Source organism: Pseudocitrobacter cyperus (assembly GCF_039889165.1).
Classification (GTDB): Bacteria; Pseudomonadota; Gammaproteobacteria; order Enterobacterales; family Enterobacteriaceae; genus Pseudocitrobacter; species Pseudocitrobacter cyperus.
On sequence record NZ_JAYMYY010000005.1, the window covers coordinates 1 to 115,343 of the forward strand.

Annotated in this window: 103 protein-coding genes, 1 tRNA gene, 2 pseudogenes and 1 other annotated feature (1 of these 107 running past the window's edge); of the genes and pseudogenes, 55 read left to right on the top strand and 51 right to left on the bottom strand. The window is 52.6% G+C overall.

Annotated features, from left to right (window positions below; genetic code table 11):
• Window positions 1-165: 165 nt before the first annotated feature.
• Both VSR74_RS15895 and mdtD read left to right on the top strand, forming a co-directional pair.
• Window positions 166-870, top strand: coding sequence for a FadR/GntR family transcriptional regulator (locus VSR74_RS15895; protein WP_347795623.1), 705 nt, complete (start codon window positions 166-168; stop codon window positions 868-870).
• 9 nt (window positions 871-879) lie between these two features.
• Window positions 880-2,277: a multidrug transporter subunit MdtD gene (gene mdtD / locus VSR74_RS15900; RefSeq protein WP_347795624.1), complete on the top strand. Its 1,398-nt coding sequence runs from the start codon at window positions 880-882 to the stop codon at window positions 2,275-2,277.
• On the opposite strand, the gene rbsR is transcribed toward mdtD, so the two are convergent.
• The 7 genes from rbsR to kup form a co-directional block, all read right to left on the bottom strand.
• Window positions 2,274-3,266, bottom strand: coding sequence for a ribose operon transcriptional repressor RbsR (gene rbsR, locus VSR74_RS15905; RefSeq protein WP_347795625.1), 993 nt, complete (start codon window positions 3,264-3,266; stop codon window positions 2,274-2,276). The two genes, mdtD and rbsR, sit on opposite strands and share 4 nt — an antisense overlap.
• Before the next feature lie 3 nt (window positions 3,267-3,269).
• Entirely contained in the window at window positions 3,270-4,199 is a 930-nt protein-coding gene (rbsK, locus tag VSR74_RS15910) for a ribokinase (protein ID WP_347795626.1), read from the bottom strand.
• 99 nt (window positions 4,200-4,298) lie between these two features.
• On the bottom strand, window positions 4,299-5,189 hold the full coding sequence (gene rbsB / locus VSR74_RS15915) for a ribose ABC transporter substrate-binding protein RbsB (RefSeq protein ID WP_347795627.1): 891 nt from the start codon (window positions 5,187-5,189) through the stop codon (window positions 4,299-4,301).
• Window positions 5,190-5,216: 27 nt separating this feature from the next.
• Window positions 5,217-6,182 (bottom strand): ribose ABC transporter permease, encoded by a 966-nt coding sequence (rbsC, locus tag VSR74_RS15920; protein WP_347795628.1) that lies wholly within the window; start codon window positions 6,180-6,182, stop codon window positions 5,217-5,219.
• 5 nt (window positions 6,183-6,187) lie between these two features.
• Window positions 6,188-7,693 carry a ribose ABC transporter ATP-binding protein RbsA gene (gene rbsA, locus VSR74_RS15925; RefSeq protein ID WP_347795949.1) on the bottom strand — a complete coding sequence of 502 codons (1,506 nt, stop codon included), beginning with the start codon at window positions 7,691-7,693 and terminating at the stop codon, window positions 6,188-6,190.
• 7 nt (window positions 7,694-7,700) lie between these two features.
• Complete coding sequence (rbsD, locus tag VSR74_RS15930; RefSeq protein ID WP_015966581.1) at window positions 7,701-8,120, bottom strand: D-ribose pyranase; 420 nt, start codon at window positions 8,118-8,120, stop codon at window positions 7,701-7,703.
• 182 nt (window positions 8,121-8,302) lie between these two features.
• Window positions 8,303-10,171, bottom strand: coding sequence for a low affinity potassium transporter Kup (kup, locus tag VSR74_RS15935; RefSeq protein WP_347795629.1), 1,869 nt, complete (start codon window positions 10,169-10,171; stop codon window positions 8,303-8,305).
• Between the two features lie 218 nt (window positions 10,172-10,389).
• Here kup and ravA point away from each other — a divergent pair, with 218 nt between their 5' ends.
• Window positions 10,390-11,889, top strand: a complete 1,500-nt coding sequence (gene ravA / locus VSR74_RS15940; RefSeq protein WP_347795630.1) for an ATPase RavA — start codon at window positions 10,390-10,392, stop codon at window positions 11,887-11,889.
• Window positions 11,883-13,334: an ATPase RavA stimulator ViaA gene (gene viaA, locus VSR74_RS15945; RefSeq protein ID WP_347795631.1), complete on the top strand. Its 1,452-nt coding sequence runs from the start codon at window positions 11,883-11,885 to the stop codon at window positions 13,332-13,334. The genes ravA and viaA overlap by 7 nt, the downstream gene beginning before the upstream one ends.
• Before the next feature lie 2 nt (window positions 13,335-13,336).
• On the opposite strand, the gene asnA is transcribed toward viaA, so the two are convergent.
• Window positions 13,337-14,329: an aspartate--ammonia ligase gene (gene asnA / locus VSR74_RS15950; RefSeq protein ID WP_347795632.1), complete on the bottom strand. Its 993-nt coding sequence runs from the start codon at window positions 14,327-14,329 to the stop codon at window positions 13,337-13,339.
• Window positions 14,330-14,480: 151 nt separating this feature from the next.
• Between asnA and asnC the strand changes: the two genes are divergently transcribed.
• The 14 genes from asnC (at window position 14,481) to VSR74_RS16020 (ending at window position 26,864) form a co-directional block, all read left to right on the top strand.
• Window positions 14,481-14,939: a transcriptional regulator AsnC gene (gene asnC / locus VSR74_RS15955; RefSeq protein WP_347795633.1), complete on the top strand. Its 459-nt coding sequence runs from the start codon at window positions 14,481-14,483 to the stop codon at window positions 14,937-14,939.
• Between the two features lie 88 nt (window positions 14,940-15,027).
• Window positions 15,028-15,477, top strand: coding sequence for an FMN-binding protein MioC (mioC, locus tag VSR74_RS15960; protein WP_347795634.1), 450 nt, complete (start codon window positions 15,028-15,030; stop codon window positions 15,475-15,477).
• 372 nt (window positions 15,478-15,849) lie between these two features.
• Window positions 15,850-17,739 (top strand): tRNA uridine-5-carboxymethylaminomethyl(34) synthesis enzyme MnmG, encoded by a 1,890-nt coding sequence (gene mnmG, locus VSR74_RS15965; RefSeq protein WP_347795635.1) that lies wholly within the window; start codon window positions 15,850-15,852, stop codon window positions 17,737-17,739.
• A gap of 102 nt (window positions 17,740-17,841) precedes the next feature.
• On the top strand, window positions 17,842-18,465 hold the full coding sequence (gene rsmG, locus VSR74_RS15970; protein WP_347795636.1) for a 16S rRNA (guanine(527)-N(7))-methyltransferase RsmG: 624 nt from the start codon (window positions 17,842-17,844) through the stop codon (window positions 18,463-18,465).
• Window positions 18,466-19,080: 615 nt separating this feature from the next.
• Window positions 19,081-19,461 carry a F0F1 ATP synthase subunit I gene (gene atpI / locus VSR74_RS15975; RefSeq protein WP_347795950.1) on the top strand — a complete coding sequence of 127 codons (381 nt, stop codon included), beginning with the start codon at window positions 19,081-19,083 and terminating at the stop codon, window positions 19,459-19,461.
• A gap of 8 nt (window positions 19,462-19,469) precedes the next feature.
• Complete coding sequence (gene atpB, locus VSR74_RS15980) at window positions 19,470-20,285, top strand: F0F1 ATP synthase subunit A (protein WP_347795637.1); 816 nt, start codon at window positions 19,470-19,472, stop codon at window positions 20,283-20,285.
• Between the two features lie 46 nt (window positions 20,286-20,331).
• Window positions 20,332-20,571, top strand: coding sequence for a F0F1 ATP synthase subunit C (gene atpE / locus VSR74_RS15985; protein ID WP_000429386.1), 240 nt, complete (start codon window positions 20,332-20,334; stop codon window positions 20,569-20,571).
• 61 nt (window positions 20,572-20,632) lie between these two features.
• Window positions 20,633-21,103, top strand: coding sequence for a F0F1 ATP synthase subunit B (gene atpF / locus VSR74_RS15990; protein WP_015966592.1), 471 nt, complete (start codon window positions 20,633-20,635; stop codon window positions 21,101-21,103).
• A gap of 14 nt (window positions 21,104-21,117) precedes the next feature.
• Window positions 21,118-21,651, top strand: coding sequence for a F0F1 ATP synthase subunit delta (gene atpH, locus VSR74_RS15995; RefSeq protein WP_347795638.1), 534 nt, complete (start codon window positions 21,118-21,120; stop codon window positions 21,649-21,651).
• Window positions 21,652-21,663: 12 nt separating this feature from the next.
• A complete protein-coding gene (atpA, locus tag VSR74_RS16000; RefSeq protein WP_015966594.1) occupies window positions 21,664-23,205 on the top strand; it encodes a F0F1 ATP synthase subunit alpha in 1,542 nt (513 codons plus the stop codon).
• A 50-nt stretch (window positions 23,206-23,255) separates the two neighbouring features.
• Window positions 23,256-24,119 carry a F0F1 ATP synthase subunit gamma gene (atpG, locus tag VSR74_RS16005; protein WP_015966595.1) on the top strand — a complete coding sequence of 288 codons (864 nt, stop codon included), beginning with the start codon at window positions 23,256-23,258 and terminating at the stop codon, window positions 24,117-24,119.
• 26 nt (window positions 24,120-24,145) lie between these two features.
• Window positions 24,146-25,528 carry a F0F1 ATP synthase subunit beta gene (gene atpD / locus VSR74_RS16010; protein ID WP_035893613.1) on the top strand — a complete coding sequence of 461 codons (1,383 nt, stop codon included), beginning with the start codon at window positions 24,146-24,148 and terminating at the stop codon, window positions 25,526-25,528.
• 20 nt (window positions 25,529-25,548) lie between these two features.
• Window positions 25,549-25,968 (top strand): F0F1 ATP synthase subunit epsilon, encoded by a 420-nt coding sequence (locus VSR74_RS16015; RefSeq protein ID WP_347795639.1) that lies wholly within the window; start codon window positions 25,549-25,551, stop codon window positions 25,966-25,968.
• Window positions 25,969-26,165: 197 nt separating this feature from the next.
• Window positions 26,166-26,864, top strand: a complete 699-nt coding sequence (locus tag VSR74_RS16020; RefSeq protein WP_347795640.1) for a Bax inhibitor-1/YccA family protein — start codon at window positions 26,166-26,168, stop codon at window positions 26,862-26,864.
• A 387-nt stretch (window positions 26,865-27,251) separates the two neighbouring features.
• Here VSR74_RS16020 and VSR74_RS16025 read toward each other — a convergent pair whose 3' ends face one another.
• The gene (locus VSR74_RS16025) at window positions 27,252-29,399 is read right to left on the bottom strand and encodes a right-handed parallel beta-helix repeat-containing protein (RefSeq protein WP_347795641.1); all 2,148 of its coding nucleotides are present in this window, start codon (window positions 29,397-29,399) and stop codon (window positions 27,252-27,254) included.
• A gap of 345 nt (window positions 29,400-29,744) precedes the next feature.
• Between VSR74_RS16025 and glmU the strand changes: the two genes are divergently transcribed.
• The 7 genes from glmU to phoU all read left to right on the top strand — a co-directional run bounded on the left by glmU (window position 29,745) and on the right by phoU (window position 38,046).
• Window positions 29,745-31,115, top strand: a complete 1,371-nt coding sequence (glmU, locus tag VSR74_RS16030) for a bifunctional UDP-N-acetylglucosamine diphosphorylase/glucosamine-1-phosphate N-acetyltransferase GlmU (RefSeq protein ID WP_347795642.1) — start codon at window positions 29,745-29,747, stop codon at window positions 31,113-31,115.
• Between the two features lie 203 nt (window positions 31,116-31,318).
• The gene (gene glmS, locus VSR74_RS16035; protein WP_347795643.1) at window positions 31,319-33,148 is read left to right on the top strand and encodes a glutamine--fructose-6-phosphate transaminase (isomerizing); all 1,830 of its coding nucleotides are present in this window, start codon (window positions 31,319-31,321) and stop codon (window positions 33,146-33,148) included.
• A 302-nt stretch (window positions 33,149-33,450) separates the two neighbouring features.
• Window positions 33,451-34,491 (top strand): phosphate ABC transporter substrate-binding protein PstS, encoded by a 1,041-nt coding sequence (gene pstS, locus VSR74_RS16040; RefSeq protein WP_347795644.1) that lies wholly within the window; start codon window positions 33,451-33,453, stop codon window positions 34,489-34,491.
• 127 nt (window positions 34,492-34,618) lie between these two features.
• Window positions 34,619-35,578, top strand: a complete 960-nt coding sequence (gene pstC, locus VSR74_RS16045) for a phosphate ABC transporter permease PstC (RefSeq protein WP_108476249.1) — start codon at window positions 34,619-34,621, stop codon at window positions 35,576-35,578.
• Complete coding sequence (gene pstA, locus VSR74_RS16050) at window positions 35,578-36,468, top strand: phosphate ABC transporter permease PstA (RefSeq protein ID WP_347795645.1); 891 nt, start codon at window positions 35,578-35,580, stop codon at window positions 36,466-36,468. The genes pstC and pstA overlap by 1 nt, the downstream gene beginning before the upstream one ends.
• Before the next feature lie 52 nt (window positions 36,469-36,520).
• The gene (pstB, locus tag VSR74_RS16055) at window positions 36,521-37,294 is read left to right on the top strand and encodes a phosphate ABC transporter ATP-binding protein PstB (protein WP_015966605.1); all 774 of its coding nucleotides are present in this window, start codon (window positions 36,521-36,523) and stop codon (window positions 37,292-37,294) included.
• Window positions 37,295-37,320: 26 nt separating this feature from the next.
• A complete protein-coding gene (gene phoU, locus VSR74_RS16060; RefSeq protein ID WP_149463804.1) occupies window positions 37,321-38,046 on the top strand; it encodes a phosphate signaling complex protein PhoU in 726 nt (241 codons plus the stop codon).
• Between the two features lie 74 nt (window positions 38,047-38,120).
• Here the strand turns inward: phoU and yieH are convergent, their stop codons facing one another.
• Window positions 38,121-38,786 (bottom strand): 6-phosphogluconate phosphatase, encoded by a 666-nt coding sequence (yieH, locus tag VSR74_RS16065; protein ID WP_347795646.1) that lies wholly within the window; start codon window positions 38,784-38,786, stop codon window positions 38,121-38,123.
• A 168-nt stretch (window positions 38,787-38,954) separates the two neighbouring features.
• On the opposite strand from yieH, the gene adeP reads away from it, so the two are divergent.
• Window positions 38,955-40,292 (top strand): adenine permease AdeP, encoded by a 1,338-nt coding sequence (gene adeP / locus VSR74_RS16070; RefSeq protein ID WP_347795647.1) that lies wholly within the window; start codon window positions 38,955-38,957, stop codon window positions 40,290-40,292.
• Between the two features lie 92 nt (window positions 40,293-40,384).
• On the opposite strand, the gene VSR74_RS16075 is transcribed toward adeP, so the two are convergent.
• The 12 genes from VSR74_RS16075 to rpmH all read right to left on the bottom strand — a co-directional run bounded on the left by VSR74_RS16075 (window position 40,385) and on the right by rpmH (window position 51,278).
• Complete coding sequence (locus tag VSR74_RS16075) at window positions 40,385-40,951, bottom strand: NADPH-dependent FMN reductase (RefSeq protein ID WP_347795648.1); 567 nt, start codon at window positions 40,949-40,951, stop codon at window positions 40,385-40,387.
• Between the two features lie 39 nt (window positions 40,952-40,990).
• On the bottom strand, window positions 40,991-41,740 hold the full coding sequence (locus VSR74_RS16080) for a 4'-phosphopantetheinyl transferase family protein (RefSeq protein ID WP_347795649.1): 750 nt from the start codon (window positions 41,738-41,740) through the stop codon (window positions 40,991-40,993).
• A gap of 170 nt (window positions 41,741-41,910) precedes the next feature.
• Window positions 41,911-42,870, bottom strand: coding sequence for an HTH-type transcriptional regulator YidZ (yidZ, locus tag VSR74_RS16085; protein ID WP_347795650.1), 960 nt, complete (start codon window positions 42,868-42,870; stop codon window positions 41,911-41,913).
• Complete coding sequence (locus tag VSR74_RS16090) at window positions 42,839-44,017, bottom strand: MFS transporter (protein ID WP_347795651.1); 1,179 nt, start codon at window positions 44,015-44,017, stop codon at window positions 42,839-42,841. The genes yidZ and VSR74_RS16090 overlap by 32 nt, the downstream gene beginning before the upstream one ends.
• A 129-nt stretch (window positions 44,018-44,146) precedes the next feature.
• Window positions 44,147-45,397 (bottom strand): low affinity tryptophan permease TnaB, encoded by a 1,251-nt coding sequence (gene tnaB / locus VSR74_RS16095; RefSeq protein ID WP_347795652.1) that lies wholly within the window; start codon window positions 45,395-45,397, stop codon window positions 44,147-44,149.
• A 74-nt stretch (window positions 45,398-45,471) separates the two neighbouring features.
• The gene (tnaA, locus tag VSR74_RS16100; protein WP_347795653.1) at window positions 45,472-46,887 is read right to left on the bottom strand and encodes a tryptophanase; all 1,416 of its coding nucleotides are present in this window, start codon (window positions 46,885-46,887) and stop codon (window positions 45,472-45,474) included.
• A 245-nt stretch (window positions 46,888-47,132) separates the two neighbouring features.
• Window positions 47,133-47,207: a tryptophanase leader peptide gene (gene tnaC, locus VSR74_RS23260; RefSeq protein ID WP_411914264.1), complete on the bottom strand. Its 75-nt coding sequence runs from the start codon at window positions 47,205-47,207 to the stop codon at window positions 47,133-47,135.
• Between the two features lie 216 nt (window positions 47,208-47,423).
• The gene (gene mnmE / locus VSR74_RS16105) at window positions 47,424-48,788 is read right to left on the bottom strand and encodes a tRNA uridine-5-carboxymethylaminomethyl(34) synthesis GTPase MnmE (RefSeq protein ID WP_347795654.1); all 1,365 of its coding nucleotides are present in this window, start codon (window positions 48,786-48,788) and stop codon (window positions 47,424-47,426) included.
• A gap of 106 nt (window positions 48,789-48,894) precedes the next feature.
• Entirely contained in the window at window positions 48,895-50,538 is a 1,644-nt protein-coding gene (gene yidC / locus VSR74_RS16110; protein ID WP_347795655.1) for a membrane protein insertase YidC, read from the bottom strand.
• 2 nt (window positions 50,539-50,540) lie between these two features.
• Window positions 50,541-50,798 carry a membrane protein insertion efficiency factor YidD gene (gene yidD, locus VSR74_RS16115; protein ID WP_276222809.1) on the bottom strand — a complete coding sequence of 86 codons (258 nt, stop codon included), beginning with the start codon at window positions 50,796-50,798 and terminating at the stop codon, window positions 50,541-50,543.
• Entirely contained in the window at window positions 50,762-51,121 is a 360-nt protein-coding gene (gene rnpA, locus VSR74_RS16120; protein WP_014072458.1) for a ribonuclease P protein component, read from the bottom strand. The genes yidD and rnpA overlap by 37 nt, the downstream gene beginning before the upstream one ends.
• A gap of 16 nt (window positions 51,122-51,137) precedes the next feature.
• Window positions 51,138-51,278 carry a 50S ribosomal protein L34 gene (gene rpmH, locus VSR74_RS16125; RefSeq protein WP_000831330.1) on the bottom strand — a complete coding sequence of 47 codons (141 nt, stop codon included), beginning with the start codon at window positions 51,276-51,278 and terminating at the stop codon, window positions 51,138-51,140.
• A 792-nt stretch (window positions 51,279-52,070) separates the two neighbouring features.
• Between rpmH and dnaA the strand changes: the two genes are divergently transcribed.
• The 6 genes from dnaA to yidA all read left to right on the top strand — a co-directional run bounded on the left by dnaA (window position 52,071) and on the right by yidA (window position 59,533).
• Window positions 52,071-53,468 carry a chromosomal replication initiator protein DnaA gene (gene dnaA, locus VSR74_RS16130; protein ID WP_347795656.1) on the top strand — a complete coding sequence of 466 codons (1,398 nt, stop codon included), beginning with the start codon at window positions 52,071-52,073 and terminating at the stop codon, window positions 53,466-53,468.
• Window positions 53,469-53,472: 4 nt separating this feature from the next.
• On the top strand, window positions 53,473-54,573 hold the full coding sequence (gene dnaN, locus VSR74_RS16135) for a DNA polymerase III subunit beta (protein WP_347795657.1): 1,101 nt from the start codon (window positions 53,473-53,475) through the stop codon (window positions 54,571-54,573).
• The gene (recF, locus tag VSR74_RS16140; RefSeq protein ID WP_347795658.1) at window positions 54,573-55,646 is read left to right on the top strand and encodes a DNA replication/repair protein RecF; all 1,074 of its coding nucleotides are present in this window, start codon (window positions 54,573-54,575) and stop codon (window positions 55,644-55,646) included. Before dnaN ends, recF begins: the two co-directional genes overlap by 1 nt.
• A 28-nt stretch (window positions 55,647-55,674) precedes the next feature.
• Window positions 55,675-58,089 carry a DNA topoisomerase (ATP-hydrolyzing) subunit B gene (gyrB, locus tag VSR74_RS16145; protein WP_347795659.1) on the top strand — a complete coding sequence of 805 codons (2,415 nt, stop codon included), beginning with the start codon at window positions 55,675-55,677 and terminating at the stop codon, window positions 58,087-58,089.
• A 110-nt stretch (window positions 58,090-58,199) separates the two neighbouring features.
• Window positions 58,200-58,601 carry a YidB family protein gene (locus tag VSR74_RS16150; RefSeq protein WP_347795660.1) on the top strand — a complete coding sequence of 134 codons (402 nt, stop codon included), beginning with the start codon at window positions 58,200-58,202 and terminating at the stop codon, window positions 58,599-58,601.
• 119 nt (window positions 58,602-58,720) lie between these two features.
• Window positions 58,721-59,533 carry a sugar-phosphatase gene (gene yidA / locus VSR74_RS16155; protein WP_347795661.1) on the top strand — a complete coding sequence of 271 codons (813 nt, stop codon included), beginning with the start codon at window positions 58,721-58,723 and terminating at the stop codon, window positions 59,531-59,533.
• Between the two features lie 128 nt (window positions 59,534-59,661).
• Here yidA and VSR74_RS16160 read toward each other — a convergent pair whose 3' ends face one another.
• Window positions 59,662-60,135: a hypothetical protein gene (locus VSR74_RS16160; RefSeq protein WP_347795662.1), complete on the bottom strand. Its 474-nt coding sequence runs from the start codon at window positions 60,133-60,135 to the stop codon at window positions 59,662-59,664.
• Between the two features lie 357 nt (window positions 60,136-60,492).
• On the opposite strand from VSR74_RS16160, the gene VSR74_RS16165 reads away from it, so the two are divergent.
• Window positions 60,493-61,719, top strand: a complete 1,227-nt coding sequence (locus VSR74_RS16165) for a DUF3748 domain-containing protein (protein ID WP_347795663.1) — start codon at window positions 60,493-60,495, stop codon at window positions 61,717-61,719.
• A 1-nt stretch (window position 61,720) separates the two neighbouring features.
• On the opposite strand, the gene VSR74_RS16170 is transcribed toward VSR74_RS16165, so the two are convergent.
• On the bottom strand, window positions 61,721-62,053 hold the full coding sequence (locus VSR74_RS16170) for a YceK/YidQ family lipoprotein (RefSeq protein ID WP_347795664.1): 333 nt from the start codon (window positions 62,051-62,053) through the stop codon (window positions 61,721-61,723).
• A 242-nt stretch (window positions 62,054-62,295) separates the two neighbouring features.
• Window positions 62,296-62,369 (top strand) — a sequence feature (ROSE (Repression Of Heat Shock gene Expression) occurs in the 5'-region of heat shock genes and acts as an RNA thermometer to modulate expression.).
• Here VSR74_RS16170 and ibpA point away from each other — a divergent pair.
• The 6 genes from ibpA (at window position 62,363) to VSR74_RS16200 (ending at window position 66,964) form a co-directional block, all read left to right on the top strand.
• The gene (ibpA, locus tag VSR74_RS16175) at window positions 62,363-62,776 is read left to right on the top strand and encodes a small heat shock chaperone IbpA (protein WP_347795665.1); all 414 of its coding nucleotides are present in this window, start codon (window positions 62,363-62,365) and stop codon (window positions 62,774-62,776) included. Its footprint overlaps the feature before it by 7 nt.
• Before the next feature lie 109 nt (window positions 62,777-62,885).
• The gene (ibpB, locus tag VSR74_RS16180) at window positions 62,886-63,314 is read left to right on the top strand and encodes a small heat shock chaperone IbpB (protein ID WP_347795666.1); all 429 of its coding nucleotides are present in this window, start codon (window positions 62,886-62,888) and stop codon (window positions 63,312-63,314) included.
• Between the two features lie 154 nt (window positions 63,315-63,468).
• Complete coding sequence (locus VSR74_RS16185; RefSeq protein WP_347795667.1) at window positions 63,469-65,130, top strand: putative transporter; 1,662 nt, start codon at window positions 63,469-63,471, stop codon at window positions 65,128-65,130.
• A gap of 19 nt (window positions 65,131-65,149) precedes the next feature.
• Complete coding sequence (locus tag VSR74_RS16190) at window positions 65,150-65,497, top strand: YidH family protein (RefSeq protein WP_347795668.1); 348 nt, start codon at window positions 65,150-65,152, stop codon at window positions 65,495-65,497.
• Entirely contained in the window at window positions 65,487-65,849 is a 363-nt protein-coding gene (locus tag VSR74_RS16195; RefSeq protein ID WP_347795669.1) for a DUF202 domain-containing protein, read from the top strand. The genes VSR74_RS16190 and VSR74_RS16195 overlap by 11 nt, the downstream gene beginning before the upstream one ends.
• Complete coding sequence (locus VSR74_RS16200; protein WP_347795670.1) at window positions 65,846-66,964, top strand: anaerobic sulfatase maturase; 1,119 nt, start codon at window positions 65,846-65,848, stop codon at window positions 66,962-66,964. Before VSR74_RS16195 ends, VSR74_RS16200 begins: the two co-directional genes overlap by 4 nt.
• 39 nt (window positions 66,965-67,003) lie before the next feature.
• Here VSR74_RS16200 and dsdA read toward each other — a convergent pair whose 3' ends face one another.
• Together dsdA and VSR74_RS16210 are read right to left on the bottom strand one after the other, a co-directional pair.
• Entirely contained in the window at window positions 67,004-68,326 is a 1,323-nt protein-coding gene (gene dsdA / locus VSR74_RS16205) for a D-serine ammonia-lyase (RefSeq protein WP_347795671.1), read from the bottom strand.
• 17 nt (window positions 68,327-68,343) lie between these two features.
• Window positions 68,344-68,433 (bottom strand): annotated as a pseudogene (locus tag VSR74_RS16210) (hypothetical protein); the annotation flags it as partial.
• Between the two features lie 96 nt (window positions 68,434-68,529).
• Here VSR74_RS16210 and VSR74_RS16215 point away from each other — a divergent pair.
• Window positions 68,530-69,279 carry a hypothetical protein gene (locus tag VSR74_RS16215; RefSeq protein ID WP_347795672.1) on the top strand — a complete coding sequence of 250 codons (750 nt, stop codon included), beginning with the start codon at window positions 68,530-68,532 and terminating at the stop codon, window positions 69,277-69,279.
• Between the two features lie 80 nt (window positions 69,280-69,359).
• Here the strand turns inward: VSR74_RS16215 and emrD are convergent, their stop codons facing one another.
• Window positions 69,360-70,544, bottom strand: coding sequence for a multidrug efflux MFS transporter EmrD (gene emrD, locus VSR74_RS16220; protein WP_347795673.1), 1,185 nt, complete (start codon window positions 70,542-70,544; stop codon window positions 69,360-69,362).
• A 293-nt stretch (window positions 70,545-70,837) separates the two neighbouring features.
• On the opposite strand from emrD, the gene ivbL reads away from it, so the two are divergent.
• The 4 genes from ivbL to VSR74_RS16240 all read left to right on the top strand — a co-directional run bounded on the left by ivbL (window position 70,838) and on the right by VSR74_RS16240 (window position 73,548).
• Window positions 70,838-70,936 carry an ilvB operon leader peptide IvbL gene (ivbL, locus tag VSR74_RS16225; protein WP_072277096.1) on the top strand — a complete coding sequence of 33 codons (99 nt, stop codon included), beginning with the start codon at window positions 70,838-70,840 and terminating at the stop codon, window positions 70,934-70,936.
• Window positions 70,937-71,043: 107 nt separating this feature from the next.
• Window positions 71,044-72,732, top strand: a complete 1,689-nt coding sequence (gene ilvB, locus VSR74_RS16230) for an acetolactate synthase large subunit (protein ID WP_347795674.1) — start codon at window positions 71,044-71,046, stop codon at window positions 72,730-72,732.
• Window positions 72,733-72,735: 3 nt separating this feature from the next.
• A complete protein-coding gene (gene ilvN, locus VSR74_RS16235; RefSeq protein ID WP_347795675.1) occupies window positions 72,736-73,026 on the top strand; it encodes an acetolactate synthase small subunit in 291 nt (96 codons plus the stop codon).
• 69 nt (window positions 73,027-73,095) lie between these two features.
• Window positions 73,096-73,548 carry a DUF1198 family protein gene (locus VSR74_RS16240; RefSeq protein WP_347795676.1) on the top strand — a complete coding sequence of 151 codons (453 nt, stop codon included), beginning with the start codon at window positions 73,096-73,098 and terminating at the stop codon, window positions 73,546-73,548.
• Between the two features lie 15 nt (window positions 73,549-73,563).
• Here the strand turns inward: VSR74_RS16240 and adeD are convergent, their stop codons facing one another.
• Window positions 73,564-75,330: an adenine deaminase gene (gene adeD / locus VSR74_RS16245; RefSeq protein WP_347795677.1), complete on the bottom strand. Its 1,767-nt coding sequence runs from the start codon at window positions 75,328-75,330 to the stop codon at window positions 73,564-73,566.
• A gap of 189 nt (window positions 75,331-75,519) precedes the next feature.
• Here adeD and VSR74_RS16250 point away from each other — a divergent pair, with 189 nt between their 5' ends.
• Together VSR74_RS16250 and nepI are read left to right on the top strand one after the other, a co-directional pair.
• A complete protein-coding gene (locus VSR74_RS16250) occupies window positions 75,520-76,854 on the top strand; it encodes an NCS2 family permease (RefSeq protein ID WP_347795951.1) in 1,335 nt (444 codons plus the stop codon).
• Between the two features lie 131 nt (window positions 76,855-76,985).
• Complete coding sequence (gene nepI, locus VSR74_RS16255) at window positions 76,986-78,170, top strand: purine ribonucleoside efflux pump NepI (protein ID WP_347795678.1); 1,185 nt, start codon at window positions 76,986-76,988, stop codon at window positions 78,168-78,170.
• Window positions 78,171-78,213: 43 nt separating this feature from the next.
• Here the strand turns inward: nepI and VSR74_RS16260 are convergent, their stop codons facing one another.
• The 9 genes from VSR74_RS16260 to VSR74_RS16300 form a co-directional block, all read right to left on the bottom strand.
• Window positions 78,214-78,513, bottom strand: coding sequence for a YicS family protein (locus tag VSR74_RS16260; protein WP_347795679.1), 300 nt, complete (start codon window positions 78,511-78,513; stop codon window positions 78,214-78,216).
• Between the two features lie 64 nt (window positions 78,514-78,577).
• Entirely contained in the window at window positions 78,578-79,489 is a 912-nt protein-coding gene (locus tag VSR74_RS16265; protein WP_347795680.1) for a carboxylate/amino acid/amine transporter, read from the bottom strand.
• An 87-nt stretch (window positions 79,490-79,576) separates the two neighbouring features.
• On the bottom strand, window positions 79,577-81,010 hold the full coding sequence (gene murP, locus VSR74_RS16270) for a PTS N-acetylmuramic acid transporter subunit IIBC (RefSeq protein WP_347795681.1): 1,434 nt from the start codon (window positions 81,008-81,010) through the stop codon (window positions 79,577-79,579).
• 21 nt (window positions 81,011-81,031) lie between these two features.
• Window positions 81,032-81,934, bottom strand: coding sequence for an N-acetylmuramic acid 6-phosphate etherase (murQ, locus tag VSR74_RS16275; RefSeq protein ID WP_347795682.1), 903 nt, complete (start codon window positions 81,932-81,934; stop codon window positions 81,032-81,034).
• Between the two features lie 159 nt (window positions 81,935-82,093).
• Window positions 82,094-83,248: a multidrug effflux MFS transporter gene (locus tag VSR74_RS16280; RefSeq protein ID WP_347795683.1), complete on the bottom strand. Its 1,155-nt coding sequence runs from the start codon at window positions 83,246-83,248 to the stop codon at window positions 82,094-82,096.
• A gap of 102 nt (window positions 83,249-83,350) precedes the next feature.
• A complete protein-coding gene (locus tag VSR74_RS16285; protein ID WP_347795684.1) occupies window positions 83,351-84,733 on the bottom strand; it encodes a TolC family protein in 1,383 nt (460 codons plus the stop codon).
• A 3-nt stretch (window positions 84,734-84,736) separates the two neighbouring features.
• Window positions 84,737-87,841 (bottom strand): efflux RND transporter permease subunit, encoded by a 3,105-nt coding sequence (locus VSR74_RS16290; protein ID WP_347795685.1) that lies wholly within the window; start codon window positions 87,839-87,841, stop codon window positions 84,737-84,739.
• Entirely contained in the window at window positions 87,841-88,962 is a 1,122-nt protein-coding gene (locus tag VSR74_RS16295) for an efflux RND transporter periplasmic adaptor subunit (protein WP_347795686.1), read from the bottom strand. Before VSR74_RS16295 ends, VSR74_RS16290 begins: the two co-directional genes overlap by 1 nt.
• A 135-nt stretch (window positions 88,963-89,097) precedes the next feature.
• Window positions 89,098-89,667, bottom strand: coding sequence for a TetR/AcrR family transcriptional regulator (locus tag VSR74_RS16300; RefSeq protein ID WP_347795687.1), 570 nt, complete (start codon window positions 89,665-89,667; stop codon window positions 89,098-89,100).
• 483 nt (window positions 89,668-90,150) lie between these two features.
• Here VSR74_RS16300 and VSR74_RS16305 point away from each other — a divergent pair, with 483 nt between their 5' ends.
• Window positions 90,151-90,363, top strand: coding sequence for a YdgH/BhsA/McbA family protein (locus VSR74_RS16305; RefSeq protein WP_347795688.1), 213 nt, complete (start codon window positions 90,151-90,153; stop codon window positions 90,361-90,363).
• Window positions 90,364-90,432: 69 nt separating this feature from the next.
• Window positions 90,433-91,533 carry an alkene reductase gene (locus VSR74_RS16310; protein WP_347795689.1) on the top strand — a complete coding sequence of 367 codons (1,101 nt, stop codon included), beginning with the start codon at window positions 90,433-90,435 and terminating at the stop codon, window positions 91,531-91,533.
• A 210-nt stretch (window positions 91,534-91,743) separates the two neighbouring features.
• Here the strand turns inward: VSR74_RS16310 and cfa are convergent, their stop codons facing one another.
• The 11 genes from cfa to VSR74_RS16365 all read right to left on the bottom strand — a co-directional run bounded on the left by cfa (window position 91,744) and on the right by VSR74_RS16365 (window position 102,270).
• Window positions 91,744-92,886 (bottom strand): cyclopropane fatty acyl phospholipid synthase, encoded by a 1,143-nt coding sequence (gene cfa / locus VSR74_RS16315; protein ID WP_347795690.1) that lies wholly within the window; start codon window positions 92,884-92,886, stop codon window positions 91,744-91,746.
• Between the two features lie 185 nt (window positions 92,887-93,071).
• Window positions 93,072-94,388, bottom strand: coding sequence for an OprD family outer membrane porin (locus VSR74_RS16320; protein WP_347795691.1), 1,317 nt, complete (start codon window positions 94,386-94,388; stop codon window positions 93,072-93,074).
• 323 nt (window positions 94,389-94,711) lie between these two features.
• On the bottom strand, window positions 94,712-95,908 hold the full coding sequence (locus VSR74_RS16325) for a porin family protein (protein ID WP_347795692.1): 1,197 nt from the start codon (window positions 95,906-95,908) through the stop codon (window positions 94,712-94,714).
• Between the two features lie 318 nt (window positions 95,909-96,226).
• Window positions 96,227-96,664, bottom strand: a complete 438-nt coding sequence (locus VSR74_RS16330; protein WP_347795693.1) for a putative periplasmic lipoprotein — start codon at window positions 96,662-96,664, stop codon at window positions 96,227-96,229.
• Window positions 96,665-96,955: 291 nt separating this feature from the next.
• The gene (gene radC, locus VSR74_RS16335; protein WP_347795694.1) at window positions 96,956-97,429 is read right to left on the bottom strand and encodes a RadC family protein; all 474 of its coding nucleotides are present in this window, start codon (window positions 97,427-97,429) and stop codon (window positions 96,956-96,958) included.
• Between the two features lie 71 nt (window positions 97,430-97,500).
• The gene (locus VSR74_RS16340) at window positions 97,501-98,319 is read right to left on the bottom strand and encodes a DUF932 domain-containing protein (protein ID WP_347795695.1); all 819 of its coding nucleotides are present in this window, start codon (window positions 98,317-98,319) and stop codon (window positions 97,501-97,503) included.
• A gap of 87 nt (window positions 98,320-98,406) precedes the next feature.
• The gene (locus VSR74_RS16345; protein WP_347795696.1) at window positions 98,407-99,075 is read right to left on the bottom strand and encodes a hypothetical protein; all 669 of its coding nucleotides are present in this window, start codon (window positions 99,073-99,075) and stop codon (window positions 98,407-98,409) included.
• Window positions 99,059-99,757, bottom strand: a complete 699-nt coding sequence (locus VSR74_RS16350) for a hypothetical protein (RefSeq protein ID WP_347795697.1) — start codon at window positions 99,755-99,757, stop codon at window positions 99,059-99,061. Before VSR74_RS16350 ends, VSR74_RS16345 begins: the two co-directional genes overlap by 17 nt.
• A 197-nt stretch (window positions 99,758-99,954) precedes the next feature.
• The gene (locus VSR74_RS16355) at window positions 99,955-100,509 is read right to left on the bottom strand and encodes a hypothetical protein (protein WP_347795698.1); all 555 of its coding nucleotides are present in this window, start codon (window positions 100,507-100,509) and stop codon (window positions 99,955-99,957) included.
• An 84-nt stretch (window positions 100,510-100,593) separates the two neighbouring features.
• Window positions 100,594-100,986: a hypothetical protein gene (locus VSR74_RS16360; RefSeq protein ID WP_347795699.1), complete on the bottom strand. Its 393-nt coding sequence runs from the start codon at window positions 100,984-100,986 to the stop codon at window positions 100,594-100,596.
• Window positions 100,987-101,367: 381 nt separating this feature from the next.
• Entirely contained in the window at window positions 101,368-102,270 is a 903-nt protein-coding gene (locus VSR74_RS16365; protein WP_347795700.1) for a hypothetical protein, read from the bottom strand.
• A gap of 561 nt (window positions 102,271-102,831) precedes the next feature.
• Here VSR74_RS16365 and VSR74_RS16370 point away from each other — a divergent pair.
• From VSR74_RS16370 to VSR74_RS16385, 5 genes are all read left to right on the top strand, one after another.
• Complete coding sequence (locus tag VSR74_RS16370; protein WP_347795701.1) at window positions 102,832-103,041, top strand: helix-turn-helix transcriptional regulator; 210 nt, start codon at window positions 102,832-102,834, stop codon at window positions 103,039-103,041.
• Between the two features lie 503 nt (window positions 103,042-103,544).
• Complete coding sequence (locus VSR74_RS16375) at window positions 103,545-104,126, top strand: inovirus Gp2 family protein (RefSeq protein WP_347795952.1); 582 nt, start codon at window positions 103,545-103,547, stop codon at window positions 104,124-104,126.
• A 345-nt stretch (window positions 104,127-104,471) separates the two neighbouring features.
• On the top strand, window positions 104,472-104,834 hold the full coding sequence (locus VSR74_RS23335; RefSeq protein WP_459349927.1) for a putative zinc ribbon protein: 363 nt from the start codon (window positions 104,472-104,474) through the stop codon (window positions 104,832-104,834).
• 226 nt (window positions 104,835-105,060) lie between these two features.
• The gene (locus VSR74_RS16380) at window positions 105,061-107,067 is read left to right on the top strand and encodes a BCCT family transporter (protein ID WP_347795702.1); all 2,007 of its coding nucleotides are present in this window, start codon (window positions 105,061-105,063) and stop codon (window positions 107,065-107,067) included.
• 51 nt (window positions 107,068-107,118) lie between these two features.
• A complete protein-coding gene (locus VSR74_RS16385; protein WP_347795703.1) occupies window positions 107,119-108,372 on the top strand; it encodes a DUF2254 domain-containing protein in 1,254 nt (417 codons plus the stop codon).
• A gap of 387 nt (window positions 108,373-108,759) precedes the next feature.
• Here VSR74_RS16385 and VSR74_RS16390 read toward each other — a convergent pair.
• From VSR74_RS16390 to VSR74_RS16400, 3 genes and pseudogenes are all read right to left on the bottom strand, one after another.
• Window positions 108,760-109,912: pseudogene (locus VSR74_RS16390) on the bottom strand (IS3 family transposase).
• Window positions 109,913-110,030: 118 nt separating this feature from the next.
• On the bottom strand, window positions 110,031-111,239 hold the full coding sequence (locus VSR74_RS16395) for a tyrosine-type recombinase/integrase (protein WP_347795704.1): 1,209 nt from the start codon (window positions 111,237-111,239) through the stop codon (window positions 110,031-110,033).
• Between the two features lie 293 nt (window positions 111,240-111,532).
• Window positions 111,533-111,627, bottom strand: a tRNA-Sec gene (locus VSR74_RS16400).
• A 301-nt stretch (window positions 111,628-111,928) separates the two neighbouring features.
• Between VSR74_RS16400 and VSR74_RS16405 the strand changes: the two genes are divergently transcribed.
• Window positions 111,929-113,323 carry a glycoside-pentoside-hexuronide family transporter gene (locus VSR74_RS16405; RefSeq protein ID WP_347795705.1) on the top strand — a complete coding sequence of 465 codons (1,395 nt, stop codon included), beginning with the start codon at window positions 111,929-111,931 and terminating at the stop codon, window positions 113,321-113,323.
• An 11-nt stretch (window positions 113,324-113,334) separates the two neighbouring features.
• Window positions 113,335-115,343 carry the 5' portion of an alpha-xylosidase gene (yicI, locus tag VSR74_RS16410; protein ID WP_347795706.1) on the top strand. It continues 310 nt past the right edge of the window, so only the first 2,009 of its 2,319 coding nucleotides appear in the window; the start codon lies at window positions 113,335-113,337; its stop codon lies off the right edge, out of view.

The following is a 115,343-nucleotide window of genomic DNA, read 5'->3' on the forward strand; positions in this document are numbered from 1 at the left end:
TATTTCAGGCTGACAAGAGATTATTTAAAAAAATTTACAGTTCGTACTTTTTTTCACCAAAACGTATGTGAATACATCATAAAATGCACTCTTTGATGTTTTAACAGCCGATTTTTTGCAGCGAATGGCATACTAGAAACAATAACAAGATACAGGAATGGCTTTATGTCTTTTAGCGCACAGCAATTAGCAGCACAAAAAAACATCTCGTGGGTATTAGCGGAGAAGTTAGCTCAGAAAATCCTTGCAGGCGATTATCCCCCTGAGAGCATTCTTCCCGGCGAAATGGAATTAGGCGAGATCTTTGGCGTGAGTCGAACTGCCGTTCGCGAAGCGGTGAAGACTCTCAGCGCAAAAGGCATGCTTCTTCCTCGTCCACGAATTGGTACGCGAGTGATGCCGCAATCACACTGGAATTTCCTCGATACTGAGCTTCTCTCCTGGTGGCTGACAGAGGATAATTTTCAGGAAGTTATGAAACACTTTCTGGTGCTACGCCATAGCCTTGAGCCACAAGCTTGTTTGTTGGCAGCAACATTAGGAACCTCCGCACAAAAAGCGGAGCTCAATACATTAATGAAAGAGATGGCGATTCTGAAAAAGAACTTCGATCGCAATCGGTGGATTGACGTTGATACAGCCTGGCATGAACATATTTATGAAATGACGGCGAATCCATTCCTTATCTCATTCGCTAAACTCTTTCATTCGGTGTACCACACCTACTTTACGTCCATTACCCAGGATGAAGTGATTGAACTGGAAAAGCATCAGGCAATTGTTGATGCCATTCAGGAAAAAGATGGCCAAAAAGCGTTTATGGCTTGTCAGGCGCTGTTGAGCGCGCCCCACATTCGACAAGGAGTATAAAAGCATCGCATGACACAGAAAAAAGCGCGGAGTATGGCCGGGTTGCCGTGGATAGCCGCCATGGCATTTTTTATGCAGGCCCTGGATGCGACGATTCTAAATACCGCGCTTCCCGCAATCGCTCACAGTCTTAACCGTTCACCGCTCGCCATGCAGTCCGCCATTATTAGTTATACCCTGACGGTGGCGATGCTTATTCCGGTCAGCGGCTGGCTGGCCGACCGTTTCGGCACCCGCCGCATATTTATGATTGCCGTTAGCCTCTTTACGCTCGGCTCTCTGGCTTGCGCCCTCTCCGCCTCACTACTTGAACTGGTCGTCTTCCGCGTCATCCAGGGGATTGGCGGCGCGATGATGATGCCCGTAGCCCGTCTGGCACTGTTGCGCGCCTATCCGCGTAGCGAACTGCTGCCCGTGCTGAACTTTGTCACCATGCCAGGGCTGGTTGGCCCAATCCTCGGGCCGGTGCTTGGCGGTGTACTGGTAACATGGGCGAGCTGGCACTGGATATTCCTGATCAACATCCCCATCGGCGTTGCCGGGTTGATCTACGCCCGCAAATATATGCCTAACTTCACGACCCCACGGCGTAGCTTTGATATGTCAGGTTTTCTGCTGTTCGGCCTAAGCCTGGTGCTGTTCTCCAGCGGGATGGAGTTGTTTGGCGAACGCATCGTTGCGAGCTGGATAGCCTTCGCCATTATCGGCGTCAGCATCCTGATGATGTTGGCGTATATTCGCCATGCCCGCCGTCACCCCACGCCGCTCATCTCTCTGTCGCTGTTTAAGACTCGCACCTTCTCAGTCGGCATTGCCGGAAACCTGGCCACACGTTTAGGCACTGGCTGTGTGCCATTCCTGATGCCGCTGATGTTGCAGGTGGGATTTGGTTATCCGGCGCTGATCGCCGGTTGCATGATGGCGCCGACTGCGCTGGGGTCAATACTGGCAAAATCCACGGTGACTCAGGTGCTACGCTGGTTAGGTTATCGGAAAACGCTGGTTGGCATTACGGTGTTTATTGGCGTGATGATTGCGCAGTTCTCGCTGCAATCCCCATCCATGCCGATGTGGATGATGATCCTCCCGCTGTTCGTGCTCGGAATGGCGATGTCGACGCAGTTTACGTCGATGAACACCATTACCCTCGCCGACCTGACGGATGAAAACGCCAGCAGCGGTAACAGCATGCTGGCCGTGACGCAGCAACTGTCGATTAGCTTAGGGGTGGCGGTTAGCGCGGCTGTGCTGAGGGTCTATCAGGGTATCGACGGGACAAATACCATCGAGCAGTTCCACTACACCTTTATTACGATGGGTGGGATTACCGTGATATCGGCACTCATGTTTATGCTGCTGAAACCGAAAGATGGCCGCAACCTGATTAAGGAGCGGCACAAAGCTTAAACGGAACCGCGAACCACCAGCTCGGGCGTCAGTTGTACACGCTGCTGTTTTTGCCCGGGCTGGGCCATTCGGTGAATAAGCACATCAATCGCCAGCTCGCCCAGTTCATCTTTTGGCTGATGGATAGTCGTCAGTGGCGGCGTCATATAACGTGCCAGTTCAATATCATCATAACCAATCACTGCCATATCCTGCGGGATACGCAATCCAGCCTGGTAGAGCGCCTGATACGCCCCTACCGCCATGGCATCGTTGCCAACAAACACAGCCTGCGGCGCTTCGGGCAGCGCCAGCAACTGCTGCATCGCATCAAAACCGCCGCCAAATTCAAAGTTGCTGGTGATCACATAGCCGTCAGGGATCGCCAGGCCGGCATGTTGCATGGCGGCCTGATACCCTTCCAGACGCAGCCTTGCAGGCGTTTTATCCAACGGCCCGGCGATACAGGCAATCCGGGTATGCCCTTTTTCAATGAGATAGCGGGTCGCCATATCGCCGCCCAGCAGAGAGTTATCCTGAATAAGATCGCTGTCGCCATCAAACGGTGCCCAGTCCATCATCACCGTCGGGATCGAGGGATAACGCTGCATAATTTCCTGCGACGGTTGATGTGTCTCGGTACACAACAGCAGTAACCCATCAACGCGTTTTTGCATCAGCGTCTCCAGGTTGCGGTTCATCCGCTGTTCATCGCCTTCGGTATTACAGAGAACCAGGCTATAACCGCGCTCAAAGCAGCTACGCTCCACGCCGCGAACAAGCTCCGAGTAAAACGGATTGGTACTGGCGGTAATGAGCATGCCGATAGTTCGGGTTTGATTTAGCTTGAGGCTGCGCGCCAGCGCAGAGGGCGCGTAGTTAAGGCTTTTAATGGCCGCATCGACTTTTTCAGTAATTGCTTCGCTGACGTAGCGGTCTTTATTAATGACGTGAGAAACGGTAGAGGTTGAAACGCCCGCAACGCGGGCGACATCTTTCATGGTAGCCAAGCGTTACCTCTGCTGACTCAGAAATTCGTCGATCTCTTCACGCCAGGGAACAGAAGGCTGCGCACCTTTACGGGTTACGGCAATAGCCGCTGCCGCATGGGCGAAACGGATAGCATCGTTCAGTTCTTTCTCTTCCAGCAATGCGGTAATGAGTGCGCCGTTAAAGGTGTCTCCAGCGGCGATGGTATCAATAGCCTGAACTTTAAACCCGGCCACGCGCTGGCCTTCGCCCTTCACGCTTGCCCAGACGCCACGGCTACCCAGGGTGATAATCACCGTATCGATACCTTTTGCGTGTAACGCCTGCGCCGCTTTAGCCGCATCGTTATCGTTTTCGACGCGAATGCCTGTCAGCTTCTCCGCTTCCGTTTCATTTGGCGTGATGATGTCCACCAGCGCCAGCAGTTCATCAGAAAGCGCACGTGCCGGAGCCGGATTTAAAATAACCTGCGTCTGGTGCTGATGAGCAATTTTCGCCGCCAGCAGTACGCTTTCCAGCGGCGACTCCAGTTGCATCAGCAGTGCATCAGCCTGCGCAATGCGATCTTTTTGCGCCTCAATCAGCGCAGGTGAGAGGGCAGCATTCGCCCCCGCATGAATACCAATAACATTTTCACCTTCGCCATTCACAAAGATCAGCGCCACACCGGTCGATTCACCAGGGATCACGCTGACTGGCGCGACGTCAATACGGTCGCTTTGCAACTGCTTACGAATACGTTCGCCGGTATCATCGTCTCCGGTACAAGCAATAAACGCGATATCCGCACCGCTACGCCCGGCGGCGACAGCCTGGTTCGCACCTTTACCGCCAAAAGCAACCTGATACTGGCTACCGGTGACGGTTTCGCCCGGAGTCGGGAAGGATTCAAGATTCAGAATGTGATCGGCATTGATGCTGCCAAGAACGACGAGTTTGCCTGCGGTTTTCATTTCAGCGTGTCCGATAAGTGCGCCACCCGCTTCCGGGTGGCGCGTGCCCTGCTTTTCTTTATAGGTTGTCCCTCAAGCCTTTGTGGCCTGAATGGTGACTTATTGCTTAATAACCAGCTTCAGGTCAACCGGATATTTAGCCTGAACTTTCTCGCCTTTCAGTACCTTATCCGCAGTTTCAACGCCTTTTGCGCCAATCTGCTCTGGCAACTGAGCAATAGTCGCGGACAGTTTGCCACTATTTACTGCCTTTTCGCCATCCGGCGTGCCGTCAAACCCGACAACCATCACATCGGATTTACCAGCCGTCTGTAGCGCACGCAGTGCACCCAGCGCCATTTCGTCGTTCTGAGCAAATACCGCCTGCACATCCGGGTGCGCCGTCAGCAGGTTTTGCATGACGTTCAGGCCCTTAGTGCGGTCGAAGTCAGCCGGTTGGCTCGCCAGCACGTTAAACTTGTGCGCCGCTACGGCCTGCTGGAAACCTTCACCGCGCTCACGCGCAGCGGACGTTCCTGCGATACCTTGTAATTCGATAACCTTCGCGCCTTCACCGGCTTTTTTCGCGATGTAATCACCAGCGATTTTACCACCCAGTACGTTATCGGATGCGATATGGCTGACCACGTCGCCTTTAGCCGCTACGCGGTCGAGGGTGATCACCGGAATTTTTGCCTGATTAGCCATCTTGATGGCGTTACCGACAGCATCGGAATCCGTTGGGTTTACCAGCAAAATTTTGGTGCCGCGCACGGTTAAGTCCTGCACGTTCGCCAGCTCTTTTGCCGGGTTGTTCTGTGAGTCCAGCACCACCAGGTTGTAGCCCAGTTTATCCGCTTCTTTTTGCGCGCCATCCTTCAGTGAGACGAAGAACGGGTTATTCAGGGTAGAGATGACCAGCGCGATGGTGTCTTTCGCCATCGCGTTCGCGCTCACAGTGGCGCTTAGCGCAACAGCAGAAACCAGGGTAGCCAGTTTTTTCATATTCATAGTAAAGATGTCCTGTAGAGTCGTGAGTTACTGCTTTTTGTTGTCTACCAGCACCGCCAGCAAAATCACCACTGCTTTAACGATCATCTGGTAATAGGAAGAAACACCCAGCAAATTCAAACCATTATTCAGGAAACCGAGGATCAGCGCGCCGATCAGCGTCCCAACTATGCGACCTTTACCGCCCGCAAGACTGGTTCCCCCCAGCACAACCGCCGCAATAGCATCCAGTTCATAACCAGTGCCCGCCGTCGGCTGTGCGGAAGAGAGGCGCGCCACTTCGATAACGCCCGCCAGCGACGCCAGCAGGCCGCACAAAGCGTAGACGATAATCTTGATTTTATTGACGCTGATACCGGAAAGACGCGTCGCCGCTTCGTTACCGCCCAGCGCGTAGATATAGCGACCAAGACGGGTGTGGTGCAACATGTACCAGGCCGCCAGGAAGACAATCGCCATGATCCACACTGGCGTCGGAATGCCCAGCGGGCGACCAATCCCGAACCAGCCGAACAGGTCAGCGTTATCCGTAAAGCCGGTGTTCACCGGGCTACCGTTGGTGTACACCATCGTGACACCGCGCAGCAGCAACATCATTACCAGCGTGGCAATAAACGCCTGTACCCGGCCTTTAGCCACAATCACCCCGGTCACTGCGCCAATAGCGCCACCTAACGCAAGAGCGCCGGCCACGGCCACCAGAGCATTGACTTCAAGCCCGACAATCGAAGCCGCCACTGCGCCAGTCAGCGCTAACAGAGAACCGACGGACAGGTCGATCCCCGAGGTTAGAATTACCAGCGTCATCCCTACCGCCATAATGGCGTTGACGGAGGTTTGTTGCAGGATGTTGAACAGGTTATTGACGGTAAAAAAGTTTGGGCTCATGGTCGAGACGATGGCAATCAGCACCAGCAAAGCGATCAGCGATTTTTGCTCCATCAGCCATGCTTTGGTGAAATAGCGGCGACCAGCGACAGCCTGGTTTGTCATCTTCTTTACTCCTGATTCACACGGTTAAGCTTGCCCACAGCGGCAGCCATTAATACTTCCTGGGTGGCCTGCTCGCGTGTAAATTCACCGCCGAGATGCCCTTCATGCATCACAATAATGCGATCGCTCATCCCCAGAACTTCCGGCATCTCAGAGGAGACCAGAATGATGCTCAGACCATCGGCCTTGAACTGGTTGATAAGCTGATAAATCTCTTTTTTCGCACCGACATCCACGCCACGGGTCGGTTCGTCCAGAATCAATACTTTCGGGCGCGTCATCAAACCACGTGCGATGGCGACTTTCTGCTGATTGCCGCCAGAGAGCAGGCCGATAGCCTGTTCCATTGATGGCGTTTTGACGTTAAACAGGCGGATAAAATCGCTGACCGCCTGTTGTTCGTCCTTATGCTTCAGGCTGCCGCCCGCACGGCTAAAGTAGCGCAACGCCGTCAGCGACATGTTCTCTTTCACCGACATCCCAAGCACTAATCCATCACGCTTACGATCTTCAGAGATATAAACAATGCCGTTTGCCAGGCCATCCTGCGGGGAACGCGTTACTACTTCATGGCCATCCAGCATGACATAGCCGCTGCTGCGCGGCAGCGCGCCGTACAGCACTTTCATCAGTTCCGTGCGCCCTGCGCCCATCAGGCCAGCCACGCCGAGAATTTCGCCTTTGCGCAGCGTGAAGGAGACGTTTTCAACGCCCGATCCGCACAGGTTATCGACCTTCAGGCGGATCTCGCCAGGCGCTTTATCAAGACGCGGGTATTGATCTTCAAGTTTGCGCCCTACCATCATTTCGATCAGCGAATCTTCAGTAAGCGATGAGACTTCACGTTCGGCAATAAACTGACCGTCACGAAATACGGTAACGTCATCGCAAATCTCGAAGATTTCTTTCATGCGGTGGGAGATATAGACAATGCCGCGCCCCTGCGATTTCAGCTCGCGGATGACGCGGAATAAAGATTCGGTTTCGGTATCAGTCAGCGCATCGGTCGGTTCATCCATGATGATGACCTTCGACTCAAAGCTCAGCACCTTGGCAATTTCCACCATCTGCTGATCGCCGATGGAGAGTTCGCCCACCAGCCTGTCACTTTTAAAGCGCAGATTAAGTTTCGCCAGCAGGACATCCGCTTCGGCATACATCTTCTTCCAGTCGATTTTACCGAAGCGGTTCACAAACTCGCGGCCGAGGAAGATGTTTTCCGCAATGGTGAGCTGCGGGATCAGGTTCAGTTCCTGGTGGATAATGCCTATGCCCGCTTCCTGCGACGATTTCGGCCCGTTAAAGGTGGTTTCTTTGCCCAGCCATAACAGCGAACCGGCATCGCGAGAGTAGATACCGGTCAGCACTTTCATCATCGTGGATTTGCCGGCGCCGTTTTCGCCAACCAGCGCCATCACGCGGCCGGGATAAACATTCAACGCCGCGCCAGAAAGGGCTTTCACGCCCGGGAAGGATTTATCGATACCTTTTAATTGCAGTAATGCGTCCATGTTGGCCTCAGAAGGTGACGCCAGCACAGAGAATAATATTCGCATACGGGGAACACTCCCCGCTGCGAATCACCGCCTGACTGTCTGCGGTTTGTTTTTTAAACTGCTCATGGGTGGTGTAACGAATTTCTATGGTATTTCCCTGGTGTTGTTGCAGTTGCCCGATAAATTTGAGCAACGTTTCGTGGAGTTGCGGATTATGTTGTTTAATCTCCGAGGCGAGAATGGCGGCCTCAACCTGCATTTCACGGGTTACTACGTCCAGCACCTGCATAAAGGTGGGAACGCCCTGAGTTAATGCCATATCGATACGCGTTGTACCGCGTGGGATGGGTAAGCCCGCATCACACACCACCAGCGTATCGGTATGCCCCAGGCGGGAGATGACCGATGAAATTTCAGAGTTAAGTACCGTGCCTTTCTTCATTTTCTTGCTCCACTAGCGAAACGTTTCGCTACGTTAAGTTTAATCTCAAGGCTGAGTAGAAAACCAACACGAAGTAACAAAATTGTGATCAACGTCGAAACGTTTCGCTCGTCAGAAAGAAAGGAAACAAGAGAAAGAAAAACGCCGGGAGGTTATTCACCATCCCGGCGTTGCTACGGCCTTTAAATCTCGACCTGGGTACCCAACTCGATAACCCGGTTCGGAGGAATTTCGAACTGATCCGGAGCGCGCAGGGCATTACGTTGCAGCAGCAGATAAAGCTTACCGCGCAGGCGTAGATACCACGGCCGTTTGCCGAGAATCAGCGACTCGTGCGACATAAAGAATGACGTTTCCATCATTCGGCAACTAAGCCCTTCCAGGCCGCAACGGTGGAACACCTCTTCCACGTTTGGCGTTTCCCGCCAGCCGTAGCTCGCCACAACGCGCCAGAAGGTCGGCGAAAGTTGTTCAATCTGCACACGACGCACGTTGTGAACGTATGGCGCATCTTCAGTACGCAACGTCAGCAGGATCACGCGCTCATGCAACACTTTGTTGTGCTTGAGGTTGTGCATCATGGCAAACGGAATGACGTTCAACGCGCGCGACATATACACCGCAGTGCCAGGTACGCGTACCGGCGGCGATTTCTCCAGTGAAGCAATCATCGCTTCCAGTGAGTTACCGTGCTCATGCATACGACGCAGCAGACGGAAACGCTCGCTTTTCCAGGTGGTCATGACGATAAACATCACCGCACCCAGCGTCAGCGGCAACCAACCGCCGGAGACAATTTTATCGAGGTTCGCTGAGAACAGAGGGATATCAATGCACAGGAAGGCCACCAGAATGAAGGCCACCAGGAATTTGTTCCAGTGCCAGTTTTTGCGCGCCACGGTGGTGGAGAGAATAGAAGTCAGTACCATCGTCCCTGTAACCGCGATACCGTAGGCCGCCGCCAGATTGCTGGAGTGTTCAAAGCTGATAATAACGAGAACGACCGAGCAATAGAGCAACCAGTTGATGAACGGGATGTAAATCTGGCCGGACTCCATTTCGGAGGTGTGGATGATGCGCATCGGCGAAAGATAGCCCAGACGCACCGCCTGGCGGGTCAGGGAGAAAACGCCTGAAATCACAGCCTGAGAAGCGATAACCGTCGCCAGCGCCGCCAAAATCAGCAGCGGAATTAACGCCCATTCAGGCGCTAAGAGGAAGAACGGGTTCTTAATCGCTTCCGGGTGCTTTAATAACAGAGCCCCCTGACCGAAGTAGTTCAGGGTCAGTGATGGCAGCACCACCGAGAACCAGGCCAGGCGAATCGGCAGTTTACCGAAGTGCCCCATATCTGCATACAGCGCTTCCACCCCGGTAATAGAGAGCACGACCGCCCCCAGCGCCACAAACGACACCATTTTATACTCGAGGAAGAAATTCGCCGCCCACATCGGGTTCAGCGCCTGCAGCACTTCCGGGTTCAGCATAATACTGCGCGCACCCAGTACCGCCAGGATCAGGAACCACGCCAGCATAATCGGCGCGAAAAGTTTGCCTACCATGCCGGTACCGTGCTTCTGAATCATAAACAGCAGCGTCAGAACCAAAATAGACAGGGGGACAATCCAGCTATCCAGTTGCGGGGCAACAATTTCCAGGCCTTCAATGGCCGACATCACCGATATCGCCGGGGTGATCACCACCTCGCCATAGAAGAAACTGCCGCCCACCAGCCCAATAATCACCAGAAAAGAGGTTGTTTTGGCAGACGTATTTCGCCCTGCCAGAGACATCAGCGTCAGTATCCCCCCTTCACCGGCGTTATCCGCGCGCATGACGAAGGTCAGATATTTAATAGACACAACAAAGATCAGTAGCCAGAAGATCAGTGACAGGAAGCCAAAAACCGCGTCACGTTCAACACCAAAACCAAACTGGCCGGACAAACATTCTCGAAGAGTATAAAGGGGACTGGTACCGATATCGCCGTACACCACCCCAATGGCGGCGAGGGTAATCGCCGACAAAGATTGCTTCTTATCAGTGCTCATAGACTAGTCTTTCGTTTGTAAAACAAATGAGTGCCTGGTCCCTTGGCCCACGAAAAGCGCACAGTATGCACGATTAATTGCAAAATCGTACCCCTATATGGATTCATATTAACCTGGAGCAAAAAAATGAAGGGCTTCTTCAGCCTATTATCCTCGCCTATGAAACGTCTATACTCGCTCAGTTAGCCTTATATTCGGCGAAAGGACGCAACTCAATTATGGCCCAATCACATTTATTAGCAGAAAGAATTTCGCGCCTGAGTAGCGCGCTTGAGAAAGGGCTGTACGAACGCAGTCACGCGATTCGCCTGTGCCTGTTAGCGGCACTCAGCGGCGAAAGCGTGTTTTTGCTTGGCCCGCCCGGTATCGCCAAAAGCCTGATTGCGCGACGCATTAAGTATGCCTTTCAGCATGCGCGCGCCTTTGAATATCTGATGACCCGCTTCTCCACCCCGGAAGAGGTATTCGGCCCCCTTTCCATTCAGGCGCTGAAAGATGAAGGACGCTATGAGCGTCTGACCGCCGGCTATTTACCGGAAGCGGAGATCGTCTTTCTTGATGAAATCTGGAAAGCTGGCCCGGCCATTCTGAATACCCTGTTGACCGCAATTAACGAACGCCATTTCCGTAATGGCGCAACGGTTGAGAAAATCCCGATGCGTCTGCTGGTGGCGGCATCCAACGAACTACCGGAAGCAGAAAGCAGCCTTGAAGCGCTGTACGACCGTATGCTGATTCGTCTGTGGCTGGATAAAGTGCAGGAGAAAGGTAATTTTCGCTCAATGCTGGTGAGCCAGCAGGATGAAAATGAAAACCCGGTTGCGCCTGCGCTGCAGGTTACGGATGAAGAGTTCTTCCAGTGGCAGAAAGAGATTGGCGCAGTCAAATTACCGGACGCCGTTTTCGAGCTGATCTTCACCCTCCGCCAGCAGCTCGATACGCTGGCGAATGCGCCCTATGTTTCCGACCGACGCTGGAAAAAAGCGATTCGCCTGTTGCAAGCCTGCGCCTTTTTCAGCGGGCGGGACACCATTGCGCCTATCGATCTTATCCTGCTCAAAGAGTGCCTGTGGCACGACGCGCAGAGCCGCAACTTAATGCAGCAGCAACTCGAAATATTGATGACCGGGCACGCCTGGCAGCAACAGCCTATGCTTAATCGCCTGAGCGCCATCAGCCAGCATCGTCTGCAACTCCAGCAGCAAGAAAGCGACAAAACCGCGCTCAAAGTCACGCGCCTTGGCGGCATGTTCAGCCGAAAGCCGCACTATGAGCTTCCGGAAGACGTTCAGGAGGCGACTGTCACCCTATTGCTGCAAAAACCGCTGAAACTGCATGATATCGATGTCATTCACATCACCTTTGAACGTCAGGTTCTCGCGCACTGGCTGGAGAAGGGCGGTGAGATACGCGGCAAACTGAACGGTATTGGTTTTGCGCTAACCCTGAATATGGAAGTCGATAGCTCGCAGCATCTGGTGGTGCGCGATATCAGCCTACAGGGCTCGCGTCTGGCGCTACCGGGTACGGAGAGCCAGCAAAATATGCCAGCCGAGATCAAACAGCGGCTCGACGACCTGGCGGAAGAGTGGCATCAACAGCACACTCGCTTCAGTGAACAGCAAAAATGCCTGTTCATACATAGCGACTGGCTGGCGCAGATCGAAGCCAGCCTGCAGGATGTCGCCGTGCAGATCAAACAGGCGCAGCAATGCTGACGATCGATACGCTCAACGTGATGCTGGCCGTCAGCGAAGAGGGGCTGATCGAAGAGACGATCATCGCCCTGCTGGCTTCACCGCAGCTATCGGCATTCTTTAAGAAGTTCCCGCGCCTGAAACATGCGATTACGGAAGATCTCCCCCGCTGGCGTGAAAACCTCAAAAGCACACTGAAGGGAACGCATGTACCGCCGGAACTGGAAGAGGAAGTCCTCTGCTATCAGCAGTGCCAGACCTTCTCGACTCAGCAGTTCAACGCGCAGTTGCCACAGATCCTGATACTCCTGAAAAAGGTGCGCTCGCCCTATGCCGAACAGGCGCTGCAATTAGCGACGCACAACCCCACATTCACGCCCGCGCTGCATACGCTCTTCCTGCAACGCTGGCGCCTTAGCCTGGTGGTACAGGCAACCTCGTTTAATCAGCAATTGCTGGAAGGTGAACGGGAACAGCTACTGAGCGAAGTGCAGGAACGGATGACCTTAAGCGGCCAGCTTGAACCGGTGCTGGTGGAGAACGAAAACGCCGCCGGGCGTTTGTGGGATATGAGCGCCGGGCAACTCAAGCGCGGCGACTATCAACTTATTGTGAAATATGGCGATTTCCTTAGTCAGCAGCCAGAGCTGATGCAACTGGCGGAACAGCTTGGCCGCTCGCGGGAAGCGAAATCGGTTCCCAAAAAAGATGCGCCGATGGAAACGTACCGCACCCTGGTGCGCGAACCCTCGACGGTTCCTGAACAGGTGGACGGCATTCAACAGAGCGACGATATTCTGCGCCTGCTGCCGCCGGAACTCGCGACGCTTGGCATCACCGAGCTGGAATATGAGTTTTATCGGCGGCTGGTGGAGAAACAGCTTCTGACCTACCGCCTGCACGGCGACGCCTGGCATGAGAAAGTGACAGAGCGCCCGGTCGTACACCAGGACGTAGACGAACAACCGCGCGGGCCATTTATCGTCTGCGTCGACACCTCCGGTTCAATGGGGGGCTTTAACGAACAGTGCGCGAAAGCCTTTTGCCTCGCGATGATGCGCGTAGCCATGGCGGATAACCGCCGCTGCTTCATTATGCTGTTCTCAAGCGAAGTGGTGCGCTATGAACTCACCGGGCCGGAAGGGATCGAACAGGCGATCCGTTTCCTGAGCCAGCGCTTTCGAGGCGGCACGGATATGGCCAGTTGTTTTCGCGCGATTATCGAACGGCTGGAGAATCCGGCCTGGCAGGATGCCGATGCGGTAGTGATCTCGGACTTTATCGCCCAGAGACTGCCGGATGAGGTGGTGAGTAAGGTTGGAGATTTACAGCGAAAACATCAGCATCGCTTTCATGCTGTAGCCATGTCTGCGCACGGTAAACCCGGCATCATGCGCATTTTCGATCATATCTGGCGCTTTGACACCGGGTTACGTAGCCGCCTGCTCAGACGCTGGCGGCGTTAACATTAAAGAAGGGCTGAAACGCTTTCGCGCACCTGCACCGGCCACACGCCACACTGAACCTGTCCAATGTGAGAGAGTTGCAGCAGCAGCATAGTCAGGCGTGACTGGCCAATCCCACCGCCGATAGTCTGCGGCATCTCACCGCGCAGCAGCGCCTTATGCCACTCCAGTTGCAGGCGATCTTCATCACCGGTCAACTGTAGCTGGTGCTGTAGCGCTTTTGCATCAACGCGGATCCCCATAGAAGAGAGCTCAAATGCATCTTCCAGAATCGGGTTCCACACCAGAATATCGCCGTTCAGGCCCGCCAGACCGGATTCGGTCGGGGTACTCCAGTCATCATAATCCGGCGCACGAACGTCATGGCGATGGCCATCAGAAAGCTTACCGCCAATTCCAACCAGGAACACTGCGCCCAGTTCTTTTGCGATAGCGCGTTCGCGGCCTTTAGCATCGAGATCCGGATAACGGCTTAACAGTTCCTGGCTGTGAACAAAGTGGATTTGCTCCGGCAGGAACGGTGCCAGGCCAAACTCTTTGCTTACTGCCGCTTCTGTTTCTTTAATTCCTGCCCAAATCGCCTTCACGGTACTTTCCAGGGTACCGAGATGACGCTCGCCATCACCCATCACGCGTTCCCAGTCCCACTGGTCAACGTAAACGGAGTGGATAGGCGAAAGGCGGTCTTCATCGGGGCGAAGGGCTTTCATGTGCGTGTAAAGCCCTTCGCCCGCGCTGAAGTCGTGTTGTCCCAGGGTTTGACGTTTCCACTTAGCCAGAGAGTGCACCACTTCAAACTGTGCTTCCGGCAGCGTTTTCACTTTCACCTGTACCGCTTTTTCGCAACCAGATAAGTTGTCCTGCGTCCCATCCCCTACGCGGCTCAGCAGCGGTGCCTGCACTTCAATAAGGCCCAACTTTTCTTCTAGCTGGCGAGAGAAGAAGGATTTAACGAAACTAATCTGGCGTTGTTTTGCGATGTAAGCGGTTTTCATTTTTATTACTCCTGCGTCCTGTTGGTTATGATTAAGCAACAGAATGCGGGGTTAATTCAATAATCAACGAACAAAAAGCCCGTTCAACTTTTGATTCGCTAAAATTAAGAGCTAAAATAGAAGGAATCATCATTCTTCATAAGAAAAAGCTATGGAAAATTATCAGATCGACAATCTGGACCGCGGCATCCTCGAGGCCTTAATGGCAAATGCCCGCACCGCCTATGCCGAATTAGCCAAACAATTTGGCGTTAGCCCCGGCACCATTCACGTCCGCGTAGAGAAAATGAAACAGGCGGGCATCATCACCGGCGCCCGAATCGACGTCAGCCCGAAACAACTCGGTTACGATGTTTGCTGCTTTATCGGCATTATATTGAAGAGCGCGAAAGACTACCCTTCAGCGCTGGCGCGGCTGGAAAGCCTCGATGAGGTGACAGAGGCGTACTACACCACCGGGCACTACAGCATCTTTATTAAAGTCATGTGCCGCTCGATCGACGCCCTGCAGCAGGTACTTATCAACAAGATCCAAACAATTGATGAAATTCAGTCCACCGAGACGTTGATCTCCCTGCAGAACCCGATCATGCGGACTATTCGCCCATAACAGACTTTTTTAATCCCGTACTTTTCCACAGGTAGATCCCAGACCGTACACAGCGTACAATACGCCCTCTCTATATAGGTGGGCGGTTATGGCAGATATCACGTTAATCAGCGGAAGCACGCTTGGCAGTGCCGAGTATGTAGCGGAACACCTGGCTGAAAAGCTGGAAGATGCGGGGTTTTCTACCCAAACGCTGCATGGCCCTTTATTAGAGGATCTCACGCCGACGGGGATCTGGTTAGTCATCAGCTCCACGCACGGCGCCGGGGATATTCCCGATAACCTGCTGCCTTTTTATAACGATCTACACGAGAAAAAACCTAACCTCTCACAGGTTCGCTTCGGATCCATAGGTATTGGTAGCCGTGAATATGACACTTTCTGCGGCGCCATCGATAAATTAGATACCGAATTGACTGCCTGTGGAGCGAAGCAGGTAGGTGAGACACTCAAGATCAATGTCCTTGAACATGACATTCCGGAAGATCCCGCGGAAGTTTGGGTCGGATCCTGGGCTAAAAAGCTCAGAGATTTGTAAAGATCTCACTTTATTCTGTGGATAACTCTGGTTAAAACCTTGGATCAACCGGTAGTTATCCAAAGAACAACTTCTGGTCAGTTTTTGAGTTGTGTATAACTCCTCGTTTTGATCCCAGCTTATACGGTACAGGATCACCGATCATTCACAGATAGTGATCCTCCTTAAGCAATTGATCTTAAATAGCGGATCACACTTATCCACAACAGGTGGCGATCCTAATAAGAGATCATAATAGAACAGATCTCTAAATAAAAAGATCTTCTTTTAATTAGCAAAGATCCTGACGCTTTCTCCATCGACTAAAGTTGAGTAGAATCCACGCCCGGGCTTCAATCCATCATCAAACCGCTTTACGCGAGGCAAACCACCATGTTTTATCAGGATCCTTTTGACGTCATCATCATTGGCGGGGGTCATGCAGGCACTGAGGCCGCGATGGCCGCAGCGCGTATGGGTCAGCAAACCCTGCTTTTGACACACAATATCGACACGCTGGGGCAGATGAGCTGCAATCCGGCTATTGGCGGCATTGGGAAAGGACACCTGGTAAAAGAAGTGGATGCACTTGGCGGCCTGATGGCTACCGCGATCGACCATGCGGGTATCCAGTTTAGGATACTAAACGCCAGTAAGGGGCCGGCAGTTCGCGCCACTCGCGCTCAGGCGGATCGTGTGCTCTATCGCCAGGCCGTGCGTACTGCACTTGAGAATCAACCAAACCTGATGATCTTCCAGCAGGCGGTTGAAGATCTGATTGTGGAAAACGATCGTGTCGTCGGCGCCGTTACCCAGATGGGGCTCAAATTCCGAGCCAAAGCGGTCGTGCTGACCGTCGGAACCTTCCTTGACGGCAAAATTCATATTGGACTGGATAACTATAGCGGTGGTCGTGCCGGCGATCCGCCGTCCATTCCACTCTCTCGCCGTCTGCGTGAACTGCCGCTGCGCGTCAGCCGTCTGAAAACCGGGACGCCGCCGCGTATTGATGCGCGCACCATCGATTTCAGTGTGCTGGCGCAACAGCATGGCGATAACCCAATGCCCGTGTTCTCGTTCCTCGGCGATGCGTCTCAGCATCCGTGCCAGGTGCCGTGCTATGTCACGCACACTAACGAGAAAACCCATGACGTGATCCGCAATAACCTCGACCGCAGCCCGATGTACGCTGGCGTGATCGAAGGTATCGGCCCACGTTACTGCCCATCTATCGAAGATAAAGTGATGCGCTTTGCCGACAGAAACCAGCACCAGATTTTCCTGGAGCCGGAAGGGCTGACCTCTAACGAAATTTATCCGAACGGTATCTCCACCAGCCTGCCATTCGATGTGCAGATGCAAATCGTCCGCTCTATGCAGGGGATGGAAAACGCGAAGATCGTCCGTCCGGGTTATGCAATTGAGTATGACTTCTTCGATCCGCGCGACCTGAAACCGACGCTGGAAAGCAAATTTATCCACGGTCTGTTCTTCGCCGGCCAGATTAACGGCACCACCGGTTACGAGGAAGCCGCTGCACAGGGTCTTCTCGCGGGTCTGAATGCCGCTCGTTTCTCTGCCGAGAAAGAGGGATGGGCGCCGCGTCGCGATCAAGCCTATCTCGGCGTACTGGTTGACGATCTCTGCACGCTGGGCACCAAAGAACCGTACCGCATGTTTACCTCTCGTGCCGAATATCGTCTGATGCTGCGTGAAGACAACGCGGATCTGCGTCTGACCGAAGCGGGTCGTGAACTGGGCCTGGTCGATGATGTGCGTTGGGCGCGCTTTAACGAGAAGTTAGAGAATATTGAACGCGAACGTCAGCGTCTGAAATCGACCTGGGTTGCTCCATCCTCCGACTCTGTGGGCGAAGTGAATACTCACCTGAGTGCGCCACTGTCGCGTGAGGCCAGCGGCGAAGATCTGCTGCGTCGCCCGGAAATGACTTACGAACAGTTGACTGCGCTGACCCCGTTTGCGCCTGCGCTCGACGATGCCCAGGCTGCTGAGCAGGTTGAGATTCAGGTTAAATACGAAGGTTATATCGCCCGTCAGCAGGATGAGATTGAAAAACAGCAACGTAATGAGAATACTTTGCTCCCTGCCACGCTGGATTATCGCCAGGTTAATGGGCTCTCTAACGAGGTGATTGCCAAGCTGAACGACCATAAACCGGTTTCAATCGGCCAGGCGTCTCGTATTTCGGGGATTACCCCTGCCGCCATCTCAATTCTGCTGGTCTGGCTGAAAAAACAAGGTATGCTGCGCCGCAGCGCTTAAAGACTGTTCTGGCGGGCGCGTTACGCTTGCCCGCCCTGAAAATTCGTAGGCCGGATAAGGCGAAGCCGCCATCCGGCAAATTATCACCAACAGGTAACTTTCGTGATTAACAAACTCTCTCGTCTACTGGATGAAGCAGGCATTTCGCTTACCGATCACCAGAAAAATCAACTGGTAGCGTATGTCGACATGCTCAACAAATGGAACAAAGCGTATAACCTGACTTCCGTGCGCGATCCTAACGAGATGTTAATCCGTCATATTCTGGACAGCATCGTGGTGGCGCCGTATCTGCAAGGCCAACGCTTTATCGATGTAGGGACTGGGCCGGGTCTGCCAGGTATTCCGCTCTCTATCGTGCGGCCTGAATCACACTTCACGCTGCTCGATAGCCTGGGCAAGCGCGTTCGCTTCCTGCGTCAGGTTCAGCACGAGCTGAAGCTTGAGAACATCACCCCGGTACAGAGCCGGGTAGAAGATTTTCCGGCTGAACCGCCGTTTGATGGTGTTATTAGTCGCGCTTTCGCCTCGCTGACTGACATGGTGAGCTGGTGTAAGCACTTACCTGCAGAGAATGGTGGCTTCTATGCACTGAAAGGGCAGAGGCCTGATGACGAAATCAGCCTGTTACCGGCTGAATTTTCCGTAGAAAATGTGGTTGAACTGCGTGTTCCACACCTGGAAGGTGAGCGTCATCTGGTGACGATTAGAGCAAACAAAAGTTAACTTTTATCAAAAAATATCGGAAAAAACGGCACCCCTGTTTGTTAAAAAGAAACGACAAAAGCAGTGGAACATCTGGTTACATTTAACGACATTTTAACCAGCCAGCATCTGATTTTTAACGTAACTTTTTTTGTTAACAATAAAAATAGTCAATGTGGAAAATATCAGGGTGCTACCAGTTCACTGAGCAAATGAAAATCTGATGTTAAATTTTTATTATAAATGTCAATAAGCTGTTTTTGCTATGTGTGAGTCATTTTTGAAAAGAGTTGTCTCTAATTGCCTTTAAGATCAAAACAATGGGAAGTTATGAATTAAGGCTAATCTTAATAGAGTATCAGCAAAAATGTTTATTATGTGACCTGGCGCACGCTTTATAGTCAGTGTTTTCGCCTTATTTGCAGTTTTGTTCGATCGTTCACACTTTCACAAAAATCGTAAAAACAGGCGTGAGGAAAAATATTTAAACATTTATTCACCTTTTAGCTACTTATTGTTTGAAATCACGAGGCGTCACCGTATAATTTGACCGCTTTTTGATGCTTGACTCTGAGCCTTAAAGAACGTTTTATACGACACGCGGCATACCTCAAAGGGAGCAGGAGTAATAACGTGATGTCATTGTCGCTCGTGAGTCGAAACGTTGCTCGTAAGCTTCTGTTCATTCAGCTCCTGGCAGTAATAGCAAGTGGACTGCTGTTCAGCCTCAAAGACCCCTTCTGGGGCATTTCCTCCGCATGCGGAGGTATGGCAGTATTTCTGCCTAACATGTTGTTTATGATTTTTGCCTGGCGCCACCAGGTACACACACCAGCTAAGGGCCGAGTAGCCTGGACATTCGCCTTCGGTGAAGCTTTTAAGGTGTTGGCGATGCTTGTGTTGCTGGTTGTGGCGTTGGCGGTTTTGAAGGCGGTGTTTTTACCGCTAATCGTGACATGGATTTTGGTGCTGGTGGTTCAGATACTGGCACCCGCTGTAATTAACAACAAAGGGTAAAAGGCATCATGGCTTCTGAAAATATGACGCCGCAGGATTACATAGGTCATCACCTGAACAACCTTCAGATTGATCTGCGTACATTCTCGCTGGTAGATCCGCATAACCCCCCAGCCACCTTCTGGACGCTCAATATTGACTCCATGTTCTTCTCGGTGGTGCTGGGTCTGTTGTTCCTGCTTATGTTCCGTAGCGTTGCTAAAAGAGCAACCAGCGGCGTACCAGGCAAATTTCAGACCGCGATTGAGCTGGTAATCGGCTTTGTTCATGGCAGTGTCAAAGACATGTACCATGGCAAAAGTAAACTCATCGCTCCTCTGGCTCTGACGGTTTTCGTCTGGGTCTTCCTGATGAACCTGATGGACCTTCTGCCTATCGACCTGCTGCCGTACATTGCTGAGCATGTACTGGGCCTGCCGGCGCTGCGCGTGGTTCCGTCTGCGGATGTGAACATTACCCTGTCTATGGCACTGGGCGTGTTCATCCTGATTCTGTTCTACAGCATCAAAATGAAAGGCATCGGCGGCTTCGCTAAAGAGTTGACGCTGCAGCCGTTCAATCACTGGGCTTTCATTCCTATCAACTTAATCCTTGAAGGGGTCAGCCTGCTGTCCAAACCGATTTCTCTCGGTCTGCGACTGTTCGGTAACATGTATGCCGGTGAGCTGATTTTCATTCTGATTGCTGGTCTGTTGCCGTGGTGGTCACAGTGGATTCTGAATGTGCCGTGGGCCATTTTCCACATCCTGATCATTACGCTGCAAGCCTTCATCTTCATGGTTCTGACGATCGTCTATCTGTCGATGGCGTCTGAAGAGCATTAATTTACCAACACTACTACGTTTTAACTGAAACAAACTGGAGACTGTCATGGAAAACCTGAATATGGATCTGCTGTACATGGCTGCCGCTGTGATGATGGGTCTGGCGGCAATCGGTGCTGCGATCGGTATCGGCATCCTCGGGGGCAAATTCCTGGAAGGCGCAGCGCGTCAACCGGATCTGATTCCACTGCTGCGTACTCAGTTCTTTATCGTTATGGGTCTGGTGGATGCTATCCCAATGATCGCTGTAGGTCTGGGTCTGTACGTGATGTTTGCTGTCGCGTAGTAAGCGTTGCTTGAATTAGAAAGCAATATCAGAACGTTAACTAGATAAGAGGCATTGTGCTGTGAATCTTAACGCAACAATCCTCGGCCAGGCCATCGCATTTGTCCTGTTTGTTCTGTTCTGCATGAAGTACGTATGGCCGCCGTTAATGGCTGCCATCGAAAAACGTCAAAAAGAGATTGCTGACGGTCTTGCTTCTGCTGAACGAGCTAAAAAGGATTTGGACCTTGCACAGGCCAATGCGACCGACCAGCTGAAAAAAGCGAAAGCGGAAGCCCAGGTTATCATCGAGCAGGCGAACAAACGTCGCGCCCAGATCCTGGATGAAGTGAAAGCTGAGGCAGAGCAGGAACGTACTAAAATCGTGGCGCAGGCTCAGGCGGAAATTGACGCTGAGCGTAAACGTGCTCGCGAAGAACTGCGTAAGCAAGTTGCTATCCTGGCTGTTGCTGGCGCCGAGAAGATCATCGAACGTTCCGTGGATGAAGCTGCTAACAGCGACATCGTGGACAAACTTGTCGCTGAACTGTAAGGAGGGAGGGGCCGATGTCTGAATTTGTTACTGTAGCTCGCCCCTACGCCAAAGCAGCTTTTGACTTTGCCGTCGAACACAACAGTGTAGCGCGCTGGCAGGATATGCTGGCGTTTACCGCTGAGGTGACGAAGAACGAACAAATGGCAGAGCTTCTCTCTGGCGCGATGGCGCCAGAAACGCTCGCTAAGTCGTTTATCTCCGTCTGCGGTGAGCAACTGGACGAAAATGGTCAGAACCTGATTCGGGTTATGGCTGAAAATAATCGTCTGAGAGTGCTCCCGGATGTTCTTGAGCAGTTCATTCATTTACGTGCCGCCAGCGAGGCGATTGCTGAAGTCGAAGTGACTTCTGCAAATGCACTGAGTGAAGAGCAGCTTGCGAAAATCAGCACTGCGATGGAAAAACGTCTGTCACGCAAAGTGAAGCTGAATTGCAATATCGATAAGTCTGTAATGGCAGGTATTATCATCCGTTCGGGTGATATGGTTATTGATGGCAGCGTACGCGGCCGTCTTGATCGCCTTGCAGACGTCTTGCAGTCTTAAGGGGACTGGAGCATGCAACTGAATTCCACCGAAATCAGCGAACTGATCAAGCAGCGCATTGCTCAGTTCAGTGTTGTGAGTGAAGCTCACAACGAAGGTACTATTGTTTCTGTAAGTGACGGTGTTATCCGCATCCACGGCCTGGCCGATTGTATGCAGGGTGAAATGATCTCCCTGCCGGGTAACCGTTACGCTATCGCACTGAACCTGGAGCGCGACTCCGTTGGTGCAGTCGTTATGGGGCCGTATGCTGACCTTGCCGAAGGCATGAAAGTTAAGTGTACTGGTCGTATCCTGGAAGTTCCGGTTGGCCGTGGCCTGCTGGGCCGTGTGGTTAACACCCTGGGTGCGCCAATCGACGGTAAAGGTGCGCTGGATAACGACGGCTTCTCCGCTGTTGAAGCTATCGCGCCGGGCGTTATCGAACGTCAGTCCGTAGATCAGCCAGTACAGACTGGTTATAAGTCCGTTGATGCCATGATCCCAATCGGTCGTGGTCAGCGTGAACTGATCATCGGTGACCGTCAGACCGGTAAAACTGCGCTGGCAATCGATGCCATCATCAACCAGCGTGATTCCGGTATCAAATGTGTCTACGTTGCTATCGGCCAGAAAGCGTCCACCATTTCTAACGTGGTACGTAAACTGGAAGAACACGGCGCGCTGGCTAACACCATCGTTGTTGTGGCAACCGCGTCTGAATCCGCTGCACTGCAATACCTGGCGCCGTATGCCGGTTGCGCAATGGGTGAATACTTCCGTGACCGTGGTGAAGATGCGCTGATCATTTATGATGACCTGTCTAAACAGGCTGTCGCATACCGTCAGATCTCCCTGCTGCTCCGTCGTCCGCCAGGACGTGAAGCATTCCCGGGCGACGTATTCTATCTCCACTCCCGTCTGCTGGAGCGTGCTGCGCGTGTTAACGCCGAATACGTTGAAGCCTTCACCAAAGGTGAAGTGAAAGGGAAAACCGGCTCTCTGACCGCTCTGCCGATTATCGAAACCCAGGCGGGTGACGTTTCTGCGTTCGTTCCGACCAACGTAATTTCTATTACCGATGGTCAGATCTTCCTGGAAACCAACCTGTTCAACGCCGGTATTCGTCCTGCGGTTAACCCGGGTATCTCCGTATCCCGTGTAGGTGGTGCAGCGCAGACTAAGATCATGAAAAAACTGTCCGGTGGTATTCGTACCGCGCTGGCACAGTATCGTGAACTGGCGGCGTTCTCCCAGTTTGCATCCGACCTTGACGATGCAACCCGTAAGCAGCTTGACCACGGTCAGAAAGTGACCGAACTGCTGAAACAGAAACAGTATGCGCCGATGTCTGTCGCGCAGCAGTCTCTGGTTCTGTTCGCAGCAGAACGTGGTTACCTGGCAGATGTTGAATTGTCGAAAATCGGTAGCTTCGAAGCCGCTCTGCTGGCTTACGTCGACCGTGATCACGCTCCACTGATGCAAGAGATCAACCAGTCCGGTGGCTATAACGACGAAATCGAAGGCAAGCTGAAAGGCATCCTCGATTCCTTCAAAGCAACCCAATCCTGGTAACGTCTGGTGGCCTGCCTTAAGGCAGGCCGCAAGGCATTGAGGAGAAGCTCATGGCCGGCGCAAAAGAGATACGTAGTAAGATCGCAAGCGTCCAGAACACGCAGAAGATCACTAAAGCGATGGAAATGGTCGCCGCTTCCAAAATGCGTAAATCGCAGGAACGTATGGCGGCCAGCCGTCCTTATGCAGAAACCATGCGCAAAGTGATTGGTCACCTTGCAAACGGTAATCTGGAATATAAGCACCCCTATCTGGAAGAACGCGACGTTAAACGCGTGGGCTACCTGGTGGTGTCGACAGACCGTGGTCTGTGTGGTGGCTTGAACATTAACCTGTTCAAAAAAATTCTGGCGGAAATGAAAGGTTGGTCTGATAAAGGCGTTCAGTGCGATATCGCAATGATCGGCTCTAAAGGCGTCTCTTTCTTCAATTCCGTTGGCGGCAACATTGTCGCGCAGGTCACTGGTATGGGGGATAACCCTTCCCTATCCGAACTGATCGGCCCGGTAAAAGTGATGTTGCAGGCTTACGATGAAGGCCGTCTGGACAAGCTTTATATTGTAAACAACAAATTTATCAACACCATGTCTCAGGTTCCTACCATCACTCAGCTCCTGCCGCTGCCTGCGTCAGAAGATGAGGATCTGAAGCGTAAATCCTGGGATTACCTGTATGAACCCGATCCGAAAGCGCTGCTGGATACCCTCCTGCGTCGCTACGTAGAGTCTCAGGTTTATCAAGGTGTTGTAGAAAACCTGGCCAGCGAGCAGGCCGCACGTATGGTGGCGATGAAAGCCGCGACCGACAATGGCGGCAGCCTGATTAAAGAGCTGCAGTTGGTATACAACAAAGCTCGTCAGGCCAGCATTACTCAGGAACTCACCGAGATCGTCGGTGGTGCATCCGCGGTATAACCAGGTTAATTCGTAGAGGATTCAAGATGGCTACTGGAAAAATTGTCCAGGTAATCGGCGCCGTAGTTGACGTCGAATTCCCTCAGGATGCCGTACCGCGCGTGTACGAAGCTCTTGAGGTACAGAATGGTAATGAAGTGCTGGTGCTGGAAGTTCAGCAGCAGCTCGGCGGCGGTATCGTGCGTACCATCGCCATGGGTTCTTCTGACGGCCTGCGCCGTGGTCTGGATGTAAAAGACCTCGAGCACCCGATCGAAGTCCCGGTAGGTAAAGCAACACTGGGTCGTATCATGAACGTACTGGGTCAACCGGTTGACATGAAAGGCGACATCGGTGAAGAAGAGCGTTGGGCTATCCACCGCGCAGCACCGTCCTATGAAGAGCTGTCAAGCTCTCAGGAACTGCTGGAAACCGGTATCAAAGTAATCGACCTGATGTGTCCGTTCGCTAAGGGCGGTAAAGTCGGTCTGTTCGGCGGTGCGGGTGTAGGTAAAACCGTAAACATGATGGAGCTGATCCGTAACATCGCGATCGAGCACTCCGGTTACTCTGTGTTTGCGGGCGTAGGTGAACGTACTCGTGAGGGTAACGACTTCTACCACGAAATGACCGACTCCAACGTTATCGACAAAGTATCCCTGGTGTACGGCCAGATGAACGAGCCGCCGGGAAACCGTCTGCGCGTTGCACTGACCGGCCTGACCATGGCTGAGAAATTCCGTGACGAAGGCCGTGACGTACTGCTGTTCGTCGATAACATCTATCGTTATACCCTGGCCGGTACGGAAGTATCCGCACTGCTGGGTCGTATGCCTTCAGCGGTAGGTTATCAGCCGACCCTGGCGGAAGAGATGGGTGTTCTGCAGGAACGTATCACCTCTACCAAAACGGGTTCTATTACCTCCGTTCAGGCGGTATACGTACCTGCGGATGACTTGACTGACCCATCCCCGGCAACCACCTTTGCGCACTTAGACGCAACCGTGGTACTGAGCCGTCAGATCGCGTCTCTGGGTATCTACCCGGCCGTTGACCCGCTGGACTCCACCAGCCGTCAGTTGGATCCGCTGGTTGTTGGTCAGGAACACTATGATACTGCACGTGGCGTACAGTCCATCCTGCAGCGTTATCAGGAACTGAAAGACATCATCGCCATCCTGGGTATGGATGAACTGTCTGAAGAAGACAAACTGGTGGTAGCACGCGCACGTAAGATCCAGCGCTTCCTGTCCCAGCCGTTCTTCGTTGCGGAAGTATTCACCGGTTCTCCGGGTAAATACGTTTCCCTGAAAGACACCATCCGTGGCTTTAAAGGCATCATGGACGGCGAATACGATCACCTGCCAGAGCAGGCGTTCTACATGGTCGGTTCCATCGACGAAGCCGTGGAAAAAGCCAAAAAACTTTAACGCCTTAATCGGAGGGTGATATGGCAATGACTTACCACCTGGACGTCGTCAGCGCAGAGAAACAGATGTTCTCTGGTCTGGTCGAGAAAATCCAGGTAACGGGTAGCGAAGGTGAACTGGGGATTTACCCGGGTCACGCCCCGCTGCTCACCGCCATTAAGCCTGGTATGATCCGCATCGTGAAACAGCACGGTCATGAAGAGTTTATCTACCTGTCAGGCGGCATTCTTGAAGTGCAGCCTGGTAGCACGACCGTTCTGGCTGATACCGCCATTCGTGGCCAGGATCTCGACGAAGCGCGAGCCCTGGAAGCGAAACGCAAAGCTGAAGAGCATATTAAAAGCTCTCACGGCGACGTGGATTACGCTCAGGCGTCTGCGGAACTGGCCAAAGCGATCGCGCAGTTGCGCGTTATCGAGCTGACCAGGAAAGCGATGTAACACCGGCTTGAAAAGTCGAAAGCCAGTCTGGTTTCCAGGCTGGCTTTTTTTATAGTTAAACCTGTATATATACAAAATAATAATTAATTTTCAAAAAGTTAGCATAAAACAACAGCGCTAATTGTCTCTGCGTTTCCCCGGTGCTATTTTGTCTCTCACGTAACTATTACCATTGTTATTATATGAGGGATCATAACATGCCATTCAAACCATCATTTGAAGGCCCACAATCAGGTCAGTTGAGCGATCGCGCCACATTTATTCGCCGTACTTACACCCATCTTGCTATTGCGGTGCTGGGTTTTATTCTGTTGAGCGCTGTATTAATGAACCTGGGCATCGGAGAGATGATGCTGCAAAGGCTCGCTGCGGGGGGACGTTACGGCTGGCTGGTGGTGCTGGGCGCCTTTATGTTAGTCAGCATGCTGGCGACGCGTCTGGCGGACAATGTAGACTCCGAGAATACGCAGCAGATAGGTCTGGGTATTTATGTTCTTGCTGAAGCGTTGATATTCGCTCCGTTACTGACAATGGCGCGCTATATAAGCCCGGATATTATCCCCGCCGCGGCGCTAACGACGCTGCTATTGGTTTGCGGCCTGACGTTTACCGCGTTCACCACCCGCAAAGACTTCTCATTTATGCGATCGTTTTTAACCATGGCGGGGTTCATCGCTCTGGGCGCGATTGTTGCCAGCGTGATTGTGGGCTTCTCGTTAGGCGTATGGTTCAGTGCGGCAATGGTGCTGCTGTGTGCGGGCTTCATTCTGTACGATATCTCTAACATTATTCATCACTACCCAACCAATCGCCCGGCGGGCGCGGCGTTACATCTGTTTGCGTCCATAGCCACGATGTTCTGGTACGTGTTACGTCTGTTTATGTCTCGCAACTGAACTTAGTCGGCGAGACCCATACAGGTTTCGCCGATCTGTTTCATTTGAACTAAAACTGAAAAGCAGTTTTGATATTTTGTGACATGAATCACAAAAATGTTGATCGATTAAAAAATGAAGAGTAGACTTATTTTTGTGAGTTGAGTCACAAAAATTATCTTCATACAAAGGTGCTATCATGAAACTGATCAACAAAATCATCGCTCTTTTCAGCTCTATGAATATCTCTTTCGGTACTATCAACCACTAAGGTTGGAAGGCTGAAAACTCGTTTGCTGTGTTTCGTTTTGCGCTGTACCGCTAACTAAAACCACAACACATGCGGTGTGAACGAGAAGCAAACGAAAAAGGTCGCCAGATGGCGACCTTTTTTGTTTATGTGCGGCGTTAATTTTTAGTCAGAAAATCCCCGGTCTTAAAGCTGCCATCCGCGTTACGCTCCAGCGGTTGTGGCAGTTCCAGCGAGAGATACTCTTTGCTGTTTACGCTTTTCCCTTCAGTGATAAAGATGTTACTGGCATCAATATTCCCCACCACCGCATCATCATATTTTCCGGGCGTTGTCCGCAGTGAAAGGTTGTCACTGAAGACGCCCTGCGTTGACGCATCGCCGTAGGGGCTCGGGCGGAAGATGTAGTTGAAACGCTGATTGTCGACGGCAACGTTGTTCACCACCACCAGCTTGCCCGGGTTAAAGTTATCGGTGAAACCATCAAGGTGGTTGCCAATGGCAATACTGTTGCGGATCTCATGCGCGACTGGCTGCCCTTCTCCACCTAACTTAAAGCCGTTACTGGTGTTGTTACGGGCGATAGAGTTCTCAATGACTACCACCCCGTTGGCACCGTCTTCAATTTTGTTGAACAGATCGTAGCCGTCATCAATGTTGTCGTGTGAATAACATCCCTCCAGCCGGTTGCCTTCCCCCACGCGCATCTTCACCGCAAAGCCGTCGGCATTGATCTTGCCTGGATCTTCATTGCCGAACGATTCCGAGTTCACAACCCGGTTGTAGCTGGCCCACAGTGGGCGACCCAGTTTATCCGGCGAGGAGATCTGAATCCCGGTATCGTCGTTGCGATAGGCCACAACGTTCTCGATCAGGTTATGGCTGCCCTGAATACGCAAACTCTTATCTGTAATTTCGATACCGTTGAGATGCCAGTAGTTCGCGTCCAGCAACATACCGTGGATCACCGCTTTGCCGTCGGCCGTCAGCGCTTTCGGCTTATCCTTCAGGCCGCTGGCGCTGAGCGGTATATCTGTTTTCGGATAGCTTCCCGCGGCAAGGATAATTTTTCCGCCTGGCGGCAGCAGACTAATGGCCGTATTGAGATCCAACGGCGACGCTTGCGTACCTTTCCCGTCTGCTTTTCCGTCAGGGGAAACATGCAACGTGTTGCCCGTGATTGTCGTGATGAGTTGCACGTCCATGCTCTGTGTTACCGGCTTGCCGTTTGTGGGCGTCCAGCTAATCAGGAAATTATTGTTCTCCTGAAGCTGAGCGGGCAGGGTAAACATTTCGCCTGCCTTCACCGCTTTATCAAGCCCGATCACCACTTCGTTGTGACGCACGGTAAAGTTTCCGTCACCGTTGGCGCGCGCCTGTAGGATGTAATCCTTGCTCAGACTCTTATCCGCGGAAGCAATCTGCATCACCGGCGGCCAGCTTTTCGCCACAAAAGGCGCGGATGCCACGGTTTGCGCAGGAGACGTGGTGAGTGACGCATCGCGAACGGTGATTTTGGCATTGCGTGAGGCGAAGAAGCCAACGTAGTAATGTTGCTTATCCTGCACCGAAATAAGATCGGCGCGTGGCAGTTTTTCGCTGACCCACGCTTCACTGCCCGCAGGGGCCCAGGCGGTAATGAAGCCTTCGTTGGTACGCTCAAGTTTCAGGCGGAAGGTCGGCGTCTTTTGCAGGTCAACTTCTTCTTTGTAGCTCACCTTATTTATCGCTGATCCGGCATTGCCCCAGGGTTGTGTGATGCCTTCGCGCGCGATGGCCTGTAGCTTCACGCGGTGAGCATCTTTTTTGTCCTGCGTCATGATGGCGTTCATCACCATGTTGGATGCGGCCGGGAACTCCTCGTAGCCCTCTTTCAGCGGCTCCTGACGCGGAGTGCCAATCACATCGCGTACCAGTAAACCCGCGCCCTCCTGTGCCGCCGGTTTGGCGCCGTTTTCCGGGCCAAACTGATCGACGGTCACCGTGGCTTGCAGTACAAAGTTTTCCTCTGCGGGGAGTTGGGTGTAGAAGAACGTCAGACCATCATGCGAGTTAGCAATCTTGCCACCGCGGCTTTCGAGGGTAATCGGTTTGCTCAAATCTGCCATGCTGTTCGGGGTGAGCGTTTTACCCTCAATAGAGACGTTGTTCACGCCAACTTTTTCCGGCAGGACGTTAGAAGAGAAATTGACATCGGTCGATTGCCCAAAGGCAATCGCTTTCCAGATTGGTGCATCTGCGGCCTGTGCTGGTAGGGTGATAACGGCGCTGCACAGAGTTAAAGCCAGAGGTAATTTGTTTTTCATATTATATTCCTGAATGGTTTCCCGCTGCGATTATCACCAATTTGAAATGCTGTTTCTTTTTTGCAGGTCACAAAATAGCTTAAATAAAACACCGTTTTATTTCTAAGCGATCTTTATTCAGGTGGCAAAAGAAGAGCCTAAGCAGTGGCATAGCGCGTAATTCGGCGTTCTGGCTAAACTTTTACAAGACAAAACGTTTTATGATGGTCGAAAATGGGCTCAGAAAGGCGTCTAACAACAGACGGTTGACCGTTTTAACAGCAGACCATTTCATGATGAAAAATATGTAGAATTTTCAAGGTGAAATGGGGTTTACTTCCTACTTAATTTACAGACAGGATGCATATGTCTAACAGTACAATGAGCGTCGTGATCCTTGCCGCTGGCAAAGGCACCCGCATGTATTCCGAACTTCCAAAAGTGCTGCACACCCTGGCAGGAAAGCCAATGGTGCAACACGTCATTGATGCTGCCAATAAATTAGGCGCAGCGCAGGTTCATCTGGTGTATGGCCACGGCGGCGAACTACTCAAAAAAACGCTGTCTGACGGCAAGCTGAACTGGGTGCTTCAGGCAGAGCAACTGGGCACGGGCCATGCGATGCAGCAGGCCGCCCCGTTCTTTGCTGATGATGAAGATATCCTGATGCTTTACGGCGATGTACCGCTGATTTCCATTGAGACGCTGCAACGCCTGCGCGACGCGAAACCGCAGGGCGGCATTGGCCTGCTGACCGTCAAGCTCGACGATCCTACCGGCTATGGCCGCATCACCCGCGAAAATGGCAAGGTGACCGGCATTGTTGAGCATAAAGATGCCACTGACGAGCAGCGCCAGATCGCGGAAATTAACACCGGCATTCTGATTGCCAATGGCGCGGATATGAAGCGCTGGCTGTCGAAGCTCAACAACAATAATGCGCAGGGTGAGTTCTACATTACCGACATAATCGCGCTGGCGTATCAGGAAGGGCGTGAAATTGCCGCCGTACATCCTGACCGCCTGAGCGAAGTGGAGGGTGTCAACAACCGCCTGCAACTCTCTCGCCTTGAACGCGTTTACCAGTCTGAGCAGGCTGAAAAGCTGCTGCTGGCTGGCGTCATGCTGCGCGACCCGGCGCGTTTTGATCTCCGTGGTACCCTTTCTCACGGGCGTGATGTCGAAATTGACGCTAACGTTATTCTTGAAGGCGACGTTACGCTTGGCAACCGCGTGAAAATTGGCGCCGGCTGCGTGATTAAAAACGCGGTAATTGGCGATGATTGCGAAATCAGCCCCTACAGCGTGGTGGAAGATGCGCGACTTGACGCCGCCTGCACCATCGGCCCGTTTGCGCGTCTGCGCCCGGGGGCTGAACTGCTGGAAGGCGCGCACGTCGGCAACTTCGTCGAAATGAAAAAAGCGCGTCTGGGTAAAGGCTCAAAAGCGGGTCATCTGTCCTACCTGGGTGACGCGGAAATTGGCGACAACGTCAATATCGGTGCGGGTACCATCACCTGTAACTATGACGGTGCCAATAAATTCAAAACGATAATTGGTGATGACGTGTTTGTCGGTTCTGATACGCAACTGGTGGCACCGGTTACCGTCGGCAATGGCGTGACCATCGCCGCAGGCACCACCGTTACGCGTAATGTTGCTGATAACGAACTGGTTTTAAGCCGTGTACCGCAGGTTCATAAACAGGGCTGGCAGCGTCCGGTAAAGAAAACGTAATACCTGAAATTTGTTGGCCGGGTAAGGCATAGTCGCTATCCGGCAGACACTGGGGATGAGGAGATAACATAATCTCCCGCCCATAAAAGCAGTACCTATAAAAATAACCCCACTCTCTACAAAGGCTCGGGGCGCCCGAAAATACGGGCAAACAGGTTGACCGACAACGACAGGCATATCGCCTAAATCGGAATTAAAAAACTATGTGTGGAATTGTAGGCGCAGTCGCGCAACGTGATGTAGCTGAGATCCTTCTCGAAGGTTTACGTCGTCTGGAATACCGTGGTTACGACTCTGCGGGTCTGGCAGTGGTCGATGAAAAGGGCAACATGACCCGTCTGCGTCGTCTGGGCAAAGTCCAGATGCTCTCTCAGGCGGCGGAAGAACACCCGCTTCACGGCGGCACCGGTATTGCTCACACCCGTTGGGCAACGCACGGCGAACCATCAGAAACCAACGCGCATCCGCATGTTTCTGAACACATTGTGGTGGTGCATAACGGCATCATCGAAAACCATGAACCGCTGCGCGAAATGTTGCAGGGTCGTGGCTATACCTTCGTGTCCGAAACCGACACTGAAGTGATCGCACACCTGGTGCACTGGGAAATGGAACAGGGCGGCACGCTGCGTGAAGCGGTGTTACGCGCTATCCCGCAACTGCGTGGCGCTTACGGCACCGTTATTATGGATACCCGTAATCCGGAAACGCTGCTGGCTGCGCGTTCAGGTAGCCCGCTGGTCATCGGTCTGGGGATGGGTGAAAACTTTATCGCTTCTGACCAACTGGCGCTGCTGCCGGTGACTCGTCGCTTCATCTTCCTTGAAGAGGGCGATATCGCCGAAGTGACCCGTCGCTCTGTTACCGTCTTCGACAAATCTGGCGCAGAAGTAAAACGTCAGGATATCGAATCCAGTCTGCAATATGATGCGGGCGATAAAGGTATTTACCGCCACTACATGCAGAAAGAGATTTACGAGCAGCCGAACGCCATCAAAAACACCCTCACCGGACGCATCAGTCACGGCCAGGTTGATTTGAGTGAACTGGGCCCGAACGCTGACGAACTGCTGGCGAAAGTGGAGCATATCCAGATCATCGCGTGCGGCACGTCTTATAACTCCGGGATGGTTTCTCGCTACTGGTTTGAATCACTGGCAGGGGTTCCGTGCGACGTGGAAATCGCTTCTGAATTTCGCTATCGCAAATCAGCCGTGCGTCGTAATAGCCTGATGATCACCCTGTCTCAGTCTGGTGAAACGGCAGATACCCTCGCGGGCCTGCGTCTGTCGAAAGAGCTGGGATATCTGGGATCGCTGGCTATTTGTAACGTGCCGGGCTCTTCGCTGGTGCGTGAATCCGACCTGTCGATGATGACCAATGCCGGTACTGAAATCGGTGTAGCGTCCACCAAAGCATTTACCACTCAGCTTACCGTTCTGCTGATGCTGGTGGCGAAACTGGCTCACCTGAAAGGTCTCGATGCTTCCGTTGAGCACGACATCGTTCATGGCCTGCAGGCGCTGCCGAGCCGTATCGAGCAGATGCTGTCGCAAGATAAACGCATTGAAGCGCTGGCCGAAGATTTCTCCGACAAACATCATGCGCTGTTCCTGGGCCGTGGCGATCAGTACCCAATTGCGCTGGAAGGCGCGCTGAAGCTGAAAGAGATCTCTTATATTCATGCGGAAGCCTACGCCGCAGGCGAGCTGAAACACGGCCCGCTGGCGCTGATTGACGCGGATATGCCGGTTATCGTGGTTGCGCCGAACAACGAACTGCTGGAAAAACTGAAATCCAACATTGAAGAAGTTCGCGCGCGTGGTGGCCAACTCTATGTCTTCGCTGACCAGGATGCGGCTTTCACCAATAGCGACAACATGCACATCATTGAGATGCCGCACGTTGAAGAGGTGATTGCGCCAATCTTCTACACCGTGCCGCTGCAACTGCTGGCGTATCACGTCGCGCTGATTAAAGGCACCGACGTTGACCAGCCGCGTAACCTGGCAAAATCGGTGACTGTAGAGTAATCACTCACTCAGGCTCCACCTTCGGGTGGAGCTTTTTTACGCCATTCCCCGCCTGAGATTTATGACAATCTGCCATTTTCAGCTACTGTTTCTGATGTCATATAAAGAAAATATTGCTGAAATCTGAAATTCGCAAAACCTGATAACAACTTGAATTTAATAATATTTATATCTATGTTTGCGGTAAGTTCTTCCTTGTCATAAAACTGTCATATTCCATACATATAACTGTCACCTGTTTGTCCTATTTTGCTCACAGTAGCCACTCAAACAATGCTTTATGAATCCTTCCAGGAGACATTATGAAAGTTATGCGTACCACCGTCGCAACTGTTGTCGCCGCGACCTTATCGATGAGTGCTTTCTCTGTGTTTGCAGCAGCAAGCCTGACTGGCGCAGGTGCAACATTCCCGGCGCCGGTGTATGCCAAATGGGCTGATACCTACCAGAAAGAGACCGGTAACAAGGTGAACTACCAGGGGATCGGTTCTTCCGGTGGCGTAAAACAGATCAATGCTCACACGGTTGATTTTGGTGCATCCGATGCCCCGCTGTCTGACGAAAAACTGGCGCAGGAAGGCCTGTTCCAGTTCCCGACCGTTATCGGCGGTGTGGTTCTGGCAGTAAACATTCCGGGTCTGAAGTCTGGCGAGCTGGTGCTGGATGGTAAAACTCTGGGTGACATCTACCTGGGCAAAATCAAGAAGTGGGATGACGAAGCCATCACCAAACTGAACCCGGGTGTGAAACTGCCTTCGCAGAATATCGCCGTGGTGCGTCGTGCGGATGGTTCCGGTACTTCCTTCGTCTTCACCAGCTACCTGGCGAAAGTGAACGAAGAGTGGAAATCGAAAGTCGGCGCGGGCTCTACCGTAAACTGGCCGACGGGTCTTGGCGGTAAAGGCAACGACGGTATCGCCGCGTTCGTCCAGCGTCTGCCGGGTGCGATTGGTTATGTCGAGTACGCTTACGCGAAACAGAATAACCTGGCCTACACCAAAATTGTTTCTGCCGACGGTAAGCCGGTAAGCCCGACCGAAGAGAGCTTCTCTAACGCCGCCAAAGGCGTCGACTGGAGCAAATCCTTCGCCCAGGATCTGACAAACCAGAAAGGTGACGATGTGTGGCCGATTACCTCCACCACCTTCATCCTGGTACATAAAGAGCAGAAGAAACCTGAGCAGGGTGTTGAAGTACTGAAGTTCTTCGACTGGGCTTACAAAAACGGCGCGAAACAGGCTAATGACCTGGATTATGCTTCACTGCCGGACAGCGTGGTAGAACAGGTTCGTGCAGCATGGAAAACCAGTGTGAAAGACAGCAGCGGTAAAGCGCTGTACTAACGGGAAATATTGACGAAAATGGCGGGTAGCGCTGCGCTAACCCGCCCTACGGTTAACACTGTAGGCCCGATAAGCGTTTGCGCCATCGGGCAACTTCGTAAAACGCGTTTAACGGAAAGAGTGATTTATGGCTGCAACCAAGCCTGCTTTTAACCCTCCGGGTAAAAAGGGTGACATGATCTTCAGCGCACTGGTAAAACTGGCTGCGCTGATTGTGCTATTGATGTTGGGCGGCATTATCGTGTCCCTGATCATCTCCTCCTGGCCGAGCATCGAAAAATTCGGTTTCTCATTCCTGTGGACCAAAGAGTGGGATGCGCCGAATGATATTTACGGTGCACTGGTTCCTATCTACGGCACCCTCGTCACCTCGATTATCGCGCTGCTGATCGCCGTTCCGGTGAGCTTCGGCATCGCGCTGTTCCTGACGGAACTTGCTCCCAACTGGCTGCGTCGCCCGTTGGGTATCGCCATTGAACTGCTGGCGGCTATCCCGAGTATCGTTTACGGCATGTGGGGCCTGTTTATCTTTGCCCCGCTGTTTGCCACGTATTTTCAGGAGCCGGTCGGCAACGTACTTTCTAATATCCCGTTTGTTGGCGCACTGTTCTCCGGCCCGGCATTTGGTATCGGGATTCTGGCGGCTGGCGTGATCCTCGCCATCATGATCATTCCGTACATCGCGGCGGTCATGCGCGACGTATTTGAACAAACCCCGGTAATGATGAAAGAGTCGGCCTACGGCATCGGCTGTACCACCTGGGAAGTTATCTGGCGTATCGTCCTTCCGTTCACCAAAAATGGGGTGATTGGCGGCATTATGCTGGGCCTCGGTCGTGCGCTGGGTGAAACCATGGCCGTCACCTTTATCATCGGCAACACCTACCAGCTCGACAGCGCCTCGCTGTACATGCCGGGCAACAGTATTACCTCGGCGCTGGCGAACGAATTTGCCGAAGCGGAATCGGGGCTGCACGTTGCGGCGCTGATGGAACTGGGTCTGATCCTGTTCGTGATTACCTTTATCGTGCTGGCGGCATCTAAGTTTATGGTGATGCGCCTGGCGAAAAATGAGGGGGCGCGTTAATGGCTACGCTCGAAATGCAAAACACCGCGGCCCTGGCGGAATCTCGCCGCAAAATGCAGGCGCGTCGTCGTCTGAAGAACCGTATCGCGCTGACGCTTTCCATGGCGACGATGGCGTTCGGTCTTTTCTGGCTTATCTGGATCCTGATGTCCACCGTCACTCGCGGTATCGACGGTATGTCGCTGGCGTTGTTTACCGAAATGACGCCGCCGCCGAATACGGCGGGTGGCGGGCTGGCGAACGCTCTGGCGGGCAGCGGTCTGCTGATCCTTTGGGCTACCGTTTTTGGTACGCCGCTCGGCATCATGGCTGGCATCTACCTGGCGGAATATGGCCGTAAATCTGTGCTTGCGGAAATCATTCGTTTTATCAACGACATCCTGCTTTCCGCACCGTCAATTGTGGTGGGTCTGTTTGTCTACACCATTGTGGTGGCGCAGATGCAGCACTTCTCCGGCTGGGCCGGGGTGATCGCGCTGGCGCTGTTGCAGGTACCTATCGTCATTCGTACCACGGAAAACATGCTCAAACTGGTGCCGGACAGCCTGCGTGAAGCGGCTTACGCGCTGGGTACGCCGAAGTGGAAGATGATCTCGGCGATTACGCTGAAGGCGTCCGTTTCAGGGATCATGACCGGTATCCTGCTGGCGATTGCCCGTATCGCGGGTGAGACTGCGCCGCTGCTGTTTACCGCGCTCTCGAACCAGTTCTGGAGCACTGACATGATGCAGCCGATCGCCAACCTGCCAGTCACCATCTTTAAATTTGCGATGAGCCCGTTTGCCGAGTGGCAACAACTGGCCTGGGCCGGGGTATTGATTATTACCCTGTGCGTACTGCTACTGAATATTCTCGCGCGCGTTATTTTCGCGAAGAAGAAACACGGTTAATAGATTGCCTGATAAGCGAAGCGTAATCAGGCACGATGAGGAAAAGATTGAGATGAGTATGGTCAATACTGCCCCGGGTAAAATTCAGGTTCGTGATTTGAACTTCTACTACGGCAAATTCCATGCCCTGAAGAACATCAACCTGGATATCGCGAAAAACCAGGTGACGGCGTTTATCGGGCCGTCCGGCTGCGGTAAATCCACGCTGCTGCGTACTTTCAACAAAATGTTTGCCCTCTACCCGGAGCAGCGAGCGGAAGGGGAAATTCTGCTCGATGGCGACAACATCCTGACCAACACCCAGGATATCGCCCTGCTGCGGGCGAAAGTAGGCATGGTGTTCCAGAAACCAACGCCGTTCCCGATGTCGATTTACGACAACATCGCCTTTGGCGTGCGCCTGTTTGAAAAGCTCTCGCGCACCGATATGGACGAGCGCGTGCAGTGGGCGTTGACCAAGGCCGCATTGTGGAACGAAACCAAAGATAAACTGCACCAGAGCGGGTACTCTCTCTCTGGTGGTCAGCAGCAGCGTCTGTGCATTGCGCGCGGTATCGCCATTCGCCCGGAAGTATTGCTGCTGGATGAGCCCTGTTCTGCGCTTGACCCGATTTCTACCGGGCGAATTGAAGAGCTGATCACCGAACTGAAACAGGATTACACCGTCGTTATCGTCACCCACAACATGCAGCAGGCTGCGCGTTGCTCGGATCACACGGCGTTTATGTACCTGGGCGAGCTGATTGAGTTCAGCGACACGGATGCACTGTTCACTCGCCCGGCGAAGAAACAGACTGAAGATTATATTACTGGCCGCTACGGTTGATTTGCCTTAGTGCATGTGGAGAAACCATGGACAACCTCAATCTTAATAAACATATTTCCGGCCAGTTCAACGCTGAACTGGAAAGTATCCGCACCCAGGTAATGACCATGGGCGGCATGGTGGAGCAGCAGCTCTCCGATGCGATTACCGCGATGCACAACCAGGATAGCGAACTGGCAAAACGCGTGGTGGAAGGTGACAAACAGGTCAACATGATGGAAGTTGCCATCGACGAAGCCTGTGTGCGTATTATCGCTAAACGCCAGCCGACGGCGAGTGACCTGCGCCTGGTGATGGCAATCATCAAAACCATCGCTGAACTGGAACGTATTGGCGACGTTGCCGATAAAATCTGCCGCACGGCGCTGGAGAAGTTCTCTTCTCAGCACCAGCCGCTGCTGGTGAGCCTGGAATCCCTCGGCCGCCACACGGTGCAGATGCTGCATGACGTGCTGGATGCTTTCGCGCGTATGGATCTCGACGAAGCGGTACGTATCTACCGCGAAGATAAGAAAGTCGATCAGGAATATGAAGGCATCGTGCGTCAGTTGATGACGTATATGATGGAAGATCCGCGCACCATTCCAAGCGTACTCACCGCGCTGTTCTGCGCACGCTCTATCGAGCGTATCGGCGACCGCTGCCAGAATATCTGCGAATACATCTTCTACTTCGTGAAGGGGCAGGATTTCCGCCACGTGGGCGGCGATGAGCTGGATAAACTGCTGGCGGGGAAAGACCCGAAAGAGTAAGCCTTCCTTCCGGTTTAGCAAAGCGCGCGATCGGTTCCCTCTCCCTGTGGGAGAGGGTTAGGGTGAGGGGCAAATCAACGCACAATATCCCACCCGCGCGCTTTCCACAGTCCTGGCAACTGTGCCAAATCGGTAAACGTCGTCACTTTGGGATGATCAATCGGCTTGTTATGCGGGTCGGCGCAGAAGTAGAACACCTCCATTCCCGCATCTATTCCTGACTGCGCGCCCGCGCTGGAATCATCCACCAGAATGCACTTCTCCACGTTGACGTTCATCGCCTTCGCCGCATGGAACATCAATGCCGGGTCAGGCTTCCAGCGCTGAATATCGTAGCCGCTGAACAATTTCTCCGGGAAATGGTGCAGCATCGCCAGCTTTCCTAATGAGTGATTCATCTTGCTGACCGGGCCGTTAGAAACCACGCACATCGGCACTTTCATGGCGTTCAGAAGGGTATCCGCGCCGGGGATGATCTCCAGTTCCGAATCGAACAGACGTGCGACCTCGGCGCGATAAACCGGCTCCAGATCGGCACGAGCCAGGTTTACCCCGTGCTCGGCGTTAATGATGTCGATGATCTCGTAGAGTTTCACGCCTTTAAAACGTTTAAAGATCTCTTCCAGATCGAGCGTAATGCCAAACTCTTTGAACATATGGACATACGCGCGAGAACAAATCACTTCGCTGTCGACCAGCGTACCGTCACAGTCGAAAAATACTGCTTCAATCCCGGACATATCATTCCCTTAATAACAAGTTTAACGTTTACGTACTGCTGAATTGAGAGACGCAATCGTTGCCGTATAAGCAAAATCAATGAAAAAAACTATCTCGCAAACGCGCCTATTGTCGCATTTTGGTATAGGATAGCGACGAATTTTCCTTCCTTTCTGCGGAAATAGATGATGAGCCAACAACAAACTACCCAGACTTCCGGTCAGGGTATGCTGGAACGCGTGTTTAAACTGCGTGAACACGGCACAACGGCACGTACTGAAGTCATTGCCGGTTTCACCACTTTCCTGACGATGGTCTACATCGTTTTTGTTAACCCACAAATTCTTGGCGTGGCGGGCATGGACACCAGCGCGGTGTTTGTCACCACCTGCCTGATTGCTGCGCTGGGCAGCATCCTGATGGGCGTTTTCGCCAACCTGCCGGTGGCACTGGCGCCTGCGATGGGCCTTAACGCCTTCTTCGCCTTTGTCGTGGTACAGGCGATGGGCCTGCCGTGGCAGGTCGGTATGGGCGCAATCTTCTGGGGCGCAATCGGCCTGCTGCTGCTGACTATTTTCCGCGTGCGTTACTGGATGATCGCCAATATCCCGGTAAGCCTGCGCGTGGGCATCACCAGCGGTATCGGCCTGTTCATCGGTATGATGGGCCTGAAAAACGCCGGTGTCATCGTGGCGAACTCCGAAACGCTGGTGGCGATTGGCAACCTGACGTCTCACAGCGTGCTGCTGGGCGTGCTGGGCTTCTTTATTATCGCTATTCTGGCCTCGCGTAACATTCATGCTGCCGTACTGGTCTCTATCGTAGTCACCACGCTGCTGGGCTGGATGCTGGGCGACGTGCATTACAACGGTATCGTTTCTGCGCCGCCAAGCGTGATGACGGTTGTGGGCCACGTTGACCTTGCCGGGTCGTTCAACCTGGGCCTGGCTGGCGTGATCTTCTCCTTTATGCTGGTTAACCTGTTCGACTCCTCCGGTACGTTGATTGGGGTAACGGACAAAGCCGGGCTGACCGATGAGAAAGGCAAGTTTCCGCGCATGAAGCAGGCGCTGTATGTCGATAGCGTCTCTTCTGTTGCGGGTTCCTTTATCGGTACCTCTTCCGTCACCGCGTACATCGAATCCTCTTCCGGCGTCTCCGTTGGTGGCCGTACTGGTCTGACTGCGGTAGTCGTCGGTATCCTGTTCCTGCTGGTGATCTTCCTGTCGCCGCTGGCCGGAATGGTGCCGGGCTACGCCGCTGCGGGCGCGCTGATTTACGTTGGCGTACTGATGACCTCAAGCCTTGCTCGTGTGAAGTGGGAAGACCTGACAGAATCGGTTCCGGCGTTCATTACCGCCGTGATGATGCCGTTTAGTTTCTCCATTACCGAAGGGATTGCGCTGGGCTTCATCTCTTACTGTGTGATGAAAATCGGTACCGGCCGTTTCCGCGACCTCAGCCCGTGCGTGATTATCGTCGCACTGCTGTTTGTGCTGAAGATTGTGTTTATTGACGGGCATTAATGCCCTCGTCCATCCTCTCTCCCTGTGGGGGAGAGGATGGTGTGGTATTCTCCCTCTCCCTGCGGGAGAGGGCCGGGGTGAGGGGAAATTTTCTACGCCTTAACCCGTGAAATATACTCGCCAAACGCGGTCAACTGGCCAGTTAAATGATCCAGCGTCCCTTGCTCAATCACCTCACCCAGTTGCGGATCGACCTTGTTCTGAATGACTCCCCCCATAAACTCCGGCTTGTTCATCACCATTGCATCGAGGAACACCAGGATCTGACGCAGGTGATACTGGCAGCGTGCGCCGCCAATTGCCCCCATCGAACTGGTCTGAATCAGCACGGGTTTACCTGCCAGCGGCTGTTCAGGCAGGCGAGAGAGCCAGTCGATGGCATTCTTCAGGCCGCCCGGCACCGAGTAGTTATATTCCGGCGTTACAATGACCACGCCATCGGCCTGACGAATTTGTTCCGCCAGCGCTAATACGCTTTGCGGGAACCCCTCTTCCTGCTGAACGTCGGCGTCATACAGCGGGATATTGCCAATCGACGGCAGTGGAGAGACCTCCATGCTCGCCGGAGCGATTTTTGGCAGGGTACGCGCAACCATACCGTTAAATGAACCTTTGCGCAGGCTTCCCAGTAACGTAACAACTTTTAACGCTTCGGACATGATTACTCCTGTTTATCTGCTGGCCCAACAGTGGCCAGGCTAATTGAGTATAAGTGCCTTCTCCGCAGACAGGCTGGTGAATCTCATCAGACGGGCATCTTCGGCATTCGCGCGCGTTTGTGCGTCGGGCAGGCTTTGCCAGCCGTTCCGCCCGTCAAATTGCCAAATCTTTAGCTTTTCGATGGCGGGCGTCGCAGCCAGTGACCAGACCAGCACATCTTCTGCATCGCTCAGGGCTTCAAGCTGCGCCATGCTGGCCGAGCGCAAACGTCCGGAACCCGGCAAAAGCTGGAGAAGCTCTGGCTGGTCTGTATGTATCTCTCCGGTGAGCTTAAGAATGCTGTGGCGCAGGGTTAGCAACTGGACTTGCGCCTCGTTTGCGTCATTTTGGTTTTTAATCCACAGTTTTTCGTTGCTGGTGAAGCCGTAACTTTTAGAATTTTGCGCGCGGGAAAGTGAATAAGCCGAACGCTGTAGCTCAAGATCAAGGCCGCATTTCCCCTCCGTGGTCAGCGCGACGCCAACGATGTTTCCGGCATAGGAGAGAGAAAAGTCGGGGAGATTGGGGTCTTTGAAAACGGGTCTGCCATTGGGCTGGTTTATGATTTCAGGCAGTTCGCCGATGCCGTAGAGCATAAATATCAGCTCGGCCAGCAACGCGCGGGAGGCAAGATATCGCGTTCTGCGGTGAGTCGGCAATTCGCGGGCTGTATTGTGGCAGGTTGTCGACAGCCTTACCGAGAGCATCTGCCCGTCGTTAAGTATCCCTCTTGCAAAATGTGTCGCCATTTTTCGCTCCGTGATTAATGGGCCGTTAATAAATTTCACCCTCATATTATCGGTGAAACGTATACGTTTTAATGCGCAAGCGCAGACATTGAAAGAGGGAGGGCAGGACTTTTACAAATCCTTAGGCGTAATAGTTAAATCTCTCGCAAAAAGGAGATAAATAAGCGCAATTATTTTATCTCGCGGTACAGAGATTTGATTGTATCCTTCAGCCATACGATCTTTGGGTTATGGCTATTACGTTTATGCCACAGCAGCGTAAAGGGCACCATTAGCTTTTCACGCTGGTTCTCATCAAAGGGGAGTGGACGGGCGACCAGCGGTAAATGATGTTGCCGATTGTAGTGCTGACAATAGAGTGGAGCGGTGGCTATCAGGGTGTTACCGGGCTGGGCGGCAAGAAACAGCGACTGTTCAAAACCCGGCAGACTTAAGGCAATGTTGCGTTCGCGTCCCAACTCCTGCAACACGTTATCCAGCGCCCAGGTGTCGCTTTGTTCCCAGCAGATGCTGATATGGGGATAACGCAGGAAGGTCTCGAGATTCCATTCTTCGCGCAGCGCCGGATGATCTTCATGCAGCCAGACCCACGGAAGGTCGGTAAACAGTACCTCAAAGTCGATCGATAGCGGCAGGGCGCTCAACAGTTCCCGCGAACGCGGATGGGTTTCCCGACCAGTAAAACCGATATCGACGTCACCCCGGGTGATGGCATCCAGTGAGTCATAGTCCCAGTTACGCACCTTAATGGATGCCTTCGGATAACGCTGGTAGATCTGCTGCGAAAGGTCATTGAATCTCAGCATCATCAGCGGAGACTCCGCCGCCAGTTCGAATTTCAGCCCGCCGGGCGTCTCGTTATGCGGCTTATCCAGAATCTGTTTGCCCATTTGCATCCAGTCCGCCAGATCCTGCTCAATGCTTACCATCAGCGGCGTTGGCGTTAGTCCAAGTGGGGTGTTGATAAACAGTGAGTCATCGAACCATGTCCGTAACTTTGCCAGCGACTTGCTGACCGCTGACGGCGTCACGCTCATCCGCTTCGCCGCCCGGGTCACGCTACGCTCCTGCGCCAGTAATTGCAGGCATAACAGCAGGTTAAGATCGAGGCTGGTGATGGATTTCTTCATGGCGATGCGCGTTCCTTTTGGGGGTGACGGCGATAATCAGCAATAGACTCAGTATGCTACAGGCAATCAGAATCCCGATCAGCATATTCAGTGCGCCAATGCCGAATACAGCTGCCAGCCAAATCCATAACGACGAACCGCATACCTGGGCGATCCCCAGCACCGAACTGGCAACACCCGCGCGCAGGGCGAACGGCCCGAGCGCCTGGCTCATCGCCACGCCGAAGCCAACGGAGAAACCGGCGCAAATCAGCGTAATACCAAACAGCGTGATGGCATGGGTTGGCGCAAGACTGAGCACCACCCCCGCCGTCAGGAACAGGCATTGCGAGGTGAGCATTAACGTGCGTGGTTTAAAGATGCTCAGTGCGAACGGCGTCGAGAAGGAGACCGCCATACTCACGCCAGCCGTTAAGGCCATGGTGGTCGCGTACTCGCCGCGCTCGAAGCCCATCACTTCCATCAGCAGTACCGGGGAGGTATTTACAAAAGTGAGGATCACCGACACGCTCAGGGTGGTGACAGCCAGACGGCTCAGGAAGAAACGGTCGAGCAGCGATTCGCTGGACGAGTGGGAATGCTTCTGCGTCAGCCGCTCAGGGCGCGTCTCTTTCAGCACCAGCGCAGAGAGTAAAAATACCACCACGCCCATGACCAGCATCGTCCAGAACAGACTCTGCCACGGGTATTTGAGCATAATCAGATGCCCCAGCACCGGGGCGAGTACCGGCACAATGCAGGTGATACCGTTTAACAGCGACAGCACCTTTGCCCGACGCTGGTCGTCAAGCGTATCGCGCAGAATGGCGAAGGCAACCACATAACAGTTTCCCGCCCCAAACCCCTGCACAAAGCGACCGACTAAAAACAGCGAGCTCTCCTGTGCCAGTGCGCACAACGTGGAGGCCAGCATAAAAATCACTGCGCCAAACAGCGCAACGGGTCGACGACCGGAACGGTCGGCCACACGTCCGGCAAACAACATCGCAGTGGCCATCCCGGCCAGATAGACTGAAAAAGCGATATGTAGCTGCGCCTCACTGGCGTTGAGATCGGCGGCAATGCGCGGGAGCCCCACCAGATACATATCGATTCCAGCAGGATAGAGCAGAACAAGAGCAAAACTACACAAGAGATAGCGGGCCATAGCATCCTCACAATAAGCGTGGCGCTAAGGATACGGGGAGGTGCATAGGGTGGCGAGTTGCCATTTGGACAAGAGTGATTTCCTGTGAGGAACATCCGCTGACACTTAGGTCAGCGGAGCGGATTCTGTTTAGCCAAATTTGGGTAATAAATTGAAGGTGCTACCAAACCAGCAAACGATCACTGCAACACCGAAGAGCATAACAATGCAGGGGATGATGTGACCTCCCCAGACGGTAAACATTTTGTCCGGGAATTTTTTCCTGGCTTTTAATGCGAGGAATGCCGGAATGATCACGGCCCAGATTGTCGCGCATAATCCCGCGCCGCCAATGCCGTAGATAAAGCCATTCGGGAATATCAGGTATAAGGACGCTGGTGGCAGGAAGGTAAGAAGAATAGTTTTTAAACGCCCACCAGGAGAGTTATCGAATTTAAATAAATCAGCCAGATAATCAAAAAGCCCCAGCGTGACGCCAAAGAAAGAGCTTGCGACGGCCAGGTTGGAGAACAGCAGAAGGAAAAACTCGATAATTCCATGCTGGTTTGTTCCGAGGAATGATTTGACCAGCGAATCGACATTCCCCCCTGATGATATGATGTTTTTAAACCCCTCACGAGAGATGTTTCCCATGGTGCAGTATAGCCAAAAAAGATAGATAACCAGAGCTAACAATGAACCAAAAACGATACTTTTTATTAGTTTATCTTTTCTTTTTCCATAGCAAATAATCAAGCTTGGAATATTGCCATGAAACCCAAATGAAGCCAGACAGACTGGAAGCGCCATAAACACATAAGGGAAGTAAGATGCATTACCTTCTGCACTACCGGCAATATCCCGGAGTATGGAGTAGTCAACCTGGAAGAAAAAAGAGCCAAAAACGATTACAAATGAGATTATTTTAACACCTAAAAATAATGACGTAATTCGACTTGCTGCCAGAGAGCTAAACCACAATATACTGGCCACAAACAGCGCTGTACTGATACCAATGACTCGTGGATTAACGTGCTGCCCCAGGTTCATTGAAATGGTTTCGCTGATGATTGCACCATTTGCCGAGATATAAGCATAAGTGAGAATATAAAGAACGAATGCTACCGTAAACCCACTTATAATATTCCATTTATTGCCGATCAAATCTTTTGTGATGGTGTTGAAACTGGAGCCAACAGGGTAATTTAAATTTGCTTCTAAGAGTAGTAGTCCTGAATGTAGCATCGAAAACCAGGCTATGATAAGAATAAATGCCCCCCAGAAAAACCATGACCCTGCAAGGTCAACGGGGAGAGCGAACATTCCACCACCAATGACGGTACCTGCAATAACCATTATTCCCCAGAAGGAGGAGTGTTTTTCATTTGAAGTATCTTCCATAATGCAACCTTAATAATAGGTAGCTTAATATCGAAAAGGCTGTGAAAACACAGCCTTTTCGACGATCTGTTTGATTAAACTTCTTTAAGTTTTGCCGTGAAGTGGCGCAACACTTTTGGTTCGTAAGTAAAGGTTAATCCCTTAATATTCAGCGCATTTTCTTTAACATGTTTAAAGGCTTCAATGATGAAGTCCATATGCGACTGGGTATAGGTAGCACGCGGGATAGTTAAACGCAGCAATTCTGCCGGGCAAGGTAACTGCTTGCCCGTTTTGGGATCGCGACCCTGCAAGAAGGAACCGATTTCTACCGCTCTGATACCCGCGACTTTATACAATTCACATGCCAGCGCTTGAGCCGGGAATTGCTCCGCGGGAATATGCGGCAGGAGCTTGCCAGCATCAACAAATGCCGCATGGCCACCCGCTTGCTGGCATACAACGCCAATGGCTTCCAGGCCATCGACCAGATACTGAACCTGAGTAATACGGTAAGCTAACCAGTCACGGTTCATCCCGTCGTGGAGGCCGACAGCGAGTCGCTCCATGGCCCCGCCTTCCAGACCCCCGTAAGTTGGGAAGCCTTCCTGAACCACGCAAAGTGTCCTGCACTCGGTGTAAACATCTAAATAATCATCATTTTTAATGCAGAGCAATCCACCCATCGGAACCATGGCATCTTTTTTGGCCGACATTGCCAGCATATCAGCATATTTATAGGTTTCACGCGTGATTTGCTCAATAGTCCAGTCTTTATATTCAGCCTCTCGTTGTTGGATGAAATAGGCGTTCTCCGCAAAACGCGCTGAGTCCATGACAACCGGAATATCATATCTTTTCGCAATGCTATACATTGCTTTCAGGTTGGCTAATGAAATAGGTTGACCGCCAGCAGAGTTGCTGGTGATGGTTGCAACGATATAAGGCACATTATTTGGGCCTACCTCTTCAATTCCGCGTTCCAGTCCTTCGAGATCAAAGTTACCTTTAAAATCGTAGCGAACGCCGGTATCAAACGCTTCTTTGATATAAACGTTACGCACGGTGCAACCGTTGATCTGGCTATGGCCTTGGGTGGTGTCAAAGAAATAGTTAGAAAAGGCGACCATTTTAGTTCTGTCTAAGCCTTTTTCTTGTTCACGTTTTTTTATTAATACCGGTATATAGATTTGCTCTGCGCCGCGTCCCTGGTGAGTGGGGATTGTATGCTGATAACCGAAAATCGTCTTAACCGAATCGGCTAAGGCATAATAGCTACGGCTGCCACTATAAGCCTCATCGCCGCGCATCATCGCCGCTTGCATATTTTGCGTAACAGCCCCGGTGCCGCTGTCTGTCAGTAAATCAATGAAAACATCTTCGCTGTCCAGCAGAAATGGGTTCATGCCTGATTTTATAATCGCATTTTCGCGATGCTCTCTTGTTGTACGTTTTACAGGCTCTATAACACGGATGCGGAATGGCTCAGGTAAATGTTTGAAGTTTTCCATTTGATAATCCTTCAATTAATTTTTTGACAAAAAGTCCCTGTGGCTATTAAAAATAGCCATGATGAATATCTTCAGGTATGCTTATTTTCGAGCTAATTCAAATGCCACGCATTGCACCTGTGTTTTCTCGACGAATACAGGTGTTATAGCGACTCGTTAGCCGTATAATTAAAAATAAGGCATACCAAACGAATAGATTTAGTAAGATCTATTTGTTATTTGATTTTGACAGGCGTGGGGAGAGGTTATGGGCGATGCTCAACAATTTTATTGTCGATATTGAACCATTTTTCGGTGATATATGAAGTTGAGATAATCATGATATGTTTATCCTCATTAGATACAGTGCTACATTATTGCAATGGGAATATTTGTCTATCGGGATTTTGGCGAGTTGTGATTGTAATCACAATCAATAAGATGTTGTTAATTATTCCACATTAAAATGTCGAGATTAGTGAAAAGTATCTGAGGCATAAATTTTTCCGGGGATCCCTGCATATCATTCCATGATTGCAGGGAGAGTTCGTGTGGACTTACTTACCAATACAGAAGCTTGAGAAAATCCGTCCCAGCAAATCATCGGAGGTAAACTCTCCGGTGATTTCGCTCAGCGCCTGCTGTGCCAGGCGCAACTCTTCTGCCAGCAGTTCACCCGCCCATGCGCCCAGCAACTGTGCCTTGCCCTGCTGAAGGTGCTCAGCAGCCTGCTCCAGTGCCTGCAAGTGACGACGGCGCGCGAGGAAGCCGCCTTCCATGTTGGTTTCAAAGCCCATACTCTGTTTGAGATGGTTGCGCAGTACTTCCACGCCATCGCCAGTACGTGCGGAAAGACGAACCAGTGAGTGACCATTCACCTCGCTCAGACCCTGCGGCTCGCCTGTGATATCTGCTTTGTTACGCACCACGGTGATCGGTAAATTTGCGGGTAAACGGGCGATAAAATCAGGCCAGATTGTCGCCGGATCAACGGCATCGGTGGTGGTGCCGTCAACCATAAACAGCACACGGTCGGCTTGTTCGATTTCCTGCCAGGCGCGCTCGATGCCGATACGCTCCACTTCATCGCTGGCTTCACGCAACCCGGCGGTGTCGATGATGTGCAGCGGCATGCCGTCGATATGAATATGTTCGCGAAGTACGTCGCGCGTGGTGCCTGCAATGTCGGTGACAATCGCCGCTTCACGACCTGCCAGCGCGTTCAGCAGGCTTGATTTCCCGGCATTTGGACGCCCGGCAATCACCACTTTCATCCCTTCGCGCAGCAGGCTGCCCTGACGCGCTTCGGCACGCACGGCATCAAGATCGGTCATCACATTGTTGAGCTGCGCTTCGATTTTACCGTCGGAGAGAAAATCAATCTCCTCATCAGGAAAATCGATGGCGGCTTCCACGTAGATGCGCAGGTGAGTGAGTGCTTCCACTAAGTGATTTACGCGAGCGGAAAATGCCCCCTGCAACGAGTTCAGCGCAGAACGGGCGGCCTGTTCGGAACTGGCGTCAATCAGGTCGGCAATCGCTTCAGCCTGTGCTAAATCGAGCTTGTCGTTGAGGAAGGCACGCTCGGAGAACTCGCCCGGTTTGGCGATGCGCACGCCCGGAATGGTCAGAATACGTTTGAGCAGGAGATCGAGAATTACCGGGCCGCCATGCCCCTGCAATTCCAGTACGTCTTCACCGGTAAAGGAGTTAGGGCCGGGGAACCACAGAGCGATACCCTGATCCAGCGCGCTGCCGGAGACGTCCTTAAACGGCAGATAATCAGCATAACGTGGTTTCGGCAGCTTACCTAAAACGGCCTGAGCTACGTCGCGGGCCTTCAGGCCGGAAATGCGCAGGATGCCGACGCCGCCACGTCCCGGAGGGGTGGCCTGGGCTACGATAGTGTCGTTATGGCTCATGATATGTCTCATTCAATACAAATAAAAAAGGCGGTCATAAGACCGCCCTTTAATTTATGTTCCGTTTGCCGGATGGCGGTTTCGCCTTATCCGGCTCACAACCGAATCAGGAGCTTTTCTTCTCGCGGCTATGCAGGCCACGTTTCTCCAGACCACGGTAAATCAGTTGCTGCTGGATAATGGTCACCAGGTTGCTGACGATATAGTACAGCACCAGACCTGACGGGAACCACAGGAAGAACACGGTGAAGATGACCGGCATAAAGGTCATGATCTTCTGCTGCATCGGGTCGGTCACGGTGGTCGGCGACATCTTCTGAATGAAGAACATCGTTACGCCCATCAGGATCGGCAGGATGTAGTACGGGTCTTGTGCAGACAAGTCGTGGATCCAGAGTGCGAACGGCGCATGACGCAGTTCAACGGAGCCCATCAGCATGTAGTACAGCGCAAGGAAGATTGGCATCTGGATAAGCAGCGGGAAGCAGCCACCCAGCGGGTTAACCTTCTCTGCTTTGTACAGGGCCATCATTTCCTGGCTCTGACGCTGTTTGTCATCGCCCAAACGCTCACGCATCGCCTGAATCTTCGGCTGCAGCATACGCATTTTCGCCATGGAGGTGTACTGCGCTTTAGTCAGCGGGTACATGATGCCACGAACGATAAAGGTGATAACGATGATGGAGAAGCCCCAGTTACCCAGGAAGCTGTGGATCCATTTCAGCAGTTTAAACAGCGGCTGAGAGATGAACCACAACCAACCGTAATCAACGGTCAGATCCAGGTGTGGCGCAACGGCGGCCATTTTATCCTGAATTTCCGGGCCAACCCACAGGGTGCTGCCAAGCGTACCGGTTTGTCCCGGTTGAACCAGAACAGGCTGGGATTTGTAGCCGATCGCTGCAACGCCGTTACCGAGGTTAGCGGTATAGAAGTTGTTAGAGCCATCGTTACGCGGAACCCATGCGGTCGCAAAATACTGTTGCAGCATCGCTACCCAACCGCCTTTAGAGCTGACGTTCAGGTTTTCGTTATCTGCAATGGTATCGAATTTGTATTTTTCATACTTCGCGTCAGGCGTGGAGTACGCAGCGCCGCGGAAGGTATGCAGCGCAAAGTTGCTGCTGCCCGTATCGCGGTGAGTCGGCAGATTGATGGACTGCTTAAGCTGACCAAAGGTGGACAACTCTAACGGTTTCTCGCTGCTGTTCTGTACGCTGTAGCCTACGTTCACCGCATACTCGCCCTTTTTCAGGGTGAAGGTTTTGGTGAAAGTATTGCCCGCTTTATCGGTATAGGTCATCGGAATAACCAGTTCGTTCTGACCATTGGCCAGTACGAAGGCGTCACTGTCGACGTTATACAGCGGACGTTCGCCATTTGCCGGGTTATCCGGGCCATCACGACCGGTCAGGCCGCTCTGTGCCTGATAGATAAACTGCGGCGTCGTTTCCAGTAACTGGAACGGCTCCGTCGATTTGAGTTCTTTCGGGTAAGCCAACAGTTGCGCCTGCTCAACATCACCACCACGGGTGTTGATGGTCAGCTCAAGCACATCGGTTTTCACCGTAATCAGTTTCCCCTGGCCACTGGCCGGTACGCCCTGGTCGGCGGCGCTACCCGCTGCGGTGGTCGTAGTCTGCGTGGTCTGCTGCTGAGGTTGAGGATTGTTATCCTGTTCCCAAGCCTGCCAGATCATGAAAGACACGAACAACAAAGCGATGATGAGAAGATTGCGTTGCGAATCCATCGTTAGTGTTCTCTGGTATCAAAAGGTCCGGGGGGGACGGGGTCGTCTCCACCTGGGTGTAAAGGGTGGCATTTTAATACGCGTTTCACTGTCAACCAACTGCCTTTTATCACTCCAAACCTGCGCAATGCCTCAATTCCGTATTGTGAACAGGTAGGAGTGAAACGACAATGCGGCCCGAGTAGCGGACTAATCAGACGTTGATAGACCCGAATGAGGGCTATCAGGAGCCGTGAGCCAGGCGACAATGGCGGCGCCATAATTTTTCCAACGCTTCCGAAAGAGCACGGTTATCGAGGTCTGCAACCCCCTTCTTCGCCACCACCACGAAATCCATAGACGGGAGTTCATGTTGACGTAAACGGAAGCTTTCACGCGTCAGACGTTTAATCCGGTTGCGTTCATGCGCACGTTTAACATTTTTCTTGGCGACGGTAAGACCGATACGGGGATGCCCCAGCGAATTTTGGCGGCCGAGGATGGTGATTTGCGGCGTGCCAGCCCGTTGTGGCTGCTGGAAGACGAATGTGAAATGAGTGGGAGTTAACAAACGTAACTCCCTGGGAAATGCTAGCTTAACCACTCAGGGGTTAGCTTTATTACTTGGAAACGGTCAGACGAGCGCGGCCTTTAGCACGACGACGTGCCAGAACCTGACGACCATTTTTAGTAGCCATACGAGCACGGAAGCCGTGAGAACGGTTGCGCTTCAGTACAGACGGTTGAAAAGTGCGTTTCATGGCGATTTCTACCTAAACTTGAATAAATTCAATGGCTTTATTGGATATCCGCCCGAAAATCGAACGATGGACACCGAAGCCATGGGTGATTAAAGAGGCCGGATTGTAATAATTGTACACTCCGGAGTCAATTCTCTTTCCTTATTTACCGCGTAATTCACCACGTTTTTTTGTAGCGTTTAGCACGGAAAATGAGCAACATCTGACGCCTGTTTGCACGTAGCATGCGCTGGGTCGGGGATTATACGGCCTGACCATTAAAGCGCAAGGATCATCCAGGATCTTTGTTAGATCATTTAAGCAAAAATTTGTCGTTACTCATTAATTTTTCCAATATGCGGCGTAAATCGTCCCCCCTTCCCTTGCGGATCGTTTACACTTAGCCAGTCCCGATCCTTCCTGTGGATAAATCAGGAAGAAACTGTGAGAAACAGAAGATCTCTGACTCAGTTTAGGCTATGATCCGCGGTCCTGATCGGATCCACGGATCCTGGAGCGGGAAAACACACTTAACGCTTCCGGTGTTTCCGGTTGCAGTACTGCCCACGGGCAGCCCGAGGTGTTTTGTGGAAAACCGCAGATAGCGGTTCGCACGTCACCCTTGTGCATTGGGTCTATTCGACGTGTGTCAAAAATCACGAATTTTTTAATCTTATACACAGCGTTATTCAGGCTGCTTCGGCGGCAACTGAGTGAGTCCCCGACATTTTGTGTCGCAGGAAGGTTCATCTACGGCTTCGTAAGGTTGCCTGAACGATGATGTGTATCGACTTTTTTCGAGTGGAGTCCGCCGTGTCACTTTCGCTTTGGCAGCAATGTCTTGCCCGATTGCAGGATGAGTTACCAGCCACAGAATTCAGCATGTGGATCCGCCCATTGCAGGCGGAACTGAGCGATAACACGCTGGCCCTGTACGCGCCAAATCGTTTTGTGCTTGATTGGGTACGAGATAAATACCTGAACAATATCAACGGACTGCTTAATGACTTTTGCGGTTCCGATGCGCCTCAGTTGCGTTTTGAGGTGGGGACGAAACCGGTCACGCATACCCTCAGAGAAACGGCAAACGTTGCCATTCCGGCGCAGGCAGCACAGGTGCATGCCCCACGCGCGGTGCCCGCACCGCGTCAGGGTTGGGATAACGTCCCCGCTCCGGCAGAGCCTTCTTACCGCTCCAACGTCAACGTAAAACACACCTTTGATAACTTCGTTGAAGGTAAGTCGAACCAACTGGCCCGCGCGGCGGCGCGCCAGGTGGCCGATAACCCTGGCGGCGCGTATAACCCGCTGTTTTTATATGGCGGAACGGGTCTGGGTAAAACGCACTTATTACACGCGGTGGGCAACGGCATCATCGCCCGTAAACCCAATGCAAAAGTGGTTTACATGCACTCCGAACGTTTCGTGCAGGACATGGTAAAAGCCCTGCAAAACAACGCTATTGAAGAGTTCAAACGCTACTACCGCTCCGTCGATGCGCTGCTTATCGATGACATCCAGTTTTTTGCCAATAAAGAACGATCCCAGGAAGAGTTTTTCCACACCTTTAATGCCCTGCTGGAAGGCAATCAGCAGATCATCCTGACATCAGATCGCTACCCGAAAGAGATCAACGGCGTGGAAGATCGCCTGAAATCCCGCTTTGGCTGGGGGCTGACGGTGGCCATTGAGCCGCCGGAGCTGGAAACCCGCGTGGCCATTTTGATGAAAAAAGCCGACGAGAACGATATTCGTCTACCGGGTGAGGTGGCGTTCTTTATTGCCAAGCGGCTACGCTCTAACGTGCGTGAACTGGAAGGGGCGCTGAACCGCGTGATTGCCAACGCCAACTTTACTGGCCGGGCGATCACTATCGACTTCGTTCGCGAAGCGCTGCGTGATTTACTCGCGTTGCAGGAAAAACTGGTCACTATCGACAATATTCAGAAGACGGTGGCCGAGTACTACAAAATTAAGGTGGCGGATCTCCTCTCCAAGCGGCGTTCCCGCTCGGTAGCGCGTCCGCGCCAGATGGCGATGGCGCTGGCGAAAGAGTTGACCAACCACAGTCTGCCGGAAATTGGCGATGCGTTTGGCGGCCGTGACCATACCACCGTGCTTCATGCCTGCCGTAAGATTGAGCAGTTGCGTGAAGAGAGCCACGATATCAAAGAAGATTTCTCAAATTTAATCAGAACACTGTCGTCGTGATCCTATGAAATTTACCGTAGAACGTGAACATTTATTAAAACCGTTACAACAGGTGAGTGGCCCGCTAGGTGGCCGCCCGACGCTGCCTATTCTCGGAAACCTGCTATTACAGGTGGCTGACGGTACGCTGTCATTGACCGGTACCGATTTAGAAATGGAGATGGTTGCTCGCGTGGCGCTGGTGCAGGCGCACGAGCCCGGCGCAACCACCGTCCCGGCACGTAAATTCTTCGATATCTGCCGTGGTCTGCCTGAAGGCGCAGAGATTGCCGTGCAACTGGAAGGCGACCGCATGCTGGTGCGCTCCGGGCGCAGCCGTTTCTCGCTCTCCACGCTGCCTGCCGCCGACTTCCCGAACCTGGATGACTGGCAGAGCGAAGTCGAATTTACCCTGCCGCAGGCAACCATGAAGCGTCTGATTGAAGCGACCCAGTTCTCGATGGCGCATCAGGACGTTCGTTACTACTTAAACGGCATGCTGTTTGAAACCGAAGGGGAAGAGCTGCGTACCGTGGCGACCGACGGCCACCGCCTGGCGGTGTGCTCCATGCCGGTCGGCGAATCGTTGCCGAATCATTCGGTGATCGTACCGCGTAAAGGCGTCATTGAACTGATGCGTATGCTCGACGGCGGCGATACACCGCTGCGCGTACAAATTGGTAGCAATAACATCCGTGCCCATGTCGGTGATTTCATCTTCACTTCCAAGCTGGTTGATGGCCGTTTCCCGGATTATCGCCGCGTATTGCCGAAGAATCCCGACAAACATCTGGATGCCGGCTGCGATATTCTCAAGCAGGCCTTTGCCCGTGCGGCCATTCTTTCCAACGAAAAATTCCGCGGCGTGCGCCTGTTTGTCAGTGAAAACCAACTGAAAATTACCGCCAACAACCCGGAACAGGAAGAAGCGGAAGAGATCCTCGACGTCACTTACGCTGGCACTGAGATGGAAATCGGCTTTAACGTCAGTTACGTGCTGGATGTGCTGAACGCACTGAAATGCGAAAACGTGCGTATTCTACTGACGGACTCCGTTTCCAGCGTACAGATTGAAGATGCCGCATCACAGTCGGCTGCCTATGTTGTCATGCCAATGAGACTGTAATGTCGCTCACCCGCTTGTTGATCCGCGACTTTCGCAATATCGAAAGCGCGGATCTCGCCTTATCTCCCGGCTTTAACTTCCTGGTTGGCGCAAACGGCAGCGGCAAAACCAGCGTGCTGGAAGCCATCTATACGCTCGGTCATGGCCGGGCGTTTCGCAGTTTGCAGATTGGCCGCGTGATCCGCCATGAACAGGATGCGTTCGTGCTGCACGGGCGTTTGCAGGGCGAAGAGCGCGAAACCACCATTGGCCTCACCAAAGATAAGCTCGGTGACAGCAAAGTACGCATCGACGGCACTGATGGCCATAAGGTTGCAGAGCTGGCGCTGCTGATGCCGATGCAGCTTATTACGCCCGAGGGGTTTACTTTACTCAACGGCGGCCCCAAATACAGAAGAGCATTCCTCGATTGGGGATGCTTCCACAATGAAGCCGGGTTCTTTATCGCCTGGAGCAACCTCAAGCGTCTGCTGAAGCAGCGCAACGCCGCCTTACGCCAGGTGAGCCGCTACGAACAGTTGCGCCCCTGGGATAAGGAATTGATCCCTCTGGCTGAACAAATCAGCCGCTGGCGTGCCGAATACAGCGCCGGTATCGCCGAAGATATGGCGGATACCTGCAAACAGTTTTTACCGGAGTTCTCCCTCACCTTCTCTTTCCAGCGTGGCTGGGAAAAAGAGACGGACTATGCCGAGGTGCTGGAGCGGAACTTTGAGCGTGACAGAATGTTGACCTATACCGCGCATGGCCCGCATAAAGCGGACTTTCGCATACGCGCCGATGGCGCACCGGTGGAAGACACGCTGTCGCGTGGGCAGCTTAAGCTGCTGATGTGCGCACTGCGCCTGGCACAGGGCGAGTTCCTGACCCGCGAAAGCGGTCGGCGCTGCCTGTACCTGATAGATGATTTTGCCTCTGAACTTGATGACGCGCGTCGCGGGCTGTTAGCCAGCCGCTTAAAAGCGACGCAGTCACAGGTTTTCGTCAGCGCGATCAGCGCTGAACACGTTATAGACATGTCGGACGAAAATTCGAAGATGTTTACCGTGGAAAAGGGTAAAATAACGGATTAACCCAAGTTTAAATGAGCGAGAAACGTTGATGTCGAATTCTTATGACTCCTCCAGTATCAAAGTCCTGAAAGGGCTGGATGCGGTGCGTAAGCGCCCGGGTATGTATATCGGCGACACGGATGACGGCACCGGTCTGCACCACATGGTATTCGAGGTTGTGGATAACGCTATCGACGAAGCGCTCGCGGGGTACTGTAAAGACATTGTTGTCACCATCCACAGCGATAACTCCGTATCCGTACAGGATGATGGCCGTGGTATCCCAACCGGCATCCACCCGGAAGAGGGCGTGTCCGCTGCCGAAGTTATCATGACCGTCCTGCACGCAGGTGGTAAATTCGATGATAACTCTTATAAAGTCTCCGGCGGCCTGCATGGCGTAGGCGTTTCCGTGGTTAACGCCCTGTCGCAGAAACTGGAACTGGTTATCCAGCGTGATAACAAAGTTCACCGCCAGATTTATGCCCACGGTGTGCCGCAGGCGCCTCTGGCTGTCACTGGCGATACTGAAAAAACCGGTACCATGGTGCGCTTCTGGCCGAGCCTCGAAACTTTCACCAACGTCACCGAATTTGAGTATGACATCCTGGCGAAACGCCTGCGTGAACTGTCATTCCTCAACTCCGGCGTTTCCATTCGCCTGAAAGACAAGCGTGACGGCAAAGAAGACCATTTCCACTACGAAGGTGGCATTAAGGCGTTTGTTGAGTATCTCAACAAAAACAAAACGCCAATTCACCCGAATATCTTCTATTTCTCCACCGAAAAAGACGGTATCGGCGTCGAAGTTGCGCTGCAGTGGAACGATGGCTTCCAGGAAAACATCTACTGCTTTACCAACAACATTCCGCAGCGTGACGGCGGTACGCACCTGGCTGGCTTCCGCGCGGCGATGACCCGTACCCTGAACGCCTACATGGATAAAGAAGGCTACAGCAAAAAAGCCAAAGTCAGCGCCACCGGCGACGATGCGCGTGAAGGCCTGATTGCCGTTGTCTCTGTTAAAGTACCAGACCCGAAATTCTCCTCGCAGACCAAAGATAAACTGGTCTCTTCTGAGGTGAAATCAGCGGTAGAACAGCAGATGAACGAACTGCTGAGCGAATACCTGCTGGAAAACCCGTCTGACGCGAAAATCGTGGTCGGCAAAATTATCGATGCGGCGCGCGCGCGCGAAGCGGCACGTCGTGCCCGTGAAATGACCCGTCGTAAAGGCGCGCTGGACTTAGCAGGCCTGCCGGGCAAACTGGCTGACTGTCAGGAACGCGACCCGGCACACTCCGAACTGTACCTTGTGGAAGGGGACTCCGCGGGCGGCTCTGCAAAACAGGGGCGTAACCGTAAGAACCAGGCGATCCTGCCGCTGAAGGGTAAAATCCTCAACGTTGAGAAGGCGCGCTTCGACAAGATGCTCTCTTCTCAGGAAGTCGCCACGCTGATTACCGCGCTGGGCTGCGGCATTGGCCGTGACGAGTACAACCCGGATAAACTGCGTTATCACAGCATCATCATCATGACCGATGCGGACGTCGATGGTTCGCACATCCGTACTCTGCTGCTGACCTTCTTCTACCGTCAGATGCCGGAAATTGTTGAACGTGGCCACGTCTACATCGCGCAGCCGCCGCTCTACAAAGTGAAGAAAGGCAAGCAGGAACAGTACATTAAAGATGATGAAGCGATGGATCAGTATCAAATCTCCATCGCGCTGGATGGCGCAACGCTGCATGCTAACGCACACGCGCCTGCGCTGGCGGGTGAAGCGCTGGAAAAACTGGTCTCTGAGTACAACGCTACGCAGAAAATGATTGGCCGCATGGAGCGTCGCTTCCCGAAATCGCTGCTTAAAGAGCTGGTATATCAACCAACGCTGTCAGAAGCCGATCTCGCTGATGAACAGACCGTTACCCGTTGGGTGAACGCGCTGGTAACTGAGTTGAACGAAAACGAGCAGCACGGCAGCCTGTGGAAGTTTGATATTCGTCATAACAGCGAACTGAACCACTTCGAACCGATTATCCGTGTGCGTACTCATGGCGTTGATACGGATTATCCGCTGGATCACGAATTTGTGGTTGGGCCGGAATATCGTCGTATCTGTACGCTGGGCGAGAAACTGCGTGGGCTGATCGAAGAAGATGCGTTTATCGAACGTGGCGAACGCCGTCAGCCGGTAGCCAGCTTCGAGCAGGCGCTGGAGTGGCTGGTGAAAGAGTCCCGTCGAGGACTTGCGATTCAGCGCTATAAAGGTCTGGGCGAGATGAACCCGGAACAGTTGTGGGAAACGACTATGGATCCGGAAAGCCGCCGCATGCTGCGCGTTACCGTGAAGGATGCGATTGCCGCCGACCAGTTGTTCACCACCCTGATGGGGGATGCGGTTGAGCCGCGTCGCGCCTTTATTGAAGAGAATGCCCTGAAAGCGGCAAATATCGATATCTGATAACGATGCTTTCAGAAAACGGGTGAGGGTAAATCCTCGCCCGTTTTTTTTGTCCCGCATTCACCTATACTTCACTACGTCCTCAATTAATGGCTTTAAGGAGTAACAACATGGGGCTTTTTGATGAAGTCGTCGGCTCGTTTCTGAACGGTGATGCCGGGAAGTATCAGGCTATCCTGAACTGGGTTAACGAGCAGGGCGGGATTCAGGCACTGCTGCAAAAACTGCAAAACGGCGGGTTGGGCGATATCCTCTCGACATGGATTAGCAGTCAGCAGGGAAATCAGCCAGTTAGCGGCGATCAGCTTGAATCGGCATTGGGCACCCCGGCAGTTTCCGATCTCGGCCAAAAACTGGGCATCGATACCGGTTCCGCGTCGAATATGCTGGCAGAATATCTGCCGAAAATCATTGATGCACTCTCACCGCAGGGCGAAGTCGACTCGCAGGCGCATAATGATTTACTCAGCGCGGGTATGGATCTGCTGAAAAGCGGTAAGCTGTTCAGCTAACCTTCTTAAAAGGGGAGCAGCCACGTAAGTTGCATCCCCGTTTTAGCCCGTCACGGCTGCTGTTTTTTGAGCGGAATCGCGTTAGCATGAGGAAGGACTCATCTAACCCTGGGGTATTCATGGCTATCAAACTTATTGCAATCGACATGGACGGAACCTTGCTGTTGCCGGACCATACCATCTCTCCTGCTGTCAAAAAGGCGATCGCGGATGCGCGTGCGCGTGGCGTCAACGTGGTGCTGACCACTGGCCGCCCTTACGCTGGCGTGCATAGCTACCTGAAAGAGCTGCACATGGAACAGCCTGGTGACTACTGCATCACCTACAACGGTGCGCTGGTACAGAAAGCCGGCGATGGCAGCACGGTGGCGCAAACGGCACTGAGTTATGACGACTACCGCTATCTGGAGCAACTTTCCCGTGATGTGGGATCTCACTTCCACGCTCTCGATCGCAATACGCTTTATACCGCCAACCGCGATATCAGTTATTACACGGTACATGAGTCCTATGTGGCGACCATCCCGCTGGTGTTCTGTGAAGCCGAAAAAATGGATCCGGCAACTCAGTTCCTGAAAGTGATGATGATTGATGAGCCCGCCATTCTTGATAAAGCCATCGCCAAAATCCCGGCGGAAGTGAAAGAGAAGTACACCGTGCTAAAAAGTGCGCCGTATTTCCTCGAAATCCTCGATAAACGCGTTAATAAAGGCACGGGCGTGAAATCGCTGGCCGATGCGCTGGGTATTAAAGCGGAAGAGATCATGGCGATTGGCGATCAGGAAAATGACATCGCGATGATCGAATATGCCGGCGTCGGCGTGGCAATGGATAACGCCATTCCGTTGGTGAAAGAGGCGGCGAACTTCGTCACCAAATCCAACCTGGAAGACGGTGTGGCGCACGCTATCGAGAAGTTTGCGCTGAATTAACATTTTCCCTGCTAATTTGCCAGGGGCGATAATTTCTACGTCAAAATGTGCCATCGCGGTTCCCTGAACAGGAAAGATGGCGCTGGCGTAGGAAAGCTGTATGAAGTGAATGTGAAGTCTAATCTGGGTTAGTCGAATTCCGTCTCGCCCATTGCGTTGTAGGGCAGGATGAACAGTTCGCTGCATCCTCGCTCATCACACCCCCAGGCGATATTTTCATTATTATCATTGCTCCAGACGGCAGTGGCGGCGGCGTTAATGCTGAAGTGCCACTTTGCCCCATCGCTTTTCAGTTCACCTTTGACGACGCAAGGTAAAAAGTAGTAACCATCTCCATAAGGTAAAACAGAGTCAGGATATTTCTCGCTGTTCTCGAAGATGTATTTTATTTTTTGCTTCGTAAGTTCCTGTTGCCACTCTTTGCAAACGCTGGTGGGTAACGTGTCATTTTCAACACTGGCAGGCCTCTCAATCTTCAGGATTTCAATCTTTTCCAGCGGCGCAGTGGCGACAATGACGCTCCATTCCTTGTTATTCGCCGTTTCTTCTGATTTTGCACAACTGACTTTTACACTCCCCGTCTTTTCCCCTTTGTCATCCATAACCCAGGAGGATACCAGGGGAACTGCGCAGCGTGGGCCCACGTCGCTGAGGGCGATTTCCAGCCCGCGGCGTTTAACGGACGTTTTCTCAGCCTCTTCATGCAGAAATCGTTTCGATTCGCTATTTACGTCGTACCAGGACTGGTAAGGATGCGGGGGATAACTCCATGCGGAATGCGTGAAAAGCAACGCAAGAGGTGCAAGCCAATACGGTGATTTCATTTATCTATTTCCCTATAGCCATATTCCGGCAGAGCATACTGTGAGCGCTTTTCCGGAAGTGGTGTTTTTGTGCTGCTGTCATTTTGAAAGTGTGCTGTACTACTCAACTTTGATGCTTTGTTCAGGACTGCCCCCATGAAACAGGTCACCTTCGCCCCGCGACATCACCAGCTCACCAACATCAATACCTGGACCCCGGACAGCCAGTGGCTGGTCTTTGATGTGCGTCCTTCTGGCGCGTCGTTTACTGGCGAGACCATTGAGCGCGTGAACATCCATACCGGCGAGCTGGAGGTGCTTTACCGTGCCACGCAGGGCGCGCACGTTGGTGTGGTGACCGTTCATCCTCAACGTGAAAAATATGTGTTTATCCACGGCCCGGAGAATCCGGATACCGACTGGCACTACGACTTTCACCATCGCCGCGGTGTGATAGCCGAAAACGGTACAACCAGCAATCTTGATGCGATGGATATCACCGCGCCTTACACGCCTGGCGCGCTGCGTGGCGGGAGCCACGTGCACGTGTTTAGCCCTAACGGTGAGAATGTCAGCTTTACCTATAACGACCATGTGATGCACGAATACAACCCGGCGCATGACTTGCGCAACGTTGGCGTCGCCGTCCCGTTCGGCCCGGTCAACGTTACCGCTCAACACCCGCGTGAATACAGCGGCAGCCACTGGTGCGTGCTGGTCAGTAATACGACGCCGACACCGCAGGCAGGCAGCGATGAGATCAACCGCGCTTATGAAGAAGGTTGGGTTGGCAATCAAAAACTGGCGTTTATTGGCGATACGCTGTCGATAACAGGCGAAAAGGTGCCGGAACTGTTTATCGTCGATTTACCGCAAACGGCCCAGGGCTGGAAACAGCCGGGAGAGGCGCCGCTTTCCGGAACCGGCACCACATTGCCCGCACCGCCAGTGGGTGTTGTGCAGCGCCGTTTAACCTTTACCCATCAACGCGCATATCCGGGGCTGGCGAACGTGCCTCGCCACTGGGTGCGCAGTAACCCGGAAGGAACGCAGATTGCCACGCTGATGCGCGACGATAATGGCATTGTGCAACTGTGGCTGATATCGCCGGAAGGGGGAGCGCCGCAACAACTCACCCGGAATGCCTCGGATATTCAATCCGCAATTAACTGGCATCCTTCGGGAAAAGCGCTGGGATTTGTGCTGGAAAACAGAATGGCATTAGCAGACGCGACGACCGGTGAAGTGCGCTTTTTGACAACCGATCACGGCAATCCGCCTTCGGCTGACGCCGTGGTTTTCTCACCTGATGGGCGCTATATCGCCTGGATGGAAGAGAAGGCGGGCTTCCGTCAGCTTTGGATTGCGGAAACCGGCCTCTGAATCATGGTGCGGGCATAGGCGCGGGTGGAATGACCGAATTGGTCGCCAGCGTCTCTTGCTCGCTCTTTTCTACGCGTGAACGCACAGATTTATCGGTGCGGAACATATCCCATGGCAGCAGCAGGGTGTCCATCACTGCTGTAAATGGCATATCGACTGCCACCAGCGATTTTGTTGCCCAGCCGCTGTCATCGTCGCTGAACATGGCCGCGCTTGCCCGCGTCCCCGGGTATATTCCCTCTTTGCCACCCGTATGCGACATCACGCTTGAGCAGCCACCTACTAACATCATCCCACTGAACAGAGCCAGCTTAAGCAGATTATTTTTTATCATGATCTAATCATCGTTTTGGAGCCGGGAGGCTCATCTCTATGGGTTATATCCACCCATAGTCAAAATGGATAGTTCTGGCTTACCGCTCTGTGGCGGCTGTCGCACTTTAACCAATAGTGCTCTTCCCCAGTCTATGCCTTCAGCACGAAAGTGCAAAAAAAGTAAGACACATACTCTTGAAATTCGTTCCTCAGGACGCATTTTAAGAGTGTAGCCCAATGAAGAGTACGCCTGATGGGTGCTTTGGGTCTCGTTGCCTGTCCATGATGGAAGGCTAAAAATTCTCGCTGATTTCAGGAGCTATTAATTATGCGTAACTTTGATTTATCCCCTCTATATCGTTCTGCTATTGGTTTTGACCGCCTGTTCAACCTCTTAGAAAATAATCAAACCCAGAGTAACGGCGGCTACCCTCCGTACAACGTCGAGCTGGTAGACGAAAACCACTATCGCATTGCGATTGCCGTCGCCGGTTTTGCTGAAAGCGAGCTGGAAATCACCGCGCAGGACAACATGCTGGTGGTGAAAGGTGCCCATGAGTCCGAGCAAAAAGAGCGCACCTATCTCTATCAGGGGATTGCCGAGCGCAACTTTGAGCGCAAATTCCAGTTAGCGGAAAACATCCACGTGCGTGGTGCGAATCTGGTAAACGGCCTGCTCTATATCGAACTCGAGCGCGTCATTCCGGAAGCGAATAAACCGCGCCGTATCGAAATCAACTAATTCCGTGAGCCGCTACGGCGGCTCGAATACCCAGGCTTGCCGACAGGGAGCCTATGCGAATCTTTTGGATTTGCAGGACATCACTCGCTTCTCAGAAGGAGAAAACATTATGCGTAACTACGATTTATCCCCACTGCTGCGTCAATGGATCGGTTTTGACAAAATGGCTACTGCGTTACAAAACGCCGGTGAGAGCCAGAGCTTCCCGCCCTATAACATCGAAAAAAGCGACGATAACCACTATCGCATTACCCTTGCGCTGGCCGGTTTCCGTCAGGAAGATCTGGATATACAACTGGAAGGCACGCGCCTGACCGTGAAAGGGGCGCCGCAGCCGCAGGAAAAAGAGACCAAATGGCTGCATCAGGGGCTGGTGACCCAGGCATTTAGCCTGAGCTTCACGCTGGCGGAAAATATGGAAGTGGCGGGCGCCACCTTCACTAACGGCTTATTGCATATCGACTTAACCCGCAATGTGCCGGAAGAAATTGCCCCGCAACGTATCGCCATTAGCGAGCGTCCGGCGCTGAACAGCTAATTATTACAAAGGTTTACGTAAGCCTCGTCAGTTCTGGCGAGGCTTTTTTGTATCCGCTAAAAATCCAGAGTAATTGTGCGCAAATCCCCATACAGCCCTCTCTAATTCTGCGAGAATCCACATAACAGTTAATGTTATTCACAGGGAAAATATTATGAGTGATATAGCAATGACCGTCAGCGTGCTTGCTCTGGTTGCCGTCGTCGGCCTCTGGATAGGCAACGTCAAGATCCGTGGCATCGGACTCGGTATTGGTGGCGTGCTGTTCGGCGGGATAATCGTAGGGCATTTTGTCGATCAGGCAGGGATTACGCTCAGCGGCCCGATGCTGCACTTTATACAGGAATTTGGCCTGATTCTTTTCGTTTACACCATCGGGATCCAGGTGGGGCCGGGCTTCTTCGCTTCGCTGCGCGTCTCCGGGCTACGGCTTAACCTCTTCGCCATTTTGATTGTGTTACTGGGCGGTGTCGTCACCGCGCTCCTGCACAAAATTTTCGCTATTCCGCTGCCGGTGGTGCTGGGCATATTCTCTGGCGCGGTGACTAACACACCGGCGCTGGGAGCGGGGCAACAAATTCTGCGCGATCTCGGCGTACCGTTTGATGTGGTTGACCAAATGGGCATGAGCTATGCGATGGCATACCCCTTCGGCATCTGCGGTATTTTGCTCACGATGTGGTTGATTCGGATGATCTTTCGCATCAACGTTGATAAAGAAGCCTGGCGATTTGATAAGCGAGCGGGCAACAGTCAGGCCCATCTACAAACCATCAATATCTGCGTCGAAAACCCTAACCTGCATAATATGGCGATTCAGGATGTGCCAATTCTGAATAGCGATAAAATTATCTGCTCACGCCTGAAACGCGGCGATATGCTGATGGTGCCGTCGCCCGCGACGTTAATTGAGCAGGGGGATTTGCTGCATCTTGTCGGACAGCGCGCCGATCTCCACGATGCGCAACTGGTGATTGGTAAAGAGGTCGAAACTTCGCTCTCCACCCGCGGAACGGATATGAAAGTGGAGCGCATTGTGGTGACGAACGAGAAGGTTCTGGGGAAGAAAATCCGCGATCTCCATTACAAACAGCGTTATGACGTCGTTATCTCTCGCCTTAATCGTGCTGGCGTTGAACTGGTCGCCAGCAGCCATGCAACGCTACAGTTTGGCGATATTCTCAACCTGGTAGGACGCCAGGCGGCAATTGACGCCGTGGCTGCGGAACTGGGTAACGCGCAGCAAAAATTGCAGCAGGTACAGATGCTACCGGTGTTTATCGGTATTGGTCTTGGTGTGCTGCTGGGCTCCGTGCCGCTGTTTATTCCGGGCTTTCCGGTTGCGCTGAAGCTGGGGCTGGCTGGTGGCCCGTTGATTATGGCGCTGATCCTTGGGCGTATCGGCAGTATCGGTAAGCTCTACTGGTTTATGCCGCCCAGCGCCAACCTTGCGCTGCGAGAACTGGGGATTGTGCTGTTTTTGTCGGTGGTGGGGCTGAAGTCCGGCGGCGATTTTGTCGAGACGTTGGTACATGGCGACGGCCTGAGCTGGATAGCCTACGGCATTTTTATTACCGCGATCCCACTCATTACCGTGGGCATTCTGGCGCGCATCTTTGCGCGCATGAACTATCTTACTCTGTGCGGTATGCTTGCGGGCTCAATGACTGACCCACCCGCATTGGCTTTCGCCAACAATCTGCATGCCACCAGCGGCGCGGCTGCGCTCTCTTATGCTACCGTTTATCCGCTGGTGATGTTCCTGCGCATAATTACCCCGCAGCTATTGGCAGTGCTGTTCTGGGGAATCGGTTAAATTAAGTTAAGGGGCCACAATGAAAATATCCCGCCTCGGAGAAGCGCCGGACTACCGTTTCTCACTGGCGAATGAACGAACTTTTTTGGCGTGGATCCGCACATCGCTGGGCTTTCTGGCAGCGGGAGTGGGGCTTGATCAACTGGCGCCTGACTTCGCCACGCCCGTTATCCGCGAACTGCTGGCGCTGCTGTTGTGCCTCTTTTCCGGGGGGCTTGCCATCTACGGTTATCTGCGCTGGTTGCGCAATGAAAAGGCGATGCGTCTGAAAGAGGACTTGCCTTATACGCACAGTCTGTTGATTATCAGTGTTATTTTGATGGTCGTCGCCGTGATTGTGATGAGCCTGGTGCTGTATGCAGGCTAACCGCAAAGCGCGGCGGGAGAACGACCCGGGCCTCCAGCCTGAACGCACGTCCCTCTCCTGGTTTCGCACCTTGCTGGGCTATGCGGCGCTGATGCTGTTGGCTATCAAACACAACTGGCATCAGGCGGGGATTTTGTTCTGGATCTCACTTGCGGTACTGGCAATAGCCGCGTTGGTGCTTTGGCGATATACTCGGAACCGCAACTTAATGGACGTTGCGCAAAATGACTTTGCGCAACCCCGCGTGGTGCGCGATAAGTTTTTTATCGCGCTGGCGGTTCTCTCACTGGCGCTATTGTTCGCAGTAACGCATTTGCGCCAGGTGGGGTTATTGATAAAGGATTATCTATGACAGGATGTCAGGTTATGGTCAAACCGGCCAGCTCTCGCTGCAACCTGCATTGCAGGTACTGCTTCTATATTGAAAAAACGCAACAGCGTGTGATGGATGACGAAACCCTGGAGGCGTTTATCCGTCAGCATATTGCTGCGCAGCCCGGCAATGACGTGCTGTTCGCCTGGCAGGGCGGCGAACCGACGCTCTGCGGGCTTGATTACTTCAAACGCGTGGCGGCGCTTCAGCAGCGTTACGCGGGCGGTAAACGCATTGCCAACGCTTTCCAGACTAACGGTATTCTGCTCAACGATGAGTGGTGCCGCTTTTTCCATGAACACAACTGGCTGGTGGGGATCTCTATCGATGGCCCCGCGCCGCTGCATGATGCATTTCGCGTCAGCAAAAGCGGTAAACCTACGCATCATAACGTTGTGGATGCCATTAACCTTCTGGTTGCTCACCGCGTGGAGTTTAACCTGCTGGTGGTGGTGAACAGCATCAATAGCCAGTATCCGCAGGCGCTGTATCGCTACTTACGCAGGCTCGGCACACCCTTTATTCAGTTCATTCCATTAGTTGAGCAGGAGAGCACGGGGAACTTAAGCGCTGAATCGGTCACGGCGCAGCGCTGGGGAGAATTTCTGACGTCCGTTTTTTCGGTGTGGGTGCGGGAAGATATCGGCAACGTGTACGTACAGTTGTTTGATTCCACGCTGGGCGTCTGGTGCGGCTATCCGTCGCAGATGTGTGCCCACAGCGAGCGCTGTGGTCATGCGTTTGCGCTGGAGTCTAATGGCGACCTCTACCAATGCGATCACTACGTTTATCCGGCTTATCGGCTGGGAAATATCCATCAACAGCCGCTAAAAGTGCTCAACGCCCTCCCGGAGGTCGCTGCGTTTGGCGAGAACAAACAACGCTCGCTGGCGGAGGCCTGCCGCCAGTGTCCTGTGTTGCGATTGTGTCATGGCGATTGCCCGAAAAACCGTCTGCATGAGGGCAGGAGCGCGCTGTGCGAAGGTTATCGCCGGTTCTTTATGCACTGCGCCCCGCATATGAAAACGATGCGTGACCTGATCAAGCACCATCGCTCGCCGGTGGAGTTGATGGTGATGCTGCGGCAGAGCTGATCATATCTTCTGCCTGCCACAGGCAGGCAGAATGAGGGTTTAACGCCCCTTTGCCAGATACTGCGCCATCTCCTCTTCCGGCACCATACCGCCGCCTGTCGCCCAGACAAGGTGGGTCGCATTACTAAGCTGCTTTGTGCTTAATCTGTGCATCTGTTGATACGCAGTGGATGCGCAGATACGCAGCGGCCCTGCCATTCCCGCCAGCGCCGAGGGCTCCAGGCGAATATTCTCCGCCTGCGCCAGCCAGCCCAGCATGTTGTACATCGTCTGGTCATCGAGGGTATACAGGCCATCAAGCAGACGTTCCATTGCGCGGCCGACAAAGCCAGACGCGCGTCCCACTGCCAGACCGTCAGCCGCCGTCAGGTTGTCGATGCCGATATCCTGCACGGAGAGTGCGTCGTGCAGGCCGGTATAAATTCCCAGTAACATACACGGAGAATGGGTTGGTTCGGCGAAGAAGCAATGCACGTTATCGCCAAAGGCCAGCTTCAGGCCAAACGCGACCCCGCCAGGGCCGCCGCCGACGCCGCACGGCAGGTAGACAAACAGCGGATGTTCGGCATCGACAGCCCGACCCTGTTGCGCAAACTGCGCCTTCAGGCGCTGCCCGGCAACGGCATAGCCAAGGAACAGGGTGCGGGAGTTCTCATCATCGATAAAGAAGCAGTTCGGATCGGACTCCGCTGCTTTGCGCCCTTGTTCAACCGCCACGCCATAATCTTCTTCGTACTCGACCACCGTTACGCCGTGGCTGCGCAGCTTCGTTTTTTTCCAGGCGCGAGCGTCAGCGGACATATGCACGGTAACCTTAAAACCGATGCAGGCGCTCATGATACCAATCGACAAGCCCAGATTGCCGGTTGAGCCGACTGCGATGCTGTACTGGCTGAAGAACTGTTTAAATTCAGGGGATAGCAGCACGCTGTAGTCATCTTCGGTGCTCAGCAGGCCCGCTTCCAGCGCCAGTCTTTCGGCGTGGGTCAGCACCTCATAGATGCCGCCACGGGCTTTAATTGAGCCAGAAACAGGCAGATGGCTGTCTTTTTTCAGTAGGATCTCGCCGCTTATCTTCTGGCGGAACTCTTCTTCCAGGCGTCGTTGCATCGCCGGGATCGCCACCACGTCAGATTCAATAATTCCGCCCGTTGCGGCGGTTTCAGGAAAAGCGTTGGCCAGATAGGGCGCGAAACGCGTCAGCCTGTCGTTGGCGGCTTTGACATCCTGCGCGGTCAGGCCAACATAGGGTAAACCTTCGGCAAGAGAAGTGGTGCGCGGGTTAAACCAGGTCGTCTCTTTAAGCGCGACCAGATCTTCCACTAAAGGATATTGAGCGATAAGTTTTTGCATGTTTTCCATAGTACGTCTCTTTGCGCTTAGATGATAAAGGAAAGCAGGAATGTGCATGCCAGTGCAACGACGGAGGCGATAAATATTGCTGTCGTATAGTATTTTAACGTCTCATCTGGGCAACAATCGCCGTGGCGGAGCTTACACCGGCTGCTGATGAAAAGGAGCATCTGGCGCAATTGTCACGTCAGATTGCATGTGGGGATTGATTTTTGATGGGGAAAAATATGAAGCCCCGATTTTTAGACAATTTAAGAAATTTATTCACGACGACGCAGAGGGATGGCGTGGGTGCGGCTAACTTTCCTGGTGATTTTGAAATTGCCACTATTGAGCAAATTCATCAGGCCGTCATGCCTGTCGCGCAAGCGATGCTGGAACCCAGAGGATTTAAGGAACAAAAACCGCTCTGTTGGTTGCGCAGTGAGGATATGCCCATTCGCCAGGTATTCCGACTGTTACAGTGGAAAGGCGGCATTATTGCTCCATCCTGGGGATTATCGTTGGATTTTGTCCCGCATGTTTCCACTCATGCCGTGAAATGGCACAGGACTGAAAAATCAGCGGGGTTTGATGTCATTCATGATGCAAACGACCGTGCGCTGGAAATGCCGTTCCATTATGGTACGAAAGACATAATCGAACGTGCGCCAGAGGTATTACGCCAGGCATTGGCACGGGCGGACATTTTCTGGCATAGCGTACGAACCATTGATGAGCTTCCCGGTGTATTTGCAGCACTGAAGCAGGAAAACGGTGTCCACTTCTATATGCGAACGCAGCACGCCCTTGCCTGTGCTTTTTCGCTGGCGAAGAATGGGCAGCGGGAAGCAGGGATAAAAGAGTTAGAGATATTTATCGCACAAAAGGAGCCATTTATTTCTCCAGCCAGCGCGGACGCGATTAAAAAACGGCTATGGGATTTATTCGATGAGGCCTGTGAACAGAGGGGTAATTCTTAGTAGGCTGGATAAGCCGTTTACGCCGCCAGCCGGCAATGTAAACCGGGGCGGCGTTGTAGCAGGTTACTTACAGAGTCGGCTTAAACCGGCTGTTGATGCTGGTGAAAACGCGAAGCCAGCGGCAGCCAGCAGAGGAAAATCAACAGACCCATTAACGTCATCAGCAGGCCGAGGCTCGCCTGGCCCGTTTGCGGCATCATGGCGGAAAGCCACGCCAGCACGCCGGAGCCGATATTCTGCAGGCCACCAACCAGCGCGCCCGCCGTTCCGGCGAGAAACGGGAAGGGCTCCATCGCACCGCTGGTCGCCAGCGGGAAGAGCATCCCCGCACCAAAGAAGAACAGCGCGGCAGGCACCAGCAGCGTCCAGACGGTCATCACGCCGAACAGGCCAGGTATCCACATCATCAGCCCTGCCAGCAGGCAACTCATCACTGATTGCCACATCAGCGTTGAGAAACGTTTGTTCGGCCGACCGGCAAACCACGCGCCAAAGAATGCCGCCGGAATTGGCAGAATAAACAGAATACTCACTACCATACTGTTCAGGCCAAGCACTGCGCCCATGAGTACGCCAGAGCAGGCTTCAAATACCGCAATGCCTGCGAGGCCGCCAATCAGCATCAGCAAATAGCAGTTGAATGCGCTGCTGCCAAAAAGCGTTTTATAGTTGCTGATAAGCCGCGTTTTCGGCGCACCGGTCGGGCGCGTTTCCGGCATCCAGCGCGCCATGCTAAAGGTGACAATCACGCACAGGGTGAGCAGGAAGGCGTAGCATGCGCGCCAGTTCCAGGCGGTATCAAGCAGGCCGCCAATCAGCGGCGCGAGCAGGGGGCTGACCAGAATACCCATGTTTAACAGGCTGTTAGCGTGGCGAAGCTGGCTGCCTTCGTAAAGGTCACGCGGCAGGGTTCTCGCCATTACGCCGCCCACGCCGGTGCCCATGCCCTGTAAGGCGCTGGCAGCAATAAGCACCGTCAGGTCGCTGGTGGTTATCGCGATGATGGTCGCCAGCATAAAAATCGACATCCCGACGAGGATCACCGGGCGACGACCCACCCGGTCAGAAAGCGGGCCATAGAAAAGTTGCGAAACGCCATAGGTCAGCAGATAGGCTGCCATGACGCTTTGCACCGCGCCCTCGCGAACGTTGAGATCGCGTGCCATATCAGCAATTGCAGGAATATATATGGTTTGCGCCATCTGTCCGACGGCAACCAGCAACACCAGCATCAATAAGATAGTGACGTTTCTTTGGTTTTTCATTTCTCTGATATTTTATAAAAAAGAAAAATATAAGAATAAGCTGCTGCTTATCACCCTAAATGCGGGTGGAATCTACCATATCAAGATGACAATTTAACCATTGGATATGTGAATGATTTGTAGCGGTCAGGCAGGATTTATAGACGGTGACGGCAACTAATCTTGCCAGTCTCAGCGTCGCCCCGGAGTGTGATCGCGCAGACATTTTCACGCAGATGAATTTTTTTCCGTTGCCAGCGCCCGCAACCTGTGTTTGTATAAATTCAATTGATGAATTGATAAACAGGCCCCTAATGACTCCTTCCATGATGACGTCGACCCTACTAAAAACCGCGCTACCAGCCGCGGTGGTCGTCGTGCGTGTGGTGGTGGTCGTCGGCAATGCGCCGTAGGGTCAGGAACAACACACGATTCCAAACCCCGCCGGCGCAAACCGGGCGGGGTTTTTCGTTTAATGACCCCTCCCCGGAAAGTCGGCTCAGAATAAAAGGACTGGAGCATGGCAAGTTCGGGCACAACATCACAGACCACGCGCTTTACTGGCGCAGAGTTAATCGTACATTTACTGGAACGTCAGGGAATTACCATGGTTACCGGTATTCCGGGCGGTACCGTGCTTCCGCTGTACGATGCATTAAGCCAGAGTAAAAAAATCCGCCATATTCTGGCGCGTCATGAGCAGGGCGCAGGCTTCATCGCCCAGGGCATGGCGCGCACCGCAGGAAAACCGGCGGTGTGTATGGCCTGCAGCGGGCCCGGCGCCACCAATCTGGTGACCGCTATCGCCGATGCGCGTCTCGACTCCATCCCGCTGGTGTGCATCACAGGCCAGGTGGCCTCCTCGTTAATCGGTACCGACGCGTTCCAGGAAGTCGACACCTACGGCATCTCTATCCCCATCACCAAGCACAACTACTTAGTTCGCAATATTACGGAATTACCGCAGGTTATCGCAGATGCCTTCCGTATTGCGCAGTCAGGCCGTCCCGGCCCGGTGTGGATAGATATTCCTAAGGATGTGCAAACCGCGGAGATCGAACTGAGCGAACTGCCAGCGCCTGGCGACCGTGCGCCGACGCCTGAGGTTAGCGCTGAGAGCGTGCGTGAAGCCGCCGCGATGATTAACGCCGCGCAGCGCCCGGTGCTCTATCTGGGCGGCGGCGTGATTAACGCCCCGGAACGCGTGCGCGAACTGGCTGAAAAAGCCAACCTGCCGACCACCATGACCCTGATGGCGCTGGGCATGCTGCCAAAATCGCACCCGCTGTCGTTAGGCATGCTGGGAATGCACGGTGCGCGCAGCACCAACTTCATTCTGCAACAGTCTGATTTACTGATTGTTTTAGGTGCCCGTTTTGATGACCGGGCGACCGGGAAAGTGGCAGAGTTCTGCCCGAATGCGAAGATTATCCATGTGGATATCGACCGCGCCGAACTGGGTAAAATCAAACAGCCGCACGTAGCGATTCAGGCGGATGTGAACGATGTGCTGGCACAACTGCTGCCACAGATTGACGCGCAGTCGCGCGACGCGTGGCGTGGCAAGGTTGCGGAACTGCAACAGGAATTTCCGTGCGCCATCCCACAGGAAACTGACCCGTTAAGCCACTATGGCCTGATCAACGCCGTTGCCGCCTGCGTGGACGACAACGCGATTATTGCCACCGATGTCGGCCAGCATCAGATGTGGACGGCGCAGGCTTATCCGCTCAATCGCCCACGCCAGTGGCTGACCTCCGGCGGTCTGGGTACGATGGGCTTTGGCCTGCCTGCAGCGGTTGGCGCGGCGCTGGCGAATCCGGATCGCAAAGTTTTATGCTTCTCCGGCGACGGCAGCCTGATGATGAATATTCAGGAGATGGCGACAGCGGCGGAAAATCAACTGGATGTAAAAATCATCCTGATGAACAACGAAGCGCTGGGGTTAGTGCATCAACAGCAGAGCCTGTTCTACAAGCAGGGCGTGTTCGCCGCGACCTATCCGGGGACGGTCAATTTTATGCAGATTGCCGCCGGATTTGGTCTGGAAACCTGCGACTTAAACCACGAAACCGACCCGCAGGCCGCATTGCAGGCGATTATCAACCGACCGGGCCCGGCGCTGATTCATGTGCGCATCGACCCGCAGGAAAAAGTGTATCCGATGGTACCGCCGGGCGCGGCCAATACTGAAATGGTGGGGGAATAAGCCATGCAAAATACAGCACACGATAATGTCATTCTCGAACTCACCGTTCGCAACCACCCCGGCGTGATGACCCACGTTTGCGGCCTGTTTGCCCGCCGCGCGTTTAACGTCGAAGGCATCCTCTGCCTGCCGATTCAGGACAGCGACCAGAGCCATATCTGGCTACTGGTCAACGATGACCAGCGTCTGGAGCAGATGATAAGTCAGATAGACAAACTGGAAGATGTGGTGAAGGTGCAACGCAACCAGTCTGACCCGACGATGTTTAATAAAATTGCGGTGTTTTTTCAGTAACGCATCCGGTGGTCGACAGCGCAGAAATTCTCTTTATGATGTCGGGGTTGAATGACGCTGTGAGGACGCATGATCTGGATAATGCTGGCGACGCTGGTGGTAGTGTTTGTGGTGGGATTCCGGGTGATGACATCCGGCCCGCGCCGGGCGATTCGTCGTTTAAGTGAACGCATGGGCATTACGCCGATGCCGATTGAGTCGATGATCGATCAACTGGGAAAGGTGCCCGGTAATGAGTACCTGCACTATCTTGAACGCCCGAACGAAGCGCATCTGCAAAATGCTGCGCAAATGCTGTTGATCTGGCAGGTCTTTATTGTCGACAGCAGTGAAGAGAGCATGCATCGCTGGCACCGCCTGCTGCAAAAATCGCGGCTGGCGGCACCCATTACCGATGCGCAGGTGCGGCTGGCGTTAGGGTTTATGCGGGAACTGGAGCCAAACGCCGGGGAACTGAATGCGTTCCAGGTTCGCTATAACGCGCTGTTCCACGATGAAGAGGTCGTGCGCTGGCTCCACTGATGCCTGCTTCGCGGGTTAATCTGCTACTTCCAGCGATGTGAAGGCAAATTTCTCTCCGTCAAAAAGCCCCATGCTGGTGAGCTTCAGCGCGGGGATCACCGGCAGCGATAAAAACGCCATCTGGATAAACGGTTCTGCCGGAAGCGCTCCACACTCACGGCCCGCGGCTTTTAAGTCATCAATCTGTTGCGCCAGAGCGTGGGCCGTATCGGTACTCATCAGCCCGGCAACCGGCAGCGGAAGGTGGCTTTGCACCTGCTCGTCGTGAACGACGCACAGGCCGCCGCCATCGGCAATCACCTGATTGACCGCCAGCGCCATCTCCTCTGCGCTGCGCCCAATGACCACGATGTTATGGCTGTCGTGGCTAACGGTTGCCGCCAGCGCGCCTTTTTGCAGGCCAAAACGCCCCAGCAGACCGCAGGCGGGCGCAAGTTGATGGCCATAGCGTTCGAGCACGGCGATATAGCAGATATCGTCCCGGTCGAAGCCTTCTCCGGTGCAAAGGCATTCACCTGCATTCGTTATCAGCTCATTGGGAATGATATCGATGACCCGATAGCGCTTCCCCGGCGTAAACGACAGATTGAAGTCGGCGGCCGCCAGCGGCGCGCGCCTAACCGTGTTGCCATATGGCGGCCGGGTTCTTTCCAGCCTGGCCGGCTCTTCGGCTTTCAGCGTCTCGCTATTGATGGGCTGCCCTTTTACCCATACCTGTTGGACGCTGACCTGGCGAGCATCGTCAAGCAGCACGATATCGGCTTGTTTACCCGGCGCCAGCAGGCCAAGGTGGTGAAGCCCAAAGTGACGGGCGGCAGACCAACTGGCGACGCGGTAGGCGATATGCAGCGGCACGTTATGCTGTTCAATCAGGCGGCGGATCAGCGCATCAATATGCCCCTCATGGGCGATCTCCCACGGGTTGCGATCGTCCGTACATAGCATGCACTGCGGGCTATTGCTTTCATTGATCAGCGGCGCCAGCGCATTAAGATTACGGGCGGCGGAACCCTCGCGGATCATCAGGGCCATGCCGAGTTGCAGCTTTCTACGCCCCTCTTCCAGGCTGTAGCTTTCATGGCAGTTTTCAATGCCCGCGGCGATATAGGCGTTCAGCGACTTGCCGCCGAGCCCGGGGCAGTGTCCGTCGAGGGTCAAATGACGAAAGGCGTCCAGTTTATCGAGTAGCGCATCCTGGCCTGATATTACGCCGGGATAATCCATGACTTCCGCAAGCCCTGTCACCCGAGGATGATCGCGCCAGCGCAGCATTTGCTCAAGGGTGAAGCCAGCGCCGTTCACATCGCTCCCTTCCAGCGCCGGAACGCAGGAACTGACCTGAATATACTGGTTTTGCTGCGCCTGTTCGGCGCAACGAATGAACCAGGCGAGACCCTCTTCCCCCATCACATTGACTATCTCATGCGGGTCGCAAACCACGGTGGTCAGCCCTCTCGGCAGCGTCGCCGTTTCAAACGTAACGGGCGTCATCATGCTGGATTCAATATGCAGATGCGCATCGATAAAGCCCGGAACGGCGGTGGCTCCCCGGGCATCGATGCGCTGCCGGGCGGCGGCGGTGCGATACTCCGGCCCAACCCCGGCGATATAACCTGCTTTGATAACGATCGGGCCCGCCATTTCGCCGCCATTAATCACATCGAGCAGGATGACGTTATCAATAATATAATCTGCAATGGCTTCTCCCCGAGAAACTGCGAGTAATTCCTGGCGTTGTTTACGGCTAATTTCATGATATTTATGAGTAATCGATGTGTTCATTTATTTTCTCATTATGATTTTATCAAATTGATTTATTTATTATCACTTTAGCGTTTTGGTTATTGGTAAAAGTTTATCTTTTATCAGGATTTTGCAATGTGATAGCTATCACTGAATAAAGTGGAGTGTTTGTTTTAAAAAGAGGGGATTTTAATTTGATATTTATGTTCTCGCCAACGGGTGATAATGATGAACAATGAGATTAATGAGAGTTCAAGGAATGACGTCGGTTTTCTTACGCGTTTTTTTAAGATGAGCCAGCATGGCACTTCGGTACGCACTGAAGTGATTGCCGGATTTACGACATTTTTAACGATGGTATATATCGTATTTGTTAACCCGCAAATATTAGGCGCGGCGCAGATGGATACGAAGGTGGTTTTCGGCACCACCTGTCTGATTGCGGGTATTGGCAGTATTGCTATGGGGCTTATCGCTAACCTGCCCGTAGCGCTGGCGCCAGCCATGGGGCTTAACGCCTTCTTTGCCTTTGTGGTCGTGGGGGCGATGGGGGTGAGTTGGCAAACGGGGATGGGCGCAATATTCTGGGGCGCGATAGGTCTGTTCCTGTTAACGCTTTTCCGTATTCGTTACTGGATGATTGCCAACATCCCCATTAGCTTACGAACCGGGATCACCAGCGGTATTGGTTTATTTATCGCAATGATGGGTTTAAAAAATGCCGGGGTAATTGTTGCTAACAAAGATACCCTGGTCGCTATTGGTGATTTAAGTTCCCATAGTGTCCTGCTGGGTATTGTGGGCTTCTTTATTATCGCGGTTCTTTCTTCGAAAAACTTTCATGCGGCGGTATTGGTATCTATTGTGATCACCTCCTGCTGCGGTCTTTTTTTTGGTGATGTGCATTTTAATGGCGTCTATTCCACACCGCCTTCTATTGGCGGAGTGATTGGTGAGGTAGATTTAAAAGGCGCATTGTCGTTGAGCCTCGGCGGAATTATATTTTCCTTTATGCTAATAAACCTTTTCGATTCATCAGGTACATTAATTGGTGTAACGGATAAAGCAGGGTTAATAGATAAAGACGGCAAATTTCCGAATATGAAAAAGGCGCTGTATGTCGACAGTCTGAGTTCGGTCGTCGGCGCGTTTATCGGCACATCATCGGTGACGGCCTATATTGAAAGCACCTCCGGCGTGTCGGTGGGCGGGCGCACTGGCCTGACGGCGGTGGTGGTTGGCGCACTGTTCCTGCTGGTGATGTTCTTTTCGCCGCTGGCGGAAATGGTGCCGGGCTATGCCACTGCCGGGGCGCTGATTTTTGTCGGCGTATTAATGACCTCCAGCCTGGTTCGCGTTGACTGGAATGACTTTACCGAGTCTGTACCTGCTTTCATTACCACGGTCATGATGCCGTTTACCTTCTCGATCACCGAAGGGATCGCACTGGGTTTCATGAGCTACTGCATCATGAAATTGTTCACCGGGCGCTGGCGCGATCTGAACCTGTGCGTCATTCTGGTGGCTCTGCTGTTTGCCCTGAAAATCGTACTGGTGGATTAACCCAAAAGTGAAAATGCCCGCTGCGAACAGGTAGCGGGCAACACAAAAAAGTTGTCAAAACGTTAAATACGTCACACTCAGGATGATACACTGCGCAACTTCCCCGCATATACACTCACGCCTGGTGACCTATGACCGAACTGCATTCTTCTCCACAGCCTAAAGATCCCGTGACGCGCCCTAACTGGTCGGCGGTTTTTGCGGTGGCTTTTTGCGTCGCCTGCCTGATTACCGTCGAGTTTTTACCCGTCAGCCTGCTGACGCCGATGGCGCAGGATCTCGGTATCTCCGAAGGTCTGGCGGGTCAGTCGGTCACGACTACCGCTTTCGTGGCGATGTTCTCCAGTTTGTTTATCACACACGTTATTGGGCGCACCGATCGCCGCTATGTAGTGATGATGTTCGCTATTCTGCTCACGCTTTCCTGCCTGCTGGTGTCGTTTGCCCACAGCTTTACCGTCTTGCTGCTGGGGCGCGCATGCCTGGGACTGGCGCTGGGCGGGTTCTGGGCGATGTCGGCGTCGCTGACCATTCGTCTGGTGCCTATGCGCGTCGTGCCAAAGGCGCTGTCGGTGATTTTTGGCGCGGTGTCGATTGCGCTGGTGATCGCCGCGCCGCTCGGCAGTTTTCTTGGCGGAATTATTGGCTGGCGAAATGTATTTAACGGCGCTGCGCTGATGGGGGTGCTCTGTATTGTGTGGGTTTTCAAAGCATTGCCATCGCTGCCGGGCGAAGCGGCGCATCAGCAACAAAATATGTTCAGTCTGTTGAAGCGTCCGGGGGTGTTGGCCGGGATGAGCGCCATCTTCCTGGTCTTTGTCGGTCAGTTCTCATTCTTCACTTACATACGCCCCGTTTATATGACCCTGGCGGGGTTCAGCGTTGATGGCCTGACCCTGGTACTGTTGAGTTTTGGGATCGCCAGCTTTATCGGTACCTCGTTCTCTTCTGCCATCCTCAAACGGTCGGTAAAAGGCACCCTGGCCTGCGCGCCCTTTATCCTGACGCTGAGTGCGCTGGCGCTGATTTTCTGGGGGCACTCTCCGGTCGTGGCATCAGCGGTAGCAATCATCTGGGGCTTTGCTTTTGCGCTGGTACCGGTGGGATGGTCGACATGGATCACCCGATCGCTCTCAGACCAGGCAGAAAAAGCGGGCTCAATCCAGGTGGCGGTGATCCAGTTCGCCAACACCTGCGGGGCGGCGCTGGGCGGTATTGCACTGGATCACTTTGGTGTACTGTCGCCGCTGGCGATTTCCGCCTGCCTGATGTTGCTGACTGCGATGCTGGTGGCGACTAAGGTGAAAGTGAGTTAACCCTGTTTGCCGGATGGCGCTGTGCGTATCCGGCCGACAAAAATTACTCCGCTTTCGGGCACTGCACCTGTTTCACCGCTGCTGCGTAACGCTCTGCGTCGTTGCGCTCCAGCGCCAGCGTGGCTTCCCGCACACGAAGACGGTTATCTTCCGTCGCCAGCACCAGGTTGGCGAACTGATCGTCTGTGATAGCACCCGCCGGGGTACAGTTTTTCTTCACGTCCTCAATCACCTGACGCTTTTGTTGCTCAAACTTTAGCCCTGCCAGCGGGGATTCAGCATAGGCTGCGCCAGAAGCGGCCAGACAGGTCGCCAGCGAAAACAGCACTGGAATCATTTTCATGCTCATATCCTTATCGTTGAACCATTCTTCTTAACTATATGTGCAATGGCCGGTTGTGGACAGTTTAATGACTCTCAACGGGCGTACTCCGACGGCGTGAATCCAGCGAAATCAGAATAACTGAAGAGAGGATGAGCAACGTACCGAGCCAGTCCGGCAGGGTGAAGGTGATGCCGAGCAACAGCAGAGACAGAAACGCACTGCTCAGGGGTTCGGCGCAGCTCAGGATGCTGGCGCGTGGGCCACCAATCATCTGTGCGCCTTTCAGATAGAGGCTGAAGGTGAGCGACGTACCGATCACCACCAGGTAGAAGAATGCCAGTACCACGTTGCCGGAAAGCGTAAAGCTTTCACCCTGGTTTGCGTAAAACGGCAGCAGTATCGCGCCGCCAATCAACATGCTCCAGCCGACAATCGGCAGTGTGCCGTAGCGGGCAATAAGCTGCGACGGATAGGTGGTGTAGAACGCCGCGGTAAATGCTGAGACCACTCCCCAGAACAGCGCTTCGCCGGAGATGGACAGTGATGTCGGATTACCGTGCGTCACCAGCAAAAATGTGCCAATCAGCGAGGTGCCGATGGCTGCGAACACCAGCGCGCCGGGGCGTGATTTACGAACCAGCGAGAACCAGGCCACAATGATGGTCGGGGCAAGAAATTGCAGCACCGTCGCGGTGGCGGCGTTGGATTTCTCGATAGTCATCAGAAACGAGAGTTGCACCGTCAGTGCGCCTACCACGGTGAAGAAAAGCAGGCTTAGCGCGTCTTTGCGGTTTTTCATAATGCGGAAGATGCGGTCGCCATGGACGAAAGAGAGCATCAGCAGAATCAGCCCCGCAAACAGCAGTCGCGTCATGGTCAAAAATGGCGAAGACATCTGGCTCTGCTCCATGATGTACTGCGCGCATACGCCTGAACTTCCCCACAGCACGGCGGCGATAAGGACGTTCATCATCCCTCTTCTGGTAGAACCCATGTTGTTGTGATCTCGTCTTAATTTTTATCAGACGGGCATCATAGCATGCAGAAATTGTCGCCCCCAGCGTGAGCCGGGGGCGGAGGATTAGCTGAGGTCGACATTTTTACTGCCGAAAAGCCAGGTGAGCAGGAAACCGCAGAAGTAAGCCACGGCAAGACCCGCAGCATAGACGGCCATACCGGCGTAGATGCCGCTGTTGGAGGTCATCAGCGGCAGCGCCACGAGGCCGGATGGGCCGAACACGGTATTCAGGCCAACGGGCAAACCCATCCACGCGACCAGGCCGATAAAGAAACCGCCGCACGCGCCGCCAAAGCAGGCGGTGATGAAGGGTTTCATCCGTGGCAGGGTAACGCCGTAGATCAGGGGTTCGCCCACGCCCAGCAAACCGGGAATGATCGCGCCTTTGATTTGTGTGCGCAGCAGCGCGCCCTGTTTCGCGCGGAAGTAGAGCGCCAGCGCCGCCCCCACCTGGCCTGCGCCCGCCATCGACAAAATGGTGAACAGTGAGTTAAAGCCCTGCGCATCCATCAGCGCGAAGTAGACCGGCACGAAGCCCTGATGCACACCAAACATCACCGCTAACAGGAACAACCCCGCCAGCACCGCCGATCCGAACGGATTACCGTTGAGGTGCAGGAACAGCCAGGACATCCCCGTAAAGAGATAACCGCCGATCGGCATAATCACCACAAAGGTGACGGCGCCCATTATCAGCAATGTGATGGCCGATGTGAGGATCATATCGAGGTTGGCAGGCATCACGCTGCGCACGCGTTTTTCTACCCATGCGCCGCAGATTGCAGCGATCAGTACGCCGATAATACTGCCGCGCGGGTCGATATCGTGACCGAAGAAGTGGGTCATCCCGGAATAGAAACCGGTGGTCGCTTCAGGGCTATAACCGAGTACGAACAGTGAGGCGATAATCGCCCCATTGACGCCCGAGCCGCCGAACGCTTTTTGCGTGTTGTAGCCAATCAGGATACTCAGGAAGGTAAACATCCCCTTGCTGAAAACCTTCATATAGCTAATCACTTCGATAAGCGTCGCGTTCGGATGGGCGCTCTTCAGCACGAATAACTGCTCTGCAAGCGTAGCAAAACCGAGCAGCAGACCGACGGCAATAAAACCCGGGATCAGCGGGGTAAAAATGGTGGCGAACTTCGCTAAAAATTTCTGAATCCCGCTGGTTTGCTTCTCTTTCAGCGCTTTTTTCTGCGCGCTGGCAACGTCAGCGAGCGAGAGCTCAGACGCTGGCGTCTCTTCCAGCATGTCGTTCATCATCTCGGCGGCGGTTTGCGCCCTGCCAGGGCCGAGGATAATCTGGAACTGCTCTTCGCTGACGACCACGCCCAGCACGCCTTCCACCTGACGAATGTTGGCGATATCGGCCTGATCTTCATTGCGCAGGGTTAAGCGTAGCCGGGTCATACAGTTCCCGGCCTGAACGACGTTTCCGGCTCCTCCCACCAGGGAGAGGAGACGGGCTATCATCTCTTTATTTATTTTCGCCATTCGCTTTATTCTCCGGAGGAATTAGCCGTTCTGTAGCGCCTTGCGGATGTAGCCGTTGTTATCGGCCAACAGGGTAGTCGCTTCGTCAGCGCTGAGATTCGCCAGCACCATCACAATGGCGGTTTTACAGTGGCGATGGCAGGCGTTCAGTGCATTAACCGCGGTTTCGCGGTCACACTCGGTGGCTTCCATCACGATGGACACCTGGCGCTCAATCAGTTTGGCGTTGGTGGCTTCCACATCCACCATCAGGTTGCTGTAGACCTTGCCGCAGCGAATCATCGCGCCGGTGGTAATCATATTCAGCACCAGTTTTTGCGCGGTACCAGCTTTCAGGCGCGTAGAGCCAGTAACCACTTCCGGGCCGACAACCGGGGTAATGGCGATATCCGCCAGTTGCGCCATTTCTCCGTGCGGGTTGCAGGTGAGAGTGGCGACCAGTGCGCCCACGCTTTTCGCGTAGGTCATTGCCCCAATCACGTAAGGTGTACGCCCGCTGGCGGCGATACCTACCAGTACATCATTGGCCGTAAAGTTCAGTGCTTTCAGGTCTTCTGCGCCCTGGGCGACGTTATCTTCCGAGTTTTCAACAGCGCTGAGAATCGCTTTATGACCGCCTGCAATCAGGCCGACAACCTGCTCAGGGCGTGTGCCGAACGTCGGAGGACATTCGCTGGCGTCGAGAATACCGAGGCGGCCAGAGGTACCCGCGCCGCTGTAAATCAGGCGCCCACCTTTTTGCAAGGCCGCGGCAACGGCGTCAACCAGTTGGGCAATTTGCGGCAGGTAGGGGGTGATTGAATGTGCAACCAACTGGTCTTCGCGGTTGATGACCGCCAGCATCTCTTCGGTAGAGAGGGTGTCAATATGGGTGCTGTTGGCGTTGCGGCGCTCGGTCAGCAGTTTGCTCAGGTCGATACTCATAGAAGCCTCGTATTCGTCAATGGCGGCCAGTATAAGGAATTTTTTATTCCTTCCGTGTGAAGGATATCACGATTAAGACCTGGCGAATAAGAGGGGATGTAGATGGTTTGTGACTTACTGCGGTAATAACTTTGGAATATTTTATTACCGCAGTGAATTTTATCGGACTTTGCAGAGAGAAAAGAAGAGGGCGATGGCGTAGGAAATTGCCATGGCGAGACTCATTTTGAGCATGGTTTCGCCACCCAGGCCGGCCAGTGGCGCGGCAATGCCGCCACAGACGAACATCAGCGTGCCCATCAACGCAGACGCAGTACCAGACTGCTCGCTGCTGACCGCGCTCATCGCTTCAGAACCGGATACCGTGCTGATCCCACTCATAAACGAGACGGTAAAGAACAGGCCAACCAGCGCCGGAATAGCAAGATGCAACCAGGCCAGCAGCAGCGTGATGCCCGCGCAGGCGACCGCCAGCAGCAACCCACGACGCAACAGCACTTCGGCGGCCACGCGGTGAGAAAGCTTCGAGAAAGTCAGTGCGGCGATAATCAGGCCAATGCCGTTCAGGCCGAACAGCAGGCTGAATTGCATGGCGCTCATGCCGTACTCGCTCTGAATCACAAACGAGGAAGAGCCGATGTACGAAAACAGCCCGGCCATCATAAAGGCCTGAATCAGGCAGTAGCGCAGGAAGCGGCGGTTTTTCAGCAGCGGCGTATTACGTGTTTGTTGGCCAGTGACGGCGCTTTTCGCGGGCAGCGTTTCATGCAGCACCGCCAGGCTTAACAGCAGCAGAAGCACGCCGATCCCCGCCATACACCAGAAAAGAGTGCGCCAGTCGAAGGCGGTGATGATATAGCCGCCAAGCACCGGCGAGAGCACAGGCGCAATACCGTTGACGGTCATCAGCAGGGCGAAAAATTGCGTCAGCATCGCGCCCTGATAGCGGTCACGGGCGATGGATCGCGACAGTACAGAACCGCCCGCCCCGGCGAAGCCCTGTAAGAAGCGCCAGCCGATCAGCAGGTGAATATCCTGAGTCATCGCACACATCGCGGAAGAGAAGATGAACAGCAGCAACGACAGCGCCAGCGGTTTTTTGCGGCCAATACGGTCGCTTAGCGGGCCGAAGAAAAGCTGGCCGAGGCCAAGACCGATTAACGCGGCCGTTAAAGAAAGCTGCGTTTGCGTGCCGCTCGCACGAAGCTGGTCGGTGATTTCCGGCAGCGCGGGAAGGTAAAAGTCAGTACAGAGTGGGCCGATGGCAGTCAGCAGGCCCAGCGTCAGCACCCATGAGGGGGCGATGCGCGACATAGAAGCTCCTTTTTGTGATTGTGTGGGGGCACCCCTCACCCTAACCCTCTCCCGAAGGGAGAGGGAACCGACTGTGCACGGTGTTGCTTTTCGCCCTTTCCCTCATGGAGAGGGCGGGGTGAGGGTGGCCCCACCTCCCAGCGATTGCCACAACGTAATGCGGTTATCCAGCTCGGTCTGTTGCAGTGCAATCAACGACTGCTGCGCCGACCACAGTGTGCGCTGGGCGGTCAGCACCGTCAGATAATCGCTGCTCCCCGCCTGATAGCGCTTCATCGCAATATCCAGCGTCTGCTGTTCGGCGGCGACATACTGGCGCTGGGCATCCAGTTCTTCACTCAATGTCTGACGGCGAGCCAGCGCATCGGCGACATCTTTAAATGCGCTCTGAATGGTTTTTTCATAAGTCGCAATCAGCCCTTTTTTCTCCGCTTCTGCATAGCGAAGCTGCGCCATATTGCTGCCGCCGGTAAACAGCGGCAGGGTGATGGACGGTGCAAATGACCACACTTTCATGCCATGGCTGAACAGTGAGGAGAGCGAGTCGCTGCCCACGCCTGCGCTGGCGGTCAGGGAAATTGTCGGGAAGAAGTTTGCGCGCGCCGCGCCGATATTGGCGTTAGCCGTCAGCAGGTTATGTTCAGCCTCCTGAATATCCGGGCGGTTGAGTAGCACGGAAGAGGAGACTCCCGCAGGCACCAGCGTGATGGTGTTGTCGCCTAAGCTTTCCAGCGTTCCCGGCAGCAATGAATCCGGCACCGTTTGCCCGGCGAGCAGGTTAATGGCGTTTTTATCCTGCATCACCAGCGTCTGATAACTGGCAACGCTGGCGCGCGCCTGCTGATACACGCTCATCGCGGAACTGACATCCGTCGCGGCGGCAGTGCCCACTACCATCTGGCGTTTCACTATCTTCAGCGAATCCGCCGCGCTGTTCATCGTCTGCTGCGCCAGCGCCAGATTACTGTTATCGGCGGCGAGCGTTACCCACGCGGTGGTGAGTTCGGAAATCATGGTCAGACGCGTATTCTGCGCGGTGTATTCGCTGGCAAGCCAGGTCTCGCGCGCGGCGCGGGAAAGGCTCTGATTACGGCCAAACAGATCCAGTTCGAAGCTGGAGACCGCACCATCCGCCTGTGCAGTGGTGCTGATGCCCGTGGTCGTGGTGCGACTACGGCTGCCGCTTAACTCAGCATCGACCGTCGGGAAGAGCGACGCGCGTGTTTCACCATACTGAGCGCGGGCGGCATCGATATCAGCAATCGCCTTTTGTACATCGCGGTTACTGGTCAATGCCATGCTCACCACTTTGTTCAGGCGAGCATCTTTTACCACCTGCTGCCAGTTGCCAATTACCGCCGTCGCCTGACCCTGCGTACCCGGCAGTGTCGCCGGAATGGGAGCGTCGGGTCGTTGATAGTTTGGATCGAGTGACACACAGCCGACGCTCAGGAAGGCAATAAATAAAACAGAAAGACGAAACATAACTTACCCCTGACGGCGTTTACCGGCGAACAAGCTCTTCACCAGCACAAAGAATAATGGAACGAAGAAAATCGCCAGCAGCGTCGCCGTCAGCGTACCGCCGATAATCCCGGTACCGATGGCGATGCGGCTGTTCGCGCCTGCGCCTGTAGCAATCGCCAGCGGCGTTACCCCGGCGACAAATGCCAGCGAGGTCATGATGATCGGGCGTAAACGCGTCTGCGCCGCACGCAGCGCCGCACGAGAGAGCGAGTAGCCTTCGGCTACGGCGGCTTCGGCAAATTCCACAATCAGAATGGCGTTCTTCGATGACAGACCAATGGTGGTGAGTAGCGCCACCTGGAAGTAAACGTCATTACTTAAGCCGCGCATCCACGCTGCCAGCGCCGCACCCAGCAGGCCGAGTGGGATAACCATGATGACCGAAATCGGTACCGACCAGCTCTCATACAGCGCCGCCAGGCACAGGAACACCACCAGAATGGAAATGGCGTACAAACTTAGCGCCTGACCGCTGGCCAGTTTTTCCTGCAATGACAGCCCACTCCACGCCCAGGTAGAACCGGCTGGCAGATTGTTGGCGAGCGTTTCCATGGTGGTCATCGCGGTACCAGAACTGGAGCCGGTGGCGTTTTCACCCTGAATTTCATAGGCGGCAGAGCCGTTGTAGCGCACCAGACTTTCCGGCCCATATTCCCAGCGAGTGGTGGCGAAGGCGGAGAACGGCGTCATGCTGTCATCGCTGCCGCGCACAAACCATTTACTGAGATCGGATGGTGCCGAGCGGGAATTGCTATCGCCCTGGATATACACTTTTTTCACGCGACCACGGTCGATAAAGTCATTCACATAGGTACCGCCCCAGGCGCTTGACAGCGTCGAGGTGACATCGCTCAGCGATAGCCCCAGCGACACGGCTTTGTTGTTGTCGATATCGACCTGCAACTGCGGCGTTTGCGGCATATCGTTGGCGCGAACGGCGTGAAGCGTGGCATCCTGGTTGGCTTTGCCGATCAGCTCATCGCGCATTTTCAGCAGTTCCGCACGGTCGGTGCCGCCGCTCGCCATCAGTTCAAATGTAAAGCCGTTACTCTGACCGAGACCATCGACAGAAGGCGGCGTCATGGCGAACAGCGTTGCATCACGAATGGCACCGAGTTCTTTGATGGCGCGCAGGGCAATCGCCTGAGCGGTATTTTCCGCGCCCTTACGTTCAGACCAGTTTTTCAACGAGACGAAGGCCATCCCGGCGTTCTGCCCGCTGCCGCTGAAGCTGAAGCCATTAATGGTAAAGATAACGTTGGTGTTATCTTTCTCTGTCGTGAGGAACCAGTCGGAGACCTGCTTACTCACTTCGGCGGTACGTGAGTTGGTCGCGCCCGCAGGCAGCGTGTACTGCACCATGATCTCGCCCTGGTCCTCAGTCGGCAGGAAGCTGCCGGGCAGTTTCCACATCGCCAGTGCCATACCGCCGCAGATCGCCAGATACACCACCATCACCAGCCCGGAGCGGCCCAGCGTGTTGAGCACTTTGTGTTTGTATTTGCGTTCGGTCGAGCCGTAGAAGCGGTTAAACGCGCCGAAGAAGCCTTTTTTATGTGGCGGCGTGTGGCGCAAAATCGAGCCGCACAGCGCAGGCGTTAAGGTCAACGCCACCACCACTGAGAGCATCATCGCCGAAATAATGGTGACCGAGAACTGACGGTAAATCACCCCGGTCGAGCCGCCGAAGAAGGCCATTGGCAGGAATACCGCCGAGAGCACCAGCGCGATCGCAATCAGCGCCCCGGAGATTTCTCCCATCGATTTTTCCGTGGCTTCGCGGGCGGGCAGCCCTTCGTCGCGCATAATACGCTCGACGTTCTCGACTACCACGATGGCGTCATCTACCAGAAGCCCGATAGCGAGCACCATCGCAAACAGCGTTAAGGTGTTAATTGAGTAACCGAACAGCGCCAGCACGCCAAAGGTACCGAGCAGCACAACGGGCACCGCCAGCGCCGGAATCAGCGTTGCGCGGATGTTTTGCAGGAACAGATACATCACGCAGACTACGAGGATAATCGCCTCGAACAGCGTCTGCACCACGTCTTCAACGGAAATCTTAATGAACTCGGTGCTGTCTTTCGGATACGCGACGTCATAGCCCTGCGGCATATTACGTTTGTATTCGTTAATTTTGTCCTTCACCAGCGTGGCGGTGCTCAGGGCGTTTGCGCCCGGCGCCAGCATCACCGCCATCCCGGCTGCCGGGTGACCGTTCAGTTTGGCGATAGCGGTGTAATCTTCACTGCCCATTTCCACGCGCGCCACGTCGCCGATGCGCACCACCGCGCCATTAGACTGGCTTTTGACGATGATATCTTTGAACTGAGCGACCGTTTGCAGACGCGACTGCGCGCGCACGGTGGCGGTCAACTGTTGGGTATCTGGCGATGGCAACGCCCCGATTTTACCGGCGGAGACCTGCACGTTCTGCGCTTCAATCGCCGTCTGCACATCCGATGGCATCAGCGAGTAGGACGCCAGTTTCGCCGGGTCCATCCAGATGCGCATCGCGTATTCCGCACCGAACACTTGCAGGCTACCGACACCGTCGAGACGGGCCATTGGGTCCTGCATGTTACTCACCAGCCAGTCGGCGATATCCGAGCTGCTGGCTTTATCGGTTTTATCGTACACGCCCATAATGAGCAGGAAGTTGCTCTGGGATTTCACCACCGTCACGCCGGCCTGCTGAACTTCGCTCGGCAGGCGCGATTCGGCCTGCTGCACTTTGTTCTGAACCTGCACCTGCGCGGTATCCGGGTCGGTACCTTGTTCGAAGGTCACGGTAATGCTCACCGAACCGTCAGAGCTGCTGGTGGAAGTGAAATAGAGTAGATTATCGAGCCCGGTAAGCTGCTGTTCGATAACCTGCGTTACGCTGTTTTCCAGCGTTTGTGCCGATGCCCCGGTATAGGTGGCAGAGATTTTAATCGACGGCGGCGCAACGTCCGGGTACTGCGCCACCGGCAGCGTTTTGATAGCCAGCATCCCGGCCAGCATGATCAGAATAGCGATAACCCAGGCAAAGACCGGGCGACGCACGAAGAAACGGGCAAACATCAGGCGTTTCCTCCGGTGGACTGCACTTCAACGGGTTTCACCTGCTGGCCTGCAACCACTTTTGCCGAGCCTTCAACAATCAGTTTATCGCCCGCTTTCAGACCCGTTAACACCAGCCATTTATCGCCATAGGTGTCGCCGGTTTCCAGCTCGCGTTGTTCAACTTTGTTATCCGCGCTGACCACCAGCGCAGTGGCAACGCCTTTCGCATCGCGCGTGACGCCCTGCTGTGGCGCGAGGATCGCATCGTTCATGATGCCTTCATCGACTTTGGCGCGCACAAACATCCCCGGCAGAAGCTGCTGTTTCGGGTTCGGGAACACGGCGCGCAGGGTGACGGAACCGGTCGATTCATCCACCGCCACTTCGGTGAGCGCCAGGCGGCCTTTCTCGCTGTAGGTTGAGCCATCTTCCAGAATCAGCGCCACGTTCATGGTGTCGCTGTTGGTGGCAAGTGATTGTTTGCGCAGGCGTAGCAGGTCAACGCTTGAGCGGGTGAGGTCAACGTACATGGTATCGAGGCCGCGAATCGTCGCCAGCGCGGTGGTTTGCTCGGCGGAGACCAGCGCGCCTGGCGTCACGGAAGAAATACCGATCCGCCCGGCAATTGGCGCGGTGATGGTGGTCCAGTTCAGATTGATGCGGGCGCTCTCAAGCGCCGCTTTTTTTGACTCAACGCTGGCTTTGTCCTGCGCACAGGTTGATACCGCGTCGTCTGCGTCCTGACGGGAAACGCCGTTCTCTTTCACCAGTTGCGCGTAACGCTGGGCTTTCGAGCAATCGGCGGTGACCAGCGCCTGCGCCTGTTTCAGGGAGGCGGCGGCTTCGTTATAGGTCGCGCGGAAGCTGTCCGGCTCGATCTGATAGAGCGCCTGCCCGGCTTTTACATTATCGCCTTCATTAAAAAGCCGTTTCTGAATAATGCCTGTGACCTGTGGGCGCACTTCCGCGCTCAGGGCGGCGGCGGTGCGCCCGGTCAGCTCGCTGACGACGGAGACGGGTTGGCTTTTTAATATTACGACCCCCACTTCCTGCTCCGGACGTTGGGGCGCTGATGTTTGCGCATTATCGCATCCGCTCAGGAGAAATAATGCGGCAAGTGTGGTTGTGATGTATTTCATCTTTATTCTCAAGGTGAATGACGTCCTCCCCGCAAATAGATTGCGAGGATTTAAGGGAAAACGAATCCGCATCGCCGGTTGCCCGGAAATGACAAAAAGGGGGAATTGACTCCCCCTGTTGTTTACAGGATTAAATTACTTAACAGCGATAAGCATATTGATAATTTCCTGATAGATTTTTTCTAATGCTTCGGGGGACACTTTTTGCGGTGTCAAACGACGATAAATGGAGCCTTCCATCATCACCGCGATCACTTCCACACAGCAGCGCACACGTTCCGGGCTGAGGTGAGGGTGATCTTTTTGCAGATGGGCGCAGGCGTTATTGAACATGCGCTCATCGGCCTCTGCCAGCCAGGTGGCGACCTGTGGATTGCGCGTGGCTTCCGCCGACATCTCAAGCATTAAGGCATCGTCATCCTCGCTCAGGGTAAAGCGACAGGCAAGCAGATGTGGCATCAGGTTTGTCTGGGTTTTGCCTTCCATCTCGGCGATGCGGTAGTCGATGATGCGGCGGATCATCTCTTCGATAATGGCGTCTTTATTCGCGAAGTAGCGGTAGATTTGCCCAACGCTGAGTTTCGCTTCCGCGGCGATTTGCGACATGCTGGCCGCGTGGAAGCCACTATTGCGAAAGCAGCGGCGTGCGGCGGCAATGATGTCGTCTTGTCGTGCTTTCTGTCTGGCTTCCAGTTTGCTGGTCATGCATTTCTCCGCGTTTTGAAACGGTGAGAACGATCGTTCTCATTTTTTCTCATTATACGTCGATGATGACCAATAGAAAGTATTTTTTTGGCACTGTTTTTTTTCTTTCTGTTTCATACAGAAAATAATGGAGGGAAAAAGGAGATTCTGTGAAATTAACGAGGGTGAGAATAAAAATAATGGAGAAAAAATGGGTTATGTAATTAAAAAAGTTATTACGGATAAGGCTATAAATAAGATGAGGGACGCGAATAACGCCTGCCTCGTTTTTAACAACGTTTCCTCTGGTTGCCGACAGAGCAAAGAATGATCTGTTTTCACTCCTCAATTTTTTGCACAACAAGAAGGTAATATCTGGCGTTTATGAACAAAAACGCAATAGTCTATTGCCGGAATGACCGTTTATCCCGCCTCCTGCCCGCCGTATTCTTGTCGCCATCGAGTTGCCGAACGCAACATTATGCCGAACACAGGATATCCATTATGAAAACCCTCACTCAGATTGCTGCTGCTTCTCTTCTCTCCGTTATGGCTTTTGGCGCTTTTGCTCAGAGCGTGACGGCCACCGCTTCCACGCTCGATTCTGCCGAAGCGGCGATTGCGCAAAAAGCGAAAGAGATGAACGCCTCTGAATACAAAATCACCAGCGCTCACATGGGCAACCGCGTCACCATGAGCGCTGAACTCTACAAATAAATCTGCGGCGAGACGGTTTTCCAAAAAACATGAGAACCGCCTGTTTCCTACCCTCTTCAGGAGATGATTATGTTATTTGAAAACTACGCGCTGAATACCGTCGCGCTGAAAAATCGTATTGTGATGCCGCCGATGACCCGCTCACGCGCCGGGGCGGGCGATGTCGCCACCGATATGATGGCGGAATATTACGCACAACGCGCCAGTGCCGGGCTGATTATCAGCGAAGGCACGCAGATCAGCCAGCAGGGTCAGGGCTACGCCTGGACGCCCGGGATGTATACCGAATCACAAATTGCTGGCTGGAAGAAAGTCACCGATGCCGTTCATCAGGCGGGCGGGAAAATCTTTGCTCAGTTGTGGCACGTCGGGCGCGTTTCGCACACCGTGCTTCAACCAGGCAATGCCGCACCGGTTTCCTCTTCTGCGATTCAGGCCGAAGGCGTGAAAGTGTTTGTCGATGTGAAAGGCTGCGGCCCGGAAAGCGGCGTCGGTGAGATGCTGCAACACGCCATGCCGCGGGCGCTGACTCTCGAAGAGATCCCCGGCATCGTAAATGACTACGCTCAGGCCGCGCGCAACGCCATCGCCGCGGGTTTTGATGGTATCGAACTGCACGGGGCGAACGGGTATTTGATCAATCAGTTTATTGATTCTCAGGCCAACCTGCGCGACGACGAATACGGCGGCTCGCTTCAAAATCGCCTGCGCTTTATGAAAGAGGTGGTGACTGCTGTTTCTGACGCCATTGGTAAAGATCGCGTCGGTATTCGCCTGGCGCCGCTGACCACCCTGATGGGCTCGCGTGACGATACGCCGGAAGCGACGTATCTGGCGGCGGCCAGTGTGCTGAACGCTTTGGGTATTGCGTACATTCACATTGCAGAAGCGGACTGGGAAGATGCGCCAGTGATGCCCGCTGCGTTTAAAGAAGCGCTGCGTTTGATTTTCCGCGGTACGTTGATTTACTCCGGTAAATACAACAAAGCGCGCGCGGAAGAGGCGCTGAGTAAGGGGTGGGCGGATCTGATTGGCTTTGGTCGTCCGTTTATCGCTAATCCGGATCTTCCATATCGTTTGCAGAACGATTTACCCCTGAACCAGCCGGTGAAAGAGCAGTTCTTCGGAGGGGGTAAAGCGGGATACATCGACTATCCACGGGCGAAATAACGCCGGTTGCCGGGTCACGCAAGGCGTGCGCCCGGCAATACTCATTACCAGAACTTAACCGCCAGGCTGAGAATAAAGACAAAGCCAACCACGGCAACCGCCCAGCAAAACGCCAACATATGGGCTTCGTGTTTTTGTTGTTTTAATACTGCTTCGTTTTCCATGTTTCTTTTCCTTGCTCACATCGTGTAGGGGCAGAGGCGCCCCATATTACCGTGGGACGTTAATCCCACCCGGTACTCCGTGCGTCAGAACCACCTGCCAGAGCTGAATATTTCTGGCTCTGAAAGCACCGGCGCAGGCTTTCAGATAGTAGGTGAACATCCGTTTAAAACGCGGTGAATAGGCATTTTCCAACTGGCCCCAGGCATCCTGGAATCGCTGCTCCCAGGCCATCAGGGTTTTATCGTAGTCAGAGCCAAAATTGTGCAGGTCTTCAATCACAAAGAAGGGTTCGCAGGCCGATGAGAGTTGTGAAACCGACGGCAGACACCCGTTGGGGAAGATGTACTTATCGATCCACGGGTCGACGTTCAGATCGCTTTGATTGGAACCGATGGTGTGCAGCAGGAAAATGCCATCTTCTGCCAGATTCTTATTGGCAACGGTAAAGTACGTTTTGTAGTTTTTCGGCCCGACGTGCTCAAACATTCCGACCGAGACGATGCGGTCGAATTTGCTGTCGAGGTCGCGATAATCCTGCAACAGGATCTCCACATCCAGCCCTTCGCAGCGCTGCTGGGCGAGCTTTTGCTGTTCGGCGGAGATGGTGACGCCCGTCACCTTCACTCCGTAGGTTTCTGCGGCATACGCCGCCAGGCCGCCCCAGCCGCAGCCGATATCCAGCAGCGTCATCCCTTTTTCCAGTTTGAGTTTGCGGCAGATAAGTTCGAGCTTGTCCTGCTGTGCTTCAATAAGGTTGCTGGCTTCCCGCCAGTAGCCGCAGGAGTATTGCATGTAGGGGTCGAGCATCAGGGTGAAAAGGTCGTTGCCGAGGTCGTAATGTTCTTTCCCGACAATCCACGCGCGCTTTTTCGATTGCAGGTTGATGATCTTAGCGCTCACCACGTGCATCAAATCTTTCAGGTTATGCTTAATCTGCGATTCAATATCGATTTTCAGCAGGCGGGAGATGAACTCGTCGAGCTGTTCACACTCCCACCAGCCATCCATATAGCTCTCTCCCAGGCCAAGAGAACCTTGCTGAAGAACGCGCTTGTAGAACTGTTTGTTTTTGACCTGAATGTCGAAGGGCCGTTTGCCATTGATTTCAATATCTGCGCGTTGCAGTAAATCACGGCAGATGCGATACCACTGATTGCCGCCGTCCGGCATGATGAGTTTTTTGTTCATATTTATTGCGCCTGAGCGAGAATCTATTTGTCATACAAATGTGCTAAGGGCAGGTTATACCTATGATGAATATTCGTAAAGTGAATCTCATCAATGGAAGAGATGCAGAAATAGAATAGGGGAGGGAACACGCTGATGCCCCCACCCCAGCCCTCTCCCACAGGGAGAGGGGGGAGAAGCGGGATTCAGAAGTCGTACTGTAGCGTCAAACGGTTCTGCCAGAAGTCTTTCTCGTACAACGGCGACGTCTGCACGCCAACGAAATCGCTCAGGCTCAGGCCTTTCAGCGCGCCCTGGAAGTTCCAGATAAAGTACACCAGGTACTCTGACTGACGCAGGCTACCGCTGTTGACCGTCGGCGTCAGATCCATCCACGAATAGCGCGCGCCCAGCGTCAGGTTCTCGTTGGCGTTCCAGTTCAGGTTAGTGGCATACGCATCGCCGCTGCCCAGATCCTGCGTACTGGTGAAGTACGGTTGTGCGAAGTAGGGGCCGGATGAGCTGTTATGAGCATATGGCGTTACCAGCGAACCGTAGCCGTAGCTGTTACCGCTGGAGGCAATGTGATCATAACCCGCAGCCCAGGAGAGTGCCGGCGTCAGGTTGAGTGACAGTTGCGCACCGTAAGAACGGTTATCCACTTCGCCCGCCAGTGCTTTGCCCTCGCTGGTACCGCGAATATATTGCAGCGCCACATCCGGTGTGAATAACGCCTGCTGCCATTGCAGATGCCCTTCGGTGTAGAAGATGTTGGAGAAATCCGCGTAGCTTTCGTACCACATCTGCCCGGTCAGCTTTTTATCATCCCACATCATGTGGCGACCCGCGCCAACGGCCCACATACCATCGGTCTCTTCAGTGACTTCGGTATACGCGGTGGTGCGTTTCACCTGATCGCTGCCCCAGCCTTTATAACGCCAGATTTTGGTTGCGCGCAGGAAATCGTCGCCGCTGCCATATTGCATATCCAGCGCCTGATAAAGGATAGGGGTGATACGCCAGTCGTAGTCGCCAACAAACGGCAGATCCAGACGCTGATTCCCGCCGGTGATGCGGAAATCACCATAGCGCCAGTTGAGGTACGCTTCGCCAATATTGGTTTGATTATCGCCGATGTCGCTTATCACGCGCTCTTCCGGCGGATGGTTGATCCCACGCAGGAACAGCCCGCTGACGCCGACGTTCAGGCCATACATCGGCGCGGTTTCATACTTCAGGAAACCGCCATAGCTGATGGTGTCCTGGTTAAAGCCTTTGGCGAAATAGGCGTTATGGGTGGTGTAGTAGAGGGAACGAACGCTACCGCTCACTTTACCGCAACTGAATACGTCGCCCAGGCTGCTGACGTTGCCATCAGCGTCGAAACATTCGCTGTCGGACTTAAAAGAGAGAGCCGCTTCCGCGCTGGCAGGGAGCGCCAGTGCCGCAAGCGCGGCCAGGGCGGTGAGACCACCGGCTAATCGTGATGGTTTTACTGCACCTGCTGCCCGACACATCTTCATGCAAATACCCTGTAAAAAGAGATAAAAAAGGAAAAAAGTGTGCGAGCGCACGCGGGCGGTTTCGCACAGGGCTGCGATTATCATCATCGAAAGGGGGGTGATCCAGTGCTAAACGCAAACGTTTGCTTTTATTCTGTGGAGATAGATTCTGAATTAATGATTAATATTGAATTAATCATGATGCTAATGATTTAAAACTGGTGGATGGCACTACATATTGAGTGGGTGAATGAAATATAGTGCTTATTTTACCGCGCGGTCTAAACCGCACTGTTCGACTATTTTTCACTCTTTCCCCGCGCCTTTGGCGCGGGAATCGATCATCAAAAATAGTAGCCGATATTTACGTTGGTACGGAAATACCATTTGCCGCTGCCTTCTGACTGCGTGCTTGTCCACCCCGTCGAATTGAGCGCTCCCCCCCAGGGATTGACGTTTTTCGCCCAACTGAAATCGACCCAGAACATCACCGGAAGGGCAAAGACCTGCACCCCGACGGTGTTCATTTGGGAATCGCTCCAGTCGCTTTTGTCTTTCCACAACACGCTGTAATCATTATAGAAGCGCAGTTTCGACACGCCGCCCCATTTCACGTCCACGTCGCGGGCGACGTTGAGCGAAGCAGTGGTCGCTTTCGCCGGGATAAGATAGGCCGGCGTCAGGCCGTTGCCGCCCATCAAAATAGTATCGTCGCTGACGCCCGGTGGATTTTTAGGATCGTACTGATAACGAATCACCTGCGAGGAGAGCTGCCACGGCCCGTTGTGCAGCGTCCCGTGAAGGCCGGCTGCCCAGAAAGTACCATCGTCATCGGTTTCCCGGTTATGCAGACGCGCCAGCGCCAGCGAGCCGCCCAGTTCATTGTTCCAGCCGCCGCCCCTGAACTCTCTGGCCAGCCGCACGTTCACCTGATCGCGTTTCTCATTGCGCTGCTGATGCTGGCTGGGGTAAATCGTGTTTTTCAAACGATCGTAATCACCGACATCTGGTGCATAACGCAGGTTCTCCGGCTCCATCCACGGGAAGTACGCCACATCCAGCGACCAGTTATTATCGTGATACTGGTAATTAATTCCGCTACCGGCATTAACGCCAAAACCTAAATAAAACGGAATACCGTATGACCAGCCAAATTGTGGGTAAGGCTCAAGGCCAAACGGTTTTCCGGGAATACCGAGCTGAACACTATTATTTTCATCTAAATGATAGCCTACATAGGCGCGGTCAATTGCATACTTGTGATGATCCTGAAACCAGAATCCGGCATCAAAGAAATAATTATTATAAAAACCACTGCTGTCGATGCGGAATGTATCAAAACGCAAATGCGGTGGATCGCGATAATTGCTGCCTTTCCAGTCTTCATAGCGATAATTGGCCCGTAATGCGCCGCCGATATCCAGTCCGGCGCTGTTATCCGCACTGCGCCAGCCTATATGTGGGAATGGCTTACCGCCCTCGGCCAGTGCTGGCGCGGCAGTGCATGCGCTTAACAACAGCGCGAGAAATTGTTTACGCATAGCTCACCTTTGATTCCTCTACCAATAAGTAATAACCCACCATCGGCGATAAAAATCGACGTTATTTACCGGTTTTGTTTCAGGGGTGAAACAAATATTTTTAATGAGGCGCTATTTTTCTTTTTGTCTCAAATATGAAACTCTGTTTATTATTTGATATATGGAAAGTCGCATGCAAAAGAGAAGGCGTCAAGACATAAACTTTGAGCCATAACGCAATATTATTAAACGACGGGAAAACTATTGATATTTGCGAGGTGAAAGCAAAAATATTCTCAAATATGAAACAAAAAGCCAGCCGTAATGGCTGGCGATATATCAGGAACACATGTAATTAAACGGCCCGCGTGGACAGTGGCGCAGGATGGGCTGAATGCGATCCTCTTTGAAGGTGTACATCCCGCCGTTGAAGGGGTCGACAATAAACCAGCCCGGTACGCCGAGCAGGATCAGGTTGCCGAAGGTGTACCAATAGCTAAAACGGTAGGTGAGCGGCATTCTTTCAGCATAGTAGCCGGGTTGCTTTAGCGTCAGGGTATAGCTGCGCTTGCCAAAATAACTGCCATCCGCTTTTTTCAGCACCACGGCCTGCGGTGTGACACCTGATGCCACTACCTGCCCGTTGTTATCGACAATGGCGAAAAAAGCGTTATCGGGAGTGCTGTTGATGTAAACCGTCTCCTCGCCGCTGCCAAAAATTGTCGCGCAGCCGGTAAGAAAAAATGGCAGTAACAGCACGGTAAGTAACTTTTTCATCGGACGCTCCCTCTCGTATAGCGGTATAAAGCGGCACGCGGGGAGGGGAACTTAAGGGAGCACAATGCGCAGGCGTTCGGGAACGGCTATTTTGGCGGAGATCACAGGAGTCGTATTTGATGATTAAATCATTGATTTTAAATGTGTAACTTCTGTTTGATAAATGAGTAACCCCCATAAGCACCCCCAAATGGTTTTGCTTGGTGGGTAACGGTGCAAAAATGTTCTTTCTTATCAAGCCATGATGCTTACTCATGAAGGTAGCATTTTCATACTGTCTTTGAAAGGTGTCTACAACCAGCCCTGTTCAGCAAATGACAAAACCTCACCGTTACCAATAATGAAATGATCCAGCACCCGAACCTCTATCAGGTCCAGCGCATTCACGATCCGCGACGTAATCCTTTTATCCGCCTCGCTGGCATCCGTAATCCCTGACGGGTGGTTATGGGCGATGATCACCGCAGCTGCGTTGTGGCGGAGTGCAGATTTTACAATTTCGCGAGGATGGATTTCGGTATGGCTAATCGTGCCCAGGAATAAAGTTTCATGCTCCAGCAGGCGATGCTGGTTATCGAGATAGAGCACAACGAAGACCTCGCGCTCCTGTCGCGCCAGATACAGCTGTAGCCAGCTTTTCGTGCAACTTGCAGAAAGGAACTGTTCTGATGGCTGGTGCTGGTATTTCTCCAGCAATCGCATCGCACGGCGGATGATACGTTGCTCATTCACCGGAAAGACCGATGATAAAATCAATTCAGACATGGTGGCTCCTTAAAAGAAAAAAGCCCCGTAACAATGGGCTACAGGGCTATAAACAGAGACGAGTATGTGGTTCACGATGCAAGCTGCAGCATATTTTCAGCCATCACCCACAGCGCCCGGTTGAGCTTCACGTCATTATCGATACTCTTTACTGCACGCGTATGAGTGCGTCCGCCTTTTGCGTTGCGCCCGTACAGGCCACCTTTAATCAGGTTCTCCTGAATACGCTGATAGGTTGTCCAGAGGTCGCCGGACTCATCCTGCCAGCGACGGGGGGCCAGTAGCTGAGATTCTGTTACTGGCTGATGTTCTTCACCAAAGCGATATGTGAGCGCTGCTTTCGCCAGAGCCTGCTGTGCTGGTGGGGGTAACATGAGTGACTGCATGGCATCGCGCTTTTCTTCCACCCGGTCAAATATCCCCAGGACTTCGTAAGCGCCTTCAATCACTTTCTCCACGACATCACCTTTGTGCGGCACCCGCACCTCACCGAAACTCTCCCCACAGACCAGCCCGTTCTGGCAGACGGCACGAAATAACCCCGGCAACATCTGATAAGAGCTGGAACCATCGTGAGAGTTGAGGAGAATGATTTCCGGGACCTGTTTAGCGGCGATCTGCCCCTCACGGCGCAGACGCAGCATATGTTTTGTATATTCACGCTTACTTTCGTCACGGACACGGGTCTGGCAGGCAAAGAACGGCTGAAAACCTTCACGCTGGAGCTTCTCCAGCAGGGTGATGGTGGGAATATATGCATATCGTTCACTGCGGGATGCATGTTTATCTTCACCAAACACGCTGGGTGTGTGCAGCATCAGTTCTTCGTGGGTTAACGGGCGGTCACGGCGGATCAGGTTCACCCGACCAAAACGGCTGGCTAATTTCATTGCTAACTCCTTAATAAATTGCATAAAAGCAAACAGGCCACGCTTCCCGGAGGAAACGTGGCCTGTTGCTATGAGTGGTGTGATTGATTACTTACTCTGTGGCGGAGATGTGTCTGGTGGAGGCAGACATACTGGTGGTTCAGTTGCCGGTTGTGGTATGGACTGAGCATCCTGTTGTACTTCCCCTGACTGAGCGGCTTTGTACTCATGCAGCATCAGTAACAGTGGCTCGCGGTTCTGCATCAGCCATTTCAGCAACATCTCTCTTGGTATAACGAGCCTGACCGCACCAGGTAGTGGAGCCAGAATGATGTCACAGGCCCGGTTAAACAGAGACATCAGGAAAATCTCATCGCGTAATTTACTTTCTGCGACATCAATTAATCCATTAAGCACTACACGCTCAATGGCGGGCCGGTAGCGGGAGACAGCCTCGCTAAAGTGTGATGGAACAGACTCTGTTTCCACAATAGCATCACTGTCAGGTGGAAATTCATTATCTGCCACAGCTATGCTTTCCGAAGCCGGGTCAGTACTCTTCCGTCTGTGTGCCAGCTGTTTAATCTTATCGACCATCCCGGTCGATCTGGATTCAGCGACAATGACTTCCTCCTGGCTTACTTCTGTTGTGGAGTGCTCAGGGATATCAACCAGCGTCGGCTTTTCACTTTTTCGGTTAAATGGAGATTTAAACCGAACATTTATTCTGGATGTATCGGATTTATTACCCTCGAGGTCATCAGTGGATTTCTTCATAATTCCCACTCATATCGAAGCGAACTCTGACTATATTTCCACCAACTTGCATCTGAGCAATATAATTATTATTACCAAGCACCCTGACAGGGAAGGCCATCGTACAGAGATTCCTTGTATTGCCAAGAGACATCTGTTGCCGATTAATATCTTTGCAAATATTTTGAACCATATCACGAACATCTTTACTAAAGGGATCTTTATTTATTTTTGCTTTTTGTTTAGGATCAGTAATCCCCATTAAGCCTGCAATATCTCCGGTGCGGGACATTTCTTTTTGTTTCGCTTGCCAGGCACGATCTTCTGGAGCCATTATATTATCTTCAGATCCTGGTCCAATTGGCTCAGGCGAAGGCTTGGTTGCTGCTTCTCCTCTTTGCCAGCCATTATAAGCAGCTTCCCAGTCAGATTTACTGGAAGGGGTAAATTTAACCTCATCAGCCATGATCACTCTATAATAATGAGTGCTATTGTTATCTGTTATTGATGCAATAAAGACACACTCATACTCAGTTGGTACAATCACACCTTTGACTACATTAATATTTAATTTTTTCTGGATAGTTTGCACAGCTCGATCCTGTGATACCCCATTCAAAGGACATGGCCTTGGTGCAGATAATACGTTATTTGCAAACACTAAAACTCCTGTTGCCAGTATTATTTTAATGAATTTTTTCATATTTAGCTCCCTACAGTAATATTTAAGAAAAATGCTGAAAAAGTTTCATAGCACTCAAGGAAACGATTCCTGCGCCCAGAGTTTTGAGGTAGTAGTGGTACTACGTGCAAGAACCATCCCCATTGAGAGAAGAACAACAAGTGGGGTTATATATTTAACTTGTTGATTTGATATTCTATTACACATATATCCTCCATTTAGTACGCATCATTCATATCAGGGATAGTCACGTAAAAAGTTCCGTCATCCCTGACTTCGATGGTCACCGGCATCTTTTTACCTGTGCTCATCAGCGCACGGGCACTGTAAAATCGGCCTGAAACCTCTTCCTGCATGTCGTCTATCTTTATGCAGGTGGCGCGTTGATGATTTTCCTTCATGACTTCCGTTACGGTCGGGCAAGCTGATTCTGCCAGTGCCGAAGAGGTGTCATGGGACACCTGCAGCCAAGTGCCTGCCAGCATCAATATCGTGGCAACAATCCAGGTCTGAAACAGACGCTTTGGTTTTTGCTGCCAGGCATCGCGTTTCCACAGATACACCGGTGAAATAAGAAACCACCAGAGAGAGGGCGCTGGTTTTTCCTGTTTCAGCAATATTTTCCGGTCACCAAATACAGCACCAAATGAAGCACCGAGCCCTATCACGGACAGAGTGTTGTCCTCACTCACAAACCCAAGAAGCATAAGAAGTAGTGGAAGCAGAGCTAACAGCCAGGCATTCGCATCGTTTTTATCAAAGGAGTAGTTCATTACGTGGTCTCTTTTATGGCTTATGTCTTTTTCTGGCATCAGTGGTATTCACTGAACCAGGTATATAAAGGAAAGAAGCAGGAATTACTCATCTGGCAGCTCCACGGTTGAAAGCTCCGGAGTGGCGTTGTTCTCCCCCTGGTAGATGGTGGCAAAGCCATTTTTTGGATAAATCACAACAGCATTTTTCGTACTGTCAAAATCACAGTTAGTGATATCCGGCATCAACACTGTCCTGCCGGATTTCAGGTTCGCAGCCCAGATACCGCCAGATTCACAGTCCCGCCCGGCCTGCGTCTGAATCACCTGATAACGCCCTTCCTCAGCCAGTACTTCACAGTTCATATATTCGCTGCAGCCAGCAAAAGGCCTGACACCATCTTTTGTGGCGAGGTTTTCCGGGATGTCATCAGCCACAACCAGCGGACTGAGTAACAACGCCGCAAGACCAGATGCAGCCAGTAATTGTCGTTTCACATACATCTCCTTATAGAGAGAACAAGGTCGGGACTACAAAGCAGATACCGGGGAATGGTCGGGTTAGAGGAATACCAGATGACAAAGAATGGACAGAACGCCCCATCCCACCATTCCATGGAGAATGCAGGGATAAGAGTAAGCAGGGTAAATGAGGGGGTAAAATTGATTTTTCCGATCGAAAATCGATAATCGATCTGTTTTATCTATAGGTTTAAATGATCATTAATCGCATATCAATAGACTGAAACTATCAAAAACACAATACCGATCGGCCTTGCAGATCAATAAGATAAAGAAAACCCCTGTATCAGTTCGATAATACAGGAGTGAAATTTTATGGAATATTGGTCAATACGAAGAGATGAAAAAGTTAACTTTCTATTTTTCTTTCAAAGCTCTGATTTCTTTTCTTATCAGCATATCAATTACAGCATGGATCTTCATATCGTAGTAACCTGCCAGGTAAACCAAGTCATCCTTTATCTTGGGGTCAAGATGAATGTTAAGAGGCTTCTTATCCTTCATTTTCTCCCTGAATTTCTTCTGACTTCTGATCTTGCTTATATCCTGAGATAACATTCTTGTGGCAATAGGATCTAACAATGGATAATCAAAAAAAGCACATACTGCAAGGTACTGCTCCTCGACTATTGGATAAGGTGTCGTAATATATTCATTAATGTTCGGTTTGTTTTTATTTATCCAATTAATAATCTGCTCCCATACCCATTGACAGGACTCTGCATCATCTTTACTAATCCACCGCGGAAGAAGTGAATGCTGAATGCTATCTAAATATTTATCCTTACAGCGCGAGATAATATCGTAAATTTCAGGATCAGACAGTCCATGTCCTATATATGAAACATAGTGTTTTACTGCCTCTAATCTTTGCTGATGGTAAGCTGGATAATTAATTCCATTTTTATTCCTGTACTCATTCCATGAACCTTTACTGGAGTATATATCTCCATGAATGATTGCATTCCAGAACCAGAAGCATGCTCTTTCGTCATTTTTAAGCCAGTCAAAAATGACTTCGAGAGAAGAACTGGTATTTTTGTAACTTAGAGTCATTTCTTTTATGAATTTATTTATTGCTTTTCTATTACCATGAAAGAAATGACTAATATGTCTGTTTAGATCTTCCTCATACTCCCTCATATCTGAATCGGGAGCTAGAGGCATGAGTAACTCAGGTTTATGTACCATATCTTTATACTTATTATACATATGAGAATAATAATAAATAAGTTCACTTTTACTACAATCTTTTAGCATCTCATCACCACTTAATGATGTATTTATGTAGTGATTATGAGCCATTTTTTGTGTAATTGTAATGATTTAAAGCAGGATTTTAGAGGTATCTAAGCAGTTAAAAGTGCCTAGAAACACCGCTATAGCTGAAAACATCCATCCTGAAGCTACAAAGCAAATACTATCAGTCTGTGATAGTTTCAGTATTAGCTGAGGAGTGTTGATATTTTAACTGAATGCAATTCCGGAATTCTTTTATCTTCAGGACGATTCAAAAAAAAGAAATCACCTATCTTAGCAAAGGACGGTTTATATCAACGGAGAATTACCATCCACCACTGTACCTGAAAATATCTATTAGCAAATCAATAAGAATATAAGCATCCTGTTTTTATGGCTAGGCAGGGATAAGCAGGAAAAATCATTACGTCATAACCGATAATCTCGTTTCCCTAGTATTTTCTAACTTTTCATCCCTATGACATGACGAGTGCTGAACCAAACCCGGCAGTTCAGATATCCCTCTACAGATAAACGAACACCACTCAGCACTCTCCTTAACCAACTCAAGGAGACAACGTTATGTCAGAGATTACCTTCGACCTGAGCACTGACCGTTTCATCGATATGAAAACCATTTGCCACATTACCGGAATGACAGATAAGTGGTTTTATAAACTCATCCAGGATGGTGCGTTTCCACCGCCGATAAAGTTTGGACGTAGCTCGAAGTGGATTGAGCGGGAAGTACTGGAGTGGTTCCAGGAGCGCATCCAGTCCTCCCGAAAGTAAATCTTTTCATTATTTTCTTAACTGATAACCCTGGAGTTACTATCAGGCACCGAGAATATTCTTTCCCGCAACCTGCAAGGCGTCGGCAGATAATAACTACGAACCATCCTGCAGTATATATATTAAATATATAAGTTATGTTAATAGCAATATTAATCAGAACTAGTTAACAGGTGTATTAAAATAATAAATACATATCTGTAAGAGATACCATAGTTATATAAAGCAAAAAGCAATAGTCAGAAGTAAATAGCTTTAGCCCACAGTAACCAGAACCCTCAGAATTAACACACTAAAAAGAAAGAGAACCGTCATATATCACATCAGAGCCAACTGATGTCTACCTAGCAGCTTCTCGTCCTTTTACCCATTTAGCACCCTAAATCTCATTCGTGCATCCCTCACTGCCATTCGCTCTGGCAGGGCTTTCGCACGTCTGAAATATACCAACAGGAGTAACACTAATGACCAGCAGTAAATTTGGCCCACTTAACTCGTACTATATGACCCGTATTACTGAAATTAGCGATAAGGCCATAGAAGCGCATGCAAGAACGTCCGTCTTTACATTCGTTCTCAGACTGCCTGAATACCGCGATACTGGAGACAGCATTGCCTGTAATCCAAACCTTAGAGCAGGGCTAATGGAACGCTTCACAGGTGCGCTAAGGGCCCGTATCGACGCCCATCAGGAACGACGCCAGCGGGAAGGCTATCAGGTATATCCCACAGGCCTGAGATACGTCTGGGTACGGGAAGTAGGGGAAAGCGGTAAATCTCACTATCATGTAGCGGTATTCGTTAACAAAGATACCTTTAATACGTTAGGGGATTACTCTAGACGGGACAATAACCTGGGGAGCTACATCAGCGAAGCATGGCTGAGTGCGTTAGGCCTGCTTGATATGCCGGAGTACAGAACGCTGGTGTCTTTTACCAATACGCCACACTACCTGGAGCGTCTTCGGCAGGACCGCTTTGAACAACAACGTCGGGAGCTGCTGAGCCATCTGGGCTACTTCGCGAAAGAGCGTACTAAGGCATACAGCAAGGAAGAGCGCTCATTTGGGGGAAGCATCAAATAAATCAGGACAATACAGGGGGCTGCTTTCTCCCTGTATTGCTTAACGATGATAGTTTTAAGCAGCAACTGTCAATAACATAAGACGCAGCTGATAGGTCACAATACCCGCCACATATCCTGCTGATAACCTTGATTCATCGTATACGGTAGGTACTACAAGTGCATCTCATAAGTTTTTGTTAATTGATACATATTCCAGCTATCTCATGACGCCTCTGGCAGTGCTGCCACCCGCTGCACTACCAGCTAAAATGGAGATATTGGAATGCAAGTATTTAGACCAATCGAACACGCGATTACCGACGATGGTGAATGGGTAGCGGTTACAGAGCTTACTGTTGATTACATGGGGCAATTGAAGTGCGACAGCTGTCATGCAAACGTGGTTGTTACCAAGAATAAATTCGGAGAGGAGGTATTTGTTCATTCCCATCACAATCTACAGGAAATCACTAAAACACGAAGTTGTCATTACACCATCCGAACGCCAGCTCCTGCGCGTACTCTGGGCACTGGGAGGACGATAACGAGGCCAGTAAAGGCTGTACAACAACCTGTAACCCCCATACCACCATTAGGCCCAAGAATACTGCGGATAAAAACAACACAAAGAAAATGGCATTGTGTCTGGTGCGGCCACCAGTACTACGGAACTAAGCAATGCCCACAATGTAGGGAATGGACTTACACGCTTGAGGAAAAGGGATAACAATCACAGTTAAAACTGTTTGTTGTGAGAATTCCGCACAAGTGAAATTCAGTCAACAGGACAGGATTGTCCCCAGTGGGGCAGTCCACAATGTCTGGTTAACATCGTCTTCAGTATCCTATAACAGATTGCTTAAAAAGTAATTTTTTGTACTCCCCATAATAACCACATCTTTGTTACAATATATAGTCAGGATTTACACATTAACTGCAGGGAGCCGACGCCTATGAATGATTCCACACCTGAAAAAAAGCCCATCCCCAGTCATCTGAACAAACCAGTGTTTTACACCTCCGCCCTGTTCATCGTGCTTATTGTGGTATTTGCTGCCGTGTTTCCTGAGGCTGCTGACCGTCATTTGAGCCTGTTGCAGAATCAGATATTCACGAATGCCAGTTGGTTCTACGTTCTGGCTGTTGCGCTCATCTTGTTGAGTGTGACTTTCCTGGGTCTGTCCCGCTACGGTGATATCAAGCTGGGGCCAGACCACGCTGAGCCAGATTTTAGCTACCACTCATGGTTCGCCATGCTGTTTTCCGCTGGCATGGGGATAGGCCTTATGTTCTTTGGTGTTGCTGAACCAGTAATGCACTATCTCTCTCCACCGGTTGGCACACCTGAAACCGTTGAAGCCGCTAAACAGGCTCTCAGGCTAACGTTCTTCCACTGGGGGCTTCATGCCTGGGCTATTTATGCCATTGTGGCACTGATTCTCGCGTTCTTTAGTTACCGCCATGGGCTACCTCTGACCCTGCGTTCTGCACTGTTTCCCATTATCGGCAAGCGGATTTACGGCCCCATAGGGCATGCGGTAGATATTTTTGCTGTTATCGGCACGGTCTTTGGTGTCGCGACGTCTCTGGGATACGGCGTATTGCAGGTCAACGCCGGGCTCAACCATCTGTTTGGTGTGCCAGTTAATGAAACAGTGCAGGTCATACTGATTGTAGTGATTACCGCCCTGGCGACTATCTCCGTGGTATCCGGCCTGGATAAAGGCATTCGTATTCTTTCTGAGCTGAATCTTGGCCTGGCGGTTTTACTATTGATTCTGGTTTTATTACTGGGGCCGACAGTGCTGTTACTGAAATCCTTCGTAGAAAATACCGGCGGATATCTCTCCGAACTTGTCAGTAAAACCTTTAACCTTTATGCCTACGAGCCGACATCCGGGCATTCCAGCAGCTGGCTGGGTGGCTGGACTTTACTCTACTGGGGGTGGTGGCTGTCCTGGTCGCCATTTGTCGGGATGTTTATTGCCCGCGTTTCACGGGGGCGTACTATCCGTCAGTTTGTGACTGGTGTTCTGTTTGTTCCGGCCGGTTTTACACTGCTGTGGATGACCGTATTTGGTAACAGCGCTATCCATCTCATTGCAATGGATGGTGCTCGTGACCTGGCTACTACGGTGCAGAGCGATGTTGCTCTGGCATTGTTTAACTTCCTCGAACATTTTCCGTTTTCAACAGTGCTGTCTTTTGTAGCAATGGCCATGGTGGTGATTTTCTTTGTAACATCTGCAGATTCTGGTGCCTTGGTGGTTGATACACTGGCTGCTGGTGGCGCCAGTAATTCCCCTGTCTGGCAGCGTATCTTCTGGGCGTCCATGATGGGGGTTGTCGCGATTTCACTACTAGTAGCTGGGGGATTAAGTGCGCTTCAGACTATGACAATTGCAAGTGCACTTCCATTTTCAATTGTGCTGTTAATCTCAATATACGGGCTTTTAAAGGCCTTAAAGCGAGATTTAACAAAAAAAGAAAGTCAGAATCTGGCAACTATTGCGCCAACAGCTGCCCGTAACCCAATTCCCTGGCAACGCCGCTTACGTAATATCGCCTACCTGCCCAAACGCTCTCTGGTCAAACGTTACATGGATGAAGTAATTTATCCGGCGATGAGTCAGGTAGAAGAAGAGCTTAGAAAACAAGGCACAACCAGCCATATCAGTAACCACGAGGATGACCGTATCCGTCTGGAAGTTGACCTTGGTAACGAGCTGAACTTTATCTATGAAGTTCGCCTGAGAGGGTATAACACGCCAGCGTTTGCTCTGGATGGCCTGGACAATGACGACCAGAACCAGGAGCACCATAAATACTATCGGGCTGAAGTATACCTGAAAGAAGGTGGACAGAATTATGATGTCATGAGCTGGAACCAGGAGCAGTTAATACACGACATGCTCGATCAGTATGAGAAACATCTGCACTATCTTTACTTAGTCCGATAATCAGTAAGCAGACTGCCCGGACAGGCAGTCTGCGCCAACGAGGATATGGTAATGCTTTCAAAATGGCAGTGGGTGCTCAAAAAAGTTGTACAGAAATTATGGTTTCGTGCGACTCTTTTTGCCATTGCCGCCATAGCAACTGCGCTTGTTTCCATCCTGTTTAAATCTTTTATTCCCGTTTCAGTTTCAGTGAGAATTGGCGCCGAAGCGGTTGACAACATACTGAATATCCTGGCATCCAGTATGCTGGCGGTCACCACCTTCTCACTTAATATTATGGTTGGGGCTTATAGCTCCGCGACCACCAATGTCAGCCCACGGGCAACTCGCCTGGTTATTGCCGACGCTACCACGCAAAATGTGCTGGCTACCTTTATTGGTTCATTTTTGTTCAGCCTGGTGGGTATTATCGCACTCAATATGGGAGCCTATGGTGAACGAGGCCGGGTGATCCTATTTGTTGTTACGCTCGTGGTTATTGCCCTTATTCTTATTACGCTTTTGAGGTGGATCCAACACCTGACTTCTCTGGGACGCGTAGGTGAGACGACAGCCCGAGTGGAACAGATCGCCATCGAAGCTTTTGTCCAGCGCGCACAGTCGCCCTGTCTCGGCGGTTTCCCCTGGATTGAAAATCATATTCAGCCTCAGGGTACCTTTGCTTTGTTTTCAGAACAGATAGGCTATGTGGGGCACATTGATATAGGCAGGCTGGCGTCATTGTTAGAAAATTCAACGATACAAGTTTATCTTCTGGCTCAACCGGGGAGTTATGTGCATCCCTCAAGGGCGGTGATGTATCTAACGGAACAAATACCTCCGGCAATGGCTGAAAAAATATTGGCCACTTTGACTATATCTGACGTGCGCTCATTCACTCAGGATCCCCGTTTTTGCCTGAGTGTGCTGGCTGAAATAGCCTGCAGGGCTTTATCACCGGCAGTTAATGATCCCGGCACAGCCATTGATGTGACCAGTCGGGTAGTAAGAGTACTGAGTGAATATGCCCGCAATTTACCTCAGACCAGTCAGATTCTTTATTCCGCTATCCATGTAGCTCCACTCCAGGTCCATCATCTCATGGAGGATTATTTCTTACCTGTTTCTCGGGATGGTGCATCAACTCCGGAAGTCCTTATCCGTAACCTTAAATCGCTCGCAATGCTAAGCGATGGCTGGCCTGACATATACAGAGACGCAGCTCGTCAGCAGGCTGCTGCAATCATCGAACGTCAGAAAATAGTAAACTTAACAGGCTCTGAAAAAGCGCAGATTAGCAGGCTTTATCATGCGCTATTTAGCTGAACATTTATCCACACGGGTCATAGGTAGCCGTCGGTTAAATGGCTTCGCCAAAGCGTCATCATGACCTCTGTCTGTCACCACATCAATAAGCTGATAGCGGATCGCGCAGACATACTAACCGCCCCCCTCAAATCTCACTGAAAAGCAGCTTTTGAGCAGCTATGCCCCTTGTTCTGTTGCTCTTTGGTTAATATTTACTGGTATTAACCATGTCTTCTATTGATACGGAGCGGGCAGTCCGTTCCTGGCACAAAGCTGTCGTTGCATTGATCACTTGAATTCGAATCAAAGAGCAGAATACAAAGTAAATCACTTTGAAGACAAAAAAATAAATGCATCAAATATTAGCCATCTAAAAATCCAGATGGCTGAATCGCTACGGATAATCTAGACACTTCTGAGCCGTTGATAATATAGGTTTTCATATTCAGCCGGTGGCATCTGCTCGCTCGAACCATGCCGACGCTTACTGTTATAAAACATTTCGATATAATCAAAAATATCGCTTCTGGCTTCGTCTCTCGTTCCGTAGATCCTTTTCTTAATCCGTTCGCGTTTCAGTAGCTGGAAAAAGCTTTCCGCAACCGCGTTGTCATGGCAGTTACCGCGACGACTCATGCTGCCTTCCAGACCGTGTGATTTCAGGAATGACTGCCACTCATGGCTCGTGTACTGACTGCCCTGATCAGAGTGAACCAGTACCTGCTTTTGAGGATTACGCCTCCACACCGCCATAAGTAATGCGTTCAGGACAATCTCTTTTGTCATGCGGGGTTGCATTGACCAGCCGATACTTTTCGGGAGAACAGGTCAACCACCACGGCCAGATACAGCCAGCCCTGCCAGGTACGGATATAAGTAATGTCGGTGACCCAGACCTGATTGGCCCGGACAACAGTAAACTGTCGCTGCATGCGGTTAGGGGCAACCACTGACGGTCTGCCGGCGATACGACGCGGCGCTTTATAGCCGCGCACGGCTTTAATCCGGTTCAGTTGCATAATACGGCCCACCCGGTTTTTACCGCAGGTTTCCCCGATTTCGTTCAGGTCGCCATGAACCCGCCGGTAACCGTATACGCCGCCGCTCAGTGAATATGAGTCACGGATAAGCGTCAGCAGACGCTGGTTGTCTTTATCACGCGCCGAGACCGGGTTATGCAGCCACGCGTAGAACCCGGCCCGGGCGACATTCAGTACCCGACACATCGTCATCACACCCCATACAGTGCGGTGCTCATTGATAAAGCGGTACTTCAGTCGGGCTCCCTTGCAAAGTACCGCGCGGCCTTTTTCAGGATATCCCGTTCTTCTTCGGTACGTTTTAGCTGCGCCCGTAGTTTCAGGATCTCGCTTTTGGCCTCCAGTAAATCCCGGGCATGCTGTTCGCTGTTATCCGGTTTGATAGCCCGTAGCCACTTGTAAAGGCTGTGTGCAGAAACGCCCAGACGGTCAGATACTTCGGCAACGGAATAACCGCGTTCCGTTATCTGACGGACGGCCTCTTCCTTAAATTCAGGTGTAAATCGTGGTGTGCCCATACGCTCCTCCTATGCTCAAACTATAGGGCAGGATCGTCTACCGGGGTGGGGTCAGTCCATAAATGACTCTGAGGTGTCTGTTAAACCCGTGGCGATTCAGGCTAATATTTTATTATATTTATCCCGCAGCACACCTATTCACGACAGTCTCTTTCATCCTAAGTTCATCAATAAAATCCCCGTACCACTGCATCATCTCCCTCCGCCCTTCCATATACTGCGCATGGTTGTAAGTACCACGAATTGCGTTCTTATCTACATGAGCAAGCTGTGTTTCAATCCACGCCGAGTTAAATCCCTGCTCATGCAAAATGGTACTCATCGTGTGGCGGAATCCGTGCCCGGTAAGCCTTCCTTTATATCCCAGTAGCTCTATCACCTGATTCACACTTTCCTTTGAGATCGGTTTAGTTCGATCATTACGCCCGATAAACACTAATGGATACTGCCCGGTAATTGGTTTAAGCGATTCAAACAGGGCCACTACCTGGTCCGACATCGGAACAATATGGGGTCGCTTCATTTTCATCACCTCGGCAGGTATTTCCCAGAGTCGTTTTTCAAAATCAATATCTTCCCATCGAGCAAAACGTAGCTCCTGAGTTCGCACGCCCGTCAACATGATGATCTGTGTTGCTGTTTTCGTGATGACACTACCGGTATAGCCTGAGAGGTCTTTGAGGAAGTGAGGTAACTCCTCTGCAGAGAGGAAAGGAAAATGAGTTTTCTTTGGAGTTGCGAGGGCAGTGGCAAGATCCGGCGCTGGGTTATATTCGGCCCTGCCTGTGACTATTGCGTAGCGAAACACCTCACCACAGCGTTGACGAACCTTGCGCATTTTCTCTAATGCCCCTCGCTTTTCCATGCGACGGAGTGCTTCCAGTAATTCCATTGGTTTGATTTCAGCAATAGGGCGCTTGCCGATATAGGGGAAGATATCTTTCTCGAAGGTATCGATGATTTCATCGCGATAACGAAGTGACCAGCGGTCGGCTTTCGACTGATGCCATTCTCGTGCAACAGCCTCAAAAGTGCTTTTCAGACTCATTTTCTGGGCGATTTTCTCTTCTTTCTTCACTTCGCCTGGATCGCCCCCAGCAGCTAGGATTTTCCTGGCTTCACTACGTTTTTCACGTGCGTCAGCCAGTGAGATATCAGGGTAGACACCAATGGAAAGCATCTTTTCTTTACCAGCAAAACGATACTTCATACGCCAGTACTTTGAGCCATTAGTATTAATCAGCAGATACATACCGCTGCCATCAGCTAATTTATAAGGCTTTTCTTTTGGTTTTGCTGTTTTGACTTTCACGTCGGTCAATGCCATCACGTCCTCCAGTTTTTGATGAATTCATTCTCCTGGGGAACTTACGCCAGTAACCTATCTGATACCCCACCCCTTGTATAACAAAGATATTGATGAAACCTATTGTTATACATCACATTTTTAACGTTATGGGGGTGCTGAACTTTTGACAGGAAACTAACACCCCCTAATACACCCCCAAAAACTGCATGATGCAGGTTGAAGTCGATTGACCTCAGGATACAAGGAAAGCCTGATATATAAGGGGTTAGAAGGGGTTTAGTTGACTTAGGGAGAGTCCGGGAGAAGGGAATTGGCGGAAGATCACAGGAGTCGAACCTGCCCGGGACCGCTGGCGGCCCCAACTGGATTTGAAGTCCAGCCACCTCACCGGAGATGACGATCTTCCGCGCCTCGATTGCTACATGGAGGCGGGGCGCATTATAGCTACTTTCAGGCATTTACCACATCTTTTAATGAACCTTTTTTAGATCCATTTGGCACGTATCACTCACACATAACATCCTGTCAGAACAAAACCCCATTAAATCCGTAAGTTACACTTCGACACACTGTCGAGGCCTACCGGGATCACAGAAATTAAGAAACGTAATTTGATAACGAGATATTGGAATACATCTTCTCCGGTGGATGGTTTACAAAAAAGGTAATTGGCACCAGCGTGATGTCGGCCCAGGGAGGATTTCTGCATGAAGAGCGAAGTGTTATCCGTCAAAGAGAAGATTGGCTATGGCATGGGCGACGCCGCCAGCCATATCATTTTTGATAACGTCATGTTGTACATGATGTTTTTTTACACCGATATTTTCGGTATTCCCGCCGGCTTTGTTGGCACCATGTTCCTGCTGGCGCGCGCGCTGGATGCCATTTCCGACCCTTGCATGGGCCTGCTGGCCGACCGTACCCGCAGCCGCTGGGGTAAATTCCGCCCGTGGGTGCTGTTTGGCGCGCTGCCGTTTGGTGTGGTGTGTGTGCTGGCCTACAGCACGCCAGACCTCAGCCTGAACGGTAAAATGATTTATGCCGCCATCACCTACACGCTGTTGACCCTGCTCTATACCGTGGTGAATATACCTTACTGCGCGCTGGGCGGGGTTATTACCAATGACCCGACGCAACGTATCTCGCTGCAATCCTGGCGCTTTGTGCTGGCGACGGCGGGCGGCATGCTCTCCACCGTATTGATGATGCCGTTGGTTAATCTGATCGGCGGTGACGATAAAGCGCTGGGCTTTCAGGGCGGGATTGCCGTGCTGTCGGTGATCGCGTTCCTGATGCTGGCATTCTGTTTCTTTACCACCAAAGAGCGCATTCAGGTGCCGCCGAGCACCACCGGTATGCGTGAAGATCTGCGTGATATCTGGCGCAACGACCAGTGGCGTATTGTCGGTCTGCTCACCATTCTTAACATCCTCGCCGTCTGCGTGCGCGGTGGCGCGATGATGTATTACGTCACCTGGATTATGGGTTCTCCGGCGCTGTTTACCGCATTCCTGACCACCTATTGCGTCGGCAACCTGATTGGTTCCGCGATGGCCAAACCGCTTACCGACTGGAAATGCAAAGTCAGCGTCTTCTGGTGGACTAACGCCATTCTGGCGGTGCTGAGCCTGACGATGTTCTTTGTGCCGATGAATGCCAGCCTGCTGATGTTTGGCTTTATCTTCGTGATTGGTGTCCTGCACCAACTGGTGACGCCGATTCAGTGGGTGATGATGTCCGACACCGTCGATTATGGCGAATGGTGCAACGGCAAACGTCTCACGGGGATCAGCTTCGCAGGCACCTTGTTCGTGCTGAAGCTGGGCCTGGCATTGGGCGGCGCGATGATTGGCTGGATGCTGGCAGGCGGCGGCTACGACGCAGCGGCGAAAGCCCAGAACAGCGCCACCATCAGCATCATTATTGCCCTGTTCACCATTGTTCCTGCGATTTGTTATCTGCTGAGCGCTGTTATTGCGAAACGTTACTACACCCTGAAAACGCCGTTCCTGCTGAAAATTATGGGCGAACTGGCACAGGGCGCGCGCCGTAACCAGCAGGAATTTGAACCGGTTCCCGAATATAAATCATCACACAGTTAAGAGGACGAACTATGAAAATCAGTGATGGCAACTGGCTGATCCAACCGGGTCTCAATCTTATCCACCCTCTTCAGGTGTTCGACGTTGAGCAGCATGGTAATGAGATGGTGGTCTATGCCGCACCGCGCGACGTGCGCGAGCGTACCTGGCAACTGGATACCCCGATGTTCACACTGCGTTTCTTCGCGCCGCAGGAGGGGGTGGTCGGTGTGCGTATTGAACACTTTCAGGGGGCGCTGAACAACGGCCCGCACTATCCGCTGAACGTCCTGAAAGACGTGAAGGTTGAGATTCAAAACACCGCTGAGTTTGCCGAGCTGAAAAGCGGCAACCTGAGTGTACGAGTCGCTAAAGGTGAGTTCTGGTCGCTTGATTTTCTGCGCAACGGTGTACGTATTACCGGTTCGCAGGTGAAAAACAACGGTTATGTTCAGGATGGCAACACGGGTAAAAATTACCTGTTTGAGCGCCTGGATCTCGGCGTGGGTGAGACGGTATACGGCCTGGGCGAGCGCTTTACCGCCCTGGTGCGCAATGGTCAGACGGTCGAAACCTGGAACCGTGACGGCGGCACCAGCACTGAGCAGTCCTATAAAAACATCCCGTTCTATATTACCAATCGCGGTTACGGGGTGCTGGTGAACCACCCGGAAAACGTCTCGTTCGAGATTGGTTCGGAGAAAGTCTCTAAAGTGCAGTTCAGCGTGGAAGGCGAGTATCTGGAATATTTTGTTATCGACGGCCCGACGCCGAAAGAGGTGCTGAACCGCTATACCCGTTTCACCGGCCGCCCGGCGCTGCCTCCGGCATGGTCTTTTGGCCTTTGGCTCACCACCTCGTTTACCACCAACTATGATGAAGCAACGGTGAACAGCTTTATCGATGGCATGGCCGAGCGCAACCTGCCGCTGCACGTCTTCCACTTCGACTGCTTCTGGATGAAAGCCTTCCAGTGGTGTGACTTCGAGTGGGATCCGGTCACTTTCCCTGATCCAAAAGGCATGATTCAGCGTCTGAAAGAGAAAGGGTTGAAAGTCTGCGTGTGGATCAACCCCTATATTGGCCAAAAATCGCCGATCTTCCAGGAACTGAAAGAAAAAGGTTATCTGCTGAAACGCCCGGACGGGTCATTATGGCAGTGGGATAAATGGCAACCGGGCCTGGCCATTTACGATTTTACCAATCCTGATGCCTGTAAATGGTATGCCGACAAACTGAAAGGCCTGGTGGATATTGGCGTTGATTGCTTTAAAACTGATTTCGGCGAGCGCATCCCGACCGACGTTCAGTGGTTCGACGGTTCTGACCCGCAGAAAATGCACAACCACTATGCTTTTATCTACAACGAACTGGTGTGGAATGTGCTGAAAGAGACGGTCGGCGAGGAAGAGGCGGTGCTGTTTGCCCGCTCTGCCTCCGTGGGCGCGCAACAGTTCCCGGTACACTGGGGCGGCGACTGCTATGCCAACTACGAATCGATGGCGGAGAGCCTGCGCGGCGGCCTGTCGATTGGCCTCTCCGGCTTCGGCTTCTGGAGCCATGACATCGGCGGTTTCGAAAACACCGCCCCGGCGGATGTCTACAAACGCTGGTGCGCTTTTGGCCTCTTCTCCAGCCACAGTCGCCTGCACGGCAGCAAATCCTACCGTGTGCCGTGGGCGTATGACGAAGAGTCCTGCGACGTGGTGCGCTTCTTCACTGAAATGAAGTGTCGCATGATGCCATACCTCTATCGTCAGGCTGCGCTGGCGCATGAGCAGGGTACGCCGATGCTGCGCGCGATGATGCTGGAGTTTCCGGACGACCCGGCGTGCGACTACCTCGATCGCCAGTATATGCTCGGCGATTCCGTGCTGGTGGCGCCGGTGTTCTCGGAAGCGGGCGATGTGCAGTTTTATCTGCCGGAAGGCCGCTGGACGCACCTGTGGCACAACGATGAAGTCACGGGCAGCCGCTGGCATAAACAGCAGCATGACTTCCTGAGTTTGCCGGTTTATGTGCGAGACAATACCTTGTTAGC

What these genes read in the sequence shown, in the direction of transcription:
- VSR74_RS15895 (WP_347795623.1), top strand. Translation starts at nt 166, where the DNA reads ATGTCTTTTAGCGCACAGCAATTAGCAGCACAAAAAAACATCTCGTGG.
- mdtD (WP_347795624.1), top strand. Translation starts at nt 880, where the DNA reads ATGACACAGAAAAAAGCGCGGAGTATGGCCGGGTTGCCGTGGATAGCC.
- rbsK (WP_347795626.1), bottom strand. Translation starts at nt 4,199, where the DNA reads ATGAAAACCGCAGGCAAACTCGTCGTTCTTGGCAGCATCAATGCCGAT.
- rbsB (WP_347795627.1), bottom strand. Translation starts at nt 5,189, where the DNA reads ATGAATATGAAAAAACTGGCTACCCTGGTTTCTGCTGTTGCGCTAAGC.
- rbsC (WP_347795628.1), bottom strand. Translation starts at nt 6,182, where the DNA reads ATGACAAACCAGGCTGTCGCTGGTCGCCGCTATTTCACCAAAGCATGG.
- rbsA (WP_347795949.1), bottom strand. Translation starts at nt 7,693, where the DNA reads ATGGACGCATTACTGCAATTAAAAGGTATCGATAAATCCTTCCCGGGC.
- rbsD (WP_015966581.1), bottom strand. Translation starts at nt 8,120, where the DNA reads ATGAAGAAAGGCACGGTACTTAACTCTGAAATTTCATCGGTCATCTCC.
- kup (WP_347795629.1), bottom strand. Translation starts at nt 10,171, where the DNA reads ATGAGCACTGATAAGAAGCAATCTTTGTCGGCGATTACCCTCGCCGCC.
- ravA (WP_347795630.1), top strand. Translation starts at nt 10,390, where the DNA reads ATGGCCCAATCACATTTATTAGCAGAAAGAATTTCGCGCCTGAGTAGC.
- viaA (WP_347795631.1), top strand. Translation starts at nt 11,883, where the DNA reads ATGCTGACGATCGATACGCTCAACGTGATGCTGGCCGTCAGCGAAGAG.
- asnA (WP_347795632.1), bottom strand. Translation starts at nt 14,329, where the DNA reads ATGAAAACCGCTTACATCGCAAAACAACGCCAGATTAGTTTCGTTAAA.
- asnC (WP_347795633.1), top strand. Translation starts at nt 14,481, where the DNA reads ATGGAAAATTATCAGATCGACAATCTGGACCGCGGCATCCTCGAGGCC.
- mioC (WP_347795634.1), top strand. Translation starts at nt 15,028, where the DNA reads ATGGCAGATATCACGTTAATCAGCGGAAGCACGCTTGGCAGTGCCGAG.
- mnmG (WP_347795635.1), top strand. Translation starts at nt 15,850, where the DNA reads ATGTTTTATCAGGATCCTTTTGACGTCATCATCATTGGCGGGGGTCAT.
- atpI (WP_347795950.1), top strand. Translation starts at nt 19,081, where the DNA reads ATGTCATTGTCGCTCGTGAGTCGAAACGTTGCTCGTAAGCTTCTGTTC.
- atpB (WP_347795637.1), top strand. Translation starts at nt 19,470, where the DNA reads ATGGCTTCTGAAAATATGACGCCGCAGGATTACATAGGTCATCACCTG.
- atpE (WP_000429386.1), top strand. Translation starts at nt 20,332, where the DNA reads ATGGAAAACCTGAATATGGATCTGCTGTACATGGCTGCCGCTGTGATG.
- atpH (WP_347795638.1), top strand. Translation starts at nt 21,118, where the DNA reads ATGTCTGAATTTGTTACTGTAGCTCGCCCCTACGCCAAAGCAGCTTTT.
- atpA (WP_015966594.1), top strand. Translation starts at nt 21,664, where the DNA reads ATGCAACTGAATTCCACCGAAATCAGCGAACTGATCAAGCAGCGCATT.
- atpG (WP_015966595.1), top strand. Translation starts at nt 23,256, where the DNA reads ATGGCCGGCGCAAAAGAGATACGTAGTAAGATCGCAAGCGTCCAGAAC.
- atpD (WP_035893613.1), top strand. Translation starts at nt 24,146, where the DNA reads ATGGCTACTGGAAAAATTGTCCAGGTAATCGGCGCCGTAGTTGACGTC.
- VSR74_RS16015 (WP_347795639.1), top strand. Translation starts at nt 25,549, where the DNA reads ATGGCAATGACTTACCACCTGGACGTCGTCAGCGCAGAGAAACAGATG.
- VSR74_RS16020 (WP_347795640.1), top strand. Translation starts at nt 26,166, where the DNA reads ATGCCATTCAAACCATCATTTGAAGGCCCACAATCAGGTCAGTTGAGC.
- VSR74_RS16025 (WP_347795641.1), bottom strand. Translation starts at nt 29,399, where the DNA reads ATGAAAAACAAATTACCTCTGGCTTTAACTCTGTGCAGCGCCGTTATC.
- glmU (WP_347795642.1), top strand. Translation starts at nt 29,745, where the DNA reads ATGTCTAACAGTACAATGAGCGTCGTGATCCTTGCCGCTGGCAAAGGC.
- glmS (WP_347795643.1), top strand. Translation starts at nt 31,319, where the DNA reads ATGTGTGGAATTGTAGGCGCAGTCGCGCAACGTGATGTAGCTGAGATC.
- pstS (WP_347795644.1), top strand. Translation starts at nt 33,451, where the DNA reads ATGAAAGTTATGCGTACCACCGTCGCAACTGTTGTCGCCGCGACCTTA.
- pstC (WP_108476249.1), top strand. Translation starts at nt 34,619, where the DNA reads ATGGCTGCAACCAAGCCTGCTTTTAACCCTCCGGGTAAAAAGGGTGAC.
- pstA (WP_347795645.1), top strand. Translation starts at nt 35,578, where the DNA reads ATGGCTACGCTCGAAATGCAAAACACCGCGGCCCTGGCGGAATCTCGC.
- pstB (WP_015966605.1), top strand. Translation starts at nt 36,521, where the DNA reads ATGAGTATGGTCAATACTGCCCCGGGTAAAATTCAGGTTCGTGATTTG.
- phoU (WP_149463804.1), top strand. Translation starts at nt 37,321, where the DNA reads ATGGACAACCTCAATCTTAATAAACATATTTCCGGCCAGTTCAACGCT.
- yieH (WP_347795646.1), bottom strand. Translation starts at nt 38,786, where the DNA reads ATGTCCGGGATTGAAGCAGTATTTTTCGACTGTGACGGTACGCTGGTC.
- adeP (WP_347795647.1), top strand. Translation starts at nt 38,955, where the DNA reads ATGAGCCAACAACAAACTACCCAGACTTCCGGTCAGGGTATGCTGGAA.
- VSR74_RS16075 (WP_347795648.1), bottom strand. Translation starts at nt 40,951, where the DNA reads ATGTCCGAAGCGTTAAAAGTTGTTACGTTACTGGGAAGCCTGCGCAAA.
- VSR74_RS16080 (WP_347795649.1), bottom strand. Translation starts at nt 41,740, where the DNA reads ATGGCGACACATTTTGCAAGAGGGATACTTAACGACGGGCAGATGCTC.
- yidZ (WP_347795650.1), bottom strand. Translation starts at nt 42,870, where the DNA reads ATGAAGAAATCCATCACCAGCCTCGATCTTAACCTGCTGTTATGCCTG.
- VSR74_RS16090 (WP_347795651.1), bottom strand. Translation starts at nt 44,017, where the DNA reads ATGGCCCGCTATCTCTTGTGTAGTTTTGCTCTTGTTCTGCTCTATCCT.
- tnaB (WP_347795652.1), bottom strand. Translation starts at nt 45,397, where the DNA reads ATGGAAGATACTTCAAATGAAAAACACTCCTCCTTCTGGGGAATAATG.
- tnaA (WP_347795653.1), bottom strand. Translation starts at nt 46,887, where the DNA reads ATGGAAAACTTCAAACATTTACCTGAGCCATTCCGCATCCGTGTTATA.
- mnmE (WP_347795654.1), bottom strand. Translation starts at nt 48,788, where the DNA reads ATGAGCCATAACGACACTATCGTAGCCCAGGCCACCCCTCCGGGACGT.
- yidC (WP_347795655.1), bottom strand. Translation starts at nt 50,538, where the DNA reads ATGGATTCGCAACGCAATCTTCTCATCATCGCTTTGTTGTTCGTGTCT.
- yidD (WP_276222809.1), bottom strand. Translation starts at nt 50,798, where the DNA reads ATGGCGCCGCCATTGTCGCCTGGCTCACGGCTCCTGATAGCCCTCATT.
- rpmH (WP_000831330.1), bottom strand. Translation starts at nt 51,278, where the DNA reads ATGAAACGCACTTTTCAACCGTCTGTACTGAAGCGCAACCGTTCTCAC.
- dnaN (WP_347795657.1), top strand. Translation starts at nt 53,473, where the DNA reads ATGAAATTTACCGTAGAACGTGAACATTTATTAAAACCGTTACAACAG.
- recF (WP_347795658.1), top strand. Translation starts at nt 54,573, where the DNA reads ATGTCGCTCACCCGCTTGTTGATCCGCGACTTTCGCAATATCGAAAGC.
- gyrB (WP_347795659.1), top strand. Translation starts at nt 55,675, where the DNA reads ATGTCGAATTCTTATGACTCCTCCAGTATCAAAGTCCTGAAAGGGCTG.
- VSR74_RS16150 (WP_347795660.1), top strand. Translation starts at nt 58,200, where the DNA reads ATGGGGCTTTTTGATGAAGTCGTCGGCTCGTTTCTGAACGGTGATGCC.
- yidA (WP_347795661.1), top strand. Translation starts at nt 58,721, where the DNA reads ATGGCTATCAAACTTATTGCAATCGACATGGACGGAACCTTGCTGTTG.
- VSR74_RS16160 (WP_347795662.1), bottom strand. Translation starts at nt 60,135, where the DNA reads ATGGATGACAAAGGGGAAAAGACGGGGAGTGTAAAAGTCAGTTGTGCA.
- VSR74_RS16165 (WP_347795663.1), top strand. Translation starts at nt 60,493, where the DNA reads ATGAAACAGGTCACCTTCGCCCCGCGACATCACCAGCTCACCAACATC.
- VSR74_RS16170 (WP_347795664.1), bottom strand. Translation starts at nt 62,053, where the DNA reads ATGATAAAAAATAATCTGCTTAAGCTGGCTCTGTTCAGTGGGATGATG.
- ibpA (WP_347795665.1), top strand. Translation starts at nt 62,363, where the DNA reads ATGCGTAACTTTGATTTATCCCCTCTATATCGTTCTGCTATTGGTTTT.
- ibpB (WP_347795666.1), top strand. Translation starts at nt 62,886, where the DNA reads ATGCGTAACTACGATTTATCCCCACTGCTGCGTCAATGGATCGGTTTT.
- VSR74_RS16185 (WP_347795667.1), top strand. Translation starts at nt 63,469, where the DNA reads ATGAGTGATATAGCAATGACCGTCAGCGTGCTTGCTCTGGTTGCCGTC.
- VSR74_RS16190 (WP_347795668.1), top strand. Translation starts at nt 65,150, where the DNA reads ATGAAAATATCCCGCCTCGGAGAAGCGCCGGACTACCGTTTCTCACTG.
- VSR74_RS16195 (WP_347795669.1), top strand. Translation starts at nt 65,487, where the DNA reads ATGCAGGCTAACCGCAAAGCGCGGCGGGAGAACGACCCGGGCCTCCAG.
- VSR74_RS16200 (WP_347795670.1), top strand. Translation starts at nt 65,846, where the DNA reads ATGACAGGATGTCAGGTTATGGTCAAACCGGCCAGCTCTCGCTGCAAC.
- dsdA (WP_347795671.1), bottom strand. Translation starts at nt 68,326, where the DNA reads ATGGAAAACATGCAAAAACTTATCGCTCAATATCCTTTAGTGGAAGAT.
- emrD (WP_347795673.1), bottom strand. Translation starts at nt 70,544, where the DNA reads ATGAAAAACCAAAGAAACGTCACTATCTTATTGATGCTGGTGTTGCTG.
- ivbL (WP_072277096.1), top strand. Translation starts at nt 70,838, where the DNA reads ATGACTCCTTCCATGATGACGTCGACCCTACTAAAAACCGCGCTACCA.
- ilvB (WP_347795674.1), top strand. Translation starts at nt 71,044, where the DNA reads ATGGCAAGTTCGGGCACAACATCACAGACCACGCGCTTTACTGGCGCA.
- ilvN (WP_347795675.1), top strand. Translation starts at nt 72,736, where the DNA reads ATGCAAAATACAGCACACGATAATGTCATTCTCGAACTCACCGTTCGC.
- VSR74_RS16240 (WP_347795676.1), top strand. Translation starts at nt 73,096, where the DNA reads ATGATCTGGATAATGCTGGCGACGCTGGTGGTAGTGTTTGTGGTGGGA.
- adeD (WP_347795677.1), bottom strand. Translation starts at nt 75,330, where the DNA reads ATGAACACATCGATTACTCATAAATATCATGAAATTAGCCGTAAACAA.
- VSR74_RS16250 (WP_347795951.1), top strand. Translation starts at nt 75,520, where the DNA reads ATGAACAATGAGATTAATGAGAGTTCAAGGAATGACGTCGGTTTTCTT.
- nepI (WP_347795678.1), top strand. Translation starts at nt 76,986, where the DNA reads ATGACCGAACTGCATTCTTCTCCACAGCCTAAAGATCCCGTGACGCGC.
- VSR74_RS16260 (WP_347795679.1), bottom strand. Translation starts at nt 78,513, where the DNA reads ATGAAAATGATTCCAGTGCTGTTTTCGCTGGCGACCTGTCTGGCCGCT.
- VSR74_RS16265 (WP_347795680.1), bottom strand. Translation starts at nt 79,489, where the DNA reads ATGGGTTCTACCAGAAGAGGGATGATGAACGTCCTTATCGCCGCCGTG.
- murP (WP_347795681.1), bottom strand. Translation starts at nt 81,010, where the DNA reads ATGGCGAAAATAAATAAAGAGATGATAGCCCGTCTCCTCTCCCTGGTG.
- murQ (WP_347795682.1), bottom strand. Translation starts at nt 81,934, where the DNA reads ATGAGTATCGACCTGAGCAAACTGCTGACCGAGCGCCGCAACGCCAAC.
- VSR74_RS16280 (WP_347795683.1), bottom strand. Translation starts at nt 83,248, where the DNA reads ATGTCGCGCATCGCCCCCTCATGGGTGCTGACGCTGGGCCTGCTGACT.
- VSR74_RS16285 (WP_347795684.1), bottom strand. Translation starts at nt 84,733, where the DNA reads ATGTTTCGTCTTTCTGTTTTATTTATTGCCTTCCTGAGCGTCGGCTGT.
- VSR74_RS16290 (WP_347795685.1), bottom strand. Translation starts at nt 87,841, where the DNA reads ATGTTTGCCCGTTTCTTCGTGCGTCGCCCGGTCTTTGCCTGGGTTATC.
- VSR74_RS16295 (WP_347795686.1), bottom strand. Translation starts at nt 88,962, where the DNA reads ATGAAATACATCACAACCACACTTGCCGCATTATTTCTCCTGAGCGGA.
- VSR74_RS16300 (WP_347795687.1), bottom strand. Translation starts at nt 89,667, where the DNA reads ATGACCAGCAAACTGGAAGCCAGACAGAAAGCACGACAAGACGACATC.
- VSR74_RS16305 (WP_347795688.1), top strand. Translation starts at nt 90,151, where the DNA reads ATGAAAACCCTCACTCAGATTGCTGCTGCTTCTCTTCTCTCCGTTATG.
- VSR74_RS16310 (WP_347795689.1), top strand. Translation starts at nt 90,433, where the DNA reads ATGTTATTTGAAAACTACGCGCTGAATACCGTCGCGCTGAAAAATCGT.
- cfa (WP_347795690.1), bottom strand. Translation starts at nt 92,886, where the DNA reads ATGAACAAAAAACTCATCATGCCGGACGGCGGCAATCAGTGGTATCGC.
- VSR74_RS16320 (WP_347795691.1), bottom strand. Translation starts at nt 94,388, where the DNA reads ATGAAGATGTGTCGGGCAGCAGGTGCAGTAAAACCATCACGATTAGCC.
- VSR74_RS16325 (WP_347795692.1), bottom strand. Translation starts at nt 95,908, where the DNA reads ATGCGTAAACAATTTCTCGCGCTGTTGTTAAGCGCATGCACTGCCGCG.
- VSR74_RS16330 (WP_347795693.1), bottom strand. Translation starts at nt 96,664, where the DNA reads ATGAAAAAGTTACTTACCGTGCTGTTACTGCCATTTTTTCTTACCGGC.
- radC (WP_347795694.1), bottom strand. Translation starts at nt 97,429, where the DNA reads ATGTCTGAATTGATTTTATCATCGGTCTTTCCGGTGAATGAGCAACGT.
- VSR74_RS16340 (WP_347795695.1), bottom strand. Translation starts at nt 98,319, where the DNA reads ATGAAATTAGCCAGCCGTTTTGGTCGGGTGAACCTGATCCGCCGTGAC.
- VSR74_RS16345 (WP_347795696.1), bottom strand. Translation starts at nt 99,075, where the DNA reads ATGAAGAAATCCACTGATGACCTCGAGGGTAATAAATCCGATACATCC.
- VSR74_RS16350 (WP_347795697.1), bottom strand. Translation starts at nt 99,757, where the DNA reads ATGAAAAAATTCATTAAAATAATACTGGCAACAGGAGTTTTAGTGTTT.
- VSR74_RS16355 (WP_347795698.1), bottom strand. Translation starts at nt 100,509, where the DNA reads ATGAACTACTCCTTTGATAAAAACGATGCGAATGCCTGGCTGTTAGCT.
- VSR74_RS16365 (WP_347795700.1), bottom strand. Translation starts at nt 102,270, where the DNA reads ATGCTAAAAGATTGTAGTAAAAGTGAACTTATTTATTATTATTCTCAT.
- VSR74_RS16370 (WP_347795701.1), top strand. Translation starts at nt 102,832, where the DNA reads ATGTCAGAGATTACCTTCGACCTGAGCACTGACCGTTTCATCGATATG.
- VSR74_RS16375 (WP_347795952.1), top strand. Translation starts at nt 103,545, where the DNA reads ATGACCCGTATTACTGAAATTAGCGATAAGGCCATAGAAGCGCATGCA.
- VSR74_RS23335 (WP_459349927.1), top strand. Translation starts at nt 104,472, where the DNA reads ATGGGGCAATTGAAGTGCGACAGCTGTCATGCAAACGTGGTTGTTACC.
- VSR74_RS16380 (WP_347795702.1), top strand. Translation starts at nt 105,061, where the DNA reads ATGAATGATTCCACACCTGAAAAAAAGCCCATCCCCAGTCATCTGAAC.
- VSR74_RS16385 (WP_347795703.1), top strand. Translation starts at nt 107,119, where the DNA reads ATGCTTTCAAAATGGCAGTGGGTGCTCAAAAAAGTTGTACAGAAATTA.
- VSR74_RS16395 (WP_347795704.1), bottom strand. Translation starts at nt 111,239, where the DNA reads ATGGCATTGACCGACGTGAAAGTCAAAACAGCAAAACCAAAAGAAAAG.
- VSR74_RS16405 (WP_347795705.1), top strand. Translation starts at nt 111,929, where the DNA reads ATGAAGAGCGAAGTGTTATCCGTCAAAGAGAAGATTGGCTATGGCATG.